The 112,845-nt window shown below is 58.8% G+C and carries 108 protein-coding genes, 1 tRNA gene, 1 other RNA gene and 1 pseudogene (1 of these 111 only partly in view); 63 read left to right on the top strand and 48 right to left on the bottom strand.

The window, feature by feature from the left end; genetic code table 11:
• From JZI28_RS12395 to JZI28_RS12365, 7 genes are all read right to left on the bottom strand, one after another.
• A protein-coding gene (locus tag JZI28_RS12395; RefSeq protein WP_375697792.1) for an ABC transporter ATP-binding protein crosses the window boundary here: on the bottom strand, positions 1-1,541 show its 5' portion. Its footprint begins 97 nt before the window's first position; 1,541 of the gene's 1,638 nt are visible here — the first part of the coding sequence; the start codon lies at positions 1,539-1,541; the stop codon falls past the left edge of the window.
• Positions 1,538-2,395 carry an ABC transporter permease gene (locus tag JZI28_RS12390; RefSeq protein WP_375697791.1) on the bottom strand — a complete coding sequence of 286 codons (858 nt, stop codon included), beginning with the start codon at positions 2,393-2,395 and terminating at the stop codon, positions 1,538-1,540. Before JZI28_RS12390 ends, JZI28_RS12395 begins: the two co-directional genes overlap by 4 nt.
• The gene (locus JZI28_RS12385) at positions 2,392-3,348 is read right to left on the bottom strand and encodes an ABC transporter permease (protein ID WP_348156041.1); all 957 of its coding nucleotides are present in this window, start codon (positions 3,346-3,348) and stop codon (positions 2,392-2,394) included. The genes JZI28_RS12390 and JZI28_RS12385 overlap by 4 nt, the downstream gene beginning before the upstream one ends.
• A gap of 1 nt (position 3,349) precedes the next feature.
• On the bottom strand, positions 3,350-4,933 hold the full coding sequence (locus JZI28_RS12380) for an ABC transporter substrate-binding protein (protein WP_297339824.1): 1,584 nt from the start codon (positions 4,931-4,933) through the stop codon (positions 3,350-3,352).
• A gap of 511 nt (positions 4,934-5,444) precedes the next feature.
• The gene (gene dtd, locus JZI28_RS12375; protein ID WP_375697790.1) at positions 5,445-5,891 is read right to left on the bottom strand and encodes a D-aminoacyl-tRNA deacylase; all 447 of its coding nucleotides are present in this window, start codon (positions 5,889-5,891) and stop codon (positions 5,445-5,447) included.
• Positions 5,892-5,985: 94 nt separating this feature from the next.
• Complete coding sequence (locus JZI28_RS12370) at positions 5,986-6,660, bottom strand: nitroreductase (RefSeq protein ID WP_348156030.1); 675 nt, start codon at positions 6,658-6,660, stop codon at positions 5,986-5,988.
• A 393-nt stretch (positions 6,661-7,053) separates the two neighbouring features.
• The gene (locus JZI28_RS12365; RefSeq protein WP_375697789.1) at positions 7,054-8,193 is read right to left on the bottom strand and encodes a primosomal protein N' (replication factor Y) - superfamily II helicase; all 1,140 of its coding nucleotides are present in this window, start codon (positions 8,191-8,193) and stop codon (positions 7,054-7,056) included.
• A 255-nt stretch (positions 8,194-8,448) separates the two neighbouring features.
• Between JZI28_RS12365 and JZI28_RS12360 the strand changes: the two genes are divergently transcribed.
• Complete coding sequence (locus JZI28_RS12360; protein ID WP_375697788.1) at positions 8,449-8,730, top strand: CZB domain-containing protein; 282 nt, start codon at positions 8,449-8,451, stop codon at positions 8,728-8,730.
• Between the two features lie 81 nt (positions 8,731-8,811).
• Here JZI28_RS12360 and JZI28_RS12355 read toward each other — a convergent pair whose 3' ends face one another.
• From JZI28_RS12355 to JZI28_RS12335, 5 genes are all read right to left on the bottom strand, one after another.
• A complete protein-coding gene (locus JZI28_RS12355; RefSeq protein WP_349376685.1) occupies positions 8,812-9,999 on the bottom strand; it encodes an SPFH domain-containing protein in 1,188 nt (395 codons plus the stop codon).
• A gap of 54 nt (positions 10,000-10,053) precedes the next feature.
• Positions 10,054-10,977, bottom strand: coding sequence for a DUF2927 domain-containing protein (locus JZI28_RS12350; protein ID WP_375697787.1), 924 nt, complete (start codon positions 10,975-10,977; stop codon positions 10,054-10,056).
• Positions 10,978-11,013: 36 nt separating this feature from the next.
• Positions 11,014-12,204: a toxic anion resistance protein gene (locus tag JZI28_RS12345; protein WP_297341798.1), complete on the bottom strand. Its 1,191-nt coding sequence runs from the start codon at positions 12,202-12,204 to the stop codon at positions 11,014-11,016.
• A 38-nt stretch (positions 12,205-12,242) separates the two neighbouring features.
• Positions 12,243-13,202 (bottom strand): 5-bromo-4-chloroindolyl phosphate hydrolysis family protein, encoded by a 960-nt coding sequence (locus tag JZI28_RS12340; RefSeq protein WP_375697786.1) that lies wholly within the window; start codon positions 13,200-13,202, stop codon positions 12,243-12,245.
• 173 nt (positions 13,203-13,375) lie between these two features.
• Positions 13,376-14,638, bottom strand: a complete 1,263-nt coding sequence (locus tag JZI28_RS12335; protein WP_375697785.1) for a pseudouridine synthase — start codon at positions 14,636-14,638, stop codon at positions 13,376-13,378.
• A gap of 81 nt (positions 14,639-14,719) precedes the next feature.
• On the opposite strand from JZI28_RS12335, the gene JZI28_RS12330 reads away from it, so the two are divergent.
• Both JZI28_RS12330 and JZI28_RS12325 read left to right on the top strand, forming a co-directional pair.
• A complete protein-coding gene (locus JZI28_RS12330) occupies positions 14,720-15,166 on the top strand; it encodes a nucleoside deaminase (protein WP_375697784.1) in 447 nt (148 codons plus the stop codon).
• A 70-nt stretch (positions 15,167-15,236) separates the two neighbouring features.
• Positions 15,237-15,866 carry a DNA-3-methyladenine glycosylase I gene (locus tag JZI28_RS12325; protein ID WP_375697783.1) on the top strand — a complete coding sequence of 210 codons (630 nt, stop codon included), beginning with the start codon at positions 15,237-15,239 and terminating at the stop codon, positions 15,864-15,866.
• A 147-nt stretch (positions 15,867-16,013) separates the two neighbouring features.
• Here the strand turns inward: JZI28_RS12325 and JZI28_RS12320 are convergent, their stop codons facing one another.
• Positions 16,014-16,706 carry a metal-dependent hydrolase gene (locus tag JZI28_RS12320; protein ID WP_375697782.1) on the bottom strand — a complete coding sequence of 231 codons (693 nt, stop codon included), beginning with the start codon at positions 16,704-16,706 and terminating at the stop codon, positions 16,014-16,016.
• A 251-nt stretch (positions 16,707-16,957) separates the two neighbouring features.
• On the opposite strand from JZI28_RS12320, the gene gatC reads away from it, so the two are divergent.
• The 7 genes from gatC to JZI28_RS12285 all read left to right on the top strand — a co-directional run bounded on the left by gatC (position 16,958) and on the right by JZI28_RS12285 (position 21,996).
• Positions 16,958-17,245, top strand: coding sequence for an Asp-tRNA(Asn)/Glu-tRNA(Gln) amidotransferase subunit GatC (gene gatC / locus JZI28_RS12315; protein WP_297339081.1), 288 nt, complete (start codon positions 16,958-16,960; stop codon positions 17,243-17,245).
• A 3-nt stretch (positions 17,246-17,248) separates the two neighbouring features.
• The gene (gatA, locus tag JZI28_RS12310; protein ID WP_348156004.1) at positions 17,249-18,736 is read left to right on the top strand and encodes an Asp-tRNA(Asn)/Glu-tRNA(Gln) amidotransferase subunit GatA; all 1,488 of its coding nucleotides are present in this window, start codon (positions 17,249-17,251) and stop codon (positions 18,734-18,736) included.
• Between the two features lie 39 nt (positions 18,737-18,775).
• A complete protein-coding gene (locus tag JZI28_RS12305; RefSeq protein ID WP_375697781.1) occupies positions 18,776-19,570 on the top strand; it encodes a hypothetical protein in 795 nt (264 codons plus the stop codon).
• A complete protein-coding gene (locus tag JZI28_RS12300; protein WP_375697780.1) occupies positions 19,570-20,310 on the top strand; it encodes an N-acetylmuramoyl-L-alanine amidase in 741 nt (246 codons plus the stop codon). Before JZI28_RS12305 ends, JZI28_RS12300 begins: the two co-directional genes overlap by 1 nt.
• Before the next feature lie 151 nt (positions 20,311-20,461).
• Positions 20,462-20,883: RNase P RNA component class A (gene rnpB / locus JZI28_RS12295), an RNA gene on the top strand.
• A 214-nt stretch (positions 20,884-21,097) separates the two neighbouring features.
• Positions 21,098-21,265 carry a 50S ribosomal protein L33 gene (gene rpmG / locus JZI28_RS12290; protein WP_008206879.1) on the top strand — a complete coding sequence of 56 codons (168 nt, stop codon included), beginning with the start codon at positions 21,098-21,100 and terminating at the stop codon, positions 21,263-21,265.
• Positions 21,266-21,534: 269 nt separating this feature from the next.
• Positions 21,535-21,996: a hypothetical protein gene (locus JZI28_RS12285; protein ID WP_375697779.1), complete on the top strand. Its 462-nt coding sequence runs from the start codon at positions 21,535-21,537 to the stop codon at positions 21,994-21,996.
• A 90-nt stretch (positions 21,997-22,086) separates the two neighbouring features.
• Here JZI28_RS12285 and JZI28_RS12280 read toward each other — a convergent pair whose 3' ends face one another.
• The 3 genes from JZI28_RS12280 to JZI28_RS12270 form a co-directional block, all read right to left on the bottom strand.
• Entirely contained in the window at positions 22,087-22,560 is a 474-nt protein-coding gene (locus JZI28_RS12280; RefSeq protein WP_375697778.1) for a GNAT family N-acetyltransferase, read from the bottom strand.
• Positions 22,561-22,665: 105 nt separating this feature from the next.
• Positions 22,666-23,442, bottom strand: a complete 777-nt coding sequence (locus JZI28_RS12275) for a Bax inhibitor-1/YccA family protein (RefSeq protein ID WP_295452845.1) — start codon at positions 23,440-23,442, stop codon at positions 22,666-22,668.
• Between the two features lie 293 nt (positions 23,443-23,735).
• The gene (locus JZI28_RS12270; protein WP_295452848.1) at positions 23,736-23,969 is read right to left on the bottom strand and encodes a DUF1127 domain-containing protein; all 234 of its coding nucleotides are present in this window, start codon (positions 23,967-23,969) and stop codon (positions 23,736-23,738) included.
• A gap of 124 nt (positions 23,970-24,093) precedes the next feature.
• Between JZI28_RS12270 and JZI28_RS12265 the strand changes: the two genes are divergently transcribed.
• Entirely contained in the window at positions 24,094-24,975 is an 882-nt protein-coding gene (locus JZI28_RS12265; RefSeq protein ID WP_375697777.1) for a LysR family transcriptional regulator, read from the top strand.
• Positions 24,976-25,167: 192 nt separating this feature from the next.
• On the opposite strand, the gene JZI28_RS12260 is transcribed toward JZI28_RS12265, so the two are convergent.
• Positions 25,168-26,124 carry an NADPH:quinone oxidoreductase family protein gene (locus JZI28_RS12260; RefSeq protein WP_375697776.1) on the bottom strand — a complete coding sequence of 319 codons (957 nt, stop codon included), beginning with the start codon at positions 26,122-26,124 and terminating at the stop codon, positions 25,168-25,170.
• A 350-nt stretch (positions 26,125-26,474) separates the two neighbouring features.
• Here JZI28_RS12260 and JZI28_RS12255 point away from each other — a divergent pair, with 350 nt between their 5' ends.
• The 4 genes from JZI28_RS12255 (at position 26,475) to JZI28_RS12240 (ending at position 29,881) form a co-directional block, all read left to right on the top strand.
• On the top strand, positions 26,475-26,843 hold the full coding sequence (locus tag JZI28_RS12255; protein ID WP_295452856.1) for a helix-turn-helix domain-containing protein: 369 nt from the start codon (positions 26,475-26,477) through the stop codon (positions 26,841-26,843).
• A gap of 201 nt (positions 26,844-27,044) precedes the next feature.
• The gene (gene hisN / locus JZI28_RS12250; RefSeq protein ID WP_375697775.1) at positions 27,045-27,839 is read left to right on the top strand and encodes a histidinol-phosphatase; all 795 of its coding nucleotides are present in this window, start codon (positions 27,045-27,047) and stop codon (positions 27,837-27,839) included.
• 232 nt (positions 27,840-28,071) lie between these two features.
• Positions 28,072-29,427 (top strand): 8-oxoguanine deaminase, encoded by a 1,356-nt coding sequence (locus JZI28_RS12245; RefSeq protein ID WP_375697774.1) that lies wholly within the window; start codon positions 28,072-28,074, stop codon positions 29,425-29,427.
• A 1-nt stretch (position 29,428) separates the two neighbouring features.
• Positions 29,429-29,881, top strand: coding sequence for a CAP domain-containing protein (locus tag JZI28_RS12240; protein ID WP_375697773.1), 453 nt, complete (start codon positions 29,429-29,431; stop codon positions 29,879-29,881).
• 54 nt (positions 29,882-29,935) lie between these two features.
• On the opposite strand, the gene guaD is transcribed toward JZI28_RS12240, so the two are convergent.
• On the bottom strand, positions 29,936-31,222 hold the full coding sequence (gene guaD, locus JZI28_RS12235) for a guanine deaminase (RefSeq protein ID WP_375697772.1): 1,287 nt from the start codon (positions 31,220-31,222) through the stop codon (positions 29,936-29,938).
• A gap of 136 nt (positions 31,223-31,358) precedes the next feature.
• Between guaD and mgtE the strand changes: the two genes are divergently transcribed.
• The 4 genes from mgtE to JZI28_RS12215 all read left to right on the top strand — a co-directional run bounded on the left by mgtE (position 31,359) and on the right by JZI28_RS12215 (position 36,298).
• The gene (mgtE, locus tag JZI28_RS12230; protein WP_348155976.1) at positions 31,359-32,750 is read left to right on the top strand and encodes a magnesium transporter; all 1,392 of its coding nucleotides are present in this window, start codon (positions 31,359-31,361) and stop codon (positions 32,748-32,750) included.
• A gap of 61 nt (positions 32,751-32,811) precedes the next feature.
• A complete protein-coding gene (locus tag JZI28_RS12225; RefSeq protein WP_375697771.1) occupies positions 32,812-33,369 on the top strand; it encodes a 5-formyltetrahydrofolate cyclo-ligase in 558 nt (185 codons plus the stop codon).
• Between the two features lie 133 nt (positions 33,370-33,502).
• Positions 33,503-34,321, top strand: a complete 819-nt coding sequence (locus JZI28_RS12220; RefSeq protein ID WP_375697770.1) for a TIGR00282 family metallophosphoesterase — start codon at positions 33,503-33,505, stop codon at positions 34,319-34,321.
• Positions 34,322-34,519: 198 nt separating this feature from the next.
• Positions 34,520-36,298 (top strand): SLC13 family permease, encoded by a 1,779-nt coding sequence (locus JZI28_RS12215; RefSeq protein WP_375697769.1) that lies wholly within the window; start codon positions 34,520-34,522, stop codon positions 36,296-36,298.
• Between the two features lie 435 nt (positions 36,299-36,733).
• Here JZI28_RS12215 and JZI28_RS12210 read toward each other — a convergent pair whose 3' ends face one another.
• Together JZI28_RS12210 and JZI28_RS12205 are read right to left on the bottom strand one after the other, a co-directional pair.
• Positions 36,734-38,404 (bottom strand): FAD-binding dehydrogenase, encoded by a 1,671-nt coding sequence (locus tag JZI28_RS12210; RefSeq protein WP_375697768.1) that lies wholly within the window; start codon positions 38,402-38,404, stop codon positions 36,734-36,736.
• A gap of 123 nt (positions 38,405-38,527) precedes the next feature.
• Entirely contained in the window at positions 38,528-40,303 is a 1,776-nt protein-coding gene (locus tag JZI28_RS12205; protein ID WP_353397516.1) for an SLC13 family permease, read from the bottom strand.
• Positions 40,304-40,464: 161 nt separating this feature from the next.
• On the opposite strand from JZI28_RS12205, the gene JZI28_RS12200 reads away from it, so the two are divergent.
• On the top strand, positions 40,465-41,205 hold the full coding sequence (locus tag JZI28_RS12200; RefSeq protein ID WP_297340417.1) for a YebC/PmpR family DNA-binding transcriptional regulator: 741 nt from the start codon (positions 40,465-40,467) through the stop codon (positions 41,203-41,205).
• 124 nt (positions 41,206-41,329) lie between these two features.
• Here JZI28_RS12200 and JZI28_RS12195 read toward each other — a convergent pair whose 3' ends face one another.
• From JZI28_RS12195 to JZI28_RS12185, 3 genes are read right to left on the bottom strand one after another with little or no spacing between them, the layout of a single operon-like run.
• Positions 41,330-42,178: a hypothetical protein gene (locus tag JZI28_RS12195; RefSeq protein ID WP_375697767.1), complete on the bottom strand. Its 849-nt coding sequence runs from the start codon at positions 42,176-42,178 to the stop codon at positions 41,330-41,332.
• Between the two features lie 33 nt (positions 42,179-42,211).
• On the bottom strand, positions 42,212-42,904 hold the full coding sequence (locus tag JZI28_RS12190; protein WP_375697766.1) for a nitroreductase family protein: 693 nt from the start codon (positions 42,902-42,904) through the stop codon (positions 42,212-42,214).
• 32 nt (positions 42,905-42,936) lie between these two features.
• Entirely contained in the window at positions 42,937-43,842 is a 906-nt protein-coding gene (locus tag JZI28_RS12185) for a LysR family transcriptional regulator ArgP (RefSeq protein ID WP_375697765.1), read from the bottom strand.
• A 128-nt stretch (positions 43,843-43,970) separates the two neighbouring features.
• On the opposite strand from JZI28_RS12185, the gene JZI28_RS12180 reads away from it, so the two are divergent.
• The 3 genes from JZI28_RS12180 to JZI28_RS12170 all read left to right on the top strand — a co-directional run bounded on the left by JZI28_RS12180 (position 43,971) and on the right by JZI28_RS12170 (position 46,719).
• Positions 43,971-44,591, top strand: coding sequence for a LysE/ArgO family amino acid transporter (locus tag JZI28_RS12180; protein WP_375697764.1), 621 nt, complete (start codon positions 43,971-43,973; stop codon positions 44,589-44,591).
• 180 nt (positions 44,592-44,771) lie between these two features.
• Positions 44,772-45,632, top strand: a complete 861-nt coding sequence (locus JZI28_RS12175; protein ID WP_375700097.1) for a DMT family transporter — start codon at positions 44,772-44,774, stop codon at positions 45,630-45,632.
• A gap of 148 nt (positions 45,633-45,780) precedes the next feature.
• Positions 45,781-46,719, top strand: a complete 939-nt coding sequence (locus tag JZI28_RS12170) for a DUF1036 domain-containing protein (RefSeq protein WP_375697763.1) — start codon at positions 45,781-45,783, stop codon at positions 46,717-46,719.
• Positions 46,720-46,789: 70 nt separating this feature from the next.
• Here JZI28_RS12170 and betI read toward each other — a convergent pair whose 3' ends face one another.
• Positions 46,790-47,365 (bottom strand): choline-responsive transcriptional repressor BetI, encoded by a 576-nt coding sequence (gene betI, locus JZI28_RS12165; RefSeq protein WP_295452902.1) that lies wholly within the window; start codon positions 47,363-47,365, stop codon positions 46,790-46,792.
• Between the two features lie 362 nt (positions 47,366-47,727).
• Between betI and betC the strand changes: the two genes are divergently transcribed.
• From betC to JZI28_RS12145, 4 genes are all read left to right on the top strand, one after another.
• Entirely contained in the window at positions 47,728-49,236 is a 1,509-nt protein-coding gene (gene betC, locus JZI28_RS12160) for a choline-sulfatase (protein WP_297340411.1), read from the top strand.
• Between the two features lie 75 nt (positions 49,237-49,311).
• On the top strand, positions 49,312-50,769 hold the full coding sequence (betB, locus tag JZI28_RS12155) for a betaine-aldehyde dehydrogenase (RefSeq protein WP_375697762.1): 1,458 nt from the start codon (positions 49,312-49,314) through the stop codon (positions 50,767-50,769).
• A gap of 204 nt (positions 50,770-50,973) precedes the next feature.
• Positions 50,974-52,629 (top strand): choline dehydrogenase, encoded by a 1,656-nt coding sequence (betA, locus tag JZI28_RS12150; protein ID WP_375697761.1) that lies wholly within the window; start codon positions 50,974-50,976, stop codon positions 52,627-52,629.
• A gap of 217 nt (positions 52,630-52,846) precedes the next feature.
• Positions 52,847-53,086, top strand: coding sequence for a YdcH family protein (locus JZI28_RS12145; protein ID WP_348155945.1), 240 nt, complete (start codon positions 52,847-52,849; stop codon positions 53,084-53,086).
• 126 nt (positions 53,087-53,212) lie between these two features.
• Here the strand turns inward: JZI28_RS12145 and JZI28_RS12140 are convergent, their stop codons facing one another.
• From JZI28_RS12140 to JZI28_RS12130, 3 genes are all read right to left on the bottom strand, one after another.
• Entirely contained in the window at positions 53,213-54,601 is a 1,389-nt protein-coding gene (locus JZI28_RS12140) for a short-chain fatty acyl-CoA regulator family protein (protein ID WP_375697760.1), read from the bottom strand.
• Between the two features lie 93 nt (positions 54,602-54,694).
• A complete protein-coding gene (locus tag JZI28_RS12135; RefSeq protein ID WP_295452916.1) occupies positions 54,695-55,906 on the bottom strand; it encodes a multidrug effflux MFS transporter in 1,212 nt (403 codons plus the stop codon).
• A 48-nt stretch (positions 55,907-55,954) separates the two neighbouring features.
• A complete protein-coding gene (locus JZI28_RS12130) occupies positions 55,955-57,271 on the bottom strand; it encodes a M10 family metallopeptidase C-terminal domain-containing protein (RefSeq protein WP_375697759.1) in 1,317 nt (438 codons plus the stop codon).
• A 242-nt stretch (positions 57,272-57,513) separates the two neighbouring features.
• On the opposite strand from JZI28_RS12130, the gene JZI28_RS12125 reads away from it, so the two are divergent.
• The 8 genes from JZI28_RS12125 to JZI28_RS12090 all read left to right on the top strand — a co-directional run bounded on the left by JZI28_RS12125 (position 57,514) and on the right by JZI28_RS12090 (position 64,374).
• Entirely contained in the window at positions 57,514-59,046 is a 1,533-nt protein-coding gene (locus JZI28_RS12125) for an acyl-CoA carboxylase subunit beta (RefSeq protein ID WP_297340812.1), read from the top strand.
• Between the two features lie 183 nt (positions 59,047-59,229).
• Positions 59,230-59,649 carry a hypothetical protein gene (locus JZI28_RS12120; RefSeq protein ID WP_375697758.1) on the top strand — a complete coding sequence of 140 codons (420 nt, stop codon included), beginning with the start codon at positions 59,230-59,232 and terminating at the stop codon, positions 59,647-59,649.
• 131 nt (positions 59,650-59,780) lie between these two features.
• Entirely contained in the window at positions 59,781-60,233 is a 453-nt protein-coding gene (locus JZI28_RS12115; RefSeq protein ID WP_375697757.1) for a DUF6497 family protein, read from the top strand.
• 214 nt (positions 60,234-60,447) lie between these two features.
• Positions 60,448-60,588, top strand: coding sequence for a hypothetical protein (locus tag JZI28_RS12110; RefSeq protein WP_295452930.1), 141 nt, complete (start codon positions 60,448-60,450; stop codon positions 60,586-60,588).
• A gap of 69 nt (positions 60,589-60,657) precedes the next feature.
• Positions 60,658-61,014: a hypothetical protein gene (locus JZI28_RS12105; RefSeq protein WP_295452933.1), complete on the top strand. Its 357-nt coding sequence runs from the start codon at positions 60,658-60,660 to the stop codon at positions 61,012-61,014.
• A 280-nt stretch (positions 61,015-61,294) separates the two neighbouring features.
• Positions 61,295-61,498, top strand: coding sequence for a hypothetical protein (locus JZI28_RS12100; protein WP_295452935.1), 204 nt, complete (start codon positions 61,295-61,297; stop codon positions 61,496-61,498).
• A 137-nt stretch (positions 61,499-61,635) separates the two neighbouring features.
• Complete coding sequence (locus tag JZI28_RS12095) at positions 61,636-63,687, top strand: biotin carboxylase N-terminal domain-containing protein (RefSeq protein ID WP_375697756.1); 2,052 nt, start codon at positions 61,636-61,638, stop codon at positions 63,685-63,687.
• 186 nt (positions 63,688-63,873) lie between these two features.
• The gene (locus tag JZI28_RS12090; RefSeq protein ID WP_348155923.1) at positions 63,874-64,374 is read left to right on the top strand and encodes a hypothetical protein; all 501 of its coding nucleotides are present in this window, start codon (positions 63,874-63,876) and stop codon (positions 64,372-64,374) included.
• Positions 64,375-64,435: 61 nt separating this feature from the next.
• Here JZI28_RS12090 and JZI28_RS12085 read toward each other — a convergent pair whose 3' ends face one another.
• Positions 64,436-64,882, bottom strand: a complete 447-nt coding sequence (locus JZI28_RS12085; protein WP_375697755.1) for a DUF4174 domain-containing protein — start codon at positions 64,880-64,882, stop codon at positions 64,436-64,438.
• 180 nt (positions 64,883-65,062) lie between these two features.
• Here JZI28_RS12085 and JZI28_RS12080 point away from each other — a divergent pair, with 180 nt between their 5' ends.
• Together JZI28_RS12080 and scpA are read left to right on the top strand one after the other, a co-directional pair.
• Positions 65,063-65,998 (top strand): hypothetical protein, encoded by a 936-nt coding sequence (locus tag JZI28_RS12080; protein WP_375697754.1) that lies wholly within the window; start codon positions 65,063-65,065, stop codon positions 65,996-65,998.
• A complete protein-coding gene (gene scpA, locus JZI28_RS12075; protein ID WP_295452950.1) occupies positions 65,961-68,090 on the top strand; it encodes a methylmalonyl-CoA mutase in 2,130 nt (709 codons plus the stop codon). The genes JZI28_RS12080 and scpA overlap by 38 nt, the downstream gene beginning before the upstream one ends.
• Before the next feature lie 170 nt (positions 68,091-68,260).
• Here scpA and JZI28_RS12070 read toward each other — a convergent pair whose 3' ends face one another.
• On the bottom strand, positions 68,261-68,728 hold the full coding sequence (locus tag JZI28_RS12070) for a hypothetical protein (RefSeq protein ID WP_375697753.1): 468 nt from the start codon (positions 68,726-68,728) through the stop codon (positions 68,261-68,263).
• Positions 68,729-68,991: 263 nt separating this feature from the next.
• On the opposite strand from JZI28_RS12070, the gene JZI28_RS12065 reads away from it, so the two are divergent.
• From JZI28_RS12065 to JZI28_RS12050, 4 genes are all read left to right on the top strand, one after another.
• Positions 68,992-69,594 (top strand): VOC family protein, encoded by a 603-nt coding sequence (locus tag JZI28_RS12065; protein ID WP_375697752.1) that lies wholly within the window; start codon positions 68,992-68,994, stop codon positions 69,592-69,594.
• A 103-nt stretch (positions 69,595-69,697) separates the two neighbouring features.
• Positions 69,698-70,396 carry a molecular chaperone DjiA gene (locus tag JZI28_RS12060; protein ID WP_297338968.1) on the top strand — a complete coding sequence of 233 codons (699 nt, stop codon included), beginning with the start codon at positions 69,698-69,700 and terminating at the stop codon, positions 70,394-70,396.
• Positions 70,377-71,372: an endonuclease/exonuclease/phosphatase family protein gene (locus tag JZI28_RS12055; RefSeq protein WP_375697751.1), complete on the top strand. Its 996-nt coding sequence runs from the start codon at positions 70,377-70,379 to the stop codon at positions 71,370-71,372. Before JZI28_RS12060 ends, JZI28_RS12055 begins: the two co-directional genes overlap by 20 nt.
• A 30-nt stretch (positions 71,373-71,402) precedes the next feature.
• Positions 71,403-71,807, top strand: coding sequence for a hypothetical protein (locus tag JZI28_RS12050; protein WP_295452964.1), 405 nt, complete (start codon positions 71,403-71,405; stop codon positions 71,805-71,807).
• Between the two features lie 59 nt (positions 71,808-71,866).
• On the opposite strand, the gene JZI28_RS12045 is transcribed toward JZI28_RS12050, so the two are convergent.
• The 4 genes from JZI28_RS12045 to JZI28_RS12030 form a co-directional block, all read right to left on the bottom strand.
• Positions 71,867-73,411, bottom strand: coding sequence for a Ppx/GppA family phosphatase (locus JZI28_RS12045; protein ID WP_297338969.1), 1,545 nt, complete (start codon positions 73,409-73,411; stop codon positions 71,867-71,869).
• A gap of 56 nt (positions 73,412-73,467) precedes the next feature.
• Positions 73,468-74,187: a chromosomal replication initiator DnaA gene (locus JZI28_RS12040; protein ID WP_375697750.1), complete on the bottom strand. Its 720-nt coding sequence runs from the start codon at positions 74,185-74,187 to the stop codon at positions 73,468-73,470.
• A gap of 1 nt (position 74,188) precedes the next feature.
• A complete protein-coding gene (locus JZI28_RS12035; protein WP_375697749.1) occupies positions 74,189-75,271 on the bottom strand; it encodes an AI-2E family transporter in 1,083 nt (360 codons plus the stop codon).
• A gap of 228 nt (positions 75,272-75,499) precedes the next feature.
• Positions 75,500-76,864, bottom strand: a complete 1,365-nt coding sequence (locus JZI28_RS12030; RefSeq protein ID WP_375697748.1) for an FAD-dependent oxidoreductase — start codon at positions 76,862-76,864, stop codon at positions 75,500-75,502.
• 275 nt (positions 76,865-77,139) lie between these two features.
• Between JZI28_RS12030 and proS the strand changes: the two genes are divergently transcribed.
• Positions 77,140-78,495 carry a proline--tRNA ligase gene (gene proS / locus JZI28_RS12025; RefSeq protein ID WP_297338973.1) on the top strand — a complete coding sequence of 452 codons (1,356 nt, stop codon included), beginning with the start codon at positions 77,140-77,142 and terminating at the stop codon, positions 78,493-78,495.
• Positions 78,496-78,587: 92 nt separating this feature from the next.
• Here proS and hemN read toward each other — a convergent pair whose 3' ends face one another.
• Positions 78,588-79,943: an oxygen-independent coproporphyrinogen III oxidase gene (gene hemN / locus JZI28_RS12020; RefSeq protein WP_375697747.1), complete on the bottom strand. Its 1,356-nt coding sequence runs from the start codon at positions 79,941-79,943 to the stop codon at positions 78,588-78,590.
• Positions 79,944-80,207: 264 nt separating this feature from the next.
• Here hemN and JZI28_RS12015 point away from each other — a divergent pair.
• From JZI28_RS12015 to JZI28_RS12005, 3 genes are all read left to right on the top strand, one after another.
• Positions 80,208-80,294: transfer RNA gene (locus tag JZI28_RS12015), tRNA-Leu, on the top strand.
• Positions 80,295-80,523: 229 nt separating this feature from the next.
• Complete coding sequence (locus JZI28_RS12010; protein ID WP_348155851.1) at positions 80,524-80,922, top strand: rhodanese-like domain-containing protein; 399 nt, start codon at positions 80,524-80,526, stop codon at positions 80,920-80,922.
• 87 nt (positions 80,923-81,009) lie between these two features.
• On the top strand, positions 81,010-81,201 hold the full coding sequence (locus tag JZI28_RS12005) for a hypothetical protein (protein ID WP_295453020.1): 192 nt from the start codon (positions 81,010-81,012) through the stop codon (positions 81,199-81,201).
• A gap of 83 nt (positions 81,202-81,284) precedes the next feature.
• On the opposite strand, the gene JZI28_RS12000 is transcribed toward JZI28_RS12005, so the two are convergent.
• Complete coding sequence (locus tag JZI28_RS12000; RefSeq protein ID WP_375697746.1) at positions 81,285-82,085, bottom strand: alpha/beta fold hydrolase; 801 nt, start codon at positions 82,083-82,085, stop codon at positions 81,285-81,287.
• Positions 82,086-82,167: 82 nt separating this feature from the next.
• On the opposite strand from JZI28_RS12000, the gene JZI28_RS11995 reads away from it, so the two are divergent.
• From JZI28_RS11995 to JZI28_RS11980, 4 genes are all read left to right on the top strand, one after another.
• On the top strand, positions 82,168-82,533 hold the full coding sequence (locus JZI28_RS11995) for a hypothetical protein (RefSeq protein ID WP_375697745.1): 366 nt from the start codon (positions 82,168-82,170) through the stop codon (positions 82,531-82,533).
• Positions 82,534-82,695: 162 nt separating this feature from the next.
• A complete protein-coding gene (locus tag JZI28_RS11990) occupies positions 82,696-83,151 on the top strand; it encodes a RimK/LysX family protein (RefSeq protein ID WP_295453026.1) in 456 nt (151 codons plus the stop codon).
• Positions 83,148-84,053, top strand: coding sequence for a 30S ribosomal protein S6--L-glutamate ligase (gene rimK, locus JZI28_RS11985; protein ID WP_375697744.1), 906 nt, complete (start codon positions 83,148-83,150; stop codon positions 84,051-84,053). Before JZI28_RS11990 ends, rimK begins: the two co-directional genes overlap by 4 nt.
• On the top strand, positions 84,053-85,096 hold the full coding sequence (locus JZI28_RS11980; protein ID WP_297338979.1) for a succinylglutamate desuccinylase/aspartoacylase family protein: 1,044 nt from the start codon (positions 84,053-84,055) through the stop codon (positions 85,094-85,096). Before rimK ends, JZI28_RS11980 begins: the two co-directional genes overlap by 1 nt.
• 188 nt (positions 85,097-85,284) lie before the next feature.
• Here the strand turns inward: JZI28_RS11980 and glyA are convergent, their stop codons facing one another.
• Positions 85,285-86,580: a serine hydroxymethyltransferase gene (gene glyA / locus JZI28_RS11975; protein WP_348155840.1), complete on the bottom strand. Its 1,296-nt coding sequence runs from the start codon at positions 86,578-86,580 to the stop codon at positions 85,285-85,287.
• A 187-nt stretch (positions 86,581-86,767) separates the two neighbouring features.
• Here glyA and JZI28_RS11970 point away from each other — a divergent pair, with 187 nt between their 5' ends.
• Positions 86,768-87,523, top strand: coding sequence for an NAD kinase (locus JZI28_RS11970; RefSeq protein ID WP_375697743.1), 756 nt, complete (start codon positions 86,768-86,770; stop codon positions 87,521-87,523).
• 461 nt (positions 87,524-87,984) lie between these two features.
• On the opposite strand, the gene JZI28_RS11965 is transcribed toward JZI28_RS11970, so the two are convergent.
• Together JZI28_RS11965 and prpE are read right to left on the bottom strand one after the other, a co-directional pair.
• Positions 87,985-89,415: an amidase family protein gene (locus JZI28_RS11965; RefSeq protein ID WP_375697742.1), complete on the bottom strand. Its 1,431-nt coding sequence runs from the start codon at positions 89,413-89,415 to the stop codon at positions 87,985-87,987.
• A gap of 171 nt (positions 89,416-89,586) precedes the next feature.
• A complete protein-coding gene (gene prpE / locus JZI28_RS11960; RefSeq protein ID WP_375697741.1) occupies positions 89,587-91,479 on the bottom strand; it encodes a propionate-CoA ligase PrpE in 1,893 nt (630 codons plus the stop codon).
• A gap of 382 nt (positions 91,480-91,861) precedes the next feature.
• Here prpE and JZI28_RS11955 point away from each other — a divergent pair, with 382 nt between their 5' ends.
• Entirely contained in the window at positions 91,862-92,266 is a 405-nt protein-coding gene (locus JZI28_RS11955; protein ID WP_375697740.1) for a hypothetical protein, read from the top strand.
• Here JZI28_RS11955 and JZI28_RS11950 read toward each other — a convergent pair.
• Positions 92,194-93,281, bottom strand: a protein-coding gene (locus tag JZI28_RS11950) for an IS3 family transposase (protein ID WP_375697739.1) whose coding sequence is annotated in 2 segments (ribosomal slippage) — positions 92,194-93,020 and positions 93,020-93,281 — 1,089 coding nt in all. Because the reading frame shifts where the segments join, the coding sequence is not laid out codon by codon here. The genes JZI28_RS11955 and JZI28_RS11950 overlap by 73 nt on opposite strands.
• A gap of 55 nt (positions 93,282-93,336) precedes the next feature.
• Here JZI28_RS11950 and istA point away from each other — a divergent pair.
• The 5 genes and pseudogenes from istA to JZI28_RS11925 form a co-directional block, all read left to right on the top strand.
• Positions 93,337-94,554: pseudogene (istA, locus tag JZI28_RS11945) on the top strand (IS21 family transposase); the annotation flags it as partial.
• Positions 94,551-95,309, top strand: coding sequence for an IS21-like element helper ATPase IstB (istB, locus tag JZI28_RS11940; RefSeq protein WP_274841184.1), 759 nt, complete (start codon positions 94,551-94,553; stop codon positions 95,307-95,309). The pseudogene istA and the gene istB, both read left to right, overlap by 4 nt.
• A 421-nt stretch (positions 95,310-95,730) precedes the next feature.
• On the top strand, positions 95,731-97,017 hold the full coding sequence (locus JZI28_RS11935; RefSeq protein WP_375697738.1) for a lipoprotein-releasing ABC transporter permease subunit: 1,287 nt from the start codon (positions 95,731-95,733) through the stop codon (positions 97,015-97,017).
• The gene (locus JZI28_RS11930; protein ID WP_375697737.1) at positions 97,010-97,693 is read left to right on the top strand and encodes an ABC transporter ATP-binding protein; all 684 of its coding nucleotides are present in this window, start codon (positions 97,010-97,012) and stop codon (positions 97,691-97,693) included. Before JZI28_RS11935 ends, JZI28_RS11930 begins: the two co-directional genes overlap by 8 nt.
• 343 nt (positions 97,694-98,036) lie before the next feature.
• Positions 98,037-98,444, top strand: a complete 408-nt coding sequence (locus tag JZI28_RS11925) for a c-type cytochrome (protein WP_375697736.1) — start codon at positions 98,037-98,039, stop codon at positions 98,442-98,444.
• Positions 98,445-98,501: 57 nt separating this feature from the next.
• On the opposite strand, the gene JZI28_RS11920 is transcribed toward JZI28_RS11925, so the two are convergent.
• The 4 genes from JZI28_RS11920 to JZI28_RS11905 all read right to left on the bottom strand — a co-directional run bounded on the left by JZI28_RS11920 (position 98,502) and on the right by JZI28_RS11905 (position 101,171).
• Positions 98,502-99,185, bottom strand: coding sequence for a hypothetical protein (locus JZI28_RS11920; RefSeq protein ID WP_375697735.1), 684 nt, complete (start codon positions 99,183-99,185; stop codon positions 98,502-98,504).
• A gap of 85 nt (positions 99,186-99,270) precedes the next feature.
• Positions 99,271-99,930, bottom strand: coding sequence for a DNA-3-methyladenine glycosylase I (locus JZI28_RS11915; protein WP_375697734.1), 660 nt, complete (start codon positions 99,928-99,930; stop codon positions 99,271-99,273).
• Positions 99,931-99,949: 19 nt separating this feature from the next.
• On the bottom strand, positions 99,950-100,372 hold the full coding sequence (locus tag JZI28_RS11910) for a PaaI family thioesterase (protein WP_375697733.1): 423 nt from the start codon (positions 100,370-100,372) through the stop codon (positions 99,950-99,952).
• The gene (locus tag JZI28_RS11905) at positions 100,320-101,171 is read right to left on the bottom strand and encodes a hypothetical protein (protein WP_375697732.1); all 852 of its coding nucleotides are present in this window, start codon (positions 101,169-101,171) and stop codon (positions 100,320-100,322) included. Before JZI28_RS11905 ends, JZI28_RS11910 begins: the two co-directional genes overlap by 53 nt.
• A 184-nt stretch (positions 101,172-101,355) precedes the next feature.
• Between JZI28_RS11905 and JZI28_RS11900 the strand changes: the two genes are divergently transcribed.
• A complete protein-coding gene (locus JZI28_RS11900) occupies positions 101,356-102,144 on the top strand; it encodes a hypothetical protein (RefSeq protein WP_375697731.1) in 789 nt (262 codons plus the stop codon).
• A 361-nt stretch (positions 102,145-102,505) separates the two neighbouring features.
• On the opposite strand, the gene JZI28_RS11895 is transcribed toward JZI28_RS11900, so the two are convergent.
• A complete protein-coding gene (locus JZI28_RS11895) occupies positions 102,506-103,195 on the bottom strand; it encodes a DUF2971 domain-containing protein (RefSeq protein ID WP_375697730.1) in 690 nt (229 codons plus the stop codon).
• Between the two features lie 13 nt (positions 103,196-103,208).
• Positions 103,209-105,167: a DNA topoisomerase IV subunit B gene (parE, locus tag JZI28_RS11890; protein WP_375697729.1), complete on the bottom strand. Its 1,959-nt coding sequence runs from the start codon at positions 105,165-105,167 to the stop codon at positions 103,209-103,211.
• A gap of 277 nt (positions 105,168-105,444) precedes the next feature.
• Here parE and JZI28_RS11885 point away from each other — a divergent pair, with 277 nt between their 5' ends.
• On the top strand, positions 105,445-106,053 hold the full coding sequence (locus JZI28_RS11885; protein ID WP_375697728.1) for a carboxymuconolactone decarboxylase family protein: 609 nt from the start codon (positions 105,445-105,447) through the stop codon (positions 106,051-106,053).
• Between the two features lie 32 nt (positions 106,054-106,085).
• Here the strand turns inward: JZI28_RS11885 and JZI28_RS11880 are convergent, their stop codons facing one another.
• Positions 106,086-106,955 carry an alpha/beta fold hydrolase gene (locus JZI28_RS11880; RefSeq protein WP_375697727.1) on the bottom strand — a complete coding sequence of 290 codons (870 nt, stop codon included), beginning with the start codon at positions 106,953-106,955 and terminating at the stop codon, positions 106,086-106,088.
• A gap of 211 nt (positions 106,956-107,166) precedes the next feature.
• Between JZI28_RS11880 and ppk2 the strand changes: the two genes are divergently transcribed.
• Together ppk2 and JZI28_RS11870 are read left to right on the top strand one after the other, a co-directional pair.
• Positions 107,167-108,090 (top strand): polyphosphate kinase 2, encoded by a 924-nt coding sequence (ppk2, locus tag JZI28_RS11875; protein WP_297340892.1) that lies wholly within the window; start codon positions 107,167-107,169, stop codon positions 108,088-108,090.
• Between the two features lie 106 nt (positions 108,091-108,196).
• On the top strand, positions 108,197-109,591 hold the full coding sequence (locus JZI28_RS11870) for an MATE family efflux transporter (RefSeq protein ID WP_375697726.1): 1,395 nt from the start codon (positions 108,197-108,199) through the stop codon (positions 109,589-109,591).
• Positions 109,592-109,635: 44 nt separating this feature from the next.
• Here JZI28_RS11870 and JZI28_RS11865 read toward each other — a convergent pair whose 3' ends face one another.
• On the bottom strand, positions 109,636-110,049 hold the full coding sequence (locus tag JZI28_RS11865; protein ID WP_375697725.1) for a hypothetical protein: 414 nt from the start codon (positions 110,047-110,049) through the stop codon (positions 109,636-109,638).
• Positions 110,050-110,067: 18 nt separating this feature from the next.
• Positions 110,068-111,270: a pyridoxal phosphate-dependent aminotransferase gene (locus tag JZI28_RS11860; RefSeq protein ID WP_295448635.1), complete on the bottom strand. Its 1,203-nt coding sequence runs from the start codon at positions 111,268-111,270 to the stop codon at positions 110,068-110,070.
• Between the two features lie 99 nt (positions 111,271-111,369).
• On the opposite strand from JZI28_RS11860, the gene JZI28_RS11855 reads away from it, so the two are divergent.
• The 3 genes from JZI28_RS11855 to JZI28_RS11845 all read left to right on the top strand — a co-directional run bounded on the left by JZI28_RS11855 (position 111,370) and on the right by JZI28_RS11845 (position 112,620).
• Entirely contained in the window at positions 111,370-111,771 is a 402-nt protein-coding gene (locus tag JZI28_RS11855) for a helix-turn-helix domain-containing protein (RefSeq protein ID WP_375697724.1), read from the top strand.
• A 10-nt stretch (positions 111,772-111,781) separates the two neighbouring features.
• Positions 111,782-112,051, top strand: coding sequence for a succinate dehydrogenase assembly factor 2 (locus JZI28_RS11850; RefSeq protein ID WP_295448641.1), 270 nt, complete (start codon positions 111,782-111,784; stop codon positions 112,049-112,051).
• Positions 112,052-112,122: 71 nt separating this feature from the next.
• Positions 112,123-112,620 (top strand): MarR family winged helix-turn-helix transcriptional regulator, encoded by a 498-nt coding sequence (locus JZI28_RS11845; RefSeq protein WP_172684845.1) that lies wholly within the window; start codon positions 112,123-112,125, stop codon positions 112,618-112,620.
• Positions 112,621-112,845: the final 225 nt, after the last annotated feature.

Genomic DNA, 112,845 nt, shown 5'->3' with positions numbered 1-112,845 from the left:
TCATCAAACGGCGGGCTAAGCACCTGGTTCTTGCCGCCATAGCGCTGCACCTTACCCTGATACATCACCGCGATGGAATCAGAGATGGCGCGGACAGTCGCCAGATCGTGGGTGATGAAGAGGAAGGCAACATCTTCGACCTTTTGCAGCTCCAGCAGCAGCTTGAGAATACCATCGGCCACCAGGGGATCGAGCGCCGAGGTGACCTCGTCGCAGATGATCATCTTGGGCTTGGCCGCCAGGGCACGGGCGATGCAGACACGTTGCTTTTGCCCGCCCGACAGTTCGGCCGGGTAGCGATCAATGAAGTCTTCGCCCAGTTCGATTTCATCCAGCAGTTCGATGATCCGCTTGCGCTTCTCGCCGCCCTTCATGTCGAAATAGAACTCCAGCGGACGGCCGATAATGGTGCCCACGGTCTGACGCGGGTTCATCGCCACATCCGCCATCTGGTAGATCATCTGCAATTCGCGCAGATCCTCGCGGGAGCGTCCCGCCAGATCGGGCGATAGCACACGACCAGCGAATTCGATCTCCCCCTCGCGCGGAGGCAACAGACCGGTGATGACACGGGCGAGGGTCGATTTGCCCGAGCCGGATTCCCCCACCACAGCCAGAGTCTGGCCCGGGTAGAGATCCACATTCACACTATGCAGAACGTCAAACTGAGTGCCTTTGTAGCGGGCGGTGATATTGCGCACGCTCAGGACCGGATCGCCACTGGGAGATTTTTCTTCGTGGTCGATCGAGCGGACAGAAACCAGCGCTTGTGTATACTCTTCCTGTGGGTTGTTTATGATCTGATCAACAGGTCCGTATTCCACCATATTGCCGTGGCGCAGCACCATGATGTCATCGCTGACCTGGGCCACAACGGCCAGATCATGGGTGATATACAAGGCCGCAACACCCGTATCGCGAATGGCTTCCTTGATTGCCATCAGCACATCAATCTGGGTGGTCACATCCAGCGCCGTTGTCGGCTCATCAAACACCACCAGATCCGGCTCCGGGCACAGCGCCAGCGCCGTCATGCAGCGCTGCAGCTGGCCACCGGACACCTGATGGGGAAAACGATCGCCAATGTTTTCTGGATCTGGCAGGCCAAGTTTCTCAAACAACACCCGAGCGCGTTCTTCTGCTTCCTTACGGCTGAATTTGTTCTGCTCGACGGCAGCCTCTACCACCTGATCAATGATCTTTTTGGCGGGGTTAAATGAGGCCGCTGCGGATTGTGAGACATATGTCACCTCACCGCCGCGAAGCTTGCGGATATCGCCCAGGCTGGATTGCATGATGTCGCGGCCATTGACCCAGACCTCACCCCCGGTGATTTTTACACCACCACGACCATAGGCCATGGAGGCAAGGCCGATAGTGGATTTACCTGCACCGGACTCGCCGATGAGGCCCAGCACCTTGCCCTTTTGGACGTCAAAATCCACCCCATGCACGATTTCGATGTCATGGGGTTTTTCACCCGGAGGATAGGCCGTTGCGCCGATCTTCAGGCCGCGTACTTTTAGCAGGGGTTCGCTCATCCGCGGCCTCCTTTCAAAGAAGTGGTTCGGTTCAGCACCCAGTCAGCCACCAGGTTGACCGAGATGGCCAGTGTGGCAATGGCAAAGGCGGGCATCAGGGCCGCCGGAATGCCATAGACGATACCGTCTTTGTTTTCTTTCACGATACCGCCCCAGTCCGCTTCGGGCGGCTGAATGCCAAGCCCAAGGAAGGAAAGGGTAGAGACAAAGAGAACCATAAAGATGAACCGCAGCCCCATTTCGGCCACCAGAGGGGACAGCGCATTGGGCAGGATTTCACGGAAGATGATCCAGGCGGTTTTTTCGCCACGCAGGCGGGCTGCTTCGACGTAGTCCATGACTTCGATATCCACCGCAACGGCGCGGGCCAGACGGTAGACACGGGTGGAATCCAGCAGCCCCATGACCAGGATCAGTACCGGCACTGTCACCGGCATCACGGACAGAACCACCAGGGCAAAGATCAGCGTTGGGATCGACATCACCAGGTCAACAAAGCGCGACAGCCCCTGATCAATCCAGCCACCGGCCACGGCAGCAAAAAAGCCCAGGGTGGAGCCCAGTGTAAAGGACAGGATCGTCGCCGCAGTGGCGATAAAGATGGTGGTGCGCCCACCATAGATCATGCGGCTCAGCAGGTCGCGGCCGATATTGTCAGTTCCAAGCCAGTAGTTGGCTTCGGTGACACCATCGGGCGCGATGCCCAGCATGATCTCGATGCGGGAGGGTTCCCAGACATCACCGACAACTTCGGCCATGCCGTAGGGGGCGATCAGTGGTGCAAAAATTGCTGCCAGAAAATAGAGGGCCGTGAAGAACAACCCGATCATAGCGGAGATTGGGATATTCTTCATTTTGGATGCCTCAGACGGGGGTTCGACAGGATTGCGACGACATCAGCCACCATGTTGAGACCGATATAGACGGCGGCAAAGATCAGACCACAGGCCTGTACAACCGGCACATCGCGTTTCGAGACATGGTCCACCAGATACTGGCCCATGCCGGGGTAGACAAAGACCACCTCGATCACCACGACGCCGACCACTAGATAGGCAAGGTTCAGCATCACAACATTTACAATAGGCGCAATCGCATTGGGGAAGGCGTGGCGAAAGATCACCTGAAAACCGTTGAGACCTTTCAGTTCAGCCGTCTCGATATAGGCCGATTGCATCACGTTCAGGATCGCGGCGCGGGTCATGCGCATCATATGGGCCAGAACCACCAGGGTCAGCACCGTGACGGGAAGGGCAATGGCGCTGAGCTTATCCCCCAGGGACATGCTGTCGTTGATCATTGCAACCGATGGAAACCAGCGCAGCTTCACTGCAATCAAATACATCAGCACATAGCCGATGAGAAATTCGGGAATAGAGATAGAGGCCAGGGTAACGGCTGAGATCAGCTTGTCGGGCCAGCGGTCTTTGAACCGCACTGCCAGAAGGCCGAGGAAAATCGCCAGCGGCACCGCAATGATCGCAGCCCAGAAGGCCAGGAACAGGGTGTTGGACAGGCGTTTCGCTATGCTTGCAGTAATGTCGGCGCCGCTGGTCAAGGCAGTGCCCAGATCGCCGGTAATCGCACCGCCGAGCCATTGAATATAGCGCTGCAACGGGGGGTCGTTCAGCCCCAGCTCTGCGCGCAGGTTCGCTAGCGCTTCAGGAGTGGCCGATTGGCCCAGGATCGACTGCGCGACATCACCCGGCAGGATCATCGTGCCGGCAAAGATCAGGCCGGAAACGAGGAAAAGCAGGACGAGGCCCAGCGCAATGCGCTGGGCCAATAGTTTGATGATAAGTGGCATCTTATGCCTTCACCCACATTTTCATTGGGGCATAAGCGTTCATCAGTGGTTGGCCTTTGGAGTTTTCGGCCCAGCCATCCAGACGATCAGAGGTCGCATCCACAAAGTCGTTGAACATTGGGCAGATCAGGCCACCTTCGTCACGCTGGATTTCACCCATGTCCGCGTACATTTGTGTCCGCTTGGCAGTGTCGAGTTCGGCACGGGCTGCCAACAGCAACTGGTCGAACTGTTCGTTGTTGAAACGGGTGTCGTTCCAGTCTGCGGTGGACAGGTAGGCGGTGGTGAACATCTGATCCTGGGTTGGACGGCCACCCCAGTAGCTGGTGCAGAAAGGCTGCTTGTTCCAGACCTCGGACCAGTAGCCATCGTTTGGCTCGCGCTTGACGTTCAGGTCGATACCGGCACTGGCACAGGACTGCTGGAACAGCGCCGCAGCATCTGGCGCGCCGGGGAAGGAGTTGTCCGAGGTACGCAACAGGATTTCGCCATCGTGGCCGGACTTCTTCAGGTGATGCATGGCCTTGTCAGGATCAAACTCACGCTGCTCAACCGCGGTGAACATCGGATAGGAGGAGTTGATCGGGCTGTCGTTGCCGATCGAGCCATAGCCGTTGAGAACCTTGTCGACCATTTCCTGACGATTGATGCCGTACTTCAGTGCCATCCGCACATCGTTGTTGTCAAACGGGGCCGTGTTGGTGTGCATGATGAACACATAGTGGCCGGGGCCTGATGTGGAGTGCACTTTGATGTTGGGCGCCCGGTCTACCAGCTTGGCGGTGCGTGGCGGTACCCGGTCGATCATGTCCACCTGGCCGGACTGCAGGGCAGCCACACGGGCGGTGTTATCGTTGATGACGATCAGTTCGATGGTATCAGCATTGCCAAGGTCATCCCAGTGGTTGGGGTTCTTTTCGGCCACGATGCGGACACCCATGTCGACGTCTTTGATGATGTAAGGGCCGGTGCCAATTGCGGCAGCCGGATCATCCATGCCGCCACCGGGCTGAATCGCCAGGTGATAGTCCGCCATCAGATAGGGAAGGTCAGCGTTTGGCGTCTCCAGTTCAAAAACAACGGTGTCGCCATCAGCAGAGACGTTTTTGATGCCACGCATAATGCCAAGCGCACCTGATTTGGTGTCTTCGCCAGAGTGACGCTCCATGGTCTTCACGACATCTTCTGCGGTGACGGCTTTGCCGTTGGAGAAGGTGATACCCTTGCGGATTTTGAAGGTCCAGACCTTGGCGTCTGCAGAGGCTTCATAGCTTTCGGCCACTTTGCCGTCCAGACCGCCATCGTCGTTCAGCTCAACCAGCGCCTCACCCCACAGGCGGATCATCATCAGGCTGACCATATTGGTGGACAGGGCCGGATCCAGGCTGTCAGTGGTGCTACCCCCCTGCAGGCCCATCCGGATGGTACCACCCTTTTGTGGACCTGCGGCGCGGGCCTCGGTGGTCAGCAAAGTGCCGGCTGCAGCGGCGCTAAAGCCCAGTGCGGCGGCCTTTGCCATAAAATCACGGCGGCTCAGTTTACCGGCTGCGGCATGGCGCGCCAGATAATGAAGGTGATCGTTCATCGATGTCTCCCAGTTTTAGTTCCTGCAGCTTGCAATCACGGTCAGCGATCTCAGCGGCTAATTTCTTGTATGATGCGCCAAGATTTGCGCATTTGCCGCGACCTCGCAAGCTTTAATAACGACAGACCTCGTTTGGCGAAACTTCTGCAAAGCCCCGAAATCTGTCTGGTGTCGCCTTCTAAAGGTGTCATGCCGCATTTGTGAGGTAAACCTGCATTCGACCCCTATTTTTCTTAACTGATGAGTTTTTGACTTTTGTGACGCAACGCAGGTGTTTTTGCCCCGACCAGAGAGCGGAAGAGGCATTTGGTCACCAAAACGAAAAGAATCCATGGTGGGGCATTGGTCGGTTTTCGACCATTTTGTTGCGGATGCTTCGTGTGCGCCCCGGTGATTTTCCCGCTGCAAAGCGAGGCTGACACCGGGATGGCGCGGGGCGGAGTGTGGGGTAAACAGCAGCAGAGACGGGCCGTGACATCAGAGTAGGTCTTGCCTTTTGAGCGCCCGCGGCTCAGCGTTCAGCGCTGTCCATCCAGATAGTCACCGGCCCGTCGTTCAGCAATTTGACCTTCATGTCTGCCCCAAAAGATCCGCGTTGCACGGGCACTGCCTGGGCTGCGAGCTGGTCGGCAAAATAGGTGTAGAGCGCCTCACCCTCGGCCGGGGAAGCTGCAGCTGAGAACCCCGGCCGATTGCCACGATGGGTCTCTGCCGCGAGGGTAAATTGGCTGATCACCAGAACGGATCCCGCAATATCAAGCACCGATCGGTTCATCTTGCCTGCGTCATCCTGAAAGATACGCAGCTTGGCAATTTTCTTGGCCAGATAGTCTGCCTGTGCCTTGTCGTCGCCTTGCATGGCGCAGATCAGGACTAGCAGACCGGCCTCAATCTTGCCGATGATCTGGTGATCTACCGTGACCGAGGCTTCGGAAACGCGTTGAATGACTGCGCGCATGGGGCTGGGTCCTCTTGTTTAGAAGGATCGGGAGCAGATGCCCCTTTGGGGTTAGCTGTTCCTCCCTGGACAAAGCTTTCAGTCTGCCGGGCGATCAGCCGCGCCACTCGGCAAATTCGGGCAGATCTGCGCGGCTGGTGCGAAAGCTGTTGGCGGGATGATCTGGGTCGCCATAGCCAAAGGAAATGGCGCAGAGAATTTGCCGGTTTTGCGGGATGTCCAGCATATCGTGCAGCAGCGGCGCATAGGAGGCCACGGCGGCCTGGGGAATGGTTGCAACCCCAGCAGCCTGGGCGGCTAGGGTGAAGGCGGCGACAAAGCCACCGCAATCCATCGCCCCGTAGCCTCCCAGCTCCACCGGCGTAGACAGAATGGCGCAATGAGGGGCGCCAAAGAGTGCAAAATTCTCCATCATTTGCCGTTCAGAGGCCGCGCGATCCCCCTTGGGGACCCCGACAGCCTGATACAGCGCCCAGCCACAGGTGCGGCGGCGGGCCTGGTACTCATTTTCATACGCGCTCGGAAAGGCGAGGTCAGGGCTGTGGTCACTGCTGTGCGCCGCCTCAATCAATGCCTGACGCAGCCGGTCTGTTTCGGTGCCGCTGGTAATGGTCACCTTCCAGGGCTGCGCATTGCACCAGGAGGGCACCTTTTGGGCACAGGTCAGGATGCCTTCGATCACCTCGCGCGGCACCGGTTCGGGCAAGAAGGCACGACAGCTATGGCGGGCAGTGAACAGCTGTTGAAGGTCTGACAGATCGATGGACATGGCGGCTCCTGGTAGTTTGACGGCACATTGGCCTCTGCCCCGGAGCTGTGCAAGCGGATAGCTCGGCAATTTGACAGTGATACAGGGCCATTCGAGACCGGTTTCGATAGCCTTAGCTGATGGCTTCTTGCCATCACGAGGTGAAAAGCGCACCCAATCTAAAAACAAAGGTAAAACCAGGTACTTTAGCGCGCGCCAGTGCGGTGCTTTTGGTCGCTGTTTTCGCCCGCCCGAGGATACGGATGGCGAAGCTGCCAGCGCCAAGATCGGGCGAGGGCGTGCTGTATGTCTCGGTCCTGAACATAGCTTTGGAAGCCACTACTAGGGCACGCAGGATTGAGATCTGCCCGGGCTAGGTCCAGCTGAGAGGAGAGCAATTTCGGCGCCAGTCTGTTATTGCTGCGCGCCGAAATAGGCCGCAACCGCCAAGAGCGCGAGACCGAGGCTGACCGCGGCAGCGATCTTCCAGGCGGAATAGGGCCGTTCCCCCTGGACGCGACCGCTTTGGCCATTGACCACAAAGCGATAGGTCTTGCCACGGTATTTATAGGCGGCCAGCCAGACCGGCAGCAGCACATGCTTGAAGGTGATGTCAGACAACTGGGTGTCAATCTGGGCGATGCGCTGGCGGTCGCCGCCAATGTCAAAGCGCACGTCCCGTTCGATAACCCGGTCCATCTGCGCCCGGGCTTCTTGAAATCCCTCTTCCAGATCCACTGCATAGGCCTCAGCACGGAAACCGGCGAGAAACTGCGGCTGATAGGGGGCAAGTGCGGACAGGTCCCAGGGCTCCAACGCGTCAGTGTAGCGCTTGGGCAGGCTCTTGGAGGCCAGCACCAGCACGTCATCAAAGAAACGGCGCACGCGACCCGACACGGGGGTCCAGCGGATTTTGGCAACCCGGCGGCTCTCTGGCTTGCCGTCGACCATGACTGTTTGTGTCACATAATAGGTGGTGCCCCGGGCCCCTGAATAGCGGCTCTGGCTTTCGGCGTCATAGGTCCAGAAGGGCACATAAATCCCCTCCATCGCGCGGCCCTTGCGGGCATAGGCCTGCAAGCCATTGGGGGCAAACCACAACCGTCCTAGCCAGCTGCTCATGGCTTCATGGGCGGCGCGTTCCTCCAGCTCAAACGGCACCACGCCTTTGGGTTTGATATGACGGCTTTCGCCGGTATCTGCCACCACGGGTGTGGCACAAAACGGGCATTCAAGCGCATGGGTTTCAGCGGAAAACTCCACCTGGGCCGCACAGTTTGGGCAGCTGGTGACCCGTGTCACCTCCATCTCAACCTCGGGCAGCTGCTGTGATAGCGCCGCTTTCAAGTCCAGCTCCCGCAGGGGGCTGCCGTGATCGCCGGTGTCACGGACAACCTGGGCATGGCCGCAATGGCTACAGACCAGATTCCCGGCCTTTGGATCGAACCGGTAGTCAGCGCCGCATTGCTCACAGGGGAACCGGTTGGTTTCACGCGCGGCAGTGGCGGGCGTTTGAGACAGGGTCTCCGGCAGGGGGGGAGGTGCGTCGGTCACAGAAGCTCCTAAATCTGGCTAGGATGTTTGAGGCTTTATAGCAGCCGTTCTTCTGGTTGTCCTTATTGGATCTCCCTCTTTTGTCGCCGGATTCGTGTCGATCTATGGAGCGACACCGAAATGGTCTTTTAGGAGTGTGGCGTCCTAGAGGAGAATGACGATACCACCTGGAGTTATGTTTATGTCAGATAATGCTTTCTGCGAAGAAACCACAGAGGCCATTCGCGCCCATGTAGCCTTCAAGGACCGGCTGCGATGAAAAACGAGACCAATTTGCCTGTTCAGGATATCTGTCGGGACGACAAATGCCGATTTGGCAAATGGCTGCACAGCGTTGGATCGAACGAGCGCAACCGGGAACGGGTCAACACGATCAAGGCCCTGCATGGCAAGTTTCACCAGAACGCAGGCAAGATTGCGCAGGAAATTTCGGATGGAAAGTCCGCAGTTGCCCTTGCCGCCTTGGACGGCAAGGCCTTTAACGACACCAGCCAGGAGCTGACGTCCGCTCTTATGAATTGGAAAGTAAACGGCTGAAATTGGGTTCTTTTTCACCCGATCCAACGTCACAGGGAGTCTTCGGTGCGACGGCTCCCCACTGACACATCAACGGCTTCCTTACGGGGCAGGAGCCGGGGGCGGTGGAGGCGGCAGAACGGTGAACAACTGCGCCAGTTCAGCCACATCCCCAGCCCGCATCCAGCCGTCCTGGCCCGGTGTCCAGACATGGGTGTCGCGGCTCAGGGTACCCTCCTGCGCCATGCGCCCCAGGCGGGCCTTGGAGAATGGGCCAGAGGTGGTGCCATTTTCCGCCGTGTGCCAGACATGTTCCACCGGTGGTGGCGGCGGGGCGACGGGGGCGGCCTGCGGCGGTGCCGCTTGCGCTGCAGCTGCGGTTGCAGCGGGCGCGGGACGGGCGCCCCAGGGGCCTGCGGCTTGCCCCGCTGCCTCTGGCTGCATCTGTTGCCCCATCTGCTGAGCCATCGCCATGCCCATTCCCATGCCAAGCCCTGCGCCCATGCCACTGTTGGGGGTCTGCGCCGCAGCGCCCATGGCTTCGGCGGCGGCAAACTGGGTATAGCGCCCCAGATCCCCGACAATGCCCATCTGGGTGCGCTTGTCCATGGCTTGTTCCACCGCCGGGGGCAGCGAGATGTTCTCGATATAGAGTTCGGGAATGGAGAGGCCGTATTCGGCCAGGGTTGGTGCAATTTCAGCCGCGACCAGCTTGCCCAGGTCGGCGGTATTGGCCGCCATATCCAGCACCGGGATGCCTGATCCTGCCACCGCGCGGGAAAACTCCTGTACGATGATATTGCGGATCTGGAACGAGATCTCATCCATGGTGAACTCACCATCGGTGCCCACGATTTCGGTCAGAAAACGGGCCGCATCCACCACCCGGATCGAATAGCTGCCAAAGGCGCGCAGGCGCACCGGGCCAAACTCCGGATCCCGGCAGATGATCGGGTTCTTGGTGCCCCATTTCAGATTGTTGAACCGGGTGGTGTTGACGTAGTAGATCTCGGATTTGAACGGCGACTGAAAACCATGATCCCAGTGCTGCAGGGTTGTCATCACCGGCATGTTGTTGGTCTCGAGCATATAGAGACCGGGGGTAAAGACATCGGCCAGTTGGCCTTCGTGGACAAACACCGCCGCCTGACCTTCGCGGACGGTCAGTTTGGCGCCGTATTTGATCTCATGCGCCTCACGCTCAAACCGCCAGACCATGGTGTCGCGGCTATCATCGGTCCAGTGAATGACATCAATGAATTCGCCTTTGAGAAAGTCAAATATTCCCATGTTTCTGGTCCTTTTCTCTTGTCGTCTAAATCGGAAACTAAACGGGCACCGTGCTCAGAGCGGTTGCCCCATTACGTCGCGGGCAAGGATGCGAATGATTGGCCGGGCTTCTTCGATGCGCATGCCGGTGCGCAGTCTGGGATCATACAGCATCTTGAGCAGCAATTCGTCATGGCTGGTCAGATAGGCAAATTCGTCATCGTCGTTGAAAATCGAGGGCCGCACCTTGGGGCTGTCATTCAGCAGTCCCAGGCCCTGGGCCACTTCCTCGTGGATGCAGCTGTCGCGGACCAGATCGGGATGTTCGGCACGAATAAGCGCAACGCCGCGGATATAGTCAAAGGGCGCATTCTGTGGTCCACCGGCCAGCACAAAACAATAGTGGCTGCGCGGCAGATTGACAAATAGCTGCAGGTCATTGTCGCTCAGGTTGGGCAACAGGTCGCGCACTTTTTCAGCCACATAGGCACGATCATCGGCGCTGGCAAAAATCACATGAAAGTTGCCCTGTCTGGCAGTGGTGGTGATGTTATGGCCGGTGACGCGTGACAGGCGTGCGCCATAGGTCGCCAACACAGTTTGGTCGCGTTGGCGCTGTGCCTCGGGCACCGAGGGACCAAAATCCGCCACCAGCTTGACCGGCCCGGACCAGCGGCTCAAGCCGCCAGTCAATCCGCTGCCGCTGCGCCCGGCATATTCATTGTAAAAGGCGATCTCTTCAAAATGCTCCGCCAGATCATCGGCGTCATAGGGGGTTTCCGGCCCGCCCCCGTCGGTGCGCAGCAATCCACGGGTCAGCAGATCCTGTTGCAGCACCCGGTAATAATTGCGCAGTTGGGCGCTTTCGACCGAAGGCGGGCGATAGGAGGCCGGGACCACTTCGGGGCGTTGCGCAGGCACCAAAGAGGTCCCCGGGCTGCTGGGCAGGCAGGCGGTCAGGGCGACCCCACCAAGGGCCGCCACTACAAGGGGCCGCATGGCCCGAAAAATTGCCGCTACTGCCTGTGCCATCATTCAGCCGGGAACGGCGGTGCCAGCATTGTCGCCAACCCCGTCTTTGCGCGCCTTGGCCGCAGCCAGGGTATCGCGCAATTCGCCTTCCATCTTTTTCAGCTCTTCCTCGGCGGCGGCACGGCGGGCCTTGCCTTCGTCTGCGATTTGCAGGCTTTCCTGGATGGTGCCAACCAGATCGGCATTGGCCTGTTTTACCGCCTCAATATCAAAGACACCGCGCTCCATCTCCTGGCGGATCATCTTGTTGCTTTGGCGCAGGTTGGCGGCATTGGAGGTCAACAATTCATTGGTGAGATCATTGGCAGAGCTCACGGCCTGGGCGGCCTCAGCCGAGCGCTGGATGGTCACCGCCTGGGCCAACTGGGTTTCCCACAGGGGCACGGTATTAACCAGGGTCGAGTTGATCTTGGTGACCAGGCTCTTGTCGTTTTCCTGCACCAAACGGATTGACGGCAGCGATTGCATGGTGACCTGACGGGTGAGTTTAAGGTCATGCACCCGGCGTTCCAGATCATCGCGTGCAGCGCGCAGATCCCGTAGCTCCTGGGCGCGCATCACCTGATCGTCCTCAGGCGCGGCGGCGACGGCTGCCTCCAGGGCGGGGATGTCATTGGCGTCCAAATCGGCCAGCTTGGCCTCACCGGCGGCAATATAAAGCGCCAGTTCGTCATAGAAGTTCAGAGTTTTCTCATAGAGCATATCCAGCGATTTGATGTCTTTCAGCAGGGTGTGCTCATGGCCCAGCAGGTCGTCGGTGATCTTGTCAATCTGGCTCTGGATGGTTTCAAACCGGGCGGTAAATTTGGCAAAGGGCGCGGCGCGGCCCAACAGGCGCTCCCAGAAGGTGGGTTTGCGACGCACATCCAGCTCGGAGACGGAAAAGCCGCGAATGGTGGTGACGATGCCACGCAGGGAATCGCCGGCCGGGCCGACGTCCTTGTTGCGCACATCCGCCAGCATCGCCTGGCTGATGGTTTGCAACTCCGCCTGAGCGCCAGAGCCAAAACGGATAATCGAGTTGCTGTCACCCATGTCGATTTCACCGATGCGGGTGGTGATCTCGGCGCTGACCTCGGGGGTGGCGGCTGCGAGCGGCTGCACCTCTTCGACGGGGTCTGGCAGGGTATTTGCAGCCACTGCCATGACTTGGGCTTCGGCTTCGGCGGCTTGTTTTTGAATGGTCTCGGACATTTAAGGTTCCTTGCAAAAGAGGAAAATAAAGCAATGTGTTAGCTGCGGTCCAGATGGACGCCTTCGCGCTGCAGACGATCGCGTAACACGTCGATTTCAACGGTGAGATCGCTGCGGTCTTCGAGCAGCATTTTACGGGTGCGGGCGGCAAAATTGTCTTCCAGATCGCTGAGCAGCGACAGGTAGTCTGCCCGCGCCGTTGCATCGCCGCTGCGGCTGTAGATATCGGCAAATTTTACCGTCGCGTCCTTGGCGCCGCGCAAATAAACCGTGAGGTATTTACGGGCCGCTGTCAGATCACGGGGATCTTCTTCGACGGTGCGAAACAGTTCGCGGGCGACGGCCTGAAACTGTTCAACGCGCTCTTCTACGTCCCGGTCACGGGCCCGCATGGCGGCGTCTGTCATTTCATCCAGGCTGAACTCGGCTTCTTCCACGGCGCGGGCGACCCGGTTTTGCTGGAAATCATCAATCCCTTCGGTGCCCTTGTCCTGCAGCGGATCAAGCCCAAAGGCGGCCAGGTGCAAGCCGCAGGCCGCCAGCCCGTAGATTGCAGCGGTCACAATGCCAGGCTCAGCTTTCCAGGCGGCAAGGGCGCCGCCGAGACCAACCAGAACAGCTGCCAGGATTTTGCGGGGCAGGGCGGGTTTGCGGGCGACGCGCCGCATGTCATAGGTGGCAGTGGCGCGCAAACCTTCGCGCAGCATATAGGCGCCCGCCGTCCAGAAACAGGCGGCGATCAGCCCCATTGCCAAGCCAGTGGCGCCATCGTTCAAAGACAGCAGCACCAGCAGGCCAGCAGGGACAAACATCAAGTTAGAGCGCAGTCCAACCGGATCGGGAGTGGCGTTGCGGATTGCCACACTGGGGCGCGATGCGCCCTGGGTCGTCGCGGTGCCGGACTGGTTGCCGGATTGGGCACCAGACTGGGTGTTGCCTGAGCTGGGCGTGGCCGAGCTGCCCCGTGGACTGAATTTGCCGCCAAACTGTTTTGCCATGGTTTTAGCTCCCAACGATCCAGCCGGTGCTGAGGCCGACCATCAGGAGTAGCAAAGCGACAAAGGCAAGTTTCTGCACGCGGGTCCCTCTCGCAACATTCAGATCTCTCTCGTTACTAAGAAACTAGGGGATGCGACGGGCACTTGCTAGGGGGAAGTCTTGTTGAACCGCCTCAGCGGCGAGGATTTTTGCCGATAGGGCGCGGTTTTGGGCCGCCACCGCCACCACCGCTGCGGGGCGCGGGTTTGCCCGTGCGGTTGCTGCTGCCAGCGCCGCTGGGTTTGTCGCCAAAACGGTCTGCAGACTGTGAGCCGGGTTTGCCTGCGGGCTTTCCACTGTGTTTGCCCGTTGGTTTTCCGGTGGGTCGACCAGTGGACCTGCCAGTCGGGCCGTCTGCTGGTCTGCCAGTTGGTTTTCCAGCAGGTTTCCCAAAGGTCAGATCGCCAGTTTGGGGGCCGCGTTTGCCACTGGATTTGCTGCCCGGTTTGTTGCCAGGTTTGCCGCCGGGTTTTCCACTGGGTCTTTGGCCCGGTTTGGCGCCTGGTCGTCCGCGAGTTGGTCGGGCGGCTGGCGTTTCTTCCATATCATCAGCCTCAAGCCCAAGCTGGTCACGCACAACGCGCGGGCGCAGTTCTTCCACTTCGCCCAGTTTCAGCGTGCCCAGTTGGAACGGGCCATAAGACAGGCGCAGCAAACGGTTCACGGTAAAGCCGATGTCTTCCAGCGCGCGGCGGATCTCGCGGTTTTTGCCTTCGCGCAACCCGATGGTCAGCCAGGCATTGGCGCCCTGCTGGCGGTCCAATGCTACATTCATCGGCTGAAACCGCTCGCCGTCAATCACCATGCCTTTGCGCAGGGGCTCAAAATCGGCTTCTTGCGGGCGGCCATTGATCCGCACCCGGTAGCGCCGCAGCCAGCCCGTTGAGGGCAGCTCAAGGCGGCGTTTGATGGCGCCATCATTGGTCAGCAGCAACAAGCCCTCAGAGTTCAGGTCGAGCCGTCCCACCGTCATCACCCGCGGCAGATCTTCGGGCAATTCATCAAAAATAGTGCGCCGCCCCTTTTCATCGCTGTTGCTGGTCACCAGCCCAGCGGGCTTGTTGTACAGCCACAGGCGCGGCGCCTCGGCCTGGGGTAGGGGCTTGCCATCGACGATAATGCGGTCGCGGTCTGTCACGTTCAGCGCGGGGCTGTCGATCTTGGTGCCGTTCACCTTGACGCGGCCCTCGGCGATCATGCGCTCGGCCTCCCGTCGCGAGGCAACGCCTGCGCGCGACAGCACCTTGGCGATGCGGTCCCCGGCGGGGGCGCTGTCCTCGGTGGGGGACGCGGCGGAAGCCACTTTGGCGGCTGATTTTGCGGCGGCTGGGGCCTGCGCGGAGGTTTTGGCCTGTGCGGGGGCCTTGCCTTTGGGGGATCCGGGTGCTTTGCTCATGGATCTGGGACATAGAGCATTCCTGAGGCTTGCGAAAGCTCCCATTGCGGGGCAGGAACGCCCGAGGAGGACAAAGCCGCTATGTTCAAGTCGCATATGGATGCTGCCCTGGCAGAAGCGCGCGCCGCTGCGAGCCGGGGCGAGGTGCCGGTGGGGGCGGTTTTGGTAGACCCAACCGGCGCCATTGTTGCCCGTGCAGGCAATCGCACCCGGGCGCTGTCTGACCCCACTGCCCATGCCGAAATTCTGGTGCTGCGACAGGCCTGTGCCGCAGGACAGACCGAGCGCCTGCAGGGTTTTGACCTCTATGTGACGCTGGAGCCCTGTGCCATGTGCGCCGCCGCCATCGCAGCGGCACGTATCCGGCGTGTGTATTATGGGGCTTCCGATCCCAAATCCGGCGGGGTGGCGCATGGGGCCTGCGTTTTCTCGCACCCGCAGGCACATCACGCTCCAGAGGTCTATGAGGGAATTGCAGAGGTGGAATCGGCAGAGATTTTGCGGCAGTTTTTCGCCGAACGGCGTTAAATACTGGAGTGTTTTCAAGACGCGGGGACGATGTCATGGCCACAAGCGAAACCCAAAAAGAGGGCACAGAGTGAGTAAACTTATCAATGGCCAGGACGGCCAGCCGCGCTGCGCCTGGAGCGCTTCGGCACCAGAATTTGACGCCTATCATGACGCTGAGTGGGGCTACCCCGTGGGCGATGACATCCGGCTGTTTGAAAAGGTCTGTCTTGAAAGCTTCCAGTCTGGCCTCAGCTGGCGCACGATCTTGGCCAAGCGGGAGAATTTTCGCGCCGCCTTCTGCGGTTTTGACTGGAACAAAGTGGCCGAGTTCGACGAGGGTGATGTGGCGCGATTGTTGCAGAATACCGGTATCATTCGCCACCGGGGCAAAATCGAAGCCACCATAAACAACGCCCGCCGGGCTCAGGAAATGGTTGCGGAGTTTGGCTCTTTGGCCGCGTTTTTCTGGAGCTTTGAGCCGGATCCCGCGTCACGCCCCGAGCCGCAGACCCAGACCACCAGCGCCGACTCGGTGGCGCTGTCCAAGGCCTTGAAAAAGCGTGGATGGAAATTTTTCGGCCCCACCACCGCCTTTGCCTTTATGCAGGCCATGGGGTTGATCAATGATCACGCCAGGGGATGTATGTGTCGCGCCCGGGCCGATGCGGCGCGGGCCACTTTTACTCCACTAGCCGCGATCGGCGCACAAGGTCTTTAGCTCGACACTTAGACTCACACACCCGTTTCAGGATATGGCACCCCAGCGCCGGGCGATAGCCCGGCGCTGGGCCCAACGGGAGCGGATCTGCAGCGCAGATCCAACGACGGGCGGGAGCCCCCCTTTGCGGTGCGCAGCCCGGGGGGCTTAGATTTCAATCGCCTCTAGTACCTTTGGTTCGATCACCTCGACACCAGGCAGCGCCTCGACCAGATGCTCCGCGTTCTGTTCCAGAATGGGAAAGGTGCCATAGTGGCAGGGGATCAGGGTTTTGAAATTGAAGTAGCGTTTGGCAGCATAGGCGACCTGCTTCATGTCCATGGTGAAATGGCCACCGGCGCTCAGGATGCCAACCTCGGGTTTGTAGTAGTCTCCGATCCAATCCATATCCGCCATGATCCCGGTATCTCCCGAGATATAGACAGTTTTGCCTTCACTCATCAGCATATACCCCACTTCCGACCCACTGGCGCGCAGACCGTCTTCGGTGGTGAAGGTGGAGCTGTGTGAGGCCGGCACCATCGACAGCTTTGCCCCGCCCAGATCGACTGTGCCCCCCTTGTTAAAGCCGATAGTGGCAATGCCTTCGCTTTCGCCCCAATAGCCCATCAGGTCATACTGGCCCACCACCGGAATGTTGCGCGCTTTTGCCAGCGGCAACACGTCCACAACATGGTCAAAATGGGTGTGGGTGAGAACAATATGGGTGGCCCCGTTCAGGGCTGCATCATACTGGCTTTCGGCAAGCATGGGGTTGCCGCTGAGCCAGGGGTCGATCAACAACACCTGATCGTTGGTTTCGATACGAAAGCTGCCATGACCCAGCCAAATGATCTTCATCTCTTCTACTCCCTCTCAAGACGTTCTTGCCGGGCGCAGACTATCAGCGTTACCGCAGTTTGCCATGGGCAACAGCTGCAGGGCAGAATTTTGAACAGCTCTGGCGCAACCGATCCAGGCGGCAGATTTTCCGGGCAATCCGGTAAAAACACCGGGTTTCGCGGAGAAAGCGGCCGGTGCCAGCCAGCACAGGCTTGCAGCTGAGCCGCCACCCCGGTAAATGCCAGATTGAACACGAGATGAGGGTTTCCATGTCGATTGACCAAAACACCGCCGCCAAAGTGGCCAAACTGGCCCGGATCAAGGTTGAAGATGAGGCGCTGCCAGCCCTGGCCGCCGAATTCAACACGATCCTGGAATTCATCGAGCAGCTGAATGAAGTCGATGTCGAGGGGGTCGAACCGATGACCTCGGTGACGCCGCAGCGGCTCAAGCGGCGCGAAGATGTGGTCACCGATGGCGACCAGCCGGACAAGATCCTGTCCACTGCGCCGGATGCGCGCGAAGGCTTTTTTGCCGTGCCCAAAGTGATGGAGTAAGAGATGAGCGATCTGAACAAGCTTGGCCTGGCAGAGGCCCGTGATGCGCTCCGCAAGGGGGAAACAACCTCCGTCGAGCTGACCAAAGCCTGCCTCAGCGCCATCGACAAGGCGGATGCGCTCAACGCCTTTGTGCATAAAACGCCCGAAATCGCGCTGGAACGCGCGGCGGCCGCAGACGCACGGCTGCAACAGGGCGATGCCCCGGCCATGTGTGGCCTGCCGGTGGGGATCAAGGATCTGTTTTGCACCAAAGGCGTCGCCAGCCAGGCGGCCTCCAAAATTCTCGAAGGTTTTGTCCCGGAGTACGAAAGCACCGTGTCCCAGCAACTGGCCGACAATGGCGCGGTGATGCTGGGCAAGCTGAACATGGATGAATTTGCCATGGGCTCGTCAAACGAGACCTCGACCTATGGCAATGCTGTCAGCCCCTGGCGCCGTGGGAACGATGATGCGCCGCTGACCCCTGGTGGCTCCTCTGGTGGCTCCGCGGCAGCGGTTGCGGCGGACCTGTGTCTGGCGGCCACCGGCACTGATACCGGCGGCTCGATCCGCCAGCCTGCGGCCTTTACCGGTACCGTTGGCATCAAACCCACCTATGGGCGCTGCTCGCGCTGGGGGGTTGTTGCCTTTGCCTCCTCGCTGGATCAGGCCGGACCTATGACCAAATCGGTGCGCGATGCAGCGATCATGCTCGAGGCCATGTCGGGCCATGACCCCAAAGACAGCACCAGCGCCGATCTGGCGGTGCCCAATTTTGAGGCTATGTTGACTGGCGATATTCGCGGCAAAAAGATCGGTATCCCCAAGGAATACCATATGGAGGGCATGCCCGCCGAGATCGAAAAGCTCTGGGCTGAGGGCACGGCGATGCTGAAAGCGGCCGGCGCCGAGATCGTTGATATCTCGCTGCCCCATACCAAATACGCCCTGCCAGCCTATTACGTCATTGCCCCCGCCGAAGCCTCGTCCAACCTGGCGCGCTATGACGGGGTGCGCTACGGCAACCGTGCCACGCTGGAGGCCGGCGATGGCATCACCGAGATGTATGAAAAAACCCGCGCTCAGGGCTTTGGCGACGAGGTGCAGCGCCGTGTCATGGTTGGTACCTATGTGCTGTCGGCAGGCTTTTATGACGCTTATTACAACCGGGCACGCCGGGTGCGCAGCCTGATCAAGCAAGACTTTGAAAACGTCTTTGCAGCGGGTGTCGATGCGATCCTGACTCCGGCCACACCGTCGGCGGCCTTTGGTCTGGGAGAGATGTCGGATGCGGATCCGGTTGCAATGTATCTGCTGGATGTCTTCACCGTCACAGTGAACCTTGCAGGGCTGCCGGGCATTGCTCTGCCAGCTGGGCTCGACAGCCAGGGATTGCCGCTTGGCCTGCAGCTGATTGGCCGTCCTTGGGAAGAGGGTGACCTGCTGAACACCGCCTATGCACTGGAGCAATCCACAGGATTTGTGGCAAAGCCCGGAAAATGGTGGTAAAGATCCTCTCAAAGAAGAGCAGATAAACAGGTAAAGCCTATGCGTGTCGTTGTTACACTTGTTGCCCTTGGCAGTATTCTATCCCTTGCAGCATGTAGCCCACCGGTACCAGATAGCGCAGCGGGCGTCGGCATTGATGGCGACCCCTTTGCCCCGCCGCCCGCGGCGGGGACCACCATCACTGGCGATCCTCTGGTGCCGCTGGCTCGGATTTCCAGCGAAACTCTGCCACTCGCAAATGAGCCGTTGCCCACTGCGCCACGCAGCCCTGCCAGCAGCAGTGTCGCGTCGAGCTATGGGTCGGGCAGTGGCAGTACTGCGGCGGCTGATATCGCGGCAGAAACCCGGGCCGCCCTACAGGCCGCCGGAGCCAATTCCGGGCAGGCACCGGTAGAGGCAAGCCCCTCCAATCCGGCACCCGCCTTGATTGGCAATCCGGGCATTTCCGATGAAAACAATTTTGACGCGGTCGCAGCGCGTCAAACAATTGAAAGTGACGCGCAACGCTTGGCCAATCAGCGCTCGCAATACCAGCAGGTCGCGCCCACGGCCTTGCCGTCTCAGACTGGCAGCCGCGACCCCAATATCGTGCAATACGCCCTCAGCACCTCCCATCCGGTTGGGACCAAAGTCTATAGCCGTGCCGGGATCAATCTGCGCAGCCGTTCTGCACGTAATTGCGCCGGGTTCCGCTCGTCCGATCAGGCACAGATTGCCTTTCTTCAGGCGGGGGGGCCAAAGCGGGATCGTAAAGCGCTGGATCCGGATGGAGACGGCTATGCCTGCAGCTGGGATCCCAGCCCCTATCGGCTGGCAGTACGCGGCAATTCCTGATGCCCGATCTGGGGGAGGTTTCGGTGGACGGTCCTGGCGCGGTTGGTGCGGTCCCTCCACTGCAGGCCCAGTGGTGTCCCAGCCCTAATTTTGGGACGCGACGGGACGGGCTGCGCCCCAGTCTGGTTGTGGTGCACTATACCGCAATGCAAAGCGCTGAGGCGGCTTTGGCGCGTCTCTGTGATCCTGCCGCTGAAGTCTCCGCGCATTACCTGATTGGGGGCGATGGGCGTCTTTGGCAGATGGTGTCTGAAGACCAGCGCGCCTGGCATGCGGGGGCGGGGGAATGGTCTGGATTGGATGACATCAATTCGCGCTCTATCGGTATTGAGCTGGACAATACCGGTACGCATCCCTTTTCTGAACCGCAAATGGCGGTGCTTGAGGTGCTGTTGACACAAATCCTTGCGCGTTGGTCGATTGCGCCAGAAGGGGTGATTGGGCATTCTGACATGGCACCGGGGCGCAAGAGCGACCCGGGCCCGCGCTTCGACTGGGCGCGGCTTGCGAACCTTGGATTGGCGCGGGCGGTCCCGGCAACTCTTAGAACAAGCCTACTTGACCCTGGCGTTGCACTGGAAGATATGCTCCGCCGCTATGCGCGCGATCTGGGATATACCGCTGCGGTTGATGATATGACGCTCTTGTCTGCCTTGCGATCCCGCTACCGGCCCTGGGCGACGGGGCCATTGGTTGCGGAAGATCTGGCACCTTTGGCGCAATCAGAGATCTGGGTTTAAGCGATATGCGAGGCTCTGCCTTGCGATGCCAGATAGTATTTGACCAACGCAAATCGCAAAACCCATTCATTGGACCACAGGCCAAGAGGGGCAGAGCCCCTGTTCGCTTACCGCTTGACGCGCGTTGCCGGGGGGAATAGGCGGGCAAGGCGCAGAAGGCTGGACGGCCGCGCTAAGGGCTTGCCCTTCGCGAGGAAAGTCCGGACTCCCTAAAGCAACGGTGCCGGGTAACGCCCGGGCGGGGTGACCCGACGGATAGCGCCACAGAAACAAACCGCCACGCTGTGGTTGCCTTCGGGTGATCACTTTGGCGTGGTAAGGGTGAAACGGTGGGGTAAGAGCCCACCGCGCCGCTGGCAACAGGGGTGGCAAGGCAAGCCCCACCGGGAGCAATGCCAAATAGGGTCCCCGCGCAGGCAGGTCGGCACCAGCCGAAACCGCTGCTAGGCTTGCTTTAGCCGAGAGGGACCGGGTTGGCAGCTAGAGGTGCATAGCAATATGCATCGCAGAGGAATGGTCGTCTAAGGAGCGCAAGCTCTGGGACAAAATCCGGCTTACAGGCCTTCTGCGCATTTTCCGACACAGCAAACCTCCTGAGGGGGAGCGGCAGCACGGCGGCTGTCGCGGCAGGTTTTGGGGAACAAGAGGCAGAAAGAAGAGCTGTATGGCGAATTCCAGGGCAAAGCGGTGGGAATCCTATTGACTCGGAGGCTGTGACGGGTACAAGCCACGCTCGTATAGGAATTTACCGAGAGGCCCCTGCCTTTTCGGACGCAGGAGAAGCAACATGGCGAAGCCTACCACAATTAAGATCCGCCTGAACTCGACCGCGGGCACTGGCCACTTCTACGTGACCAAAAAGAACGCACGCACCATGACCGAGAAAATGGTTATCCGTAAGTATGACCCGGTTGTGCGCAAGCATGTTGAGTACAAAGAAGGCAAAATCAAGTAAGCCTTCCTTGTTCTTTCAGGGTATTAAGGGTCACGCAATGCGTGGCCCTTTTTCGTTTTCGACCCTATTGCGCCCTGAGGCCCCGCCATTACCCGACTGCACCTTTTGCGCGAAGGGCCTGTTGAGGCGGCAGTTGGTGCGGATGTGTCCAGCCATCTGGCCATCTGAGGGTCGCTAAAATTCAATTGGAAACAGCCGAAAAAGCGCATCATTCGAAAATTGGTAAGGCCTGATTTTGCCCCATTCTTTGCCTAGGTAGGTGGGGTGGAATGGTGAAAATGGGTGTTGTCATGGTAAAGAGTATGTTGTTTGGCGCCGCGTTTGTGTTTGCGGTTGGTCCCGAGGCTATCCCGGTTTCGGCAAATGTTGTTCCCCTGCCCATGGAGGTCGCGGCCACTGACCTGCAGGTTGGCGGGCCGCAAACAAATCTGGACAGCGTGGCGGTGCAGCCCGTCCGAGGAAATGAACCGGTTGCCTCTGGCAGTCAGCAGCGGGTGGTGCAGGTTCTGGGGCGGTCGCTGTCTCTGTCTCTCATGCGGGCAGATCGCATGGGATTGGCGGTTCTGAGCGTGCCAAAGCGCAGTGTCATTGCCAGTCTCCCCAATCTAGAACCCGATGCCTTCCGCAGTCTTGTGGCTGTAGAATCGGGCTGTCGCCCGGTTGGGCGGGTGCAAGTGGTCGGCGGCAGAGGTGGCACACTGGCGTTGGCAACAGGGCTGTCCTGTAGTTAACAGCCCAGGCGCTTCCCTTCCCAAAAGGTTTCGGCCTGCGTTCGCCCTAGGGTCGCCCTGGGGCGATGCTGGCGCAGCGCGGCCAGCCCGTTAGGCTCGCCATTCAGCCATGGTCACGACCGGCTGCAAGCCCAGACCTTCAAACAGGCCCGACGAGGCGCTGTTGAAGGGGGCATAGGTGGTGGCAATGGTGCTGACACCCTCGGCCTCTGCCCGCTGTTTGACCGCCGTGAGCAAGGCCTGGCCAACGCCCATGCGGCGAAACGCCTTGGCGGTGGCGATGTGATGTACCATCACGCGGGTCTCCTCAAATCGGATGGGCAGCGGCGGGCGGTGCTCGATGCCAAAGATGGTATAGCCCAACAGCGCCCCCTGGGGGCTTTCAGCGATCAGCGCGGTGATCGCGTCTTCCTGTAGCCAGCCCTGCAACCACTGCTCAAGCGCCGCGTCTGAGGGGGCTGCCGGGTAGCGGGCGGGCTGATGTTCAACATGCAGGGCATGCAGCTCTTGCAAGAGCGGGACGAGGCGGCTGGCCTGGCTGGGCGGCAGGTCTAGAATTTCCATTGGTATTCCTAAGTCTCAATAAGGGGGTGAAATGATTTGCAAAACAAAAAAGGGCGGATCCTTGTGATCCGCCCCTCGCTTTAGGTCTTGGAATGTCTGTGTCGCTTATTCGCGGTTTCCAAGCAGCTGGAGCAGCATGACGAAAAGGTTGATGAAGTCCAGATAGAGGCTCAGCGCGCCCATGATCGCGGCCTTGCCCAGCCATTCCTGATCGCCGGTGTGGGCCATCTCAAGGTAGGTGGTCTTGATCTTTTGCGTGTCATAGGCGGTGAGGCCAGCAAAGATCAGCACCCCAATGACGGAAATCGCAAAGGCCATGGCGCCGGACTGCAAGAACATGTTGACGATAGAGGCAACGATCAGACCGATGAGCCCCATGATCAGGAAAGCGCCCATGGCGCTGAGGTCCTTTTTAGTGGTGTAACCCACCAGGGACAGGCCAGCAAAAGAGATCGCTGTGATCAGGAAGACCTGAATGATCGACTGACCTGTGTAGACCAGGAAGATCGAGCTGAGCGACAGGCCCATGACGGCGGCAAAAGCATAGAACAGCAGCTGCACGCCGGCGGCGGGCATGCGGTTGGCGGCGGCACCAAAGCCAAAGATGAAGGCCAGCGGTGCCAGCATGATCACCCATTTCAGCGGCGACAGGTAAATCGCATTGCCAAAGCTGGTCAGGTATTTGCCCTCGGCGATCATGGCTGTGGCGTTGGCTGGGTCAGAGGTCACCGCCAGGTTGGACAGGGCCCAAGCAGCCAGGAAGGTGATAAACAGGCCTGCGGACATTGTGCCGTAGACCTTATTCATGTGGGCGCGCAGCCCCGCGTCGATTTGAGCAGAGCTTACCCCTGCTGCGGATCTCATCGTATCAAACTGTGCCATGTATCATGGTCTCCGTTCCAAATTCTCCCTCGCCGAGCCGAGCCCGCGTCATAACGGGCCAAGTGGCGTTCCCGCTAAATATCGGGTGTCTTGGGCAAGCGTTCAAGTCTTTGTGCAGAGAAACAGCTTAAAAACGTAAAAAGACCTGCCGCATAGATTGGGCAGGTCTTCGTGTTGGTTTGGTTTTGGGGTCACTCGCTGTTTGATCAGCTTGGAAGCGGAAAAACGGCCTGACGGCTCTTGCCAAGATAAACGGCCTGATTGCTCCAGCCAAGGTGTGTTGGATCAACGGGTTAGTCTTTCCAGCTCTCAGGGGCATCCCAGACCGAACGGCCGGCCTCTTGCAGGGCGTCGCGGCGGCTGATGCCGATATCTTCCAGGGCGCGGGCATCCAGGGCGCGCAGCGCGCGACGCTGACGCAGCAGCTCAAGGCGGGTTGTCACAAAGGACAACAGGCTCAAGCGGGCGGGTGCCTTTGTACCTGGCAGTGCCTGGGCTGAGTGGTGGGCGTTTACGCTATAGGTCATCTTTCTTGTCCTTTCGTTAAATTTTGATATGTTTCTGGATCTGCATCATTTCTGTTGATGTATATGCGTGCTTATGATCTATTTTGAAAACGAATGTTTTTGATGAAACACATCAGAGGTTGTGATGGCGCGTAATTTGGATATCACCACGCTACGGTCTTTTGTTGCCGTGGCAGACTATGGCGGCGTAACGCGGGCGGCGGGGTTTTTGCATCTGACCCAGTCGGCGGTCTCGATGCAGCTCAAGCGGTTGGAAGAGCTTCTGGGCCTTGCGCTGCTGGATCGCTCGGGACGGACCATCGCCTTGACGCCTTCAGGGGAGCAGCTGTTGGGCTATGCCCGGCGTATGGTTGCGCTGAATGATGAGGTCATAGGGCGTTTGACCGACCAGGCCTATGAAGGCGAGGTGGTGTTGGGGGTGCCCCACGATGTGGTCTACCCGGTCATTCCCCAGGTGTTACAGCGCTTCAATGCCAGCTTTCCACGGGTGAATGTCAATCTGGTGACATCTAATACCCGCGATTTGAAGGCTGGCTTTGCCAAGGGGACGTATGATCTGATTCTGACCACCGAAAGCGGTGCCAGCGAGGGCGGCGAAACCATCCACGAGATGCCCCTGCGCTGGGTCGGCGCCCCTAATGGCTCTGCCTGGCGGCAAAAGCCGCTGCGGCTGGGGTTTTGTCGCGCCTGCATCTTTCGTCCGGTGGCCACGGCTAAACTGGATGAGGCGGGGGTCGAATGGGATATGGCGGTCGACAGCGAATCTGACCGCACAGTAGAGGCTACGATCAGCGCCGATCTGGCGGTTGGCGTCTTGCTGGAGGGGACAATCCCCGCCCATCAAGAGGCGATTGACCACGGGGGGCTGCTGCCAGAGCTGCCGATCCAGCATATCAACCTTTATGGGGCGGCGCGTGTCAGGGCCAGCTATGTTGGGGATCTTGCCCGGGTCATCCGCCAGGGCTACGCCGCCCTACGCCCGGTTCAGTTGCGCTCTGCAGGCTAAAGCTAGGTCACCAAAGCGCCTGCAAGCCTACATATCGGCAACAGAGGGGCAGCGCAGCAGAGCGCTGCCCGGTCTGCCCCATTTTGCGCTTCTTTCTGTGCCCGTAGCAGAGCTTCCAGGTCTTTCCCTTGGTAGGTCCGCCGGTCCTGGCTGGGATTTCAGCGGCCAGGTCGGCCAGTTAAGTCTGGGTGGTCAGGGGGTGATCACCACTTTACCAGTCGAGGCGCGGTTGCGCAGCAGTTCCATGCCCTCTGAGACCTGCGCCAGCGGCAAAACATGGCTGATATGAGGGGAGATGCGCCCGGCGCTGTGCCAGTCCATCAAGGTCGACAGGGAGCGCTGGATGACTTCTGGATGGGACTTCATATAGCCACCAATGTAAAACCCGATCACCGTGAGGTTCTTGACCAGCAGATGGTTTGCCGGGATTTGCGGCACCTCGCCACTGGCAAAACCAATGGGCAACAACCGGCCTCCGGGGTTGGTGGCACGAAAAGCAGCCTTCCAGACCTCTCCGCCCACCGCATCATAAACCACATCCGCACCGCCCAGGGATTTTACCTGGCTGCGCAGGTCCGAACTGGCGTCAATCAGGTGATCCGCACCCGCGGCCCGCGCCACTTCCAGTTTTCCCGCTCCGCGTGCATGGGCAATAACACGGGCGCCCATCAGTTTGCCGATTTCCACCGCCGTCAATCCAACGCCACCCGCAGCACCAGTGACCAGAAGAGTCTCTCCTGGCTGCAGGCGCGCGCAATGGTCCAGCGCCACGTGACTGGTGCCATAGGCGATCTGCAAGGCTGCGGCATCCTCAAACCCCATATCATCGGGGATGGGGATAACACGGGCTGCATCAAAGACGCCTTCCTGCGCCAACCCCCCCTGGCCACCAAACACTGCTACCCGGTCACCAGGGGCCAGATTTGTCACCGCTGATCCACAGTCCATCACCTCCCCGGCGGCCTCTAGGCCCGGAGTGAAGGGCAGGGCGGGGGTGTCTTGGTATGTGCCTTTTTGCAAAAGCAAATCCGCAAAGTTGAGACCGCAGGCGCGGATCCTGATCTTGACCTCATGTGCCGCAGGAGTGGGGCTGGCGATCTCTTCCAGAAGGGGAGGAGTGCTAAAACTGTTGATGCGATAGGCCAGCATGATTTTTGTCCGTCTTTCTTCCTGTGTGCAGGTGATTCGCTGTTGAACGAACAGAACTGTGCCAGTTTATGCACCTCGCTATTTATGGGGAGGCGCGAATACCTATCCCAAAGTATATATGACCCCACCAAAATGATAGGTAAAATCATACATTTGCCTCATTGTACGTGCACGGGTGAAGTGTCAGGCTTGAATTCAACTGCGAAGGTCTTACTGTTGGGGCTGAGGTTGAGCTCTGATCGTGATGGTTGAGTATGTCACTGGTGGCGGGTATTTTGAACACCTGCTTTGCTGCTGAAATACGATCCCATATCCGGGCAGGGATTTTTTGTTTAACTAGGAGATAGCGAATGGCTCATCCTGTAGATGTTCATGTTGGCAAACGTATTCGACACCGCCGGTGGCTTATTGGGAAAACCCAACAACAGCTGGCCGAACAGGTTGGTATCAAGTTCCAGCAGATTCAGAAGTATGAAACCGGTGCAAACCGCGTCAGCGCTTCGCGGCTCTGGGACATATCGGATGCGATGGATGTTCCTGTCAGCTTTTTCTTTGAAGGGCTTGATGAAGAGGGCAAGGCCGGCGGAAAATCCGCAGTGCCTGACGATCTGATGGGCGATAAAGAGGCTCTGGATCTGGTGCGCTCTTACTATGCAATTCCAGAAAACCAGCGTCGGCGCTTGTTTGAACTGGCCCGCGTCCTGAGTGACGTCGCTTAATCGTCCCGGCCTGATGCGTTTTGCATGAAGCAGCCCGGTGGCTGCGAGACCCAAGGCCGTTGCATATTTTGCTTGAACCGGCGCCACGAGAGTGGCACCGGTTTTTGCATGACTGATTTGGCCTAACTGGTTGGGCATGGCTGCTTTGCCGGGCTGTTCTGAGGCCGGAGTATTTCAGACAAAAATGTTTCAGGTGGATAGATGACACAGACAGCTTTGAGCGACATGCAGGTTGCGCACCAATTGGCCGATGCCGCTGGTAAGGTGATCTTGCCGTATTTCCGCAGCAGCGATCTGGGTGCGGAGAACAAGCTGAGCGAAGGATTTGATCCGGTTACGATCGCGGATCGGGCGGCAGAACAGGCAATGCGGGCCCTGCTGGCCGAGCTGCGGCCACAGGATGGTATTCTGGGCGAAGAGTTTCCTGCCAAGCCTGGCACGTCAGGGCGCACCTGGGTGCTGGATCCAATTGATGGCACCCGCGGCTTTATCAGCGGCACCCCGACCTGGGGGGTATTGATCGCCTTGTCGCAAGATGCGGGACCCATTCTGGGGGTGATTGATCAGCCCTATACCGCTGAGCGCTTCTCTGGCAGTGCAGACCTGGCCGAAATGACCGGGCCTTTGGGACGCAGGCCGTTAAAAACGCGCGCTATACAGGATCTGAGTGAAGCCATTTTGTTCACCACCTTTCCAGAGGTTGGCAGCCCTGAAGAGCGCGCAGGATTTGAACGTGTGGCGCAGCAGGTCAAGCTGACCCGCTATGGCATGGATTGCTATGCCTATGCGCTGTTGGCTGCCGGTCAGGTTGATCTGGTGATCGAGGCGGGGCTCAACGCTTATGATATTCAGGCCCCCATTGCGGTGATCGAGGCGGCGGGAGGGCGCGTCACCGATTGGCAGGGCGGGCCGGTCCATGAAGGCGGGAGGGCGCTGGCCGCCGCGACGCCGGAATTGCACGCGGCGGCCCTTCAGCGCCTGAACTGGCAGGGCTAAGCTGGTAGGGAGAGGGGGGAGCAGTTGGGGCTCTGCCCCCGCGGCCCTGAGGCCGCTCCCCCGAGATATTTGGGGAAAGATGAAACCTAGAGGGACTAGGTGCGTCGGTTTTCAGTCTTGAGGATTAGGCTGGGTCTGGGGTAGCTTTGGCTCAGGTCGAGTCCTTTGCCCGTTCTCTGTCGGCCTTGTTGCAACTCCATGAACCGAGGCGGGCCTTTATGGAGTATGCTAAATGGGCGAGATCCTCATTCAAAATGCCGATACCATCCTGACCATGGATGATGATGAGCGGGTAGTGCACAGGGCCGATGTGTTGATCCGCGACGGTGAAATTGCTGCTGTAGGGCAGGGGCTTGCCACGTCTGAGCTGGGCGGCGCAGCGCAGGTGGTTCGCGGTGAAGGCTGCGTGGTGACACCGGGGTTGGTCAATACCCACCATCATCTCTACCAGAACCTGACACGGGCGGTGCCTGGGGCTCAGGATGCTTTGCTCTTTGGCTGGCTGCAGCGGCTTTATCCGATCTGGAGCAGGTTTGGCCCGGAGGAGATGTTTGTTTCCGCTCAGTTGGGATTGGTTGAACTGGCCCTGTCCGGCTGCACGCTGAGCTCGGATCATCTGTATCTCTATCCCAATGGCGCCCGGCTGGAGGATACCATCCATGCTGCCGCTGAGGTGGGGCTGCGGTTTCATCCCACCCGCGGCGCCATGAGCATTGGCGAAAGCAAGGGCGGCTTGCCGCCGGATCATCTGGTGGAGGCCGAGGCGGCCATTCTGAACGATATGATCCGGGTGGTGGATGGATTTCACGATGCGGGTGATGGCGCGATGTGCCGGGTGGGGCTGGCGCCGTGTTCGCCCTTTTCGGTGAGCCGGGAGCTGATGCGCGACACGGCAGTATTGGCCCGCGACAAAGGCGTGATGCTGCATACGCATCTGGCTGAAAACGATGAAGATATCGCCTATAGCGAGGCGCAGTTTGGCTGTCGCCCGGGACAATATGCTGAGGACCTGGGCTGGACCGGGCCGGACGTGTGGCATGCCCATTGTGTCAAGCTGAACCCGGCTGAGATTGATCTCTTTGCCCGCAGCCGCACCGGGGTGGCCCATTGCCCCTGTTCCAATTGCCGCCTGGGATCGGGCATCGCGCCGGTGCGCCAGATGCGGGATGCGGGGGTGCCGGTGGGGCTGGGGGTTGATGGCTCTGCCAGCAACGATATGGCCAACCTGATGGGGGAGGCGCGCCAGACGCTGTTATTGCAGCGCGTGGCCCAGGGGGCTGACGCCATGAGCCCCTATGAGGCGCTGCAGATTGCCACCCGTGGCGGTGCCGATGTGCTGGGTCGCCCGGATTGCGGGCGGCTTGCGCCGGGGAAGCGTGCTGATGTGGCGATCTGGGATGTCTCGGGCGTGGCCTCCAGTGGCAGCTGGGATCCGGCGGCGCTGTTGTTGGCTGGGCCTTCGCAGGTCAAACACCTGTTTGTGGAGGGCCGCCAGGTGATCAACAATGGCGAGGTAACGACGCTGGATCTGCCGCGCTTGTTGGAGCGTCACCACCGTATGGCGCAGGCTTTGATGTTGGCGGGATGATATGAAATCCCTTTTTAAATCTGTGATCAGTCTGGCGCTTTGCCTGAGCATGGGCACGGGGGCTGCGTTTGCCAAAGATGTTGATCGCCAGGCGGCATTGCGTGGCCTGAATGATCTGCGCACCCAGCAGGGCCTGGCACCGTTGGGCTGGTCGCCCAGGCTGGAACAGGCGGCCCTGGGGCATGCAACGGACATGCGGCGGCGCGGCTTCTTTTCACATCAGGGCAGCTCCGGCAGCCGCGTCGGAGACCGGGTGCGCAAGCACGGATATGGCTGGTGTGTGGTTGCTGAAAACATTGCCAAGGGCCAGCCAAGCCTGCCCAGTGCCATGAACAGTTGGCGGCAGTCTCCAGCCCACCGCAAGAATATGCTGCACCGGGACGTGAGCGAGTTTGCGGTGGTGCGCGCAGAGGGCAACATCTGGGTAATGGTCTTGGCACGCCCTGGATGCTGAGGGGCAGGGGGCTGAGAGGGAGGCCCCCGCCATTTCCTCCAGATGCCTGCGTGGTTACTGGCGCACGCCGTTGATCCAGACCTCGGCAATGGCGCGGTCGTCCCCCATCATCAGCGTTGGGAACACCGCCTCCCAAAGATCGCCAGCACGGGCGCTGCGCTGGGCAATGGCGGGGGTGGAGGCGAGGTCCAGAACCACAAGATCGGCCTCCAGCCCAGGGGCGATATTGCCAATCTTGTCTTCCATGCGCAAAGCGGTGGCTGACCCTTGGGTGGCCAGCCAGATCAGCTCTGCGGCATGAAGCGGGCGGCCCCGCAATTGGCCGATCTCATAGGCGGCGGCCATGGTGCGCAGCATCGAAAAGCTGGAGCCACCGCCAGTATCTGTGGCCAGACCAATGCGCTGGCCCTCTGTTATCAAGCCGTCCATGTCAAACAGGCCAGAGCCGATAAAGGTGTTGGAGGTGGGGCAATGCACCAATGCAGCGCCATACTCGCGCAGCCGGTGGCGCTCTCGCTCTTCCAGGTGGATGGCGTGGCCATAGAGCCCACGGGCGCCGAGCAGGCCGAATTCTTCATAGGTATCCAGATAGTCCCGCGCCTGGGGAAACAGGGATTTGACCCACTCGATTTCATCAAGCTGTTCGCTCAGGTGGGTTTGCATCAGGCATTCGGGGTGTTCGCCCCAGAGCGCCCCCATGGCCTCTAGCTGCTGCGGCGTGGAGGTGGGGGAGAACCGCGGCGTGATGGCATATTCCAGCCGGTCCACCCCGTGCCAGCGCTGGATCAGCGCCTTGCTGTCGTCATAGGCGGACTGGGCGGTGTCGCGCAGCTCTGTGGGGGCGTTGCGATCCATGCAGGTCTTGCCGGTGACCACCCTTTGGCCACGGGCCTGTGCCGCACTGAAGAAGGCATCGACGCTTTCGGGGTGGATGGTGGCAAAGCTGCAGACTGTGGTGGTGCCATTGGCCTGGGTCAGATCCAGATAGCGGTCTGCGATCTCGCGGGCATAGGCCGCGTCGCCAAAGCGCATTTCCTCGGGAAAGGTATAGCTGTTGAGCCAGTCGATCAGCCGTTTGCCCCAGCTGGCGATAATGGCGGTCTGCGGGTAATGCACGTGGGCATCGACAAAGCCGGCCAGGATCAGCCTGGCCCCGTGGTCGATCACCTCGGCCTGTGGTTGCAGGGCCAACATGTCTTCAAATGTGCCACAGCCGACAACCCGGCCCTGTGCCAGCGCCACGGCGGCGCTGATCTGCACTGCCTCCTCTGGCGTTGCCATCGCAAAGGGGGAGGCGGTAAAGGACAGCACATGTCCGCGCAGGATAAATTCGCTCTGCATTTTGGGGCGTCCTTTTCTTGCCAAATCGCAGCCCGCAGGATACGCGCGCTCACAGTTCCGGTAAATTATCGTATTGTCATTGTTTTCTGGTAACTGCTTCTAGTAATTTGCAACCAATCTTAGCAAAGGGCAGCACATGAGCACAGGCAACGATACCCTCGGCAGTGATCAGCCCAAAGACGAAGGGTATGATCTCGACAGGCGACTCGTTGCAGGTATCCTGTTTGCAGTTGACCGCGATGACAAGGCAGCGCTTACCACGCTGATGGAGGATCTGCACGCGGCGGATATCGCCGACCTTCTGGAGCAGATCAACAGCTATGACCGGACCCGGTTGATCCGGCTTTTTGGTCGCGAATTTGACGGCGAGATCCTGTCTGAACTGGATGAAAGCATCCGTGAAGAGGTGATTGCCACGCTGAACCCAACGGTTCTGGCGGATGCGGTGCGCGAGCTGGAAACCGATGATGTTGTGGATCTGGTCGAAGACCTGGAAGAGCCACAGCAAGAGGCCATTCTGGAGGCGCTGGAGGATTCCGACCGGGTCGCGGTTGAACAATCGCTGAGCTACCCGGAAAATTCTGCTGGCCGCCTGATGCAGCGCGAAGTGGTTATGGCGCCCGAACATTGGAACGTCGGCCAGGCCATCGACTATATGCGCGAATCCGAGGATCTGCCGGAACAGTTCTATCACATGGTGCTGGTGGACCCGCGACTGCGCCCCATCGGCAATGTGACCCTTGGCCGGATCATGGGCACCAAACGCGAAGTGCCGCTCACGGATCTGCTGGAGGAGACCTTTCAGGTCATTCCCGCCGATCAGGATGAGGAAGACGTGGCCTATGCCTTTAACCAGTACCACTTGATCTCTGCGCCCGTCGTGGACGGTGACGGGCGTCTGGCCGGGGTGATCACCATTGATGATGCCATGGCGGTGCTGGATGAAGAACACGAAGAAGACATCCTGCGTCTGGCGGGTGTTGGCGATGAAAGCTCGCTGGCGGACCGGGTGATCGAAACCACCAAACGGCGGTTTCCCTGGTTGGCGGTCAATCTGGTAACTGCAGTGCTGGCTTCGCTGGTGATTGCCCAGTTCGAGGCCACCATTGCCCAGTTTGTCGCTCTGGCGGTGTTGATGCCGATCGTGGCCTCAATGGGGGGCAATGCGGGGACACAGTCGCTGACCGTGGCGGTACGGGCGATGGCGACCCGCGATTTGACCGGCTCCAACGTCTGGCGGGTGATCCGGCGCGAAGTACTGGTGGGGCTGGTCAACGGGGTGATCTTTGCCGTTGTCATGGGCGTGGTTGGCGTTATCTGGTTTGGCTCACCCGCGCTGGGCGGGGTGCTAGCTGCCGCAATGGTGATCAATCTTGTCGTCGCGGGGCTGGCAGGCACCGTGATCCCGGTTCTACTAGAGAAAATGGGCGTTGACCCGGCCTTGGCTTCTGGTGCCTTTGTAACAACCGTGACGGATGTGGTTGGGTTCTTTGCCTTCCTGGGGCTGGCGGCCTGGGTGCTTTTGTAGCCCAGGGTTTTGCAGGTCCTGATTTTTTACGCAGGCGAGCAACTTTCAAGAGGAGAGCGTGATGAGCGACCTGACCGAGATAAAGGCGGCAGCCCGCAAGGCTGCTTTTGCGCGGCGCAAGGCCGCTTTTGACCTCAAAACTCCAGGCGCGGCCGGGCATCTCTCCGAAGTGCTGGCAGGATATCGCGGCGTGCCGCTGTCTGGATTTCTGCCTATCCGCACCGAAATCGACCCGCTGCCCGCCATGGCAGAGGCCGCAGCCCATGGGCCGGTTGGGGTGCCGGTGATCCTGGGCCAGGGGCTGCCGCTGAAATTCAGCCGCTGGCAGCCGGATTGTGCCCTGCGCGATGGTCCCTTTGGCGCAGCGGTGCCAGAAGTCGACGACTTTTTTGAACCGGAAATCCTGATCGTGCCGCTGGTGGCGTTTGATGCCCAGGGCGGGCGTCTGGGCTATGGTGGCGGCTTTTATGACCGCACGCTGGAGCTGCTGCGGGGCAAGCGGGCGACATTGGCCATCGGGTTTGCCTTTGACGCACAGGAAGCGGCAGAGCTGCCCCTGGAAGAGACCGACCAACCCCTGGATATGGTGGTGACAGAAAGCCGCGTTGTGCAGTTTTAGCCTCCCCATTTGTGGCTTTGGGCCCAAGCACATGGAATTTGGCCCGGCGAGAATGCCGCAGGAGAGTCAAAAATCCGTGGGTATCATGCTCCGGGCTCTTGTCCTGCCAGGCTGGGCGGCCTAGGACAGCCCAATGCGAATTTTGTTTCTAGGCGATGTGATGGGCCGCGCCGGGCGCCGCGCTATCACCGAAAACCTGCCGCGGCTGCGTCAGGAATGGCGGCTCGACTTTGTCGTGGTCAATGGGGAAAACGCGTCCAACGGTATGGGGCTGAGCGGGGCACATGCCAAGCTGTTACTGGATGCCGGCGCGGACTGTCTGACCCTGGGCGATCACGCCTTTGATCAAAAAGACATGCTGCAATACATTGAAAAAGAGCCGCGTATCATCCGGCCTTTGAATTTTGCCAAAGGCGCGCCGGGGCGGGGGCACCGCCTGTTCGATGCCACTGGCGGGCGCAAGGTGCTGGTGACACAGGCGCTGGGCCAGGTCTTTATGAAACGGGCCTTTGATGATCCCTTTGGTGCAGTTGAGGCCGTGCTCAAGGCGCATCCGCGCGGCGGTCTGGCACAGGCTGTGATTGTTGACATGCACTGCGAAGCCACTTCTGAGAAGATGGCCATGGGGCATTTCTGCAACGGCCGGGCCTCGCTGGTTGTAGGCACCCATACCCATGTGCCAACAGGCGATGCGCAGATCCTGTCCAATGGCACAGGCTACCTGACTGATGCCGGCATGTGCGGCGATTACAACTCGGTGATTGGTATGGAAAAAACCGAGCCCCTGCGCCGGTTCCTGACCGGGATGCCCAAAAGCCGCTTTACGCCGGCCGAAGGTGAGGCAACCCTGTCGGGGGCGTTGATCGTGACGGATGATCGCACCGGCGAAACCAAAGAGATCCATATGGTGCGCAATGGTGGTTTGTTGCAGCCCTCCGGCCCGCAGGATTGAACCTGCGGCGTTTGGCTTTGAGGAAGAAATTCTCTCACCGTACCGTTTTTGTTGCATAAACTCCTTCTGTGCCGAGACAGCATCGCTGTTGCGGCATGAAACCATTGCTCCGCCAATTGCGATGAGAGAAACTGGCTGGTGGCAGGGTTTGGCGCCGATGTGCCGGCTCTGCCAGGGCAATTGGGGACAATCGATAAAATGGATCTGATCAGTTTTTCCCAGAATGGCAGTGCTGTGCTGTCCCTGGCCATCGTCGGACTGATGTTCGTCGCCTTCCTGCGCGAAATTTATCCAACCGAAGTGGTCGCGATGACCGGGGTGTCGTTGATGCTGGTCACCGGGGTTCTGCCCTATGATCGCGCCATAGCGGTCCTGTCCAACCCCGCACCCTGGACCATTGCGGCGATGTTTATCATCATGGGCGCCCTGGTGCGCACCGGGGCGCTGGATGCCTTTACCGCCCGGGCCCGCAAACAGGCGGAAGTCAGCCCCAAACGCGCCATTGCCTTGTTGATGGTCTTTGTGGTCGCGGCCTCTGCCGTGGTTTCGAACACCCCTGTGGTGGTGGTGATGATCCCGGTCTTTGTGCAGATTGCCCGTACCCTGGGGGTGACGGCGTCAAAAATGCTTATCCCGCTGAGCTATGCCGCCATCCTTGGTGGTACGCTGACTCTGATTGGCACCTCCACCAACCTGCTGGTTGACGGTGTGGCCCGGGCCCAGGGGTTGGAGCCTTTCTCTATCTTTGAAGTTACGCCTTTGGGCATCGTTTTGGTGATCTGGGGCATGATCTATCTGCGCTATATCTCGCCCCGTCTGCTGCCGGATCGTGACAGTATGGCGATGTTGCTCAGTGATCGCTCGAAAATGAAGTTCTTTACCGAGGCGGTTATCCCTCCCGAAAGCAACCTGATTGGCCGCGAAGTCACTGGGGTGCAGTTGTTCAAACGCCCCGGCGTGCGATTGATTGACTTGGTGCGCGGCGACGTCTCGCTGCGGCGCAGCCTTAAAGGTGTCGAGCTGCAGGTGGGGGACCGGGTGGTGCTGCGCACACAAATGACAGAACTGCTGAGCCTGCAGGCCAATAAGGAACTGAAGCGGGTGGATCAGGTTTCGGCGGTTGAGACCAAGACCGTAGAGGTGCTGGTGACGCCGGGCTGTCGTCTTGTGGGGCGCTCTCTGGGGGCCATGCGTCTGCGGCGGCGCTATGGTGTCTATGTTCTGGCGGTGCACCGGCGCAATCAGAACATTGGCGTCCAGCTGGATGATCTGGTGGTGCGGGTTGGTGACACGCTGCTGCTGGAAGGCGCTCCCGGTGATATTCAACGATTGGCAGCAGACATGGATATGGCGGATGTCTCGCAGCCGACCCAGCGGGCCTACCGGCGCAGCCATGCGCCTTTGGCGATTGTTGGCCTGTTGTCGATCGTCGGACTGGCGGCACTTGCGGTGGCGCCGATCCTGTTGCTGTCGATTGTTGTTGTGGCCCTGGTGTTGATCACCCGCTGCATCGATGCGGATGAAGCCTTTTCTTTTGTCGATGGGCGGCTTCTGGCGCTGATCTTTTCCATGCTGGCCATTGGCGCCGCCCTGGAAAGCTCGGGCGCGGTCAGCCTGATTGCTGAGGCAATAGCCCCGGCGTTGACAGGTCTGCCGCCCTTTGTGCTGGTCTGGGCGATCTATCTGCTGACCTCGGTACTGACCGAGCTGGTGTCCAACAATGCTGTTGCGGTGGTGGTGACGCCTATTGCGGTTGGGTTGGCGCAGGCCATTGGCGTTGACCCGCGCCCACTGGTGGTGGCGGTGATGGTGGCGGCCTCGGCCTCGTTTGCCACGCCCATCGGTTATCAGACAAATATGCTGGTCTATGGTCCAGGCGGCTATAAATTCACCGATTTCCTGCGGGTTGGCATTCCGCTCAATCTCAGCATTGGGCTTTTGGCCTCGGCGCTGATCCCCTACCTCTGGCCCCTGTGAGCCTAGCCTGAGAGGCCGCTAAGACCCACCTTGAGAGCGGATGGTTGAGGCAGGATGTTGCCGAAAATCTGCGGCAAAAAGTGAAATTTGTAATCTTCGCCCTATATTAGATGGATAGATATTTTTGACGAGGGCGTATTGATGAGTTTTAGACGTGGATTTTTGGTTTTCTTGTTCGTTGCTGCATCCGGGATCGCACTGCTGTCCCAGGCTATGACATAACTGGATCGTGACATGCTTGGGCCAGGACACACCTGGGCCATGGCAAACCACAGGCATGGCGTAACAGCATGCCTGGGTAACCCCAGCGCTTTGTGCGCGCCCATCTGCGCTGTCACAGGCGGCGCAACGTGCTTTTGCAGCGCAGGGGCATAAGACTGCAGACGGCGCGATAGCAAAGCTGAAATGTAGCGGTGTTTTCGTTCCTGGCAGGCTTCAGGCAATCAAATCAGATCGTCCAGCCTGGCGACCAGAGAACAGGCAACCGCCGAGAAAAGTCCCCTCCAGCGCGTTGTAGCCGTGATAGCCCCCGCCGCCAAACCCTGCTGCTTCGCCGACTGCAAACAGCCCCGGCACCGCCGCCCCGTCGGCGCCGACCATCTGGCTGTCCAGATTTGTCTGTAGCCCGCCCAGGGTCTTGCGGGTGAGGATGTTCAGCCGAACGGCAATCAACGGACCATTCTTGCGCTCCAGTATGCGATGCGGTTTTGCGGTGCGGATCAGCCGATCGCCACGATAGTTGCGGGCGGCATTGATGGCAATCACCTGGGCATCTTTGGCAAACGGATTGTCTACCTGGGCGTCGCGGGCCTCGATCTGGCGGCGCAAATGGGTCTCCTCCAGCGGCACCTCGGCGATCCGGTTCATGCCCTCGACCAGTTCTGCCAGCGTATCGGCGACAACAAAATCCTGCCCGTGTTTCTTAAAGGCTTCCACCGGGGCCGGGGCGCCGCCGCGCGACATCAGGCGGGCGCGGATCACCTCCAGCCATTTGCCCGAGGTGAGATCGGGGTTCTGTTCCGATCCTGACAGCGCAAATTCCTTTTCGATGATCTTTTGGCTCAGCACGAACCAGCTGTAATCATAGCCGGTTTTCAGGATCTCTTTCAGGGTTGCCAGGGTGTCAAAGCCGGGCAGGCAGGGTGCCTGCAATCTGTTTCCAAGCGCATCGAACCACATGGACGACGGTCCTGGCAGGATGCGAATGCCATGGTTGGGCCAGATTGGATCCCAGTTGCGCAGGCCTTCGGTATAGTGCCACATGCGGCCGCCATTGATCACATGTCCGCCTGCGGCCTCTGCAATGGGGATCATCCGCCCGTCCACATGGAAGGGCACACCCGCCACCATGTTTTCTGGCGGCGCGCCCAGCCGGTCACGAGGCCAGTTCTTGCGCACCAGGTCCAAATTGCCACCAATGCCGCCTGATGCCACGATGACCGAGGGCGCGTAGACCTCGAATTCACCGATTTCCTGGCGGTTTGTCTTAGCGCCTTGTGGGGCGGAATCTGCGGCCAGTACCTCGCCAGATACACCTTTGACCTCGCCTGCCTGCACGATGATATGGCTCACCTGATGGCGAAACCGGCAGATCACGCGCCCGGCAGCGACATGGGCCTGCAGCCGGGTGGCAAAAGGCGCCACAACGCCGGGGCCTGTGCCCCAGGTGACGTGAAAGCGGGGAACCGAATTGCCATGGCCTTCGGCGCCGCTGCCGCCACGTTCCGCCCAGCCAACGATGGGAAACCAGCGCATGCCCATCTCATGCAGCCAGGGGCGCATTTCACTGGCGGAAAAATCCAGATAGGCGCGGGCCCATTGCTTTGGCCAGTCGTCCTCGGCGCGGTCAAACTGAGCACTGCCCATCCAGTCCCGCCGGGCCAGGTCGTGGCTGTCGGTGATGCCCATGCGCCGCTGTTCCGGCGTGTCGATCATGAACAGCCCGCCAAGGCTCCAATGGGCCTGTCCGCCCAGAAACTGCGCCGGTTCCTGGTCCAGCAGGATCACCCGCTTGCCGCGATCGCCCAGCTCGCAGGCGGCCACAAGCCCAGCAATGCCGGCGCCAACAATGATCACATCTGCATGGGTATCTATACTGTCGCTCATCTGCCTCTCCCGCTTTGGCTGTGTTCAGCCTATGCGCAGCCAGTGGCCTAGGGCAATTCCTTCGGTGCCTTGCCGTAGGGTTCACGCCCATTGTCTGCTGTAATCGGGCAGGACGCCCCAGGTTTACATTGGCCAGAACACCAGAATAGACGGGATCGAAACGGCGATCACCAGGATCTCCAGCGGCAGCCCCATGCGCCAGTAGTCACCAAACTGATAGCCGCCGGGGCCCAGAACCAGGGTGTTGTTCTTATGCCCGATCGGGGTGAGAAAGGCCGCAGAGGCGGCCACGGCGACCGCCATCAAAAACGGATCGGGAGACACCCCCATTGCATTGGCCATCTGGATGCCAACGGGGGCAGCAACAATGGCGGTGGCGGTATTGTTCAACACATCCGACAGGGTCATGGTGACCACCATCAGAACCGTCAGCACCATCCAGGAGGGCAGGCCGGCGGTAAGGTCGATCAACCCATTGGCAATCAAGGCGGTGCCGCCGGAGGCATCCAGGGCAGCGCCAAGGGGAATCATCGACCCCAATAAAACGACCACCGGCCATTCCACGTGATCATAGATTTCCGCAACCGGCAGCACCTTGATCAGCACATAGCCAACCACCACCAGCCCCAGTGCGACCGGCAGGTAGACCAGTCCCAGCGAGGCGGCGAGCACCGCCAAGGCAAACATCCCGATTGCCGCCCAGGTCTTGTCATCGGCGGTCACAGCCAGACCGCGCTGAGCCAGAGGCAGGCAGCCCAGCCATTCGGTCACATCGGCGCCGCGATCCCGGGGGCAGAGCAGCAGCAGGATATCGCCGGCCTCGATTTCTGTCTGACGAATATGTTTGGTCAGGCGTCGCCCCTGCCGCGACAGGCCCAACAAAACGGCGCTTTGCCGCCAGGCCAGTCCCAGCGCCTGGGCCGAGCGGCCATTGATGCGGGAGGTTTCCGGCACCACCACCTCAATGACTTCCAGCCCTTCACCGGCAGCGGTGAGCTTTTCCTGGCGCGCGGCGTCAGAAAAATTCAGCGACAGCGAGGTGCGAAACTCGTCCAGCGCCTCGGGTCTGGCTTCGATCACCAGGGTATCGCCAGCCTGCAGAACCGATCCGGCGGAGCGGCCATAGCGGCGCTTGCCATCGCGGATCAATCCCAGAATGGCCACATCCGCCTGTTCGGCGTCTTTGTCGAGCATGCCAAGCCGTTTGCCGATCAGCTTTGATTCCTCAGGTATTGTGAGTTCTGCCATGTAATCAGCCAATTGCGCCTCGGTATTCCCCGCGCCAGTTTCGCGCTGGGGGATCAGGCGCCAACCAATCAGGGCGACAAAGGCAAGCCCGGCAAGGGCTGCAATGCCGCCCACCGGCGCGAAATCAAACATGCCAAAGGGTTCGCCCATGGTCTCCTGCCGGATCGCGGCGATGATGATATTTGGCGGCGTACCGATCAGCGTCGCCATGCCGCCCAGGATGGTGGCAAAGGACAGCGGCATCAGGCTCAACCCCGGTGCGCGCCCGGCCTTGCGGGCGGTCTGAATATCCACCGGCATCAGCAGCGCCAGCGCCGCGACATTGTTCATAAAGGCCGAAAGCACCGCACCGATGCCGCCCATCAGCCCGATATGGCTGCCAAGCGTGCGCGAGCTGTCCACCAGGGTTCGGGTGATCAGAAAGACCGCCCCCGAGCGCACCAGCCCGGCCGAGACGATCAGCACCAGCGCCACCACCAGCGTCGCCGGATGGCCAAAGCCGGAAAAGGCCTCCTTGGTGGGGACCAGGCCCAGCACAACAGCGATCATCAGCGCTGAGAAAGCGACGATGTCGTAGCGAAAGCGTCCCCAGAGGAACATGCCAAAGACGGCGGCGAAAATGGCAAACAATGCGGTCTGTTCAAATGTCATGGCGCCACTCTAGCCATTGGCGCAACAGGGGCAAGGCGACACTGGCGTTGTTGCCGGATATTGCCCCGGATTCTGCTTGCCTGTCAGCAGTGCTTGAAAGCTGCCCCTGCCACAGGCTATATGAGCGCCAATTCAAGCATGCACGACACAAAGGATCTACCATGGCAGGCCATTCAAAATGGGCAAACATCCAGCATCGCAAGGGCCGTCAGGACGCTGTGCGGTCGAAACTGTTTTCCAAACTGGCCAAGGAGATCACCGTGGCCGCCAAGATGGGCGACCCTGATGTCGATAAGAACCCCCGTCTGCGTCTGGCTGTCAAAGAGGCCAAAAGCCAGTCGGTGCCCAAGGATGTGATCGAACGTGCGATCAAAAAGGCGATTGGCGGCGACGCTGAAAACTATGATGAGATCCGCTATGAGGGCTATGGCCCCAGCGGTGTCGCCGTCATCGTCGAAACCATGACTGACAACAAAAACCGCACCGCCTCCACTGTGCGCTCGACCTTCTCCAAGAACGGTGGCAACCTGGGCGAGACGGGGTCGGTTGGCTTTATGTTCGATCGCAAGGGCGAAGTGACCTACAAGGCTGAGGTTGGCGATGCCGACACGGTGATGATGGCCGCGATCGAGGCGGGCGCCGAAGACGTGGAATCCACAGAGGATGGCCACACGATCTATTGCGAAGACAGCGAGCTCAACGATGTGTCCAATGCGCTGGAAAAAGAGCTGGGCGAATCTGAGAGCACCAAGCTGGTGTGGAAACCGACCACCACCACAGAGCTGGACCTTGAAGGCATGCAAAAGCTGATGAAGCTGGTGGATGCGCTGGAAGACGACGATGATGTGCAGCGCGTCACCACCAATTTTGAAGCCTCTGACGAGGTGATGGAGCAGCTCTGATCTGCCCTGCCTTATTGGCTGTCCACAAACCCTGGATACTCACGAAAGCCTCCGAATCTTCGGGGGCTTTCTGTTTGTGGGTGACCTCTTTGTGGGGGAGAGAGTGGGTGGGGGAGGGAGTGGTCTAAGGCGCACTGCGCAGCATGCCGCCAGCCCATAGCTGCTCTGGGCTGGGCCGCCAAAGCTCTGTTGGGGCAGTGGCGTAGATCTGCTGGATAAAACCGGGGGTGACACCCTGGCCAACAAGGAAATCCCCGTCCTTGCGCTGCTCCGCCATCAGGTCAATCTGCGGCAAGCCGCCAAATATTTCAAGCGAGTAGCCATGAAATCCCAGCTGTCCCTTGGGGCCCAATTGACGCGTGGTTCCAGCAGCAAATATCAGGGTACAGGCCGAGGCACAGAGACCGGGTGCCAGGGTGGAAATCCCCTGCGCCCGGATCAGCTGGGCCACCCCGCGGGCCTCATAGATATGGCCGCCTGGACTGGTAAGCTGCAGCTGCTGAACCCCGGGGTGGTGCAGCAGCTGCGCCTTGATGGTCTTGGTCAGCCCAAAGGTTACCTCGCCGGAAAAAATCAACGCGCGGCCATCCTGTGAAAGGGTCAGACTGTAGCGATCCGCATGGTCCTGAGCACGCTGTTCAGAATAGCTGAGCCCTTCGGGCGGGCGGTTGGCGATTAGCAGGGCCTGCCACCACAGGGACAGTGAGGCGAGCGCCGAGAGCAGCAACAGCAGATAGCCGCCCCAGATCGGCGCCATGGCCCCAGAGCTGAGCATATGGGCGTCGGCGACCCGCAGATGGGCACGGCTGACCCAGAGCAGGCAGACAAAATCCGCAGCAATCAGCCCCCAGACCAGGCTGGGTGGCATCTGGATCAGGTGATTTGCCCCCCACCACAGCAGCAGCGCCAGCCCGCGTGGCAGCAGGATATGCCACAGAAGGCTTGCGCCTAGGCTGCGCGGCTCAGCACTCATCTAGCCAACCAAAGCCTGGACGGATGAGGCGTCTCATTCAAAAACCGTCGAGATGTCTTGCAGGGGCTTTTTCACCTTGGCAACGCTGGGCACCTTGGCGTCTGGGCTGGGATGTCCTACGGCGATGATCATCGTGGGCTTTTCCGAGGCAGGACGCCCAAGTGCGGCATTGAGAAACTTCATCGGGTTGGGGGTATGGGTCAGGCTGCACAGCCCGACAGTATGCAGCGCGGTCAACAGAAACCCGGTGGCGATATTGACGCTTTCGGGAACGTAGTAGTTTTTGTAGCGGGTGCCGTCGTCAAACTCTCCCCACCGCTGGGCAAAGACGACGATCAGCCAGGGCGCTATGGTCAGATGCGGCTTTTCGGCAGTGGTGCCAATGGGCTCCAGTGCCTTGATCCATTCGTCCCCGGCGCCACCGGCGTAAAACCGGCGCTCTTCTGCCTCGGCCTCCTGGCGGATCTGTTGTTTCAACGCGGGGTTAGCAATGGCGACAAAATGCCAGGGTTGATGATTGGCCCCCGAAGGCGCCGTACCGGCGGTTTTGATACATTGCTCAATCACCGCGCGGGCAACCGGCCGCGTGGTGAAATCGCGCACTGTGTGGCGTCGCTGCATATGCGCGAGGTACTCTGCTGCTTTGGTTTGCATCTCCGCATCAGAGTAGTCCGCACGATCTGGCAGCGGCACCGGCGCGTAACTGAGGGCAGATTTTGCGAACATGTTGGGTGCTCCAGAGCGGGGATGGGGGCGATTTACTCCCCCCTGCGGGGGAGCTGGATCAGATGTTGTTTGGCCGAGCCTAACACTGCCCGTGTCAAAGGCGCCAGCGCTGAGGCCATAACACGGCTCACCTGCCATGTGAGGTCAATTTCCAGTGCGCTGTTGGGCAGCAAAGGCACCAGGGTTCCAGAATTCAGCGCGGGCTCAATCAGTTGAACCGGGTTCATGCCCCACCCCAGGCCTGCCTGCGCCCCGTCGGCAAACCCCTGTGTTGAGGGGATGAAATGGCAGGGGGCGGTGATCTGGCGCCCAAACTGCTGCTGGACCCAGCGCTGTTGCAGGGCATCCTTTGCATTATAAATCAGCTGCGGCGCCTGGGCGAGCGTTTCCGGGGTGATGCCCTGACCAAACCATTTTTGCATGAAGGCGGGGCTGGCACTGGCCTCATAGGGCATCGCGCCCAGGGGCTGGGCATTGCAGCCGGTGACCGGGGCGCTGAGGCTGGTGACGGCGGCAGAAACCTCACCGCGTTTCAGCCAATCGGTGCTGTGGTCCTGATCGTCGATGACCAGATCAAACAACAGCCCCGGCGTTGCCGCCATGGCAGAGATGAACCAGGTCGCCAGGCTGTCTGCATTGACGGCAATGCGCAGATGCGGCGGCGTCTGTGGGCTGTTTTGGTCCAGCGCCAGGGCGTTGGACACCTGACCCTCCAGTATGGCGACATCTTCGGCGTGTTTTGCCAGCCGTAGCCCGGCTTCTGTGCCGGTGCAGGGCAGGCCGCGTTTGACCAGGGCCGTACCCACCCGCTCTTCCAGAGCCTTGATCCGCTGTGACACCGCCGAGGGGGTGACAGACAGATTATGGGCTGCGGCCTCAAAGCTGCCCAGGCGCAGGACGGCGGCCAGCGCCGAAAGGTGGTTTGGGTCAAATTGCATTAGGATGTCTTACTTTGGGTGAGCATAATTAATTTTACTACGTTATTGGCGCGGGGTAGTCAAAGCCAGGATCGGGGGCTGAGGCCGCCAGCGATACCAGACACCGCACAACCGAAAGTACCCAGTTTATGCCGCTACTGACATCTCTCCCGCCCAGCCTGTTTGCCGGCTTTGGTCTTGGCTTTAGCCTGATCCTGGCGATTGGCGCACAAAATGCCTTTGTGTTGCGCCAGGGGCTGCGGCGTCAGCATGTGTTCTGGGTCTGCCTGGCCTGTGCCGGATCTGATGCCTTGTTGATTGCCTCTGGTGTCCTGGGCTTTGGATCCTTGGCTGTGGCCTTTCCCTGGTTCGAACCGGTGATGCGGTTTGGCGGCGCGGCGTTCCTGGCCTGGTATGGCGCCCGCAGCCTGTTGGCCGCTTGGCGCGGCGGTGAGATGCTTGACGCTGGGCAGGACGCTGGCAAAAGGCCGCTTTTACCCGTGCTCACAACGGTTCTGGCGCTGACCTGGCTGAACCCACATGTCTACCTGGATACGGTTGTTTTACTGGGGTCTATTTCCGCACAATATGCCGACCCGCTGGTTTTTGGTCTTGGCGCCATGCTGGCCAGTTTTACGTTTTTCTTTTCTTTGGGCTATGGCGCCAGCCTGTTGGCGCCGGTTTTTGCCCGCCCTGGTGCCTGGCAGGTTCTGGATGTCATTGTTGGCCTGACCATGTGGGCCATTTCGCTAAAGCTGCTCTTGATGTGAGAAGTGGCGGCTTGCGCAGGGGGACGGCTAAGCAATCTCATTTGAGGTGATTTACTTGTGAAGGGTTGTATGGCGTGCCGAATGGGTGTTCTGTCAGCCCCATGAACAGGCAGATTGAAAATGACTAGGCACGTGGCAGAACCTGAGAGCAGCAAACACCCAATGGTTGGTGTTTTCTGGATGTTTGTAATGGGTCTATGCTTTGTGGCGGTGACGGCTCTGGTGAAATACCTTGGCGACCGTATCCCCCCGGCTGAATCTGCTTTTTTGCGCTATCTGCTGGGATTGGTGTTTTTGATCCCAATGATTGGAAGTCTGCGCAAGACAACACTGACGCCAAAACTCTGGCTCCTGTTTGCCGGCCGAGGCGTGGTGCATTCCGGCGGCGTTATGTTGTGGTTCTTTGCCATGACCCAGATCCCCTTGGCCGAGGTGACGGCAATGAACTACCTGTCGCCGATCTATGTGACCCTGGGGGCGGCGGTATTTTTGGGTGAAAAACTGGCAGCGCGACGCATCGCAGCGGTTGTTGCAGCCCTGATCGGCGCAGTGATCATACTGCGTCCCGGGTTCCGAGAGATCTCTCCCGGACATATTGCCATGATGTTTACAGCCCTGGCCTTTGGCGCCTCATACCTGCTGGCCAAGTTTACTGTCGACGACACCAACCCGGTGATGGTGGTGGCCATGTTGTCGATCTGGGTGACGCTGGGGCTGGCCCCCTTTGCGGCGGTGGTTTGGGTCACTCCGAGCCTGGGAGAGCTTGCCATTCTCTTTGCGGTGGCCTGTTTTGCCACTGCGGGTCATTTCACCATGACGCTTGCCTTTGCGGCAGCCCCGGTGACGGTGACACAGCCGGTTACCTTTCTTCAACTGATCTGGGCGACTTTACTGGGAGCCTTGGTGTTTTCCGAGCCAGTGGACATCTGGGTCGTTTTTGGTGGTGGGCTGATCCTGGCTGCCATCAGCTTTATCACCTGGCGCGAGGCAATGCTAAAAAGGCGGGCAATTACGCCTCCTGATGCTGCAACAAAGGTGTAGGGCTCAAGACGGTGCTAGAGTTTGGAACTGACAGGGATGCCTGTGTAATACGTGGGGAGCTTTACCCATAATTTTGCAGAAAAAAATAATTTTAAGTGCGCTTATCTGTCTGTTCAGCGGGTTGACCAGCCCGGCCTGGGCTGAGCTGATGATATGCAATGACACTGACCTGCCCCATGAAGTGGCGGTGGGGTTCAAACAAGACGGGCACTGGGTCTCAGAAGGCTGGTGGACAGTGGATGCCTCGGACTGCGTGACGCCGATCCATGGCGATTTGCAGTATCGGTTCTACTATTATCACGCCCGAAACCCGGAGCGGACATTCCACCACGACATGCTTTCCTTTTGTACCCAGCCAGAGCTTTTCAACATCGGCGGGGACAATGATTGTGAGGCGCGTGGCCATGACAAAACCTATTTTGCAAAAATAGATACTGGCCTTGGCAACAAGAATTTTCGCCAGAACTTGAGCACGCATTCCACCCCCTTGGAGGTGCGCTCCAGTCGCGAGCCGGGAACCTGGGGGGCCCCGTTTTCCGGGGAGGTCGTGTTTCTGGATTGCAGCGTTATGTTTCGGGGCAGGTTCCAGTTTTGCAGGTTTATCGGCTCAGGGCGGGTTTTCACCCTGGTCGAAGACAACAGGACACCGCCAGAGGTTTTTGCGACCTTACGGGGGATGGCCAAAGCAACGCCGGTGCAGATCGAAGGAGACTGGGTCGAGCTCTTTGACCATACGGTCGAGATTGCCCTGCGATCGGTAAAGGTGCGGGCGCCAAACGAAGAGGACAGGGTGCTTAAGCTGTTGCAGGGGAACTGGTTTTCAGAGACCGATAGCAAGGATCAATTTACAATTATCGGCAATGAGAGGCAGAGCAATTACGGCGGTGCGCTGACCTCTTTGGAATATCTGTCGGTGATGCCGTTTTGCGATGAATTTGACGGTTTTGGCCCCTACCTTTATGCTTGGGACAGTCAGGGTGGCACCGGGTTATGCTACGAGATCAAAAAGGTGTCCGAGACTGTTCTGGAGTTGATCTACTTGCCCAGGCGCACGGAGCATCGGTATTTCAAGCATTCATCGCCCTGACCCCGCCAAGCTGGTAGTCTCGTGATGGCACCAGAACACTGTCGAGTGGGCAGGCCTTGGCAAAATGGGGCTAGGAGAGGGACAGATCAACCACCCGGTGCGCTGCCAGGCGGGCAGCTTTGGCGTCGACACTGCTTTCTGATTGCGCAGCTTGCAGCCAGACGCCATCCATATAGCACTGCAGGGCGCTGCGCGCTGTTTCGATTTGCTCAGCAGGCAACAGATTGGCCAGCTCAGCCCGCACATGGCTGCGGACACGGGTGCGATTGATTCGATGCAGCCGCGCCAGGCGGGGTGAATAGGGGGCGTTGGCCCAGAACTGCATCCAGAGACTGCACTGCGGCACAGTAAAAAGCGCATCCGAGAAATTGGCATCCATTACCGCATAAAGCCGCTCTTCCGGCGTTCTGGCTGCGCTGTAGCCGGCAATCATCGCGGTGCGCAATTTGCGCAGCAAATGCCGCATAGTGGCCTCCATCAGGCCTTCCTTTGATCCGAAGTAATAGTTGATCGATGCAGCAGAGGCACCAGCCTCACGCGCGATTTCTGCCATTGTAACAACAGAGTAGCCGCGTTTGTGAACGGCGACAATGGTGGCTGCGATCAGCTCTTCGTTGCGAATGTCTCTAATGCGTTTTCTTCCCATGACGAAGTTTTGCGCCACTTGGAGGCAGGTTTCAACTGTTGATGTTTCAAACTAAACTTGAATGACCATTCAAAAATATGTTTGGAGGGGTAGGTTTTCATGCTAGAAGGCCTTTCGATGTCCACAGGGCCAACTCCGCGGGGCCAGGTCCACGGGTCCAGGTTCAGGGGCCGGGTCCACGGGCGCAACAACCATCATGGGAGCCTTGCTCCATTGACAGGCTTTGATTTGCCGCCTTTGCACCGTCGACAGGGAGGTGGCGCGTCAGAAAGTGACGTAAACAAAGTATCGCTCCGGTGTGGGGGCTAAGACGAACGGAACAAAATGGGGTGAAGCCCCTGAAAACATAGGACGCAATGCAGATGACAAAGCCAAATATTCTGGTTCTTATGGTTGATCAGTTGAACGGGACACTGTTTCCGGATGGGCCCGCCGACTGGCTGCATGCGCCAAACCTGAAAAAGCTGGCGGCGCGCTCAACCCGCTTTGCCAATGCCTATACCGCGTCGCCGCTTTGTGCGCCGGGGCGTGCTTCGTTTATGTCGGGGCAGCTGCCCTCGCGCACTGGCGTTTATGATAATGCGGCTGAGTTCCGCTCTGATATTCCCACCTATGCCCATCATTTGCGCCGCGCCGGCTATTACACCTGCCTGTCGGGCAAGATGCATTTTGTCGGCCCCGACCAGCTGCATGGGTTTGAGGATCGCCTGACCACCGATATCTACCCCGCCGATTTTGGCTGGACGCCGGATTATCGCAAACCTGGTGAGCGTATCGAGTGGTGGTATCACAACATGGGCTCGGTCACCGGGGCCGGGGTTGCCGAGACCTCGAACCAGATGGAATACGATGATGAGGTCGCCTATAATGCCACCGCCAAGCTGTATGAGCTGTCGCGTGGGTTGGACGACCGCCCCTGGGCGCTGACGGTCAGCTTTACCCATCCCCATGATCCCTATGTCGCCCGCAAAAAGTACTGGGATCTCTATGAGGATTGCGAGCATCTGCTGCCGCAGACCCCGGCGATGGACTACGCGGATCACGACAACCATGCCAAGCGGATCTTTGACGCCAATGACTGGCGCAGCTTTGACATCACCGAGGACCATATCAAACGGGCGCGCCGCGCCTATTTTGCCAATATCTCTTATCTGGATGACAAGATCGGGGAGATCCTGCAGGTGCTCGAAGACACCCGGCAAGAAGCCACCATCCTGTTTGTCTCGGATCACGGCGATATGCTGGGCGAGCGGGGCCTTTGGTTCAAGATGAGCTTTTATGATGGCTCCGCGCGGGTGCCGCTGATGATTTCCTCGCCCGACCTGCCCGCAGGGCTGGTTGAAACTCCGGTGTCAACGCTGGATGTGAACCCGACCCTGGGGGCGCTGGCCGGCCTGCCCATGGAAGAGATCGCCCCCTGGACCGATGGCGAAGATCTGTGTCCCCTGGCCAAAGGTGTGGAGCGCAGCGCTCCGGTAGCAATGGAATATGCCGCCGAGGCCTCTTATGCGCCGCTGGTGTCCCTGCGCTATGGCAAGTGGAAATACAACCGCTGCAGCCTGGACCCGGATCAGCTGTTTGATCTGGAAGCCGACCCGCTGGAGCGTAACAATCTGGCAGATGATCCGGCCCATGCAGGCACCCTTCAGACGCTCAAGGCCAAGTCCGAAGCGCGCTGGGATCTGGCCCGGTTTGACGCCGATGTCCGCGCCAGCCAGGCCTGTCGTTGGGTGGTCTATGAGGCCCTGCGCCAGGGGGGGTACTACCCCTGGGATTACCAGCCACTGCAAAAAGCCTCCGAGCGCTACATGCGCAACCACATGGATCTCAACACGCTTGAGGACAACAAACGCTTTCCCCGTGGCGAATAGCCCGAAATTTAAATCCCGCCAGTTCAGTCTGCCAGTTCACTTGGCCCCAAATATCCCCGCCGGAGGCATAAAATCATGACTCATCCCGCCCAACCCAAAGCCAGCCATTTCATCAATGGTGCCTATGTCGAAGACACCGCCGGAACGCCAATCCCGGTGATTTATGCCGCGACCGGCGACCAGATTGCCACGGTACACGCCGCAACTCCGGCCATCGTTGAACAGGCCCTTGCCAGTGGCAAGGCTGCTCAAAAGGCCTGGGCCAAGATGAGTGGGACTGAGCGTGGCCGCATCCTGCGCCGGGCTGCAGACATCATCCGCGCGCGCAATCACGAACTTTCGGTGTTGGAAACCTATGATACCGGCAAGCCGCTGCAGGAGACCCTGGTGGCGGATGCCACTTCTGGTGCCGACGCATTGGAGTATTTTGGCGGCCTGGCTGGCAGCTTGACCGGTGAACATATCCCACTGGGCGAGGACTGGGTCTATACCATGCGCGAGGCCCTGGGGCTTTGTGTTGGGATTGGGGCCTGGAACTACCCAACGCAAATTGCCTGCTGGAAGGGCGCGCCTGCGCTGGCCTGTGGCAATAGCATGGTGTTCAAACCCTCTGAGGCCACGCCGCTCTGTGCCTTGAAGGTTGCCGAGATCCTGCATGAGGCCGGGCTGCCAGCCGGGGTTTTTAACGTGGTGCAGGGCATGGGCGAGGTGGGCGCCGCGCTGGTGACAGATCCCCGCGTCGACAAGGTTTCGCTGACCGGCTCGGTGCCCACTGGTAAGAAGGTCTATGCTGCGGCCGCTGCCGACATGAAACATGTCACCATGGAGCTGGGTGGCAAATCGCCAATGATCGTCTTTGATGACGCGGATATCGACAATGCCGTGGGCGGAGCCATCAACGGCAATTTCTACTCCTCCGGGCAGGTCTGCTCGAATGGCACGCGGGTGTTTGTTCAAAAAGGCATCAAGGAGAAATTCCTGGCGCGTCTGGCGGAACGGACCGGCAATGCTGTTATTGGCGATCCCATGGATGAGGCGACTAGTTTTGGTCCCATGGTCAATGAAAACCAGATGAATATCGTTCTGGGCTACATTGAAAAGGGCAAAGCCGAGGGGGCGCGGCTGATCTGTGGCGGCGCACGCTGCGACATGCAGGGCTGGTACCTGCAGCCCACCGTGTTTGCCGATGTCACCGATGGTATGACAATTGCCCGCGAAGAGATTTTTGGCCCGGTCATGTCAGTACTGGATTTTGACAGCGAAGAAGAGGTGGTGGCCCGCGCCAATGACACCGAGTTCGGCCTGTCCGCCGGGGTGTTCACCAAGGATTTCACCCGCGCACACCGGGTGATTGGCAATCTGGAGGCCGGCAGCTGCTTTATCAACTCCTACAACGACGCACCTGTTGAAGCACCCTTTGGTGGGGTCAAGGCATCGGGCGTGGGGCGTGAGAACTCCAAAGAGGCGATCAAGCATTTTAGCCAGGTGAAATCGGTTTACGTGCGTATGGGCGATGTTGAGGCGGCGTTCTGATTGCCCATTCAGGCAACGCCCACCCACCCGCCCCGTTGCCCGAATGGGCAAAGACAAGGGGGCTGCTGAGGGCGCGATACCTGCCTCAGCAGCCCCCAAGCCAATGAAGAGGCGATTTTGGGCTGCCTCAAGGACGAGCCCGCGCCGGCGCGCGGGGCCTGACGGGTGCCTTGACCAGCCCCAAATGCGCGACGGAGAGAAGTGATGAAAGCGGATTATGTGATTGTGGGGGCGGGCTCGGCGGGCTGCGCTATGGCCTATCGTCTGTCTGAGGCGGGGAAATCCGTTCTGGTTATCGAACATGGTGGCACGGATGTCGGGCCGCTGATCCAGATGCCGGGTGCGCTGTCTTATCCGATGAATATGTCGCTCTACGACTGGGGCTACAAATCCCAGCCTGAGCCACATTTGGACAATCGTGAGTTGGTGACACCGCGCGGCAAGGTGGTTGGCGGCTCTTCTTCCATCAACGGGATGGTGTATGTGCGCGGCCACGCGGGCGATTACAACCATTGGGCCGAAAGCGGCGCCCAGGGGTGGTCCTATGCGGATGTGCTGCCCTATTTCAAACGGATGGAAACCTGGGACAGTCGCGGGCAGGGCGGCGATGCCGACTGGCGCGGCACGGATGGCCCGCTGCATGTGACCCGTGGCCCCCGCGACAATCCGCTGCATGATGCCTTTGTCTCGGCCGGCGCGCAGGCGGGCTACCCGGTGACAGAAGATTACAACGGTGAGCAACAAGAGGGCTTTGGCCCGATGGAGATGACCGTCTACAAAGGCCAGAGATGGTCAGCCGCCAATGCCTATCTGCGGCCTGCGCTCAAGCGGGACAATTGCGAGATGATCCGGGGCTTTGCCCGCAAGGTGGTGATCACCGAAGGCCGCGCCACCGGGGTCGAGATTGAGCGCGGCGGCAAGGTTGAGGTCATTGAGGCCGAGATCGAGGTCATTCTGGCCGCCAGTTCAATCAATTCGCCGAAACTGTTGATGCTGTCGGGCATTGGTCCGGCAGAACAGCTGGCGGAGCATGGCATCGAGGTGGTGGCAGACCGCCCCGGCGTTGGGAAAAACCTGCAGGATCACCTGGAATTCTATTTCCAATATGCCTGCAAACAGCCCATCACCCTGTTCAAATACTGGAACCTTTTGGGCAAGGCCTGGGTTGGGGCCCAGTGGTTCTTTAGTAAGACCGGGCTGGGAGCCTCGAACCAGTTTGAAAGCGCGGCCTTCATTCGGTCCGACAAAGGGGTCGATTATCCAGATATCCAATACCATTTCCTGCCCATTGCGGTGCGCTATGACGGTCAGGCTGCGGCTGAAGGGCACGGGTTTCAGGCCCATGTGGGGCCGATGCGTTCAGAATCGCGCGGCGAGATTACCCTCGCCAGCGCCGACCCCAAAGAGGCGCCAAAGATTTTCTTCAACTATATGTCGACGGAACAGGACTGGATTGATTTCCGCAAATGTGTGCGCCTGACGCGAGAGGTCTTTGCACAGGAGGCCATGACGCCCTTTGTGAAGCACGAAATCCAGCCTGGTGACGCTTTGCAAAGCGATGCGGAGATTGACGGCTTTATCCGTGAACATGCGGAAAGCGCCTATCATCCCTGTGGCACCTGCAAAATGGGCGCGTTGGATGACCCGATGGCGGTGGTTGATCCTGAATGTCGGGTGATTGGCGTCGAAGGGCTGCGCGTTGCCGACAGTTCCATTTTTCCACGCATTACCAATGGCAACCTGAACGGCCCCTCAATCATGACCGGGGAGAAGGCGGCAGACCATATTCTGGGACGGCGGTTGCCTGCCTCTAATGCCGAACCCTGGTTCAATAAAAACTGGCAGGAGAGCCAGCGTTAGGGCTGTTTTGCAGTCCACAAAGGCGGCAAGCCGTCGTTCCTGTTGTTTGGGAACGGCGGCTTTTTTCTTCGGCGGCTGGGCTGGTTGCTTGCGGGATTTGGGGTGGAAAAAAAACGCCGCCATATTTGTGTTTTCAGATGTTTGTTTGATCCGCGTCAATGTGACGGAGGGCTGGGGGCAATAGCCTGTTCTTGACCCAAATATAAGGAGCGAACAGATGTCCAATACCCCCCATGAACTGGCAGAAGAATTCCCCGACAAAGTGGAAACAATGAGCCAGTTGAAACAAAACGATGCGCATTTTTCCAAGCTTGCGGATGAGTACCATGAGGTCAACCGCGCGGTACACCGCGCCGAAACCAACGTCGAGCCACTGGAAGAGCTGGCCGAGGTGGAACTGCGCAAAAAGCGCGGCGCATTGAAAGACGAAATCTGGAACATTCTGGCCAAGGCCTGATGTCTGCCAAGGCTGCGAAGATCTGAAACAGATGGAGGCAGCGCAGTGATATGTTCAGTCACGAGTATCAGGGGGGGCGTTTGACGCCCCCCATTTTTGTTGTTCAGCTCTGGGTGCCGCTGGTCTTCAGCTTACTTCGTAGGGCAGAATGCCGCGCTCATCATTGTTGATGCTGAGGCGGCGTTCCAATGGCGGAACCGAGCGCTGATGGCAGGTTTTGCGCTCACAGATGCGACAAGAAATGCCGATGGGCTCATAGGCGGAGGCATGGCTCATTTCCAGATTGTCAGCATAGACCAGGGCCTGAGCATGACGCACTTCGCAGCCCAGAGAGATGGCGTAGCGCCGCACGGGCGAGCCAAAGGAGCCGCCTGATTTGGACACATCCCGCGCCAGCGAGATATAGCGCACCCCGTCCGGGGTTTCGGCCAATTGCCGCAGGAAACGCCCAGGCGTTTCAAAGGCGCGGTGCACGTTCCACAGAGGGCAGGCACCGCCAAAACGGGCAAATTGCAGTCGTGTGGCAGAGTGACGTTTGGTGATGGTGCCTGCCTGATCCACCCGGACGAAGAAAAACGGAATACCCTTTGCGCCGGGACGTTGCAGCGTTGAAAGGCGATGCGCCACCTGTTCGATTGAGGCACCAAACCGGGTGGTGAGGCGCTCCAGGTCGTGACGGTCCTCTTGGGCGGCAGCAAGAAAGCGACCATAGGGCATCAGCGCGGCCCCGGCGAAATAGTTGGCGAGGCCAATTTTGGCGATGGCACGGGCCTCATCGCTTTGGAAGCGGGCAAAATCCAATGTCGCCTCCAGCAGGCTTTCCTGGCTAAGCAGCGCCACCTGCAACAGCAGCTGAAACACCTGCGTCGGCGGGCTGGACCGGTTAGAGAGCCGCAGCGTACGGGTGCTCGGATCATAGCCACGCAGCCCGTCCATATCGGTGATGGAAATGGTGATACCGGCGTTTTCCAGCGCAGTTGTGGCAGCAAGCCGCACATCTGCGGACCCGGCAAAGCGTTCGGCGGCCCGGTCCATGGCATCAATGTAGTTGTCGCAATAATGGAAAAAGTCGCGCACTTCTTCCCAGGGGCTGGCCTGAATGCGGGAATCCTCGCGCCCCAGGGCCTCATCCAGCGAGGCAAGCCGTTCATGGGTCTGGCGATAGGCGCGATGCAGGCTGAGAAAGGCGCGGGCCAGTGCTGGGGCATTGGAGGCCGTGAGCCGCAGATCGGCCAGGGGCGGGGGCTCATCGGCAAAGACCGGATCAGCGATGGCTTCGCGCATGTCACTCACCAGCCGCTCGCTGTCGCCTGTCGACAGTTCCGTAACATCCAGGCCAAACTCCTGCGCCAGCGCCAGAACAACGGTGGTCGATACCGGCCGGTTGTTGTTTTCCATCTGGTTGAGGTAGGGCAATGACACGCCGAGCTTGGCTGCAAATCCTTTTTGTGTCAGCTCAAGCCGGGTCCGCATTTCGCGCAGTTTTGCCCCTGCATAGAGTTTCTGTGTCGCCATTGGAGATACCTTTGCAAACCTGCTATCCAAAGGCAGTATAATTGCAAAGTTACAGGCGCGGCAAGTTCGGCTCCGGATGAATGGATCCTGAGCCTAGCTGTTCAATTGCTTTTCACGCAGGATTACCAGCAGGATGGCCACCAGCCCGGCGATGGCGGTGGCAAACATCAACAGCAAGAGAGGCACAGCCGTAGAATCGGGTTTCAACAGAAAGCCGGCATAGGCGCTCAGGGCAGCGCCGGCGCCAATCATAATGGCGCCGCTCAGGCCGGAGGCGGTGCCCGCCAGATGCGGGCGGACGGAAATCGCGCCGGTGGTGCCATTGGGAATGGCCATTCCATTGCCCAGGCCGACAAAGCACATAAAGCCAAAGAAGGTGAGGAAGGTATCAGCACCTGCCAGGGCGATAATGAGCGAAACGAGCACGCCAACCCCATTGATGATACAGCCCCACAGCACCATTCGGTTGATCCCAACCCGACCAGAAAACCGACCCGAGAGAAAGTTGCCAACGAAGTAACCAACAGCCGGTGCAGAGAGGTAGATACCAATTTCCGCACTGCTGAGGCCATAAATCTCGGTGCCCAAAAAGGGAGCGCCGCCGAGATAGGCAAAGAATGAGCCAGAGGCGAGGCCGGAGGCCAGAGAGTAGCCCCAGAAGCGGGGAGAACAGAGCAGTTCAGGGTATTCGGCGAACTGTGCACCCAGCGTTTTGCCGCTTTTATGTGCGGTTTCCCCAAAATCAAAATAGGTAATCGCTAGGGTCAGGGCACCCATCAAAAAGAGCGCCCAGAACACCGCAGTCCAGCCCATCCATTGGTCCAGAAAGCCGCCGATGGCGGGGCCAATCATCGGGACGATGGCCATTCCCATGGTGACATAGCCGATCATGCTGGCTGCGTCATTGGTATCATACATATCCCGCACCGCGGCGCGGCTTAGCACCATGGTGGCGGCGACGACAGTCTGCGCCACCCGGAAAAAGAAGAACACCTCCACGTTGGTGGCAAAGATACAGCCCACCGTCGCCACCAGAAACAAAGCCATGCTGGCCAGGAGCACCGGGCGGCGTCCCATCTGGTCCGAAATGGGCCCCACAAATATCTGCACAACTGCGTTGCCAGCGAGGTACAGCGAAACCGACAGCTGCATCACTCGGTAGTCAACCTCGAAATGGCTGGACATGCTGGGCAGAGCGGCAAGGTGCAGGTTCATCCCCAGCGCGGAAAGACCGGCCAGCAGGATCAATGTTGCAATATGCGGTTTGCTCAGTACGCGCTTTGGGGAGCTTGGGGAATTTTGCATATCTTGGGCTTAGATCAGCTTTTTGAGATTGTCTATTCTAAGATCGTCTCAAACGAGAAAGTCATCGCCCAGGCTGTCCAATGTGACATCCTGTAGCAGCAGGCTGTTACCGGCGCCAAACTCAAACAAGAGCCCCTCGTTTGTGTCGCGGGCCTGATCCAGCAGATCCGCGCTGGTGCCATGGCCGATAATATTCAGAAGATCTTTGCCGGGTTTGAAGTCGCCGACGGTATCCGAGCCGCCATTGTTCTTGAAGATGAAGACATCTTTGCCGCGTCCGCCGATCAGAAAATCATCGCCGGCCTGACCATCCAGCCTGTCTTGGCCGCGGTTGCCACTGAGAAAGTCATCGCCACTTCCACCGCGCATCCGGTCGCCGCCACGGCCCCCAAGCATCACATCATCCCCTTGATCCCCCCACAGGGTGTCACCGCCAGCCCCGCCTTTCATCCGGTCGTCGCCGCCTTTGCCCGCCAAAAGATCCCTGCCGCCATGGCCGCGCAGCAGATTGTCCAAAGCATTGCCGATAACCCGGTCACTGCCCTTGGCTCCATAGGCGTTTTCGATTTCGGTGCCGAAGGTTACCACCACGTCATGCTCCGCATCAAAGGAAGAGAAGGCCCCTTGTCGCAGGTCCAGCGTCACCGGGTTTGTGCGGCCCGTTGCATTCAGAATGTCGATGCCGCCACTGTCCCATATGCTGTCTACGGTATTGGTGCGGCAGCCGGTGTAGCTGGTGTTGTTTTCATTATTGACCGCAGCGCCCCAGATGTTTTGCAGGGCGAGCACATCAAACAGCATCAGCGCATCACTATGCGCACCGTTGAAGGGGTTGGCCCGGTAAGACATCAATGAATAAAGGTTGCTTTCGTATTGGGTCGGCAGGGGAGTATCGGCTTCAAATGTATGGCGCAGACCCATGGCATGTCCCAGCTCATGCAGCAGCAGGTCTGTATAGCGCTCAGAGGAGAGGTCCAGTGTTGCGTCATAGGCAACAAAGCCATCCCACTGGGTGATGTTCTTGCCTTGATAGCGAATGCTATAGCCACCGCTGCCAATGGTGGCGCCGGGTAGGCTGACGGCGGCCACGTTCAAATCCGGGTCACTGGTGCGTTTCGTCTGAACAAAAACGACGTTGAGGTAGCTTTCAATATGCTCCAATGCCGCCTCAAAGCTGGCTTTTTCTGCGTCCTTCATGCGGCGCCATCCGTCATAGTCTGCTTGCGTAGGCAGGTCGCCAGGTTCACTTCCGCCAGCATATTGGTAGGTTATCTTGATCGGGGCGCTGCCCGTGGTGTTGAGCGGATTGCTGATGTGGAAACGCTCGTATTGCATGGCCTTGATTATTTCGTCGCGACTTAACATTGCTCTGCCCGAATTTGATTGAGACGAGCCTGATACTGTAGTCAGGGTGTTGAACGAAAAGTGAACGCATTGCGGCGAAAATATGTTGCATTGGATCGATTTTGGAAACAATTCGCCAAAGTTAGCTGATATTCAACTATTCATTACTGGTATGCAAAATATTTGCAAATTTGCCATTTATACCTTTGGCTTGGCCGCTCTCGGCGATAGGCTGTGCCAAATTCTATATGGGGATCTGTGCCATGAAAGATATTCTGTCCGAACTGGAAGACCGTCGCGACGCCGCGCGACTTGGTGGCGGCCAGCGCCGCATTGATGCGCAGCACGCGCGTGGCAAGCTGACCGCGCGCGAGCGGATCGAGCTTCTGCTGGATGAGGGCAGTTTTGAAGAGTTCGACATGTTTGTGTCGCACCGCTGTACCGATTTTGGCATGGAAGAACAAAAGCCTGCGGGGGATGGCGTCATCACCGGCTGGGGCACCATTAACGGACGCATGGTCTATCTGTTCAGCCAGGATTTCACGGTCTTTGGCGGATCCCTGTCCGCAACCCATGCGCAAAAGATTTGCAAGATCCAGGATATGGCCATTCAGAACGGCGCGCCAATCATCGGCCTGAATGATTCTGGTGGTGCCCGAATCCAGGAAGGTGTCGACTCGCTGGCAGGCTATGCTGAGGTGTTTCAGCGCAACATCATGGCCAGCGGCGTTGTGCCGCAGATCTCGGTGATCATGGGGCCCTGCGCCGGTGGTGCGGTCTATTCGCCCGCGATGACTGATTTTATCTTTATGGTGAAAGACACTTCATACATGTTTGTGACCGGCCCCGATGTGGTCAAGACAGTCACCAATGAGGTTGTCACCGCCGAGGAGCTGGGCGGCGCGTCCACCCATACCAAAAAGTCCTCGGTCGCTGATGCGGCCTTTGAAAACGATGTCGAGGCCCTGGCCGAGGTCCGCCGCCTGGTTGACTTTCTCCCGCTCAACAATCGTGAAAAGCCGCCGGTACGGCCCTTCTTTGATGAACCCGGTCGGATCGAGGACAGCCTGGATACGCTGATCCCGGCAAACCCCAATTCGCCCTACGACATGAAAGAGCTGATCACCAAAGTGGCGGATGAGGGGGATTTCTACGAGATCCAGGAAGACTACGCCAAAAACATCATCACCGGCTTTATCCGCCTTGAAGGTCAGACGGTAGGTGTTGTGGCCAATCAGCCAATGGTGCTGGCGGGCTGCCTTGATATCGACAGCTCGCGCAAGGCAGCGCGGTTTGTGCGCTTCTGTGATTGCTTTGAAATTCCAATCCTGACCCTGGTGGATGTTCCTGGCTTCCTTCCGGGCACCTCCCAGGAATATGGCGGTGTGATCAAACATGGCGCCAAGCTGCTGTTTGCCTATGGCGAAGCCACGGTACCAAAGGTCACTGTGATCACCCGCAAGGCCTATGGTGGTGCCTATGACGTTATGGCCTCCAAGCACCTGCGCGGCGATTTCAACTATGCCTGGCCCACGGCGGAAATCGCGGTGATGGGCGCTAAGGGCGCCACCGAGATCATTCACCGCGCCGATCTGGGCAATGCGGAAAAGATCGCGGCCCATACGGCAGACTATGAGGACCGGTTTGCCAATCCTTTTGTGGCAGCCGAGCGGGGCTTCATTGACGAGGTGATCCAGCCCAAATCCACCCGCCGCCGGGTGTCACGTGCCTTTGCCTCACTGCGGGGCAAGTCACTGAAAAACCCGTGGAAAAAGCACGACAACATTCCGCTTTGAGCGGGTGTTGTCGCGGGGGCTGTCTGCCCCCGCACCCCCGAAGGTATTTTTGGAAAGATGAAAAGGAGAGCGTGAGGCAATGACAGGGCTTCGGAAAGATCAGGCGTGCACGGTGTCAGCTGTGGTTTGCGGCGCGTTCGAAGCTGGTGGTCTGCTTGCAGTTTGTGGGCTTGGCGCGACGTGATGCGTGGCAAGTGGCATATCTCTCGCGAAGAGGATTCTTTGACAGTGGCGCGCCAAGTCCCGCCGCGCTTTGATGTCGCCGTGTCTGTGGTGTTACCTCCGGCGGAGCCGCTGCGACTGGCGCAGCAGATCCGCCAAGACATGTGGCGTGCCGTGCAAACTGTGCGGGGCTTTTCTCCAGTGGTGAAGGTTGTCGAGCAGGGCGATAGCTTGCTGGTCACAGCGGGTGGTCGTGTGGCTGGGCGGGTTCCGGGTAAATTGGCCTCTGAAATCAAGGCGGTACTGGAGGATGAGGCAAAGCGCAGCCGTTGGCTGCGACACGCAAGGCGAGACAAGAAGCGCTTAAAGAGCGCGCAATCAGAAGTAAAACTGCACAAATCTACAACAGGGTTTGACAAAGAGGCCGAGACTGGACAATGATCTGCCAGCACCAATACCAGACAGCGCGCGCCAGTGGCGCAGCGCCAGCAGCCCCGCCCGGAGGAGCCCAAGTCATTGGGGGGTGGGGTTGCGGATTTGGTGATTGGCTGTTTCCCCCTGTACAAAAGGTTTTGTTTGGCGGTGGCCTTTGTCTGCTGCTTGCGGCTCAGATCCTTGAGGCTGAGGAGGCCGCGCTTTCTGGGGCCTTTGTGCCTGTGGCGGTGCCCTCGGGGCAGCAGGTGCTGTTGTCGGAAGTCTTGCTGGACGACAGTCCTGGTGCGCTTTGGGCGCGGTTCCGGTTTGTTGTGCCCGGAATTTCGCGTCAGGCGCCGGAGGGTGCAGAAGCGGGCGTAGAAGCGGGCGTAGAAGCGGGCGCGGATTTCCAGCGCAGCGCTGCGGATATGGACTATCTGTGCGACTCGCTGGCGCTGGACTATTTGGCCCAGCATGCCCTGTCCCCCAGCATGGTGGTGATCTCCTTTTCGGACCGCCCGGTAGAATTTGGCACCCCGGATCCCGACGCAACCCAGTTTTTTGAAGCCTATCGTCCTGGTGAAGGTCGCTGCATTTGGGAGGCTTTTTGATGTCTCTACAACATCTTGCGGCGCACTCTTGCGATGGGCGGTGTTTTGCGGCTTTGCGGCCACAGCCCCCTGTGCGGGGTGGTTTTCGATGTGATTCACCCGGTAATCCGGCTATCCTTGGCGCGAATGGTCACAGTACCCTTCGCAAATTGAGGTTGAGGCTGGACAGGGCTGCAGGTCCTGGCGGTCTCTTAAACACATTCAGGAGACAGAAATGTCCAAGAGCATCAAGTTTATCACGCTGGCAGGTCTGCTGGCGATGGTTGCCGCCTGTGGTAACCGTGAAGAAGAGTTCGTTGTGGTCGATCCCGAACCCATCTCGGTTGAGCCAGTATACACCGGAAAATACAAGTAACGACACATGGGGTCCGGCCCTGTGGCCGGCCCCAGCCGTCCCTCGGGGTGCCGGATCGGAGGCACCATCATGCTAAAGCACCGAGGGTTTCCTGGCCGTCTGCCGGGAACAGATTTTCAATTTGTCGTTCGTCGCCCCAATCCCAAAGGGGTGACCGAGCTGACCAAACGCGAACGGTTCCGGGATCGCAAACCGGCAGACCGGCGTGCTGATGCCGCCTTTATGCAGGCTTTGTTGCAGCAGTTTGGCGACCAGCCCTTTGAACGGGGCAACCTGGATGCGGGCCGATTGAGCTGGCTTTTTGGCCGGGAAGTTCTCCCCGCAGAAGATCCCTTTGATCCGGCCTCCTATGAGGCTCTTCTGGTTCTTGATGTAGAACTGGCTCAGCGGTCCTTTCCTGAAGCCTTTGAGGGGAAAAGCCTGTGATGCGCGGGGCGAAGCCAGGCGCAGGCGACCAGCGGGGGCGGGGCATGGGCACTGTTGTCGTCGGTAGGATTGTGGGCTTCGCCCCGTTGTTTAACCCTGCTGAACAGGCTCGCGGTGCGGGCAGGGCGGCGCCAGTGGCGAAAGCCCGCCGAGCGCGCGGCACCTTTGGGCGCAGGGCTGCTCATTTTTGCGGCTCAAACACTGATTTGTTGCCCGCTGGCCCGACTCCTGTTTGTTGGAGAAGAGAGCAGCGCTCTCCACAAAAAGGAGTTAAAATACTATGCGGGCAATCCTTTTCACATCTGCGTTGGGGCTTTGCACAGCCCTGTCAGCCTGTGGCGACACCACCGGCGAACAAGTCGCCTTTGGCGCCGGTGCGGGGGCCGTCGGATCGGCTTTGCTGGGGGGGCATTTGCTCACCGGTGCGGCCGTCGGTACAGCGGCCAATCTTATCTATTGCAAGGAAAACCCTGGCCGTTGCTAGGGCGACTACAGCACCAGTTTCACTGATCTGTCAGCCCCTTCGGGCGACAGCAGATACTCACGCAAACGCCGCAAGCGAGCCCAGAGCTCGCCTGCGGCGTTTTGCATTTCGGCATACAAAAGAACAAGGGACTGCCAATGTTTGAAAAGATCCTGATCGCGAACCGGGGCGAGATCGCCTGCCGTGTTATCAAGACCGCCCGCAAGATGGGTATCAAAACCGTTGCCATCTATTCGGATGCGGATAAGCAGGCCCTGCATGTGCAAATGGCCGATGAGGCGGTTCATATCGGCCCGCCCCCTGCCAATCAGTCCTATATTGTTATCGATAAGGTGATGGAGGCCATTCGCGCAACCGGCGCTCAGGCGGTTCATCCTGGCTATGGTTTCTTGTCGGAAAACTCCAAGTTCGCTGAAGCTCTGGCGGCCGAGGGTGTTGCCTTTGTGGGCCCGCCTGTGGGGGCCATTGAAAAGATGGGTGACAAGATCACCTCGAAGAAAATCGCCAAGGAAGCGGGTGTTTCCACAGTTCCTGGTCACATGGGCCTGATCGAAGACGCCGATGAGGCGGTAAAGATCTCGCGCGAGATCGGCTATCCGGTGATGCTCAAGGCTTCAGCTGGCGGTGGCGGCAAAGGCATGCGGATTGCCTGGAACGACGAAGAGGCCCGCGAAGGCTTTCAGTCTTCCAAGAACGAGGCGGCGAGTTCCTTTGGTGATGACCGGATCTTTATCGAGAAATTTGTGACGCAACCGCGCCATATCGAAATTCAGGTGCTTTGCGATGCCCATGGCAATGGCATCTACCTGGGCGAGCGCGAGTGTTCGATCCAGCGTCGCCAGCAGAAGGTTGTGGAAGAAGCGCCAAGCCCCTTCCTGGATGAAGCCACCCGCAAGGCCATGGGGGAGCAGGCTGTCGCCCTGGCGCAGGCGGTGGATTATGCCTCTGCCGGGACGGTGGAATTCATCGTGGACGGCGACAAGAACTTCTACTTCCTGGAAATGAACACACGGTTGCAGGTGGAACACCCGGTGACCGAGCTGATCACCGGCGTTGACCTAGTGGAACAGATGATCCGGGTCGCCAATGGTGAGCCGCTGACGATCTCGCAGGACGACGTGCAGCTGAACGGCTGGGCGATTGAAAACCGTCTTTATGCCGAAGATCCCTATCGGGGCTTTCTGCCCTCGATTGGCCGTCTGACGCGCTATCGTCCCCCGGCTGAGCTGTCGGGTGGTCCGCTGTTGGACAATGGCAAATGGCAGGGCGATGCGCCTGCGGGCGCTGGCATCGCGGTGCGCAATGATACCGGCGTCTATGAGGGCGGCGAAATCTCGATGTATTATGACCCGATGATCGCCAAGCTTTGCACCTGGGCACCCACCCGCGATCAGGCGATTGAGGCGATGCGCAATGCACTGGACGGGTTTGAGGTCGAAGGTATTGGCCACAACCTGCCTTTCCTGTCGGCGGTGATGGATCACCCGATCTTCATTGAGGGCGCCATGACCACCGCCTTTATCGAAGAACAGTATCCCGAAGGTTTTGTTGGTGTTGATCTGCCCGAAGAGGCGCTGCGCCGGATTGCGGCCTCGGCGGCTGCGATGCACCGGGTTGCCGAAATTCGCCGCACGCGGGTGTCTGGCCGGATGGACAATCACGAGCGCCGGGTTGGCAGCGACTGGGTTGTTACCCTGCAGGGACAGAACTTCCCGGTCAGCATTGAGGCCGACCAGTTGGGGGCCACGGTGACCTTCCAGGATGGCGCGGCCATGCGCATCGCCAGCGATTGGACGCCGGGGGATCAGCTGGCGACAATCGATGTGGATGGCACCCTGCTGGTGCTGAAAGTGGGCAAGATTTCGGGTGGCTTCCGTATCCGGTCCCGTGGTGCTGATATCAAAGTGCATGTGCGCACGAAGCGACAGGCGGAACTGGCCGAACTGATGCCGGAAAAAGTGGCGCCTGATACGTCGAAACTGCTGCTCTGCCCGATGCCCGGTCTGGTGGTGAAAATCGATGTCGAGGTTGGCGACGAAGTCCAGGAAGGCCAGGCCCTGTGTTCGGTTGAAGCGATGAAGATGGAAAACATTCTGCGCGCCGAAAGGAAAGGCGTGATTGCCAAGATCAACGCAAGTGCAGGCGACAGCCTGGCGGTTGACGAAGTAATCATGGAATTTGAGGGGTGATCACAGAGGCAGGCATAAGCCGGATTTCACGGGCGGGGCAGGGTGCTCTGGCCGCGAAACTCCGGTGTCAGTTGCGACCTTCGGGTCGCGCTGAGCCTGCTTTTTCCACATGCAATGCAGGTGCATGCACCAAATCTTCAGACCTCTGTGCGAGATCAATCCCATTGGTTTATCGCAGGGTGGCACATGTTTCGACTGGCAGTAACGTTGATTTCGGCTTTGTTTCTTCTGTCCGGCTGCGCGCTGGACAAGGAAGACGAGCTGCGTGTTCAGCTCTCCGAATGGGTCACACTGGGCGATACCTATTTCTTCAAATCCAACGGCACCTGCACGGCGGCAGTGTTTCACACCGACAGCCCACGCATCTCGTCGCTGCTTGGCGCCGCGCGTTCGGTGGATACCGGGCTCAAGATGCTGGCCGATGGGCAGCCGGTGGTGTTCAAGGTTGGCGACAAATCCCCCAATGCGCTGGTCGAAGCGATCATGTCGCGCGATCTGCCGCATGGGATCAGCGTGCTCAACTCCGGCCTGGCCGGGGTCAACTGCATGAGCGAGCTGGTGAAATCCATCTACCATCAGGCGATTATGAACCCCAGCTCGCGCATGGCCTTTATCCCCGAAGGGCACGGCGTAATGATTGTGGATTCACAGGCCAAGGCGGTGATCTACGTGCGCAGCAACGGCTAAACCCCTGGCCAAACGCGCAAACTCCCATGCGTAAAAGGCGTGGCTGGCGCGCGAATGGCTCTCAGTTCTCGCGCCGATCTTCGACCTCTCGCAAACGGTCCTGGAACTTGTCGATGGTGCGCGACAGCTCGCGGACTGTCCAGGGATGTGGTTTGCGCAGCTTCACGCCTCCGTCCTTGCCCACCAGAACCAGCATGAACCCACGCGGGCGCAGTTGCTTGCGCAGCGCCGAGGCGGGTTTTGGGGTGGTATCGGTCAGGACCACGACATCGCGCTCCAGTAAAGCCTCCGCCTCGCTGGTCAACAGGATCATTTGCTCTTTGAACCGGGGGTCTTCCGGGCTGTCGGCAAAGACAACAATTGGGCGCTTGTGCCACAGAAAACTGGACAGATCGACCTCTTCTCCGGGCTGCACAAGCGAGGGGGGCTCAGGCTCTGAAGCTTGGGCTGCAACAGCTAGGGTAAGCGGAAGAAAACTCGACAAAACAAGGGCTAGGATTGGTTTCATAATCTCTCCTGTTGGCCTCAATATATGCGCATGGCGCATAAATGCGATGGGCAATCGGCCTGTTTGCAGAAAAAAAACCACGCTTGTTAATCGCTTTGAGAGGGTCTGTGGACAATGATCGCGCAGTCTCCCTTTTCAGAGGTGCGGAACGCGCCTCCCGTCCAAAGAATTGGAAATGCGATGCAAACCTGTCTTCATCTTGGGGCACACCGCTGTGCCACCACCTCTTTTCAGGAATACCTGCGCCAGAATGCAGCAGAGCTTGAAACGCAAGGGATAGGGTTTTGGGGACCACGACGCACCCGCAATGGCTTGCTGCACGGGGTCTTGCCCACACCTTCGGTGGTGAATTCCACAGCTTTGGCAAAACGGGCGCAGGGGCGGATCAGGATGAACCTGAACCACAGCCGGGAGCGCGGCATTCAGCAACTTATTGTCAGCGATGAAAACCTCATCGGCAGCACCCGCACAAACCTGCGGCTCGGCGGGCTTTATAGTGGCGTCGGGGAGCGGCTGGCACGCTACGCCGAAGCCTTTGATGGCCAGATTTCTTCTGTGGCGCTCAATATTCGCAGCCTGGAAAGCTACTGGACCTCTGCCCTGACCTATGCGGTCACCCGGGGGCACCGCGTCCCGTCGCATTTGCAATTGCAAAACCTTGCCGAGAGCAGTCGCAGCTGGCGCGATGTTATTTCCGATATCGCCTGCGCCATGCCCGGGGTGGAGATCCAGGTCCTGCCCTTTGAGATCTTTTGCGGCCGCCCTGAACTGCAACTGCAACTGCTGAGCAACTGCGAAGCCCCGCGCAATCATGCACGGGTGCGGCTCAACGCCTCCTTGCGGCTGGAAGATCTGCGGGCCCATGTGCTGACAAACACAGCCCTTGAGCTGCCCGAAGGAGAGGGGCGCTGGCGCCCCTTTGACGAAACCCAAAGCGCTATGCTGCGCGAGAATTATTCAGATGATCTGATGTGGCTGACTGCCGGCGCCGATGGGCTGGCGCAGCTGGTCCAGGATCCAGAACACCAGGCGGCAGGACTAAACCTGCCCCAAACAGATATGACAAGAGGAAGATCCCATGACAAGCAAGACAGACGATTGGCGGGCTCTGGCTGAAAAAGAGCTCCGTGGCCGCCCACTCGAAGACCTGACCTGGAAGACACTGGAAGGTATTGAGGTCAAGCCGCTGTATACGGCTGAAGACACCGCCGAGCTGCCGCATATGGGCACGCTGCCCGGCTTTGGCCCTTTCACCCGTGGCGTCAAGGCCACGATGTATGCAGGTCGCCCCTGGACCATTCGGCAATATGCTGGTTTCTCCACCGCCGAAGAGAGCAACGCATTTTACCGCCGCAATCTGGAAGCGGGTCAGCAGGGGGTTTCCGTGGCCTTTGATCTGGCCACCCACCGGGGCTATGACAGCGATCACGAACGGGTTGTGGGCGATGTGGGCAAGGCTGGCGTTGCCATCGATTCTGTTGAGGACATGAAGATCCTGTTTGACGGTATTCCGCTCGACAAGGTTTCGGTGTCGATGACCATGAACGGCGCGGTGATCCCGATCCTGGCCAGCTTCATCGTGGCGGGCGAAGAGCAGGGCCATGACAAGGCACTGCTGGCGGGCACCATTCAGAACGATATTCTGAAGGAATTCATGGTCCGCAACACCTATGTTTATCCGCCAGAGCCTTCGATGAAGATCATCTCGGATATCATTGAATACACCTCCAATGAGATGCCCAAGTTCAATTCGATCTCGATTTCCGGCTATCACATGCAGGAAGCCGGCGCCAATCTGGTGCAGGAGCTGGCCTATACGCTGGCTGATGGTCGCGAGTATGTCCGCGCCGCCACCGAGGCGGGTATGGATGTGGATAAATTTGCCGGCCGTCTCAGCTTTTTCTTTGCCATTGGCACCAACTTCTTCATGGAAATCGCCAAACTGCGCGCGGCGCGCACTCTGTGGCATCGCGTCATGACCGAATTTGACGCCAAGTCCGACCGGTCCAAGATGCTGCGCACCCACTGCCAGACCTCAGGCGTGTCCCTGCAGGAACAAGACCCCTATAACAACGTGATCCGCACCGCCTATGAGGCGATGTCGGCGGTGCTGGGCGGCACCCAATCGCTGCACACCAATGCGCTGGACGAAGCCATCGCGCTGCCCACCGAATTCTCGGCCCGTATTGCCCGTAATACCCAGCTGGTGCTGCAGGAAGAAACCGGTGTTACCAATGTGGTCGACCCGCTGGCGGGCTCTTACTATGTGGAAAGCCTGACAAACGAGCTGATCGACAAGGCCTGGGCGCTGATGTCAGAGGTCGAGGAAATGGGTGGCATGACCAAGGCCGTGGCCTCTGGCATGCCCAAGCTGCGCATCGAGGAAAGCGCCGCCCGTCGTCAGGCAATGATCGACCGCGGCGAAGAGGTGATTGTCGGCGTCAACAAATACCGCAAGGAAAAAGAAGACCCGATCGACATCCTGGACGTGGATAACGTGGCCGTGCGCGAAAGCCAGATTGCCCGTTTGCAGAAAATGCGCGACGAGCGCGACGAAGCGGCCTGTCAGGCTGCGTTGGATGAGTTGACCAATCGTGCCAAAAATGGCGGCAACCTGCTGGAAGCTGCCGTCGAAGCGGCGCGGATGCGGGCCTCAGTTGGAGAAATCAGCATGGCGATGGAAAAAGAATTTGGCCGTCACCGCGCCGAGGTGAAAACTCTGGCGGGGGTTTATGGCGCGGCTTATGAGGGCGACGAAGGCTTTGCCGAGATCCAGAAAAGCATCGAAGCCTTTGCCGAAGAAGAAGGGCGTCGCCCGCGTCTTCTGGTGGTCAAGATGGGCCAGGACGGGCATGACCGGGGCGCCAAGGTAATCGCCACAGCCTTTGCCGATATCGGTTTCGATGTGGACGTAGGTCCACTGTTTCAGACCCCCGCAGAGGCGGCGCAGGATGCCATCGACAATGATGTGCATGTTATCGGTATCTCATCCCAGGCGGCAGGTCACAAAACCCTAGCACCGCAGCTGGTAAAGGAACTGAAAGAGCAGGGCGCCGAGGATATTCTGGTGATCTGCGGCGGAGTTATTCCGCAGCAGGATTACCAGTATCTTTATGACAACGGCGTCAAAGCGATCTTTGGCCCCGGCACCAACATCCCCGAAGCGGCGCAGGATGTCCTGAAACTGATCCGCGAAGCCCGCAGCTGAGCAAAGACACAGGTGCAGATCCGGTCATAGACTGGATCTGTCGGATATTCTGAGTATCAGATCTATGGGCGCGGGGGCTTCCTGCGCCCATATGTGTTGCAGCCTTAAACCGGTTTGGGAGCGCGGCCTTGCACTGACCTGGATCTGATGTACGCAGCCGTTGCCGCCCCTCACGCGTAAAAATCGATGGCCGGTTGTGACTTATCATAGCCCGCCTCTTCCAAGGCGGCCAAAACGGTGTCGCCTAAACTCAACGCGTCTTCACTGGTTGAATCATAGGCCTCAACGGTGGCGGCGATCAGCTCGACAATTTCGTCGTCAACGGTCGAAATCCCCTGCCTTTCCTGTGGCGGCAGCGGACGGTCCGCGCGCAAGGCCGCATCGGCTCCGGATTGGGCAGCCCGCTCGCCCGCCGCACTGCCTGACCCCGCCAAGGCTGCGTCAAGATTTTTTCCGTTGCCCAGGTCTGGGTCTTTGACCTGAATGAGCATTGTTCGGGCATTGGCGTCCAATAGCTTGTCAGGCTCGAAACTGGACAGAAAGGCTGCGAGCTTTTCTGCTTGCTCACCATTCATCTTTGTCGATTTCCTGTTCAGGCTCGACAGTAGTTCCTGGCTCATTGAACCTTGGATCAGCATCAGATGACCTCCTATACCTCGTTCACACGGCACCAGGTGTCCTGGCTCGCTTCTGACACGGACATGGAAGAAGGGGCCTCATTATCTGAAGCCCGCGCCATGACCAAAGTTTCCTTAATTTCATAGGGGGCAGGCCATAATTCAAGCGCTGGCAGTACCTTATGGTTTCCAAACTATGAATGTCTGCCAGTGATCACCTCCTCAGCTTTGCGCTTGAATGTCGCAAGGGGCCGGCTAGGGTGTGGCCAAAATAGGAGAGCATGATGGAACTGGATCACCTGGCCGTCGCAGGCGCAACTCTGGAAGAGGCGCGGGTTCATGTGGAAGAGGCGCTTGGTGTGGCGCTGCAGCCGGGCGGGCAACATGCGATGTTTGGCACCCATAATTACCTGCTTGGGCTGGCGGATGGGCTTTATCTTGAAGCCATCGCCATTGATGCATCTGCCACCCCACAGCGGCGGCCCTGCTGGTTTGATCTGGACCGGTTTACCGGGGCGCCCCGGATCAGCAACTGGATTTGCCGCTGCACCGATCTGCCCGCACAACTGGCCGGGCTGCCAAAGGGGGCAGGGGAGCCTGTTTCGCTGACGCGGGGCGATCTGAAGTGGGATATGGCGGTGCCGGCGGACGGGATTCTGCCCTATGACAATATGTTTCCAGCACTGATTGAGTGGCATTCTACCCATCCGGCGCCCAGTCTGCAGCAGCAGGGCTGTCGGCTGCACCACCTGGTGATTTCCCACCCCGAGGCGGGCGCTTTGCAAGAGGTGATGCCAATGTCTGATCCGCGGATCAGTTTTGAGACCGGTCCGATGGGGTTTGAGGCTGAGTTTGACACGCCCCACGGGCGCCGCCATCTGCGCTGAAATCAGACGCTACCGGCGGTGATTTGCCAGTTGCCCGCCGCGGTGTGCAGCGGCAACGCGGGGCAGCACTGACATCGGCTGGGTTTCCAGCTAAGGTATTGATATGACTCTTTGGTCCCGAATCTCAGATGCGCTGGCTGCGCTTGGCAAGGGCGAAAGCCTTGCGGATGTTTTTGACCGTCTGCGCACCCCGCCCGAGCGATCGGTAGCCTTTGCCATTGCAGTGGTGGCTCTGGGCGCCAAGATGGCAAAGGCAGATGGCCAGGTCACCCGGGATGAAGTCACCGCCTTTCGCGAAGTGTTCCAGATCGCCCAAAACGACGAGGCCGGCGCGGCGCGGGTCTTTGATATGGCTCGGACAGATATTGCCGGATATCAGGACTATGCGGCGCGTATCCAACGGATGTTTGCCTCGGACAGCAGCACCCTGTGTGATCTGATGGAGGGGCTGTTCCATATCGCCATGGCAGATGGCTTTTATCATCCCGGTGAAAACGAGTTTCTGGAGGATGTGAGCCGGATCTTTGGCCAGACACCACAGCAGTTTCAGGCGCTTAGGGCGCGGTTTGTCCCGGATGCGCCCAAGGATCCCTATACGGTGCTTGGCGTGTCCCCGGATATGCCGCGTGAGGAGATCCGTAAATACTGGCGCAAGCTGGTGCGCGACACCCATCCGGATGCAATGATCGGGCGCGGAGTACCGGAAGAGGCCGTGCGGCTGGCGGAAAAACGCATGATAGATATCAACCGGGCCTGGGATCAGATCAACGGATGTGAAAAACATGCGCCTGGTCACCTATAATATCGAATGGTTTGCGCATCTGTTTGACGATGCTGACAATTTGATGCTCGATGGTGAATCTTCTGGGCGCTATGGCGTCGATCGCTACACCCAGGGCCGGGGTATTGCCCATGTGCTGCAACGCCTGGATGCGGATGCGGTTATGGTCGTGGAGGCGCCTAACACCGGGCGAAATCAGAGCTGTAGAAGAGCGTTGGAACGCTTTGCCGCCGAGGCAGGCCTGCGCACGGATACTGCGGTTTCCGGTTTTGCCACCGACACCCATCAAGAAATCGCGCTGCTCTATGATCCAACGGTGCTGACCGTGAAGGTGGATCCCCAGGTCAGCAAAGACACGCCACGCTTTGATGGTAGCTTTCATATTGATCTGGATGTGGATGACCGGATGGACCGGGTCCGGTTTTCCAAGCCGCCGCTGGAACTGCGGGTCAACACCAAAGAGGGCATGACTTTGCGCCTGATCGGTGCGCATTTGAAATCAAAGGCCCCCCATGGGGCTGAAAACGCCAAAGACGTGGTGCGGCTCTCCATCGCCAATCGGCGCAAGCAGCTGGCCCAGGCGATCTGGCTGCATCGGCGTGTCGCAGACCACACCGAGGCCGGCGAACATGTGATTGTCATGGGGGATCTCAATGACGGGCCGGGGCTGGACGAATATGAGCGCCTGTTTGGAAAATCCTCGGTTGAGATCGTCATGGGGACAGAGCTGAGCGATCCCCATGCACAAGGTCTGCTGAAGCCGCGCGAGATTGTGCAGCCCTCGACCTCCCGGTTTTACAACGCCGCAACCAAGCGCTATTTTGGTGCGCTTCTTGATTATGTAATGATTTCCCACGGGTTGGAGGCCTACGCACCGCGCTGGCGTATCTGGCACCCTTTTGAGGATGCCGAGTGTTATGGCGACATTCCCCTGCGGGAGGCGCTATTGGCGGCGTCTGATCATTTCCCGGTCTCATTGGATCTTGGGCTGACTTAAATTTTTACACAGAGAGACTATATTGACCCCATGAAACATATTTTCGCTCCCGCCCTGATCGCCAGTTTTTTGATGGCCTCCCCTCTTGTCGCCCAGGACAGTGTCCCGCAGGATGGCGACAGTGGGGGCTCCAGCCTGATGGAGCGCGGGGCTGAGCTGTTCTGGAAAGGGCTGCGCGAAGAAATGGCGCCTTCCCTGGAGGAGCTGGAAGGGCTGATGTCTCAGATTGGGCCGTCAATGCAGAGCTTCCTGGCGGAAATGGGCCCGGCATTGACAGAAATCGCGGGCAAGGTCGAAGACTGGAGCCGCTATGAGGCGCCGGAAATCTTGCCCAATGGCGATATCATCATTCGCCGTAAACCAGATGAACCAGACAGCACGCCACCTGAAGGTGGCTCAGCTGACGGGGCAGGCGACGGGTCCACAGATCTGTGAGCGATAGCACATGCGGTCGCTGCCAAAGCAGAGCTCGCATGTGATCACGTCAGCCGACCTTATTTGGTGATCTTGACGCTGAGCTCAGCCTCCAAGGCCTCAGCCAGCGATTTCAGACGGCTCTCGGCCACTTCACCAAACAGATCCTCACAGGCGCGGGGCAGTTCCAAACACAGATGACGTTTGCGGGGCTGCCATTTCAACGTGCCAATATCGCCCTCTTCGCTGACCATCAGCATAGCGCCAAAACGCATGGCCTTGCCTAGGATCTCAGCTTCTTTTTGGCCCTTTTCGTCCAAAAGGTCGTAAAGATACTCAAAGGCAGTGCCCTGTCTTTTGTTGCGGTAGCGATGCAGCAGGGCCAGGCCGAGAAAAATCCGTTCAGAGTGTTTCAAGCCGCCAAGATTGGCGCGGGTTGCATTGTCAAAACAGACTTCGGCGCGATAATCCGGGTGGGCGCGCCAACTGACGTCATGCAGCAGGCAAGCGGCCTTGATCAGGCGCTTCTGGGCGTGCGGGCCAGAGCTGAACAGCGGCAGAACAAAGTCATAGAGCGTTTTGCCAAAGCCTGGCAGTCGCGCATCCTTGGACTCGGCAAAGCGGCAGGATTCCACCAGCGGGTCCCGGTTACGCAGCCGCTGCGGCATCTGCTCATAGAGCAGGCCTTCGCGAATGCCATAACTGGACACCGCAATATCCTTAGGCTTGAAGGTTTTGACCAGGCGCGACAGCACGTCGATGGCATAGGGCACAAGCGACATCCGCGCGGCAGAGATGCCACAGGCGGTGCGCAGATCTTCGATATCATTGGTGTCGATATATTTCAGAGTTTCCCGGACATCCCGCGCGGTCATTCGGTATTCATGCAGAACCCGTAAGGGATAGCCGCGCCGCATCATGTCGACACGGGCAATGGCGCGCCAGCTGCCGCCAACCAGAAACAGGCGATCCGTCTGCCGCCCCATTTCGGTGCTCAGCTCCTTCATGACCGCAGATATATGCGCCTTGCGTCCGCGACGCCCGCCCTTGATGTCACGCAGTTTTAGCGGCCCAAGCGAGGAAGTCATACGCTTTCCAACCTCACCATCGTGGATTTCAGCCAGCTCCATCGAGGAGCCGCCAATATCGCACACCAACCCATAAGACCCGGGCCAGCCCAGCAATACACCCTGGGCCGACAGCCGGGCCTCTTCGCGCCCGTCAATCACCCAGATTTTCAGCCCGGTTTCCTGCAGGACTTCCTCGCAGAACTCCGGGCCATCCTCAGCGTCGCGCACCGCGGCTGTGGCCACCACCGACAGGCCTGGCAGCCCCATGCCCTGGGCCAGATGCTGGAACCGGCGCAGCGCTGCCAGCGCCCGAACGCGCCCTTTGGGGTTCAGCTTGCCCGTTTCCGACAGGCCGGCGCCCAGGGCACACATGATCTTTTCGTTGTAGAAATAGGCCGGGCTACGTGCAGCGCCGTCAAAGATCACCATACGAACCGAGTTGGAGCCGACATCAACCACGCCGACTCGCGATAGGGCGCGGGCGCTGGGGTCTTCAAAAACGGGGCGACCAAAAGGGCCTCCATCGGGGGCGGAGCTGGCCTTGGCTGGGGTCATGGTCGCCTCATCAATTCTGCTTTGTGTTATCACGATGGGCCATGCCCAGATTTGGGTCAATCGCTGGTATATGCGACATTTTTGGTTACTTGTAGCGGATCATTTGGAAGGTCTTGTGACATCAGCCTGACCGCAAGAGGGCGCGACAGGGTGCGTCCTTCGGAGAGCGCCAGACTATCAAGCTGTTTTACGATGACAGCCGCAGCTGCAAATGAGCGATCCATATGGGCTACCAGGTAGGGGATAACATCAGGTTTTGGCGTTACCTGCCTGTCGTTAAACAGTTTTGCCAGAACCACGGCAAGCAACGCATCATCCGGGGCTTGCAGCTCTGCGTGGGTCGCGGCCTGCACCCGGCTTTGCAGATCTGCCAGCGACAGTTGCCAAAGATTCGGCGCAGCCCGCCCCGTCAACATCAGCGCATGGCCATTGGACAGAACCAGATTGTGTAGGTGGAACAGGGCGTTTTGGGCCTCTGGGTTGCCAGCAATGGCCGGAACATCTTCCACCACCACCGGCGCCTGCGCCAATTTGGGCACCTGCTCTTCCCGCAGGCTGCTGGCCTGCAGGATCTTGGCACCGGTCTGACTGGCCCAGACATGGGCGAGATGGGTCTTGCCAGAGCTGGCAGGGCCGGTCAGAACCAGTTTGCCGCTGGGCCAGTGAAAGGAAGGGTCCAACAAGGCCACGGCCATGGCATTGGAGGGGGCGACAAAAAAGTCATCCCGCCCCAGGGCCGTTTTGGCGGGCAAATCAAAGCTCAGCTGTTGGGCCATTTCAGGTCTCGTCTTTTTGCTGCAAGGCCGGGTGTTCCAAGCCCCGGTACAATCGGCTGTCGAGATACTGTTCTACCAGGAAACGCGCAACCACCCCGAGCGCGGCGGCCAGGGGCACGGCGACCAGCATACCAACGAATCCAAAAAGGGCGCCAAAAACCGACAGCGCCAGCAACAGCCAGACCGGGTGCAATCCGACGGAGTTACCCACCAGTTTGGGGGTCAGGTAGTTGCCTTCGATCACCTGTCCAAAAGCAAAGATGGCGCCGACGATGCCAATCGACCACCAATCGCCCCAGAACTGGAACAGGGCCAGGCCAATGGCCAACGCGCCGCCAATCAGCGCTCCGAGGTAGGGAATGAAGGTGACCATTCCGGCAATAAAGCCAACCGCCAGGCCAAAGTTGAGGCCGACAAGCATCAAGGTGACAGCGTAGTAGCTGCCCAGAATCAGGCAGACGGTGCCCATGCCGCGAATGAAGGAGGCCAGAACCGCGTCGATCTGCGACATCAGGCGGCGGATGATTGGGGCGTGATCACGCGGCAGCAGTTCGTCCACACGGGCTATCATACGGTCCCAGTCGAGCAGCAAATAGACGGCAACCACTGGAACAATGATAAACAATACCAATACATTCAGAAGCGAAACTGCGGATCCGGCGATGCCCTCAACCAGTTCAATCCCTTTGCCCTGCAAGGTGCCAACAATCGAGGCAATGGTTTGTTGCGCCCGGCTGCCTTCGGTAAAGACAGAAGGGAAATGAGTCTGCGCAAAGGCTCGCAGATCCCGAAAGGCCTTGGGCAGGGTCTCGGTCAGATCAATCAGCTGATTGATCAGCGTCGGCAGCAAGACAAGCAAAGCCAGCAAAAAGATCAGCATCAAGAACACGACAATCACAGCCGTGGACGTCGACCGACTGAGCCCCATGGTTTCCAGTCGATCAGCAACAGGGTCGATCAGATAGGCAATGGCTGCGCCCAGCACAAATGGCAGTAAAACGTCGCCCAGCGACCACATCACAATGGAAAAAATCAGGGCGGCAACGCCCCAGTATTTGAACTGTTTTTTTGCCGGAAGGGCCATGACTGCGCTGCCTTTTTGCGGACTGATCCGTAGGATCTTTGCTCAGTCATCGCCCAAGGCCGCGCCCCTTGCAAGAGGAGCGCGCGGCTCTGGGGTTAAACTGAGCTGTTTTTTGCGCCGAAAGTCCCGCTTTGGCGCGTGCTCCGGTCCCTGCGAATCCCACCCAGGCTGTGTTGCCGGGGTGGTGTGGTCCTGCCCTGGGCGAGAACAGGGCCGGGATGGGGCAGGTCACTCGATCCTGACGCCTTGGCGTTTCAGTTCCGCCTGCAAAGCGGTGATGTCCACAGCCTCCAGCGCGCAGTCTGATTTGACGGACAGGGCCGAAGCAATGCCTGCGCCTTGGCCCGCGACGGCACAACAGGCCATGTTGCGGGTGGCGGCATGGGCGATTTTGTCGCCACCAATGGCGCGACCGGTCACCAGCAGGCCTTCGACTCCCTTTGGCAACATGGCGCGATAGGGGATCTGCATGTAGCGTCCGGTGGTGGGCAGGATCAACACGCCATAGCCATCAATGAATTCCGGATAAATCCCGATGCTATCGTCAAAGCGGCCCTGATTGCGGGTCTCATTCTCGGTAATATTGTGCAAGGCGTCGATCTTGCGGGTGTCGCGAATGCCGATGGTCATGCCAAAATTGCGCAACCGCGCCGCTTCGCAGCCCGGCGTGTAGGCATTCAGCGCTTTTATCGCCAACATGGCCTGTTTGCGGCCTTCGATTTCGCCACTGGTCATGCTGTCCGGGTCGGTGCCGTCGATGCCTGCCAGATGCACGAGGTTCATATAGGTCATCTCGCCACTGTCATGCACCGCGCCCCATGTGCCGCCAATGGTATTGAGATGCGCGGGGATCACCCCGTCGCGGATCGCTTGTCCAAAGGGTTTGGCCAAAAAGGGCGAATACATCTCGTCTTCTTTCCCGGAGGTTTCGACCTGCCATTCGCCGGTGGACCAGTCAGCATAGGTCTGCGGGTCGGCCTTGACGCCCTCGATGAATTTTTGCTTGTCGACACCTGCGATGTGGAACATGACGCTGGCCGCCTGCATTTCCTCCACCGGGGTTTTCACTGTAGGCGCCCCCATCATATGGGCAATGTCCGCATCACCAGTGGCGTCGATCACCCGTTTGGCCAGCACCGCTTCGCGGCCTGCCTTGCTTTCGACAATGACGCCGGTGACACGGCTGCCTTCCCGGATCGGGGCCACAAAGACTCGGTGCAGCATGGGGTGGATTCCGGCCTCTTCTACCAGCTTGTCTGCCACCAGTTTGAAGCCCTCGCTGTCCAGCTCATAGGACAGGGATTGGCTTTCGGGTACGGCGGCGCCCATGGATTTGGCACGGTCTTCGAATTCCCAGCCTATCCCCCCGGCCTCAACCGTTTGCTCGTGACGATACCAGGCAAAGCCCTCCACGCCGACGGTGGTGATATTGCCACCAAAACAGCCAAACCGGTCCAGCAGAGTCACGGCAACACCAGCCCGTGCCGCAGCCAATGCCGCGGCCAGCCCGCCGGGGCCGGAGCCCACCACCAGCACTTCGGTTTCATGGATCACCGGTATCTCACGGGCTGGTTCAAGAATGGTTTTGGTCAAGTCTTTCTCCTTAAAGACAGCGAAGCAGCTCCGGGCTGGCAGTGAGGTTTCCGCTAACAGATATATTCTTGTATGGTCGTTCAAGTTATTTTTGCGCTGCTCGGGTGGAAAAATTGACAACATCGCGCTGACAGGCCGGTAAAAATCACTTGGGTCGGGCCGACGGCTTGCCAGGCGGTCCGTGCTTTCGTGCCTCTGCTCTTGCTCGCCTTCGTCGCAGCCACTACACCGGGCGGGATCGCGAAAACACGAACCACATCAGCTCTGGAGCCATCATGCGCCTGTCCCGCTATTTCCTGCCTGTTCTGAAAGAGACCCCCTCCGAGGCCCAAATTGTCAGCCACCGCTACATGCTGCGCGCCGGAATGATCAAGCAATCCTCTGCTGGCATCTATTCCTGGTTGCCGCTTGGCTTCAAAGTGTTGAAAAAGCTTGAAGGCATCGTGCACGAAGAGCAGCAGCGCGCCGGCCACATTCCGATGCTGATGCCCACCATCCAATCGGCGGATCTGTGGCAAGAGTCCGGTCGCTATGATGACTATGGGGCCGAAATGCTGCGCATCAGCGACCGCCATGGCCGCGATATGCTGTATGGTCCCACCAATGAAGAGCTGATCACCGATATTTTCCGTGCCAACGTCAGTTCCTACAAGGATCTGCCGCTGACCCTCTATCATATCCAGTGGAAATTCCGCGATGAGATCCGTCCGCGCTTTGGCGTGATGCGGGGGCGCGAATTCTACATGAAAGACGGGTATAATTTCGACCTCACCCAGGAGGACGCGCTGCACGCCTATAACCGTCACCTGGTCAGCTACCTGCGCACCTATGAACGCATGGGCCTGCAAGCCATTCCGATGCGCGCTGACGGCGGGCCAATTGGTGGCGATTATACCCATGAGTTCCTGGTGCTGGCGGAAACCGGTGAAAGCGAGGTCTTCTATGATAGCGCCGTCACCGATCTGAGTTTTGGGGATCGTGAAATCGACTATGACAGTGTCGAGCAGTGTCAGAGCGTGCTGGAGGAGTTCACCTCAAAATATGCCCGCACCGATGAGACCCATGACGCGGCGCTGTTCAACGAGGTGCCAGAAGAGCGCCGCCGGGTGGCGCGTGGTATCGAGGTTGGCCAGATCTTCTATTTTGGCACCAAATATTCCGAGGCCATGGGCGCAACCGTGCAGGGGCCAGACGGCAAACCCACCCCGGTTCACATGGGCTCGCACGGCATTGGTGTGTCGCGTCTGTTGGGTGCCATCATCGAAGCCAGCCATGACGACAAGGGCATCATCTGGCCCGAAGGCGTGACGCCGTTCCACTGTGGTATCGTCAACCTCAAGCAGGGCGATGACGAGGCAGACGCTGCCTGTAACCAGCTGTATGCGGCGCTGACCGCGCTGGGGCTGGAGCCGCTTTATGATGACCGTAAGGAGCGCGCCGGCGGCAAATTTGCCACCATGGATCTGATTGGCCTGCCCTGGCGCATCACTGTTGGCCCCCGTGGTCTGAAAAACGGTGTGGTTGAACTGACCTCGCGTCGCAGCGGCGAAAGCGAAGAGCTGAGCCCGGAAGAGGCGGTGAAAAAGATCGCAGCAATCTATGCCAAGCACGGGGCCACCCGGGGGTTCTGATCCCAGATTGGGCGGCAAGACTTACATGACTTCTAGGGGAGGCGGGCCAGATGGCGCGCCTCCCCTTTTTTGAATTTACGGTATGTTCCGCGTTATGAGGCGCGGCTGAATTTGGCATCCGCTGGCATGTGGGCATCAAACAGGCTGGCAATAATCCGGGTCATCGGGCGTCCCTCTTCGGTGATTTCCAGCTTTGCATCCGTCAGGCTGACCAGATCGCCAAAGCGGCCAACCACCTGGTCCAGATCCGCGTCCAGCCCGGCGGTCAGCGCACCAAATTGCTGCGTGAGGGACTCTCGGTCCAAGGCAAAATCACACATTATCATCTCAATGGCGCGGGCGCGCATCAGGTCTTCCTGCGTCATCTCGTGGCCCCGTGCGCCAGCCAGGTGCCCGGCTTCGATATGTTTGATATAGGCCGGAGTGGCCGCGGCATTCTGCACATAGCCACCTGGAAGCCGCGAGATGGACGAGGCACCAATACCAATGAGGGCAGGGCAGATGTCTTCGGTATAGCCCTGAAAATTGCGTCGCAGATGACCGCTGCGCGCCGCCTTGGCCAGGCCGTCGTCCGGCAGGGCAAAGTGGTCGATACCAATGGCTTGGAACCCGGCTTCGGCAAAGGCGGTTGCCGATTGTCCCGCCAGGGCAAAGCGCGCCTGATCATCCGGCAGAACCGTCTCATCAATCAGCTTTTGGCGCTTGGCAACCCAGGGCACATGGGCATATCCAAACAGGGCGAGGCGGTCGGGCTTGAGGCTCAGCACCTTGTCCAGCGTATCCGCCATGCGAGCCGGGGTTTGATGCGGCAGACCGTAGACCAGATCGGCATTCAGCGAGGTAATCCCGGCAGCGCGCAGATCCTCGACACAGGCCAGGGTTGCCTCAAAGGGCTGCTGGCGGCCAATGGCCTCTTGCACCAGGGGATCAAAATCCTGGATGCCAATACTGGCCCGGTTCATGCCCTCGGCGGCAAGGGCGGCGATTTTGTCCCGGTCCACCAGGGTTGGGTCGATTTCCACCGAGAACTCCCAGTCCGGTGTCTGCGGAAACACGTCTTTGACGGCGCGCGCCAGCCTGTGGATCAAGGCAGGGGGCAGAATGGTGGGTGTGCCACCGCCCCAATGCAGTCGCCCCATGCGCAGGCCCTTTGGCAGGGTGTCTGCCAGCAAGGCAAGCTCGGCCTCCAGCGTGCCTATGTAACTCTCAACCGGGCTCAGCGATTGGGTGCCCTGGGTGCGGCAGGCGCAGAACCAGCACAGGCGTTCGCAAAAGGGGATGTGGATATAGACCGAGACCGGAACCTTTGGGTCCAGGGCTGCCAGCTGTCGCTGTTGCGACATCAGCCCGATATTGGGGCTAAACACCGGCGCGGTGGGATAGGAAGTATAGCGGGGCACGCGGCTGTCAAAAAGCCCAAGCGCAGCAAGGCGATCAATCTGTTTCATGACTCCCATTTGTCGCTTATTGCATGGCCTTGCTTTGCGCAGGATCAAATAGGGAAGAAAATTTGGTCCTCTTACTTCCCTCTTTACCCGCCCTCTGGCCTCCCTCTGGCTGGCGGGATAAGCTGTTGAAAAGAAACCTGACTATGAAAACCTCCCCGGATCCTGCCTGCTATTGCGCGGGGGCGTGATTTTTTATGGCCCTAGCTTCGCTTTTCCGTTTGACGCCCGCCGCGCATCGCCTTATACGGCCCCAACACGACACCTGCCCAGGTGGCGGAATTGGTAGACGCGCTAGCTTCAGGTGCTAGTATTGGCAACGATGTGGAGGTTCGAGTCCTCTCCTGGGCACCAAGTTTTCCCCTTAAAATTTCACCGTAGTGACGCCCATGTATTGGCGTGACGGTTTTGCTGCCAGCAATGGCGATGACTGGGCAGTACATCGCGGTGTTGGCCTGTATGATTGGCCTTTGGCCAAATAGTCACATCCCGTTGAACAGGGGTTTTCTCAGCTTTCGAACAGCGCCATCTTGGAGCAAAGCGGCAGGCATCCGGTGATGCCTATGAGCTCCAGGAGAGATAAATGGCAATTTCCTTGCAAGAGATGATGGCTGACGCAAATGCGGCAGTGGCGCGCATTCCGGTGGCCCAAGCGCAGGAGTTAATCGCGCGAGGGGCTTTGTTGCTCGATGTGCGCGACGCCCCTGAATTGGAAGCGCAGGGGCGCGCGACTGGATCGCATCATATTCCGCGTGGGATGTTGGAGTTTCGCGCCGATCCTGCCAGCCCCTTTTATGATGTGGCCCTGCGTGCGGATCGCCCTGTGGTACTGCATTGCGCCAGTGGTGGCCGTGCGGCCCTTGCGGGCAAGCTGCTGAAAGACATGGGGTACGACGAGGTCTACAATCTAGGTGGTTTTGCTGACTGGAAAGAGGCTGGGGCGCCGGTAGAGGAACCTGTCGATCGCGGCATGGGGCTTTGAGGTGAACTGATCCGGATCAAAGAACGGGTGCGCAGATTTGGGTAAGACATGATTCACATTCGAAACCCAATAGTCGAGGAGGCCTGTATGTTACGCCTTGCATCCATTCTTTATTCCCTGATCGGCAGTAGCCTGGCTGGCGTCGGTGTTATCGCCGTTCTGGTGGCTGGATTTGTGTCGGTAAATGCGATCTTGCTTGCGGCCGTTGGCGGCGCGGTTCTGGGCCTGCCGGTGGCCTGGCTGGTGGCGCGTCAGCTCTATCAGAACGGAGCCCACTAACTGTTTCACGGGACTGATCCACCAATCTGGCAAAAGGTGGCCCCCAAAGCTCACGGACTTTGGGGTGGTCCTGTTTATGGCAGTCAGGCGTTGAGAAAGGCGCGGGCATTGGCCTCAAAGGCGCGCGGCTTTTCTGCATGGAGCCAATGACCGGCCCCGGGGATCTTGGCAAAGCGGGCGTTGGGGAAGCGGGCGAGGATGACGTCGCGGTCTTCGCGCCGCACATAGTCCGAATTGCCACCAGACAGAAAGAGCACAGATCCCTGCCATTGGGCCTCGGTCTCAGGGAAGGACATGATGTCGGGCATATGCCGCGCCAGGGTGTCTAGGTTGAGCCGCCACCCCTTGTTAGGGATATCCAGGGACTGGGTGAAAAAGCTCTGCAGGGCCGGTTCGACACCCGCTTTTGCCAACTGTTGCTCAACATCGCCGCGCCGTTCCACTTGGTCAAAATTCACTGCGCGCATTGCGTCGATGAATTGAATTTGACTGTGGTTATAGGGCACAGGCGCAATATCGGCGACAATCAGGCGATGCACCATTTCATGGTGGTTGAGGGCCAGCATCATGGCGGTTTTGCCGCCCATGGAGTGGCCGATCACATCCATCTGGCCCCCATGCACTGCGATGACTTCGGCCAGGTCTTCTGCCATTTCTGGGTAACTGTGACTGTCGCTCCAGGGGCTTTGCCCGTGGTTGCGCAGATCAACGGCGACAACCTGGCGCTCATCCGCGAGCCGTTTGCAGATCACCCCCCAATTGCGCGCAGATCCATAGAGACCATGCGCAACCAGCAAGGGAGGTTTATCGGTGGGGGTACCATGTAGAATGTAGTTCAGCATGCGCCAGTGATAGCCTTGCGGCCAGGGCATGGCCAGACCCATTGAGGCGCAGGGACGCTTGCGGTAACTACTGGGGGCAGGAAACCGGGGCGAGCACAGCGTCCCAAAAGCGGAGCACAGATCAATGGCGCAAGACATCTTTGCCGATATCGAAGAGGTGCAGGAGTTGTTGAGATCCCATGCCGAGGTCTCGGGGGATCTGGCATCCGCTTTAGGCAAGGCGCGGCGTCAGCTGCCGCGGCGAATTTATAAACAAGGGATGCGTCTGGCCAATGCTTTGCCGATGTTGGAGCATCCAAAGCTGCGCCAGACCCAGGATGAAAAATCCCTGCAACAGGCAGCGCGGGAAGTGAGAAACCACCTGAAAAAGATCGACACCGCAGATCGCCGCAAGGGACGTATGCTCGAGATCCTGGGCAGTATGGCCTTCGCTATACTGGTGGTGTTTGTGCTGCTGGTGGCTGTTTTGCGTTGGCGTGGGTTTATCTGACCTGCAGAACGGTCTAGTTACCGGCCTGTTGAGGGAGGTTCGGCGCGGGGTCCTGGCAGCACGCGACTGCAGCATCTACCTAATCCAGCTCAACAAATAAGGTTGGTACACCTGCATGAAGCTGTCATGGTGGATGCGATAGAGAAACTGGAGATGCGTTGTATGCTCATTGTTGGCTGGCGGGAGCGTGTCGATCTGCCGCTTCTGGGTCTCAGAAACCTCAAAGCAAAAATAGACACCGGGGCGCGTACATCTGCCCTGCATGCGACCGATATCGTGAGCTTTGAACGCGATGGCGTCCCTTGGGTCAAGTTTCACACCCGGTTCGATGATGACGCGCTGGATACGGATGTGGAATGCCCGATTTTCGACCAACGGGATATTCGCAACACCAGTGGCATCCCGCAGTCCCGTGTCGTCATTCGAACCAAATTTCGGATTGGCAGCCGCCTGTGGAAGATCGATCTGTCGCTGACTGAGCGCTCAGACATGAAGTTTCGAATGATTGTCGGACGCACCGCTTTGCGGCGACACAATATCCTTGTCGATCCCAGCAAAAGCAATCTGACGACGCCAGTTTCGGCCCAACACTCTGATGAAAGGAGCTCGCCTTCATGAAAATTGTCATGCTTGCCCGAAATCCGAATCTCTATTCCCATAAACGCCTGGCTGAAGCCGCCGAGGCACGCGGCCATGAAATTCGAATTGTCGACACCCTGCGGTGCTACATGAACATCGTGTCGCGGCGTCCCGAAATCTATTATAACGGCGAAAAGCTGACAGGCTATGACGCGGTGATCCCTCGGATTGGCGCATCCATTACCTTCTATGGCATGGCAGTGTTGCGGCAGTTTGAAATGATGGGTGTCTATCCATTGAACGAAAGCGTCGGCATCGGCCGCTCACGTGACAAGCTGCGCTCAATGCAGCTGTTGGCGCGCGATGGTATCGGCCTGCCGGCAACCACATTTGCCCATGATCCCAAACAAACCGAAGAAGTTCTGAAAGTGGCAGGCAGTGCGCCCTTGGTCATCAAACTGCTGGAAGGCACCCAGGGCATGGGCGTGGTTTTGGCGGATACTGACCGCTCTGCCAAATCCGTGATCGAGGCCTTTCGGGCGACAAAAACAAATATCCTGGTACAGGAATTTATCAAAGAGGCCGGCGGCACCGATATCCGCGCGATTGTAATTGGCGGTAAGGTGGTGGCAGCGATGAAACGCAAAGGCGCCGAGGGCGAATTCCGCTCCAACCTTCATCTCGGGGGCACAGCTGAGGTGATCAAGCTGTCGCCTGCCGAACGTGCCACTGCGGTTGGCGCTGCCAAGTCGATGGGGTTGAATGCCTGTGGCGTTGATATGTTGCGCTCTGACAATGGGCCGCTGGTGATGGAAGTGAACTCCTCTCCCGGTCTGGAAGGTGTCGAAAAGGCAACCGGCCTTGATATCGCTGGCAAGATCATTGAGTTCATCGAGAAGAGCGCAAAGCCCGGTGCCACCAAGACAAAGGGCAAAGGCTAATGCCCAAACGGCCTGCGTTCGAAATCGGCGGTGAAGTGGTGGCCGCGGGTAGCCGCCAGACCATTGATTTGCCGGTCAGTTCCTTGTCTGATCACACACCGGTCATGATGTCTGTGCATGTGATCCATGGGAAGCTAGACGGGCCCACGGTGTTTGTCAGCGCCGGTATCCATGGCGACGAAGTGATCGGCATCGAGATCGTGCGCCGCTTGCTCAAGTCCTCTGCTTTGCGTGGAATGCGCGGGACATTGATCGTGGTGCCAATTGTGAACTCATTTGGGTTTATCAATAAATCCCGCTACTTGCCCGACAGGCGGGATCTCAACCGATCCTTTCCCGGCAGCGAAGGCGGCTCGCTTGCTGCGCGACTGGCCAATCAGTTTTTGACCCAGATTGTGTCGCGGGCGGATCTCGGTATTGATTTGCATTCAGCCGCCATCCACCGCACCAACTACCCGCAGGTGCGGGTGTCACCGGGTGAAACCGAGATCCGTAAGCTGGCGGATGCCTTTGGGGCGCCAATCATCATGGAATCGACAATCCGCGAAGGGTCTTTGCGGCAGGCGGCCCAAGATCTGGGAACACCTGTTTTGCTTTATGAAGCTGGCGAAGGCTTGCGCTTTGACGAGGTGTCTGTGCGCGCTGGGCAGGTCGGAATTTTGCGGGTCTTGAAATCGCTCAGTATGATTTCAGGGCGTGGGGTTGCTGCGTCCAAGGGGCAGCCGCAGTTTTGTACCGCCAGCAAATGGCTGCGCGCGCCGATGGGCGGATTGTTTCGCAGTCTGAAATCCGACGGTGAACTGGTCCACAAAGGGGATTTGCTCGGTGTTGTCTCTGATCCCTTTGGAGAACTGGAACGTGAGATCGAGGCACCTTTCAGCGGTATCATTGTCGGGCGCGCGGTGTTGCCGATTGTGAACGAAGGCGATGCGGTGTTCCATCTCGCACGGGTTCGGTCAGTAGAACAGGCCGAGGACGCGATGGATGAACATTCAACACAACTGGCCGACGATCCAATGTTTGATGAGGATGAAATCATCTGATCGCAGGGTGACCTTGCAACCCCAGCCTCGGCGAAGGTGCAGACAGACGCCCATATTGCCGTGCTCTGTATCTGGGTGGAAGCGCCGCTATAAACGTCGTGGTCGCGTCGAGATCACGTTTGGCAGATATGAAAAAAGGCGCCGCTGAAAGATTGCGGCGCCCCTGTCATAACGTTGCTTATCCGACCTTAGAGGTTGGGGTAGAGCGGGAATTTGGCGCAAAGCGCAGAGACCTTGCCACGGACAGTGGCCTCGACCTCGGCATTGCCTTCTTCGCCATTGGCGGCCAGACCATCGACCACTTCGACGATCAGCTGAGCGATCTCGCGGAATTCAGCCTCACCAAAACCGCGGGTGGTGCCCGCAGGGGTGCCAAGACGGATACCAGAGGTCACCATTGGCTTTTCCGGGTCAAAGGGGATACCGTTTTTATTGGTGGTGATATGGGCGCGGCCCAGGGCCTTGTCGACGATGTTGCCGGTCACGCCTTTGGGGCGCAGATCGACCAGCATCACATGGGTGTCGGTGCCGCCGGTGACGATATCCAGCCCGCCTTTGATCAGCTCATCTGCCAGGGCGACCGCGTTGGCGCGAACCTGTTTCTGGTACTCTTTGAACTCGGGACGCAGGGCCTCGCCAAAGGCAACGGCCTTACCTGCGATCACATGCATCAATGGGCCACCCTGGATACCGGGGAAGATCGCCGAGTTGACCTTTTTGGCGATATCCGCGTCATTGGTGACGATCATGCCGCCGCGCGGGCCACGCAGAGTTTTATGGGTGGTGGTGGTTGCCACATGGGCATGCGGGAAGGGCGAGGGGTGCTCTCCGGCGGCAATCAGACCGGCGATATGGGCCATGTCGACCATGAAATAGGCGCCAACGGAATCAGCAATTTCGCGGAACTTGGCAAAGTCGATCTGACGTGGGATGGCAGAGCCGCCTGCAATGATCAGCTTGGGCTGATGCTCGGTTGCCAGCGCCTGGATCTGATCATAGTCGATCAGGTTGTCACCTTCGCGCACACCGTAGTGAATGGCGTTGAACCATTTGCCCGATTGGTTGGGGCGTGCGCCATGGGTCAGGTGACCACCAGCAGACAGATCCATGCCAAGGATGGTATCACCGGGCTGGATCAGCGCCTGGAACACACCCTGGTTGGCCTGGGAACCGGAATTGGGCTGCACATTGGCAAACTCACAGCCAAACAGCTGCTTGGCCCGGTCAATGGCGAGGTTTTCCGCAACGTCGACGTGCTGGCAGCCGCCATAATAGCGGCGACCGGGGTAGCCTTCGGCGTATTTGTTGGTGAGCACAGAGCCCTGCGCTTCCATTACGGCAGCGGAAACGATGTTCTCGGAGGCAATCAGCTCGATTTCGTCGCGCTGGCGGTGCAGCTCGTCGGTGATTGAGCCAAAGAGTTCTGGGTCACGCTCAGAGAGGGATTGAGTGAAGAATCCGGGATCACGGGTGGTCGCTGTCATGGTGGCTCCGCTAAGTAGCAAGTGGCAAGATTGGGTAATCTGAGAGATTTCCTATCGGAAACTTCACAGATCTTAAAGGCTGTAAAGCGGCAATAACCGAACATAGAGCGGCAACACTGGTCTTTGTGGCTCGGCTGTGCTTGTTTCGGAACAAAATGGCTCACTCCGGAAACAGGGTTTTGTGACAATGAGAATCGCCTTCTTGGCCAGTGATGCCCCCGTGGCGCAATCGGCCTGTGACACCCTGGTAAAATTGCACGGCAATGCGCAGCCGGAAAATGCCGATGTGATTGTGGCGCTTGGCGGGGACGGCTTTATGCTGAAAACCCTGCACGAGGCGGTTGATCTGGCCTTGCCCGTCTATGGTATGAACCGGGGCACGGTAGGGTTTTTGATGAATGAATACCATGAGGATGGTCTGCTTGCCCGGCTTGAGGCGGCAGAGGAAGAAATTATCAACCCTTTGTCGATGACTGCGATGGACCGCGATGGGGCCGTCCACAAGGCCTTGGCGATCAATGAGGTTTCCCTGTTGCGGGCGGGCCCGCAGGCGGCGCGGCTGAAGATTTCGGTCGACGGGCGCCAAAGACTGGCAGAGCTGGTCTGTGACGGGGCGCTGGTCTCTACGCCGGCGGGATCCACCGCCTATAACTATTCCGCCCATGGGCCGATCCTGCCGATTGGCTCGGATGTGCTGGCCTTGACAGCAATTGCGGCCTTTCGACCGCGTCGCTGGCAGGGGGCGTTGCTGCCCAGCGGTGCCAAAGTGCGCTTTGACGTGCTGGAAGCAGACAAGCGCCCGGTCATGGCTGATGCGGATTCGATCTCCTGCCCGGATATTCAGTGGGTCGAAATTCAGACCGAACCCAGCATCCGCCACAAGATTCTGTTTGACCCAGGTCATGGCCTGGAGGAGCGCCTCATCTCCGAGCAGTTCACCTGAGGCCCTCCCTTGGGAATTATGAAAGGCAAGAAATTTCAAGCGAATAACTGTGACTTTATTTCCCAGCTGTAGAAATCTTGTGCGAAATGCGATCAGGTTATTGTGAAAAGGCTGGCCTGGTCCGCTTTGATTGGGGCATCCTGGCGGTACGGTAGCTGCAGTTTTGGCGTTGTGTGCATTCTGCTGAAGCTACCCCTTGTTTTCAGAGACGATTTTGGCCCTTGGCGAATGATCGTCCTGTGTGAGCTAGTTTTCATGGTATGAAAGGTGCCGGGAATGGACTGATCCATTTCCCGGTTTCTTTTTGTGGCGTCTGGTCCGCAAGGCGTCCGGCGGCACTGCAGTTCGCTGGCAATATTCACCCACAGACAGACAGGGAGCGGGCGGCTGATGCACCGCCCGCTCCCTTGGAGTTTGATGGCATGGCTCGGGTCAAAACACCTGCTGCGGCAGGGTTTGGTTTAGGCCATGAGATCCCACAGGTGTGGACTGAACCTTCCAACGCGCTGCTCGATCGCAATGCAGGCGTCCACCGCCATGTCTTCGCGCCAGCGACGGGCGACGATCTGCACATTGATCGGCTGGGGACCGCTTGCCAGTGGTGCCAGTCGTGCAGGGACGCAGCCCGCAGGCAGGCCGAGATAATTCATTGCATAGGAATAGACGGCGCAGCCCAGAACCTCATGCACGCCTTCCGCACCTTCAGTATCGCGGTCGGGTTTGAAAAACGGCTGCGGCAGAAACGGCGTGAGAACCAGAGGATAGTCCTGCATGAACAGGGACCATTCGCGTGCATAGTGGCTGCGCTTGGCCATCATCTGCAACAGCTCGGTACCGGCAAAGGGCGGGAACTCCTGGAAATAGACCTCAAAGATCTGTCGCACGGTATCGGATCCGGCGGCGTCCACATCCTGCTTCATCATTGCGTAGACTTCGCCCATCAGCGCACGATAGCCGGTGCGCCCGGCGTCAAAGGCATTGGGGGGCTCGACCTCTTCAACGACATACCCGGAATCTGTCAGCGCATCGCGCGCGGTCTCCAGCGCCAGATTGACCTCCGGGTGCAGGTCATAGCCAAAGGTGTTGCGGGTAAAGGCAACCTTGATCGGGCCGTCCAGAGGCGCGCCACGCCAGGGGAGGGGGGCATGAAACGGGTCGCGCGGATCTGGCGCAATCAGCGAAGGCATCGCCAGATGCAGATCTGCAGCCGATCGGGTAATCAGCCCCTGTACCGACATGGACTGCGCCAGCATGCCGCGTTCGGCCTTTTGGCTGGGGTTCCAGGCGGGCACACGTCCTAGACCTGGTTTAACCGTCACCGCACCATTGGCAGCCGCCGGAAACCGCAGCGAGCCGCCGATATCGTTGCCATGGGCCAGGGAGCCGATGCCTGCCATCACTGCTGCACCCGCCCCCCCAGAAGAGCCGCCGGGGGAAATATGTCGTCCCCAGGGGTTATGGGTGCGGCCAAACAGCGGGTTGTCCGTATCGGCGCGAAAGGAGAACTCGGGTGTATTGGTTCGGCCAATCACCACAGCGCCGGCCTTTTCCAGATTCGCGACCACGGGCGCATCCCCGGGGGCAATCAGGTCTTTCAAGGCTGTCACCCCGTTAGAGGTGGCATGGCCTTCCTGATCGACGTTGATCTTGATGGTGACAGGCAGCCCCTGAAGCGGCCCCGGTGCCGCACCGGCTGTGCGGGCTTTATCGAGTTCCCGGGCGCGAGTCAGGGCCTCGGTGCTCAAGTCTTCAACCACCGCGTTCAGGCCGGGGTTCACCGCATTCATCCGGTCAATCGAGGCCTGCACCGCGGCTTCGGCGGAAACATCGCCAGCGCGGGTTCGGGTGGAAAGTTCGGTGGCGCTCAGGCGCCAAATATCATCTGTGTTCATTTTGCTCATCTCCTGCGCGGCAGGGTAGAGCTGTGGTTTGCGGTTGCAAGGGAAACCAGAGGTAAATTCTGTTTCCTTTTCTAGAATTTAGCTCATCGGACAAGAAACCGGCAGAGCTGTGCGTTATGTGGTCGAAAGGTTGGGCTGCCCTTCGACCACAAGGCTCAGCTGTTAGGCCTTTGCAAAGCCAAGGCCCTGTAGGGCACCGGTGATTTCATCCAGAATTGCCGGGTCATCAATGGTGGCCGGCATCTTCCAGGGGGTGCCATCGGCAATATTGACCATGGTGCCCCGCAGGATCTTGCCCGAGCGGGTCTTGGGCAGCCGGTCGACCACAACGGCCAGCTTGAAGGCGGCCACCGGCCCGATCTTTTCGCGCACCAGTTTGACCACTTCGGCCACAATTTCGCTGGGGTCGCGACCGACACCGGCATTGAGGCAGAGGAAGCCCAAGGGTGCCTGGCCTTTCAGCGGGTCGGCGACGCCAATCACTGCGCATTCCGCCACATCCGGGTGGCCTGCCAGCACCTCTTCCATGGCACCAGTGGACAGCCGGTGGCCGGCGACATTGATCACATCATCCGTGCGCGCCATGATATAGAGATAGCCGTCCTCGTCCTTCATGCCGGCATCGCCTGTTTCGTAATACCCGGGGAAGGTGGTGAGATAGCTTTTCTTAAAGCGCGCTTCGGCGTTCCACAGGGTTGGCAAGGTGCCAGGGGGCAGGGGCAGTTTGATAGCAATGGCCCCCAGCTCTCCGGCAGCAACGGGATGACCGCCTTCGTCCAGGATATCCACCTCATAGCCCGGCATTGGCACCGCAGGGGAGCCAAGTTTGGTGGGCAGTTCTTCAATGCCAAGCGGGTTGGCGGCAATCGACCAGCCGGTTTCGGTCTGCCACCAGTGGTCCACAATTGGCACATTCAGCTTTTCCTGCGCCCAGGTGATGGTATCAGGATCGGCGCGCTCGCCAGCCAGATAGACCTGGCCCAGGCAGCTGAGGTCGTATTTGCCGACAAATTCGCCCTTGGGGTCTTCGCGCTTTACTGCGCGGAATGCGGTGGGGGCGGTGAAGAAGCTTTTGACCTTATGTTCCGAGATCACCCGCCAAAAGGTGCCCGCATCTGGCGTGCCGATGGGTTTGCCCTCAAAGACGATGGTGGTGTTGCCATGGATCAGCGGCGCGTAGCAGATATAGCTGTGTCCGACGACCCAGCCCACATCAGACGCCGCCCAAAACACATCGCCCGGATCAACGTTGTAGATGTTTTTCATCGACCAGTTCAGCGCCACCAATTGCCCGGCGGTGTGACGTATCACCCCCTTGGGCTGGCCCGTGGTGCCCGAGGTGTAGAGGATATAAGAAGGATGATTGCCCTCCACTGGCAGACAGTCGGCCGGTTCCACACCATATTGAAAGCCGTGCCAGTTGACATCCCGGCCCTCGACGAGCTCGGCAACTTCTTGTTCGCGCTGCAAAATAACGCAGAAATCAGGCTTGTGCGAGGCCAGATCTATAGCCCCGTCCAGCAGCGGTTTATAATGCACCACCCGGCCAGGCTCCAACCCGCAGGAGGCGGCGATGATGGCCTTGGGGGTGGCGTCATCAATGCGGACCGCCAGCTCATTGGCGGCAAAGCCCCCAAAGACAACCGAATGCACTGCGCCAATACGGGCGCAGGCCAGCATGGCCTCCAGCGCCTCGGGGATCATCGGCATATAGATAATGACGCGATCACCCTTCTCGATGCCCTTGGCCCGCAGGGCGCCTGCCAGAGTGGCTACGCGGTTGCGCAGCTCCACATAAGAGATTTCGCGCTTGGTGTGGGTGATGGGGCTGTCATAGATGATCGCTGTCTGCTCCCCTCTGCCGGCCTCGACATGGCGATCCACCGCATTGTAGCAGGTGTTGACGCGGGCATCCGCGAACCATTCATAAAGCCCCTCACCTTTATCGGTCAGCGCTTTGGTTGGGGCCTCCACCCAATCAATTGCCTCGGCGGCCTGCATCCAAAAGGCTTCAGGATCGGCTTTCCAGTTGGCATATATCTCTTTGTAAGACATCGGCGTCCTCCACGCGTTTTGTTCTCAAACGAGTTATGCGTAAGCGTGGCTTCTGAGCAAGCAATCATCATAACCTTGCGTCACAGCGCCGCGCAAAAATTTGCACTATGGCCGGAAAGACCCTGCAAATTTTTGCAAATCCATAAGTATTGCGGACTTTCGGGCAGTTTTTTTCAATTTTTGCAAATTTGCTAACCTGGCCTGGCTAAGAGTGTGGGGCTCGATTAGGGGCTACGTGTAGCGGTGTATGTATGTAGCGGGATGTATAGGGCGGTTGCAAATTAGGCCACGGTAGCGCCGGTATTTTGCCGGGGCGGGCGGCGCAAAAGTCGTCCACTTTTGCTCTCACTGTCTTTGCAGGGAGGGCCGGAGGATTTTCACCGTGGAAGTATATTTAGCCGTGCGCCGCGCGCATTTCGATGAGGGGCGCAGCAAACGTTCGATCGCCCGTGATTTTGGCCTTGCCCGTGGAACGGTCGACAAGATGTGCGCGTATTCGTCTCCCCCTGGTTACCGCCGGAGCCAGAAAGTTCGGCGCCCGAAGTTGGAAGCCTTCACCGATACAATTGACCAATGGCTTCTGGAGGATCAGAACCGTCCGAAGAAGCAACGCCATACGGCGAAGCGGATCTTTGAACGGCTCCGTGAGGAAGAAGGCTTTACCGGCGGTTATACGGTAATCCCCCCATTTTTAATTGGGTCCAGCCGTAGAATTCACGCAGCCGTTTTCAGTTTCATGGCGGGTGTCATGCCGCCGATGCCCATGTTGGGTCGCTCGTTGTTGTAAGTCCAGAGCCATTGTGTTGCCTGGTCCTGTGCCTCCTCGATGGTTTCGAAGATGTATTGCCCCAGCCATTCGCCACGAACGGTGCGGTTGTAGCGCTCGATATAGGCATTCTGTTGGGGCTTACCGGGCTGGATATATTCGAGCCGCACATTGCGTTTCTCAGCCCATTCCATGAGCTTCCCGCTGACGTATTCTGGGCCGTTGTCCACACGAATAGCTTGGGGCTTTCCGCGCCACTCAATGATCTGGTTCAGCGCACGCACGACACGTTCAGCAGGCAGCGAGAAGTCGACCTCAATAGCCAGTCCTTCGCGATTGAAGTCATCCAAGACGTTTAATGCCCTGATCGACCGGCCATCCGCCAGCTGATCCGCCATGAAGTCCATGGACCAAGTTTCATTTGGTCTTTCAGGCACAGCCAGTGGTTCCGGCTTGTCCCGCTTCAAGCGTTTCTTCGGCTTGATACGCAGGTTCAACGCCAGCTCACAGTAGACCCGGTAGACACGTTTATGGTTCCAGCCATAGCCCTGCACGTTGCGCAGATACAAAAAGCACAGGCCGAAGCCCCAGGTCCGCTTGTTAGCCGTCAAGCGTTCAAGCCAATCTGCGATCTCTTCGTTGTCATCGCTCAGCACAGGGCTGTATCTATAGCAGGTCTCGCTGATCTCGAACGCACGGCAGGCCAGAGCTATGCTGACCCCATATTGCGCAACTGCATTCATGGCCATCTCTCGCCGATGAGACGGCCTTAACGCTTTTTTCCAAGCGCTTCTTTCAGCAGGTCGTTTTGCATGCTCATCTCGGCATACATGCGCTTCAGACGACGGTTCTCTTCCGCCATATCCTTCATCTCGGAAATCAAGGACGCGTCCATGCCGCCAAACTTGGCCCGCCATTTGTAAAAACTCGCGCTGCTCATTCCGTGCTCGCGGCAAAGCTCAGAGACCGGCACACCGCCCTCCGCCTGCTTCAACACTGCCATGATTTGCGCGTCGCTAAATCGTCCATTCTTCATCATAAATCTCCTCAGATATCTTGCCGAGAAAATTCTACTTTGGAACACCACTATTTTTAGGGGGGATTACCATACGACCGTGAAGGACTATGTTCGGGGGCATCGTCAAAAAGCGCGGGAGATGTTCATTCCACTCGCCCATCCTCCGGGTCACGGGCAGGCCGATTTCGGTGAGGCCGTTGTCATCCTGGGGGGCGTGGAACAGAAGATCCACTTTTTTGCCTTTGACCTGCCCTACAGCGATGCATGCTATGTGCGGGCCTATCATGCGGCGACAACAGAAGCCTGGATGGACGGGCATGTTCACGCCTTTGAGTTCTTCGGGCGCGTGCCGCTCTCGGTGGTCTATGACAATGACAGCTGCCTTGTTGCGAAGATCGAAGCCGGAGGGCGGCGTCGGCGGACGCAGATGTTCACGGAGATGTTGTCACACTACCTTTTTGATGATCGCTACGGCCGCCCGGGCAAGGGGAACGATAAAGGCAATGTCGAAGGTCTGGTGGGCTGGTCCCGGCGCAACCTGATGGTGCCGCTGCCGGAATTCCCTGATCTGGACAGCTTCAATGTCTGGCTCGAAGAACAATGTCTGACACGGCAGTCGGCTGTCTTGCATGGGCACCGGGAGACGATCGGGGAACGGCTGAAGCGGGATCTGGCTGCCATGTCGCCACTCCCTGCAATGCCTTACCAAGCCTGCCACAAGGCAACGGGCCGGGTCAGCTCCCAATCTCTGGTGCGCTACAAATCCAATGATTACTCGGTTCCCAGCACCTATGGCTTACGGGAGGTGACGATCCGTGCGTTTGTGGATGTGGTCGAAATCGGCTGTGGTGGTGGGGTCATCGCCCGTCACGCCCGCTGCTACGAGCGCGAACAAATGATCTTCGACCCTGTGCATTACTTTGCCCTTCTGGAGACGAAGCCCGGGGCCTTGGACCAAGCCGCCCCTTTGGTCGATTGGGAGATGCCCGACGAGCTGCAAACCCTGCGTCGCCTAATGGAAGCGAGACATGCCCGCCAAGGGCGCCGAGAGTTCATTCAGGTGCTTCGGCTCCTGGAAAGCTTTGATCTGCCGACTTTGTGCGCGGCGGTGCGGGTGGCGTTGCAAAAGCGGGCGATCGCCTTTGATGCGATCAAGCATCTGGTCCTGTGCCAAGTGGAGCGCCGCCCCGCTCGGCTCGATCTGTCCCTCTACCCCTATCTTCCCCGGACTGCGGTTCAGACGACAAAAGCCGCGAGTTACATGGCGCTCCTGTCGGAGGGAGCCGCATGACGGAAGTCCCGGACCTTCTGCTGGCCCATCACCTCAAGAAGCTCAAACTGCCCACCGTATTGCGCGAATACGAGAAGCAGGCGCGACAGTGCGCCGCCGAGGGGAAGGATCACATCCAGTTCCTCCACAGATTGATCGAATTGGAACTCATCGATCGGGAGCGGCGTATGGTGGAGCGACGGGTCAAGGCGGCGAAGTTCCCGGCGCCCAAAAGTCTGGACAGTTTCGACTTCCAGGCAATCCCCGCCCTGAACAAAGCCAGGGTGTTGGACCTCGCCCGTTGCGGATGGATCGAGCGGCGCGAGAACGTGATCGCTCTGGGGCCAAGTGGCACGGGCAAAACGCATGTCGCTCTTGGCCTTGGACTGGCCGCTTGTCAGAAAGGGATACCGGTTCGCTTCACCACCGCGGCGGCTCTTGTCCATGAGCTGATTGAGGCCAGTGACGAGAAACGGCTCCTGCGCCTGCAAAAGCAGATGCTGGCACCCAAGCTGCTGATCATTGATGAATTAGGCTTCGTGCCATTGAGCAAAACCGGCGCAGAACTCCTCTTCGAACTGATCTCGCAGAGATACGAACGCGCCTCGACATTGATCACCAGCAACCTCCCCTTCGAGGAATGGACTGAAACGCTCGGATCAGAACGTCTCACCGGCGCACTTCTTGATCGGCTCACCCATCATGTCTCCATTCTCGAGATGAACGGTGAAAGCTACCGCCTCGCACAGAGCCGAAAAACAACCCAGAACAACTGATCAGGAATTGCCCCTCACGGGGCAATGCGCCCGGGAACCCGCTTGCTATGTGAGGAGCCGCAGGTCCCCGGGCGCCTCTAAAATCAAACAAACGGCTCAATCCAAACTGGCCTACTTTTACGCCGCCCTAATGGACCAATTTTGCGCCGCCCTTGACAGGCGAACTGTATCTTTTGTCAGCATCAAACAGCACTGAGCCCCGGCACGATAGGTTTTACTTTGGGTCAAATCGGCAGTGACCCAGCGTTCTGCCGATTTCGCACTATGCCCCCAGGTTTTAGGCAAGCGGTGTCTCCCATTTTCTACATTCGGTGAACTAGCCCAGTGGGGGCGGTGGATATGCGCTGAGTGTGGTGCACGGTGGCTTGACCCTGCGCCCAGGAAAGCCCAGTTTGGCGAAAAACTGCGAGCAGGAGCCAGCATGGCCAGCACCCCCCCGCCTTTTGCGCGATTTGAATGGATGATTGCCTGGCGGTACCTGCGGGCGCGCCGGGCAGAGGGCGGCGTTTCAGTGATGACCTGGATCAGCCTCATTGGCATTACCCTGGCGGTTTTTGCCCTTATCGCGACTCTGGCGGTGCGTTCTGGGTTTCGCTCGGAATTTGTGGGCACCATCCTGGGCGCAAACGCCCATGTGACGCTCTATTCCCACGGCGCGCTCAACGCGGCTGGCCAGATGGAGCGCAGCATCACGGATTTTGACGCCATGGCGGCACGGGTGGCCACGGTGCCCGGCGTGATCCGCGCAGCGCCGCTGATCAAGGGGCAGGTCATGGCCAATGCGCGCCAGCGCAACGCCGGGGTTGAGGTCTTTGGCATCTCCAAACCCGGCATCCTGACCATCCCCGGCGTTGCCCAAAGCGATGGCGCCATGGGCGATCTGGATCGGTTTGAGGACGGGGTCGCCATCGGCTCTGGCGTGGCGCGCGAACTTGGGGTCAGCCCCGGGGATCGTATCAAGCTGATCTCGCCCAATGGGGTCAAAACCCCCTTTGGCACCAGTCCAAGGGTCAAGGCTTACGAGGTGGTCTACATTTTTACTGCCGGGCGCTATGACATTGATCGCACCCGGCTTTATATGCCCTTTGCCGAGGCGCAGAGCTTTTTCAACCGTGAAGGTGTGGCGGATGAGATCGAGGTGATGATCACCGACCCGGAAGCGGTGGACCTGAAGGTCCTGCCCCTGTTGCGGGCGGCGGATGGCGCGGTTGGGGTCTGGACCTGGCGCGATGCCTCTGGTGGTTTCCTGCGGGCGCTGGAGGTCGAGGACAATGTGATGTTCATCATCCTGTCGATCCTGGTGCTGATTGCGACGATGAATATCGTCTCGGGCCTGATCATGTTGGTCAAAAACAAAGGCCGCGACATTGGTATCTTGCGCACTATCGGGCTCAGCGAGGGGTCGGTAATGCGGGTGTTTTTTATCTGTGGTGCCTTTACCGGGGTGCTGGGGACGCTGTTTGGTGTCATTCTGGGCTGTCTGTTTGCCAGCTATATCGACCCGATTTTCTCTTTTGTGAACTTTGTGGTGGGCGGCGGCGTCTGGGATCCCTCTATCCGCGGCATCTATGCGCTGCCGGCCGAGCTGAACCTGCCCGATGTGCTGTCTGCGGTGGGGCTGTCGCTGGGGCTGTCCTTTGTGGTGACAATCTTTCCCGCCCGGCGTGCCGCCCGGCTGAACCCGGTGGAGGCGCTGCGCTATGAGTGATGCCGTTTTAGAGCTAAAAGCCGTGACCAAGTCCTATAATCAGGGCGCGGCCAACCAGATTGACGTGCTGCGCGGTGTTGATTTGACCTTGAACGCGGGGGAGATGGTGGCACTGGTGGCGCCCTCGGGCGCAGGCAAATCCACCCTGTTGCATATCGCGGGCCTGTTGGACGTGCCTGACAGTGGCAGCGTCACGGTGGCCGGACAGGACATCAGCGGCAAGGGTGACAGCATGCGCACCAGCCTGCGTCGCCAGGAACTGGGCTTTGTCTATCAGTTCCACCACCTGCTGCCGGAATTCACCGCGCAGGAGAACATTGTCCTGCCGCAGCTGGCCAATGGGATTGCACAGCGCGCCGCCGAGGCCCGGGCTGATGAGCTCTTGGCTCTGGTTGGGCTGTCAGCCCGCGCCCAGCACCGGCCTGCGGCGCTGTCGGGGGGCGAACAGCAGCGGGTGGCCTTTTGTCGGGCGCTGGCCAATAGCCCCCGCGTGTTGTTGGCGGATGAACCCACCGGAAACCTGGATCCCGGCACTTCAGATCAGGTCTTTGCCGCGCTGATGGATTTGGTGGCTGGCACTGGCCTGTCGGCGCTGGTGGCCACCCATAATCCCGAACTGGCCGCGCGGATGGACCGCCGGGTCAAGCTGGAGCAGGGCAGGCTGGTAGATCTTTAGGCGGGCGGTGGAACTGGTTGGCCGAGTGCCCCATTCACAGTCGCTAGAACCGAGATGCCCAGCATGAAAAACGTATAGCGTCGCATGGGTTTCTGCTCTGGTGGCTCCTCCTCTCGCGCCTTTTGCGGGGGGCAGGCTGCTGTGTGAGCGAGAAGCGGCCACCGCCGACAGGGACTAAGCCATGTTCCTGTGACATCCCCTGTGCATTATTATCGTCACTGTGGTGAAATGATGCTTAAATGCAGCCCATGGCAGACAATTTTTGCTCTGATCTGGTGCCTAGGTGGCCGTTTCAACAGCGTGGAATTATACTGTCGCTGCGCAAGAATAAGGAAGCATGTTGATGAAATCCCCAGTTGTGGTGTTAAGCCTGATCGCTTTGTCTTTTGGTCTATCAAACTGCGCCCCTGGGGAGGTGGATATGCCAGAGCCAGCCGAAGGCGCGGCGCTGTTCAATCAGAACTGCTCTGCCTGCCATGGTGTAGATGCTGATCTGGCCACACGAGAGCTATCCGTGGGTGCCCCTGACTTGCGGCATATTGCAACACGCAACCGCGGTGTTTTCCCGCGCGCCGCTGTACTGTCGCAGATTGACGGATATGGCCGTGGTCGCGTGGGGGCAGAGACAATGCCGGAATTTGGTGCCCTGCTCGAAGGAGATCTGGTTCCGGTCGCTGTGGATGACGTCTTTACCCCGACACCGCGCCCGCTGGCGGCGTTGCTGGCCTATCTGGAAGATATCCAGCGCTGATCCCGCCGCAGCTGTGCCGTGTAGTGCAGGGCAGGGCCTGATACACGACCTGGCGTGTCAGGTGCAAATTCCCGTGAGGTCGGCGTCTTTCCAGGGCAGATAGACATCGCTTTGCCGGGCCTGTGGCAGGTCCGTCACCGGCATCACCGCCTTGAGCATCTTATGCAGGCGCTTACTGCGGGCAGCCTGCGGTGCCAAGGCGCGGCAACAGACGTATTCTTCGACAATGGCGCCCTGCTGTTCATAGCCATAGCTGAGGAAGTCAGGACTGCTATCAAGCGCAAACAGGTAGGGATCTGGGCTGGCACTGTGTTCGGCCGCTGCCCGCAAGGGGTGGTAGCCAGTGACACGGCGGTTCTGCCACTGCCAGACATGGGTCATCTCATGGGCTAGCAACATGGCCTCCACCAGATACAGCCGATCTGGATAGGCCGGCATATAGTCTTCGGTGTACCAGTCTTTGACAAAAAAGATCCGGTTGAACAGGGTGACGGCTGCTGGCGAGGAGGTGACAATCTTTTCTTCCTTGACCGGCGGTAGGATACGTTCGCGGCAGGTGACGCGGGGGCGGGGTTTGCGCCGAAATGTAACAGCGGCCACTGGCGCGCCACGTACCAGATGCACCTGGTTGGTATTGAGGCTGTCGCCGTGAATATCGGATAGAAAACTCAGCTCTGCCTCGCTGAGTGGCCGACCGCAGGCGGCAAGCACAGAGCAGATCAGAACAAGCCGCAGGATCATAGGACGCCTCTGGTGGTGTGCTGCAGGCCATGGCTGCATTTGCTGATCTTGCGCATAAATGTGCCCCGTTTCTCTAGCTGTACCCTTAGCCGCAGCTCAAAGCCAGAACCCGGCTTATTTCCATCAAGGATCGGCCCGATTGCTCTTGCCAGCTGTTAAAAGCCGCCTGAACCTGGCGCAGAGCGGTTTTAGAGGTGGCGGGCTTGTCGATCACCCCTTCGGCGATCAACCGCCCGGTAACATCCTTGGACAGGACAAAGCCATCCCGCCCGGCAAAGCGCATCACCATCTGGCCGCTGTTGCCACCCAAGCGGCTGCCGCGCTTTTTCAGCATCTCCAGCAGCCCGACGAAATCCGGTGTTGGCCAGTCGGTAAACACCTTGGCGGCGCCACCCTCCTGGCGCAGCTCCATCAGGAAGACGGCGTTGTCGCGCACAGTTTGGATCTTGGCACCATTGCGGACAATTTGGCGGTCGCGCAGCAGCGCATCAAGTTTTCCATCATCCATAAAGGCGTTCTTGACCACATCAAACTGATCAAAAGCGGCCTCAAATCCGGGCCATTTTGTCTCGATCACCTTCCAGCTGAACCCGACCTGAAAGACGCATCTGGTCATTAGGGAGAGCCAGCGATCCTCTGCCAGGGTCGCAACATCAGGGTCCGGGCGCAGAAGCTTTGCTTCCAGCGCCTGGGCGCCGCCGTGACGGTCAGCTGAAATGTCAAAGATCTGTTCAAAACTGCGCAAGCTGCTGTTGTCCGATCTATCAGGGGGCGTAAAAAGTTGCAGTAGCGGTAGAGATCAATTTGCCGCTGGTTTCCTCGTGCATTTCGGCGCGGGCAAAGACCAGCGCCTTGCCTGCGCGCACCACTTCGGCACGGCACAGGATGGCAGTGCCAACGCCGGGGCGCAAAAACTGCGTGTGCAGATCGGTGGTGGCAAACATCCGCATCTCGCCGGCATGGGCAACGGCGGCCAGAACCATGGCCGTATCCGCCAGCGCCGCCAGGGCCTGCCCCGACACAATGCCACCCACTCGCGCCAGATGGGGGGCGAGCGGCATATGCAAGACCGCTGCTGCGGGAGAAAACGCGGTCACCGTCAGATCCAGGGCTCGGACCCATTCGGCAAAATTCTCATCCAATAGGGCCTGGGCGTCTTTGACGCTCATCGCTGGTGTGGAGTTCATCTCGGCCTCTTTTGCTGCTCTGTCTGGAGGGAGCGTAGCGGTCTGGTTGGCGCAACTCCACCACAGATTTGCCCAAACGAAACGGCGCCGCAAATCCGACCAGACAAAGCGCAAAGAGTTGCAACACCAGGATATGGGCATTGTCCTGCAGATAATCCCATTCCTGTTTGAGCCGTTGGATATGGGCGATCAAATCGTCATAGGCCCGCGCCAATATAACAAAGTCAGCAGCAATGGTTGGCTCTCGGCGGCGCAGGTTTTCCACCGATGCCTGGGTTGGCTGATCCAGCGAGGAAAAAACCAGAAAGCTCTCCGGGTCAAAAGCATCGGCGCTGGCGGCCTTGGCCGTTATCTCCTGTGCTGTGGTGCCGGATCCGGCAAGAAAGGCGATGCCCTGCAGCGGTGCGACCTCATCCGTTACGGCGATGAACAGGGGCAGCTCTGCATTGCCCGCAGTCGAGGCCGACAGAAATTCGATCTTGTCACAGAGCACCGCAATATCAGCGTCATCGGTTGGGTCGCAAAACCGCAGGCGAAACCGGGCCGCATCGCGGTCAAAGGCTGCGGTGGCGGCATAGGCAAGATCAATCTGGCGCTCCAGTTGGCTGCTGTCGGATTTGTAGATCCCGGCGATTACCGCCGCCAGCGCGCCAATGCCGCCCAGCAAGACCCAGACCAGATCGGCATATTTCCAGGCTTGGTGGCCCTCTGGCTTGCGCAGCAAAAAGCCGGTGCCGATGGCGCCCAGGCCAAAACAGATGAGGATCAGCAACAGCTGGTTTTCGGCGACAAAGATCATAGGGGCTCCTGGCGGCGGCGGGGGGCGGCGGGGCGTGCGTTTTGTCAATAGAAAGACTACGACGGCGGGCTTGCAACAGGGCTAAAGCAAATGTGACCGTTTACTACAGATCTGCTTAAACTGTTTGCAACGCGAGTCTGCTTCTATGGGCCCGTGGTGGAATGACGTTACCGGAGAAAACATCATGATGCGTTTTGTGGTTGGATGTGTGGTCCTTGTGGCAAGCTTCGCTGGGGCGGCAGTGGCGCAGCCGATCACCTACGAGGTGCGCGGCGGGATGTATGAGCAGGAGATCATTGCCTATGTGAATGGCGCGCTGGTTCAGGCTCTGGTGCCGGAGACCGGGATCTCCAACAAAATCCTGGAGGCGGATTTTGATGGCGACGGTCAGGTGGATCTGTTGCACAGCTGGAGCGGCGGCGGCAATTGCTGCGCGCCCAGCTACGCGGTGCTGTCTTTGCAGGGCGGTCGCTTTGTCAACGTCACCCATCCGGAGTTCTACGCCTGGGGCGATCCCGAGGTACAGCAAACCCCCCAGGGTTATCGCTTTTTGATCGAGACAACCGAGGCCGGTGTTGGTCAGACCGATCTGAACGGGCGTTTTGCAGCCTTCGCCTTTACCGGCAGCGCCCTGCAACTGGTCGAGAGCCGGGTGCTGGATCAGATGCTACCGGCGCTGGCGCAGCTTTCGGTGCAGGACTATGACCGCCCCGGTTTTGACAAACGCTACCCACTGAAGATGCAGTATGATCTGGATGGCTCCGGCAGCCTGGATCTGTTGCACTGCAGCTGGTGGGAGCGCTGGGGAGTGATAAATTGCGAGATCCAGATGGCGACGGGGCGCAAGATCACACTCAGTACCGGCTGTGTGCGCCTTGGCATCCTCTCAAGCCGCACCGCTGGCATGCCCGATCTGGTCTGCGGCCGCGAAACCGTGCTGCGGTTCGACCCGGCCCGCGGCAGCTACCAGTAGCCTGGCTTGGCGGAGCCCTTAGTTGGTGTCCGCAGCTTTGGAAGATGGCAGTTGTGAGATGTTTCTCTGGGCCGTCACGCCCGCGCCTGACCTTCCCCCCGGGAGTTGGAACCGGTCCGCATAGCGGCAAACAGTGCGGGGCACTGTTTGAGGTTCAAAGGGGCGGAGCCCTGCGCCCCAACCGTGCAAGTCTACGTGCAGCGCTTGCAGGAATTCCCTGGGGCGTGGCGCGTAGCGGCACGGCCCGCGCCTGACCTTCCCGTCATGCCGGAGGCATGCTTTCAGCATGACGAAGGCGCTTCACGCCTCCCCAAGGTCAGGCGCGGGCCTTGTGTTGGGGGAGGCGTACGGTGAAGCATGTCTATTTCTTCATCTGTTCAAGGTTCTGCTCAACGATTTTGTATTCGCGAAACGAAGCTCGCGCAGTTCGAACAACAACATCGTCGTTAGTATTTAAGGTCGATTTGATATCAGAAGAAGATACTCTGGATTTGGCGCCGATAATCACTTCCTTAAGCTGAAGTTCGTCACCAAATGGAAGAAAGAAGTCTTTTTCCCCGTTTTCTTTTGAGGCGATTTCGTCTTGAGTTAGGGAGCAGTATACACGCCACTCCCGTTCATAACCCCAGACAGTACTCTTAGTGCTCTTTGCAAATTCAAGTTCTGCATTTAGCGCTAGCTGATTACGAAGAGCAGTTCGGTTGAAAGGCTTAAGTTTGTTAACGTAGCGAATTTTCAGTAGCGCTTCACTTTTTTGCGGTTCGACGTCAAATCCGTAGCATACTCCATAATGGTTTTCTGAATAATGGCCCCACATAGCCGGACAGCGCCAGTCGTGCGAAAAGCATACAAAGCCTTGTTGCTTCGCATGTGCTTTTATTTGTCTTTTCCACTCTCGTCGTAGTGTACGTCCAGTGGCATCATCTCCGAAGTCAAATGGTGTCAGCTCGAAGATATCATTAACTTTATCAGCAAACGAGATTTTTATGTGGCGCTCTCGAAGGTTTTCGAGAGCGAATTTGGAACCTGTAAAATAATAAAGCCTGGGCAATCTCTTTTAACTCCTAAACGTCCAGCTCCTCCACAAACCTGGCGTTCTCCTGAATATACTGATAGCGCAGCTCGGGTTTTTTGCCCATCAGGCGTTCGACCAGATCACCGGTTTCGCCGGGTTCGTCCTCATCTATGGTCACCCGGATCAGTTTCCGCGTGCTGGGGTCCATGGTGGTCTCTTTCAGGTCCTTGGCGTCCATCTCGCCCAGGCCTTTAAAACGGCTCACGTCGATCTTGCCCTTACCGCCCAGACCCTTTTCCAGCCACAGATCGCGCTCGGCTTCGTCCAGGCAATAGACGCGCTTGGCGCCTTGGGTCAGTCGGAACAGCGGCGGGCAGGCGAGGTACAGATGACCGCCATCAATCAAGGGCCGCATCTGGGTGAAAAAGAACGTCATCAGGAGGGAGGCAATATGGGCACCGTCAACATCCGCATCAGTCATGATGATGATTTTGTCATAGCGCAGATCATCCAGCACAAATTTGCTGCCCAATCCAACACCCAAAGCCTCGCAGAGATCATTGATCTCGGCGTTTGAGCCCAGCTTGTTGGAGGCCGCGCCCAATACGTTGAGGATCTTGCCCTTCAGCGGCAGCAGCGCTTGATTGACCCGGTTGCGCGCGCCCTTGCCAGAGCCCCCCGCAGAGTCGCCCTCGACGATGAACAGCTCTGTACCCACGCGGTCCTTGGAGGTGCAATCCGTCAGCTTGCCCGGCAGGCGCAGTTTCTTGGTGGCCGATTTACGCTGGGTCTCTTTCTCCTGCTTGCGGCGCAGGCGTTCCTCGGCGCGCAGCACCAGAAAATCGAGGATGGCGCCAGCAGATTTGGTATCTGCCGCCAGCCAGTTGTCAAAATGGTCGCGGACCGAGTTTTCCACCATCTTGGCAGCGCTCTCGGTCGACAAACGATCCTTGGTCTGGCCAACAAAGGCAGGGTCAGCGATGAAACAAGACACCAACCCACAGCCCCCCGCCATCAGGTCGTCGCGGGTAATGCTGGCAGCCTTCTTGTTGCCGACCAGCTCACCATAGGCCTTGATACCTTTCAAAATGGCAGCCCAGAAGCCCGCCACATGGGTGCCACCCTCGGGCGTGGGGACGGTGTTACAGTAGCTTTGGGTGAAACCATCGCGTGAGGGCGTCCAGTTGATCGCCCATTCCACATAGCCCGGCTCGCCAAATTTCTCGCGGAACTCCACCTTGCCGGCAAAGGGCGCATCTGCATAGACCGAGGCCTTGCCCAGCACCTCTGTCAGATAATCCTTGAGCCCGCCGGGGAAGTGGAAGGTGGCCTCGACCGGGGTTTCCTTGTCGTCTATCTCTGATTTCCAGCGGATCTCCACGCCCGAGAACAGATAGGCCTTGGAGCGCACCAGGGTGAACAGGCGCTTGGGCTTGAACCGATGTGAGCCAAAGATCTGCTCATCCGCATGAAAGGTGACAAAGGTGCCGCGTTTGTTGGGCGCTGCGCCGACCTTTTCAACCGGACCCAGAGGCAGGCCACGGGAAAACCGTTGTTCAAACAGTTCTTTGTTCTTGGCGACCTGAACCACCAGACTATCTGACAGGGCGTTCACCACCGAAGAGCCAACCCCGTGCAGACCGCCGGAAGTCTGATAGGCCTTGCCAGAGAATTTCCCCCCCGCGTGCAGGGTGCACAGGATCACTTCCAGCGCGGATTTATCCGGGAACTTGGGGTGCGGATCAATTGGAATGCCGCGGCCATTGTCGGAAATGGTGACCGAATGATCCGCATGCAGGGTGACTTCGATGCGGTTGGCATGACCCGCGACCGCTTCGTCCATCGAGTTGTCGAGGATTTCTGCCACCATATGGTGCAGTGCGCGCTCATCCGTGCCGCCGATATACATGCCGGGGCGCTGGCGAACCGGTTCCAGCCCTTCCAGCACTTCGATTGAGGAGGCGTCATAGATTTCGTCGGCGGGCGTGCTGAGAAGGTCGTTTGCCATTGGCGGGAGCTGCTCTTTGGTTTGTTTTGGTTGCGGCTATTATGTCAGGTGTTGTGGTGTTGCGAAAGAGGCCCGCTAGGGGCTGTGGATAACCAAGCCTCCCAGAGACCACCACAGACAGCCAAAGACACGGGCCGACAGGCCAGAGGTCGGCTCTTGATCAACCGCTCGCGCAAAGGTGACAGGCCGTGGTGGATTTTTGCTTTCCCTTTTGGATTGCCCGGCTAGGGTCTGCTCCCTAACGTGCAGGAAAAGCTGAACAGGGGAAGAAAAAGGCATGGCATGGATCAAGACAGTTCCGTTCGAGGCGGCAACCGGCAAGCTGAAAAAGCTGTATGAGCGGGTCACGGGACCTAACAACAATGTCGACAACATCATGATGGCCCATAGCCTGCGGCCCCATTCGATGGAGGGCCATATGGCGCTCTATAAAAATGTGCTGCACCATACTGGCAACAAAATCCCCAAGTGGTTTCTTGAGGTGCTGGGCGTCTGGGTCTCGTCCTTGAACAACTGTGACTACTGCGTTGAGCATCATTTTGCCGGCCTTCAGCGGCTGTTGGCGGATGCGGATCGTGGTCAGGCCATTCGCGCCGCGATCGAAGCGCGCGATCCGGCGGTAGCGCCTCTGGATATGGCACAACAGGCCGCCATGCATTATGCGCGCAAGCTGACAGAGGCCCCGGCCAGCCTGGTTGAGGCAGACATAGAAGCCCTGCGTCAGGTGGGATATGACGACGGCGAAATTCTTGAGATCAACCAGGTCAGCGCCTATTTTTCCTATGCCAACCGAACGGTTCTGGGGCTTGGCTGTTCAACCAAGGGCGACGATCTGGGGCTTAGCCCCAACAATTCGGAAAACCCGGATGACTGGGGCCATACCTAGGGGTGCGAAAGCGACTTATGCGACGCCTTGGGTCAGGGGTTCCAGTTAAGAATAGCCTCGGCCAGGTCTTTGGGTTTTTGATGATGCAGCCAGTGATCACAGCCCGCAATCGTGATGCGGGTCAGCTGCGGCGCAAACTCTTCCAGCCCAAGGGTGGTTTCCGGCAACAAGGCGGTATCCCCATCCCCCCAGAGCAACAGGTGGGGCTGGGGCACCGTCAGGCGCGCAAGCGGTAGTGCTGGCATGGCAATGGGCTGCCCGGGTTTGGCGACCTGTAGCGGTGAGGCGCGATACCAGTTGACCATGGCCTGCAGCCGACCCGGGCGCGCCCATTCCGCTTTGTAGGCGTGCAACCGTGCGCCAGAGAGCCAGGACATATCCATATGGGTTGCAAACAGGGCCTGCAGTTTCTCAAACCCATTGGCGCTCAGCTCGGCTTCTACCCCTGGTTGGCGCAGCCAGGGAATATATTGCGACGCGGCTGACTGCTCGCCGCCACTGGCCAGGGCCCGCTGAAACGGCACCGGGTGTACACCATTGGCGATAATCAGACGGTGGACAAGATGCGGATGAAACATCGCCAGCCCATAGGCGATTGCGGCGCCCCAATCGTGACCGAACACCGTCACCGGCCCCTGCTCGGCGCCAATCAGCGCAACCATATCGCCAATCAGACTTGAGGCGGCGTAGTTCCCGACGCCATCAGGAGCCCAGCTCTGGCCATATCCGCGCTGGTCGGGGGCAATACAGTGGAAATGTTGACTGAGATGGCTTGCGGTTTCCGCCCAGGCCCCACCGTATTCCGGGAACCCGTGCAACAGTAACAGACGGGGCAGGGCGGGGTCGCCCCAGCGGCGAACAAAAAAGGGCTGCCCCTGGAGGCTTTCGATGGCGCTGTGCATGTGGTGTCCTCCTGCGATGAAAGACAAGGCTGCGGCCAGAGCCTTTTGCAATCAAGCCAACCGTTGCGTCACCAGGTGCGGCAAGACTGCTTTGAAATGCACTCCATATGACAGTTTCTTGACACAGGTCAGCGCGTGGATGCGCTGGGGCATATAACATCGCCTCAAACAGCGTCACTCGAACAGAGTAAATGAGTAAAAGGGAACACTGATGACAGAAACCACTGGAAATTCGCCAAGTGCTGCGACCCTCGCAGAGGCCCCGCAGGCGGCGGCCGTTAGCCATCCCTCACCGGAAGATATCCGCCGGGTCTTTGAAAGTGGGCGCTATCCCTACAAGCGTAAGATGTCGCGTCGGACCTATGAGGCCGAGAAGGCCCGCCTGCAGGCAGAGCTGTTGAAAGTTCAGATCTGGGCGCAGGACACGGGTCAGAAATTCGCCATGGTGTTTGAAGGGCGTGATGCTGCGGGCAAGGGGGGGACGATCAAACGCTTTACCGAACACCTGAACCCGCGCTCGGCCCGGGTTGTTGCCTTGAATAAACCCACCGACGAAGAGCGTGGCCAGTGGTACTTCCAACGCTATATCAATCACCTGCCTACCAATGGTGAAATTGTTCTCTATGACCGCTCTTGGTACAATCGGGCAGGCGTCGAGCGGGTCATGGGCTTTTGTGAGCCGGATGAGTACCTCGAGTTCATGCGCCAGACACCTGAGCTGGAGCGGATGTTGGTGCGGTCTGGGGTGCGGCTTTATAAATACTGGTTCTCGGTCACTCAGGCCGAACAGCGGCGCCGGTTCCAATCCCGCGAAACGGATCCGCTGAAACAGTGGAAGCTGTCACCAATCGACAAAGCCAGCCTTGGCAAATGGGATGACTACACCGAGGCCAAGGAGGCGATGTTCTTTTACACAGACACCGCAGACGCGCCCTGGACCGTGGTCAAATCCAACTGCAAGAAACGAGCGCGCCTGAATTGCATGCGCCATTTCCTGAGCACAGTGGACTACCCGGGCAAAGACCCCTCAATCGCCCAGGCCCCTGATCCACTGATCGTGGGCCAGGCGCATCATGTGATTCATCGGTCCGATCACATCCTGGGTAAGGCTCTGCATCCAGACGCAAAAGCGTGATACACGGAGTGCGATAGCGCCCCCAGTCTGGGGGCGTTATTGGGGTGGTATTGCGCGCAGCACTGTCGGTACTTGCCGGGGGCGCAGTACCTGCTAAGACTGCCCTATGATAGATCAATCCAGCACTCATCTTACCACATCCACAATGACCAAAGGCGGCCACCTGCGGGCTGTGTCTTTGCTTGGTTTTCCGTTGGTTGGCGGTCACGTGGCGCAATATGCCATTGGCATGACGGATTCGCTCATGCTGGGCTGGTACGGGGCCGAGGCTCTGGCGGCGGTGACACTGGCCGGATCCTATTTCTTTGTGTTTTTCCTGATGGGTGCAGGATTCGCCTTTGCGGTAATGCCTCTGGTGGCCGCCGCTGCCGGGGCCGGGGAAGAGCGCCAGATCCGCCGCGCCACCCGCATGGGGCTGTGGCTGTCGCTGCTTTATGCTGTGGCGGCGATGCCGGTGCTGCTGTTTTCAGAATATATCTTGTTGGCGCTGGGACAAAATCCAGAAGTGGCAGGACCGGCCTCTGCCTATCTGCAATTGGCGGGGTGGGGGCTGTTTCCGGCGTTGCTGGTCATGGTGTTGAAATCTTATCTGGCAGCGCTGGAGCGCACGCAGATCGTGCTTTGGATCACCATTTTGGCCGCTGTGGTGAACGGGCTGGTGAACTATGCGCTGATTTTTGGCAACTGGGGCGCGCCAGAGCTGGGCATTGCCGGGGCGGCCTATGCCTCGATTGCGACGCAGTCGGTGTCCTTGCTGACAGTGGGAGCATACGCCCTGTGGGTGCTGCCCGAGCATGAACTGTTAAAGAATTTTCACCGCCCGGATTGGGAGATGTTTTTCCGGGTGTTTAAATTGGGCATGCCCATTGGTCTGACCAATCTAAGCGAAGTCAGCCTGTTTGCCGCCTCCGCCATGATGATGGGCTGGTTGGGAACCATCCCGCTGGCGGCCCATGGCGTGGCGATGACGCTGTCGGGGCTGACATTCATGGTGCATCTGGGCCTGAGCAATGCCGCCACTATTCGTGCCGGCAACGCCTATGGGCGCCGCGATCGCGCTCATATGGCGCTGGGCGCCCGGGTAGTGATTTTACTGTCGCTGGCCATGGCGCTGCTTGGCAGTGCGGCCTTTTTATTGGTCCCGGACCCGCTGATTTCGCTGTTTCTGGACCCCATGGACCCCAACAAGCCTGAAATCCTGATTGTTGGGGCCAGCCTCCTGGCGATGGCAGCCCTGTTTCAGCTGGCGGATGGCATGCAGGTGATTGCGCTGGGCTTGCTGCGCGGTGTGCAGGACACCAATTGGCCGATGGTGATTGCGGCGCTCAGCTATTGGGCGATTGGCGTTCCGGCCTCTTATCTCTTTGGCTTTACCTTTGGCTGGGGCGGCGTCGGGGTCTGGTCGGGGTTGGTGCTGTGGCTTTGCTTTGCCGGTGTCTTCCTGATGTCGCGCTTTTGGCGCCATTCCATCCTGCTGACAGAAGAAAAGCCTGCAGCGTAAATCGCCACAGTGATTTGCTAAAACGCCTGGGCGGGCTGCAGAGCTTAGTCGCCCTTTTGCCCCTTGATGAGCCGATCTGCCTTTTTTCGTACCAAGACGCTGCGCAGGTCATGCATGGTCAGCAACAGATCATCGGTGACAGCTTCGAGCTGTTCATCGGTGGCCTTGGTCTGGGCCCAGTGGGCGGTGAGGTTCAGGTGATCCACCGCCCGCTTGATGTCATCTATGTCCCGTGCGGCCAGGACTGCGCGCCGGTCTGCCATCCAGGATTTGATCGCCGCCAGATCCTGGTCTGACAGGGCGCGTCCGCCATGTGGCTTGATTTCGCCGTTGCGGATGTTGATGGCTGCAATCTGATCCATGTCGATGCGCCGCTGCCGGTTTTCGGTATCAACCCGAAACACAAAAGCACCGTTTTCACGCACGCGAAAGAAATACTCGGGCAGCGTTGCAGCCATCAGCTGGGATCCTTTGGCTTAGGTCAGGGAGGCGCAGAACGCGGCAATACGCGCGCAGGCCTCGGTGAGGGCTTCGTCCGAGGTGGCATAGCTGACCCGGAAATTTGGCGACAGGCCAAAGGCCGCGCCAAAGACCACCGCGACATCCGCCTCAGCCAAAAGTGCCGTGGCAAAGGCCTTGTCGTCCTCAATCACTGTGCCTTTGGGCGTTGTCTTGCCGATCAGACCTTTGATCGACGGATAGACATAAAAGGCGCCTTCTGGTGTGGGGCAGGTCACGCCGTCGATGGCGTTGAGAGCAGCCACCACCAGATCGCGGCGCCGTTTGAAGGCGACATTGTTGGTCGCGAGGAAATCCTGCGGGCCATTCAGCGCCTCAACCGCTGCCCATTGGCTGATCGAAGAGGGGTTGGAGGTTGACTGAGACTGGATCTTGCGCATGGCAGCAATCAAATGCTGGGGGCCTGCGGCATAGCCAATGCGCCAGCCGGTCATGGCATAGGCTTTGGACACTCCGTTGCAGGTCAGCGTGCGGTCATACAGACCGGGCTCCACCTGCGCTGGAGAGGTGAATTCGAACCCATCAAAGACCAGGTGTTCGTACATATCATCTGACATCACCCAGACGTGGGGATGGCGCATCAGCACATCTGTCAAGGCCTTCAACTCGGCGCGAGTATAGCCGGCACCGCTGGGGTTGGAGGGCGAGTTGAAGATGAACCATTTTGTATTGGGTGTTATCGCCGCTTCCAGCTGTGCGGGCGTCAGTTTGAAATCCGTTTCCAGGCTTGCCTCAACCGCGACAGGTGTGCCGCCGGCCAGCAGCACCATATCAGGATAGCTAACCCAGTAGGGGGCTGGAATGATCACCTCGTCGCCGGGATTAAGTGTCGCCATTAGCGCATTATACAGTGTTTGTTTGCCACCGGTCCCGACCGAGACCTGTGCCGGTTCATAGGACAGGCCGTTCTCGCGCTCAAATTTGGCGCAGATGGCCTGTTTCAGCTCGATGATGCCGTCAGGGGCGGTGTATTTTGTCTTGCCCGCAGCAATGGCGGCATTTGCGGCATCCTTGATGTTCTGCGGGGTGTCAAAATCTGGTTCACCCGCGCTCAGTCCAATCACATCCCGGCCAGCGGCTTTCAGCTCGGCAGCCATTGCAGTAATCGCAATCGTGGGCGACGGTTTTACACGCTCGAGGGTCTTGGAGAGGAAAGACATGGCTGCGGGTCCTTGTTTGAATGTTCTTGGTATCTGTCATAGGGTGCCACCAAATTGCGATCAAGCAGCATTGACAAAGAGCAGAAACGGAGATGGCAAATGTCTGACGAAACAACAGATTGGTTCGGACCAGAGGCAGCAACATTTGGCGATCGTGTCGCCGCCGCCCGCGAGGCCGCCGATATGACCCAGGCACAGCTGGCGCGACGCCTTGGGATCAAGAAATCCACTCTGATGGGCTGGGAACAGGATCTGTCTGAACCACGCGCAAACAAGCTGTCGATGGTATCGGGGCTGTTGAATGTCTCGATGTCCTGGTTGCTGACCGGCGAGGGCGAAGGGATGTCGGAACCCGCAGATGTTGATCTTGCGGTGGGCGATTTCGCCGGTGTGCTGAATGAACTGCGCGCCCTGCGCAATGAGATGCGCAGCAATGCCGAACGCGCCGCACGGCTGGAAAAGAAGCTTCGCACACTGGTGCAGAGTGCCGGGTCTACGTGAGGCTGATTGGATGACTGAAACGACGGAATTGCACGAACATCGCCTCAAGCGTCTAAAGATGCGGTCCATGCGTCGCGGCATTAAAGAAATGGATATTCTGCTCACCGCCTATGCAGATGCCAACTTGCCTGCGATGGATGCGGCCAAGCTGGATCTCTATGATCAGATGCTGCACGAGAACGATCAGGATCTCTATCAGTGGGTGACAGGGCAGGTTGCTGCCCCCAGCTCTTATGAGGCTTTGATCAGGGAAGTCGCACAAACCCATCAAACTAAATAAAAAACCAGCTTAACGCATTTTTGGGGAATTTTCTGCATTCTCTCCTGAGCAAACTCGAGTCGGAGATGCGAATGAGTATGGAAATGCCAATCGGCCAGCAGGACCGCAAAGGGTTCATGACTGGTTACCTTGAAGCGCTGGCACTGGTGGAGCGACTGCACCGGCTGTTGTTGGATGTTATCAAGGATGAGTTCGAACGCGTCGGCGTTCTGGAAATAAACGCAGTGCAGGCGCTGCTCTTGTTCAACGTTGGTGACAATGAAGTCACCGCCGGTGAGCTCAAGAGCCGTGGCTATTATCAGGGCAGCAATGTCAGCTACAATCTGAAAAAGCTGGTTGAGCTGGACTATATGCACCATCAGCGCTGCGAGATTGATCGCCGGTCTGTTCGGGTTCGCCTGACGCCACGCGGTCGCGAGATCCGCGATATCGTCGCGGGCCTCTTTGCACGCCACGCCGAAGGCCTAGAGGGCAAGGATGTTATCAGCCGCGAAGGCATCGCTGACATCACAAGCTCGCTGAAGCGTGTGGAACGGTATTGGTCGGATCAGATCCGCTATATCTATTAAAAACAGATCTTTGGGGGCGAAAGCTCCCTGAGAAAAGACCTGGGTGGGCAAGAAATGCACCGCCCATATCCAGATAATCCTGATTCGGCTGAACACCAGTCGCATCTAGACTTGAAGAATTCGGGTTCGCTATAAAACGCACCGCAAAGTCCTAACCGGACTGGCGGTGCGTTCTTATATCTGCCTGCCTGTTATCGCAGAGGCAGAACGCCGGGGCTGGTACTG

The sequence above is a fragment of the Pseudophaeobacter sp. TrK17 genome, from assembly GCF_042192375.1.
GTDB lineage: Bacteria > Pseudomonadota > Alphaproteobacteria > Rhodobacterales > Rhodobacteraceae > Pseudophaeobacter.
Note: the sequence above shows the minus strand (reverse complement) of the source record. Positions and strands in the feature narration are given on the sequence as shown.

Bases quoted from the DNA above. Each gene is read 5' to 3' on its own strand.
- JZI28_RS12390 (WP_375697791.1), bottom strand. From the start codon at position 2,395: ATGAAGAATATCCCAATCTCCGCTATGATCGGGTTGTTCTTCACGGCC.
- JZI28_RS12385 (WP_348156041.1), bottom strand. From the start codon at position 3,348: ATGCCACTTATCATCAAACTATTGGCCCAGCGCATTGCGCTGGGCCTC.
- JZI28_RS12380 (WP_297339824.1), bottom strand. From the start codon at position 4,933: ATGAACGATCACCTTCATTATCTGGCGCGCCATGCCGCAGCCGGTAAA.
- dtd (WP_375697790.1), bottom strand. From the start codon at position 5,891: ATGCGCGCAGTCATTCAACGCGTTTCCGAAGCCTCGGTCACGGTAGAT.
- JZI28_RS12370 (WP_348156030.1), bottom strand. From the start codon at position 6,660: ATGTCCATCGATCTGTCAGACCTTCAACAGCTGTTCACTGCCCGCCAT.
- JZI28_RS12360 (WP_375697788.1), top strand. From the start codon at position 8,449: ATGAAAAACGAGACCAATTTGCCTGTTCAGGATATCTGTCGGGACGAC.
- JZI28_RS12355 (WP_349376685.1), bottom strand. From the start codon at position 9,999: ATGGGAATATTTGACTTTCTCAAAGGCGAATTCATTGATGTCATTCAC.
- JZI28_RS12350 (WP_375697787.1), bottom strand. From the start codon at position 10,977: ATGCGGCCCCTTGTAGTGGCGGCCCTTGGTGGGGTCGCCCTGACCGCC.
- JZI28_RS12345 (WP_297341798.1), bottom strand. From the start codon at position 12,204: ATGTCCGAGACCATTCAAAAACAAGCCGCCGAAGCCGAAGCCCAAGTC.
- JZI28_RS12340 (WP_375697786.1), bottom strand. From the start codon at position 13,202: ATGGCAAAACAGTTTGGCGGCAAATTCAGTCCACGGGGCAGCTCGGCC.
- JZI28_RS12335 (WP_375697785.1), bottom strand. From the start codon at position 14,638: ATGAGCAAAGCACCCGGATCCCCCAAAGGCAAGGCCCCCGCACAGGCC.
- JZI28_RS12330 (WP_375697784.1), top strand. From the start codon at position 14,720: ATGTTCAAGTCGCATATGGATGCTGCCCTGGCAGAAGCGCGCGCCGCT.
- JZI28_RS12320 (WP_375697782.1), bottom strand. From the start codon at position 16,706: ATGAAGATCATTTGGCTGGGTCATGGCAGCTTTCGTATCGAAACCAAC.
- gatC (WP_297339081.1), top strand. From the start codon at position 16,958: ATGTCGATTGACCAAAACACCGCCGCCAAAGTGGCCAAACTGGCCCGG.
- gatA (WP_348156004.1), top strand. From the start codon at position 17,249: ATGAGCGATCTGAACAAGCTTGGCCTGGCAGAGGCCCGTGATGCGCTC.
- JZI28_RS12305 (WP_375697781.1), top strand. From the start codon at position 18,776: ATGCGTGTCGTTGTTACACTTGTTGCCCTTGGCAGTATTCTATCCCTT.
- JZI28_RS12300 (WP_375697780.1), top strand. From the start codon at position 19,570: ATGCCCGATCTGGGGGAGGTTTCGGTGGACGGTCCTGGCGCGGTTGGT.
- rpmG (WP_008206879.1), top strand. From the start codon at position 21,098: ATGGCGAAGCCTACCACAATTAAGATCCGCCTGAACTCGACCGCGGGC.
- JZI28_RS12285 (WP_375697779.1), top strand. From the start codon at position 21,535: ATGGTGAAAATGGGTGTTGTCATGGTAAAGAGTATGTTGTTTGGCGCC.
- JZI28_RS12280 (WP_375697778.1), bottom strand. From the start codon at position 22,560: ATGGAAATTCTAGACCTGCCGCCCAGCCAGGCCAGCCGCCTCGTCCCG.
- JZI28_RS12275 (WP_295452845.1), bottom strand. From the start codon at position 23,442: ATGGCACAGTTTGATACGATGAGATCCGCAGCAGGGGTAAGCTCTGCT.
- JZI28_RS12270 (WP_295452848.1), bottom strand. From the start codon at position 23,969: ATGACCTATAGCGTAAACGCCCACCACTCAGCCCAGGCACTGCCAGGT.
- JZI28_RS12265 (WP_375697777.1), top strand. From the start codon at position 24,094: ATGGCGCGTAATTTGGATATCACCACGCTACGGTCTTTTGTTGCCGTG.
- JZI28_RS12260 (WP_375697776.1), bottom strand. From the start codon at position 26,124: ATGCTGGCCTATCGCATCAACAGTTTTAGCACTCCTCCCCTTCTGGAA.
- JZI28_RS12255 (WP_295452856.1), top strand. From the start codon at position 26,475: ATGGCTCATCCTGTAGATGTTCATGTTGGCAAACGTATTCGACACCGC.
- hisN (WP_375697775.1), top strand. From the start codon at position 27,045: ATGACACAGACAGCTTTGAGCGACATGCAGGTTGCGCACCAATTGGCC.
- JZI28_RS12245 (WP_375697774.1), top strand. From the start codon at position 28,072: ATGGGCGAGATCCTCATTCAAAATGCCGATACCATCCTGACCATGGAT.
- JZI28_RS12240 (WP_375697773.1), top strand. From the start codon at position 29,429: ATGAAATCCCTTTTTAAATCTGTGATCAGTCTGGCGCTTTGCCTGAGC.
- guaD (WP_375697772.1), bottom strand. From the start codon at position 31,222: ATGCAGAGCGAATTTATCCTGCGCGGACATGTGCTGTCCTTTACCGCC.
- mgtE (WP_348155976.1), top strand. From the start codon at position 31,359: ATGAGCACAGGCAACGATACCCTCGGCAGTGATCAGCCCAAAGACGAA.
- JZI28_RS12225 (WP_375697771.1), top strand. From the start codon at position 32,812: ATGAGCGACCTGACCGAGATAAAGGCGGCAGCCCGCAAGGCTGCTTTT.
- JZI28_RS12220 (WP_375697770.1), top strand. From the start codon at position 33,503: ATGCGAATTTTGTTTCTAGGCGATGTGATGGGCCGCGCCGGGCGCCGC.
- JZI28_RS12215 (WP_375697769.1), top strand. From the start codon at position 34,520: ATGGATCTGATCAGTTTTTCCCAGAATGGCAGTGCTGTGCTGTCCCTG.
- JZI28_RS12210 (WP_375697768.1), bottom strand. From the start codon at position 38,404: ATGAGCGACAGTATAGATACCCATGCAGATGTGATCATTGTTGGCGCC.
- JZI28_RS12205 (WP_353397516.1), bottom strand. From the start codon at position 40,303: ATGACATTTGAACAGACCGCATTGTTTGCCATTTTCGCCGCCGTCTTT.
- JZI28_RS12200 (WP_297340417.1), top strand. From the start codon at position 40,465: ATGGCAGGCCATTCAAAATGGGCAAACATCCAGCATCGCAAGGGCCGT.
- JZI28_RS12195 (WP_375697767.1), bottom strand. From the start codon at position 42,178: ATGAGTGCTGAGCCGCGCAGCCTAGGCGCAAGCCTTCTGTGGCATATC.
- JZI28_RS12190 (WP_375697766.1), bottom strand. From the start codon at position 42,904: ATGTTCGCAAAATCTGCCCTCAGTTACGCGCCGGTGCCGCTGCCAGAT.
- JZI28_RS12185 (WP_375697765.1), bottom strand. From the start codon at position 43,842: ATGCAATTTGACCCAAACCACCTTTCGGCGCTGGCCGCCGTCCTGCGC.
- JZI28_RS12180 (WP_375697764.1), top strand. From the start codon at position 43,971: ATGCCGCTACTGACATCTCTCCCGCCCAGCCTGTTTGCCGGCTTTGGT.
- JZI28_RS12175 (WP_375700097.1), top strand. From the start codon at position 44,772: ATGTTTGTAATGGGTCTATGCTTTGTGGCGGTGACGGCTCTGGTGAAA.
- JZI28_RS12170 (WP_375697763.1), top strand. From the start codon at position 45,781: ATGATATGCAATGACACTGACCTGCCCCATGAAGTGGCGGTGGGGTTC.
- betI (WP_295452902.1), bottom strand. From the start codon at position 47,365: ATGGGAAGAAAACGCATTAGAGACATTCGCAACGAAGAGCTGATCGCA.
- betC (WP_297340411.1), top strand. From the start codon at position 47,728: ATGACAAAGCCAAATATTCTGGTTCTTATGGTTGATCAGTTGAACGGG.
- betB (WP_375697762.1), top strand. From the start codon at position 49,312: ATGACTCATCCCGCCCAACCCAAAGCCAGCCATTTCATCAATGGTGCC.
- betA (WP_375697761.1), top strand. From the start codon at position 50,974: ATGAAAGCGGATTATGTGATTGTGGGGGCGGGCTCGGCGGGCTGCGCT.
- JZI28_RS12145 (WP_348155945.1), top strand. From the start codon at position 52,847: ATGTCCAATACCCCCCATGAACTGGCAGAAGAATTCCCCGACAAAGTG.
- JZI28_RS12140 (WP_375697760.1), bottom strand. From the start codon at position 54,601: ATGGCGACACAGAAACTCTATGCAGGGGCAAAACTGCGCGAAATGCGG.
- JZI28_RS12135 (WP_295452916.1), bottom strand. From the start codon at position 55,906: ATGCAAAATTCCCCAAGCTCCCCAAAGCGCGTACTGAGCAAACCGCAT.
- JZI28_RS12130 (WP_375697759.1), bottom strand. From the start codon at position 57,271: ATGTTAAGTCGCGACGAAATAATCAAGGCCATGCAATACGAGCGTTTC.
- JZI28_RS12125 (WP_297340812.1), top strand. From the start codon at position 57,514: ATGAAAGATATTCTGTCCGAACTGGAAGACCGTCGCGACGCCGCGCGA.
- JZI28_RS12120 (WP_375697758.1), top strand. From the start codon at position 59,230: ATGCGTGGCAAGTGGCATATCTCTCGCGAAGAGGATTCTTTGACAGTG.
- JZI28_RS12110 (WP_295452930.1), top strand. From the start codon at position 60,448: ATGTCCAAGAGCATCAAGTTTATCACGCTGGCAGGTCTGCTGGCGATG.
- JZI28_RS12105 (WP_295452933.1), top strand. From the start codon at position 60,658: ATGCTAAAGCACCGAGGGTTTCCTGGCCGTCTGCCGGGAACAGATTTT.
- JZI28_RS12100 (WP_295452935.1), top strand. From the start codon at position 61,295: ATGCGGGCAATCCTTTTCACATCTGCGTTGGGGCTTTGCACAGCCCTG.
- JZI28_RS12095 (WP_375697756.1), top strand. From the start codon at position 61,636: ATGTTTGAAAAGATCCTGATCGCGAACCGGGGCGAGATCGCCTGCCGT.
- JZI28_RS12090 (WP_348155923.1), top strand. From the start codon at position 63,874: ATGTTTCGACTGGCAGTAACGTTGATTTCGGCTTTGTTTCTTCTGTCC.
- JZI28_RS12085 (WP_375697755.1), bottom strand. From the start codon at position 64,882: ATGAAACCAATCCTAGCCCTTGTTTTGTCGAGTTTTCTTCCGCTTACC.
- JZI28_RS12080 (WP_375697754.1), top strand. From the start codon at position 65,063: ATGCAAACCTGTCTTCATCTTGGGGCACACCGCTGTGCCACCACCTCT.
- scpA (WP_295452950.1), top strand. From the start codon at position 65,961: ATGACAAGCAAGACAGACGATTGGCGGGCTCTGGCTGAAAAAGAGCTC.
- JZI28_RS12070 (WP_375697753.1), bottom strand. From the start codon at position 68,728: ATGCTGATCCAAGGTTCAATGAGCCAGGAACTACTGTCGAGCCTGAAC.
- JZI28_RS12065 (WP_375697752.1), top strand. From the start codon at position 68,992: ATGGAACTGGATCACCTGGCCGTCGCAGGCGCAACTCTGGAAGAGGCG.
- JZI28_RS12060 (WP_297338968.1), top strand. From the start codon at position 69,698: ATGACTCTTTGGTCCCGAATCTCAGATGCGCTGGCTGCGCTTGGCAAG.
- JZI28_RS12055 (WP_375697751.1), top strand. From the start codon at position 70,377: ATGCGCCTGGTCACCTATAATATCGAATGGTTTGCGCATCTGTTTGAC.
- JZI28_RS12050 (WP_295452964.1), top strand. From the start codon at position 71,403: ATGAAACATATTTTCGCTCCCGCCCTGATCGCCAGTTTTTTGATGGCC.
- JZI28_RS12045 (WP_297338969.1), bottom strand. From the start codon at position 73,411: ATGACCCCAGCCAAGGCCAGCTCCGCCCCCGATGGAGGCCCTTTTGGT.
- JZI28_RS12040 (WP_375697750.1), bottom strand. From the start codon at position 74,187: ATGGCCCAACAGCTGAGCTTTGATTTGCCCGCCAAAACGGCCCTGGGG.
- JZI28_RS12035 (WP_375697749.1), bottom strand. From the start codon at position 75,271: ATGGCCCTTCCGGCAAAAAAACAGTTCAAATACTGGGGCGTTGCCGCC.
- proS (WP_297338973.1), top strand. From the start codon at position 77,140: ATGCGCCTGTCCCGCTATTTCCTGCCTGTTCTGAAAGAGACCCCCTCC.
- hemN (WP_375697747.1), bottom strand. From the start codon at position 79,943: ATGAAACAGATTGATCGCCTTGCTGCGCTTGGGCTTTTTGACAGCCGC.
- JZI28_RS12010 (WP_348155851.1), top strand. From the start codon at position 80,524: ATGGCAATTTCCTTGCAAGAGATGATGGCTGACGCAAATGCGGCAGTG.
- JZI28_RS12005 (WP_295453020.1), top strand. From the start codon at position 81,010: ATGTTACGCCTTGCATCCATTCTTTATTCCCTGATCGGCAGTAGCCTG.
- JZI28_RS12000 (WP_375697746.1), bottom strand. From the start codon at position 82,085: ATGGGTCTGGCCATGCCCTGGCCGCAAGGCTATCACTGGCGCATGCTG.
- JZI28_RS11995 (WP_375697745.1), top strand. From the start codon at position 82,168: ATGGCGCAAGACATCTTTGCCGATATCGAAGAGGTGCAGGAGTTGTTG.
- JZI28_RS11990 (WP_295453026.1), top strand. From the start codon at position 82,696: ATGCTCATTGTTGGCTGGCGGGAGCGTGTCGATCTGCCGCTTCTGGGT.
- rimK (WP_375697744.1), top strand. From the start codon at position 83,148: ATGAAAATTGTCATGCTTGCCCGAAATCCGAATCTCTATTCCCATAAA.
- JZI28_RS11980 (WP_297338979.1), top strand. From the start codon at position 84,053: ATGCCCAAACGGCCTGCGTTCGAAATCGGCGGTGAAGTGGTGGCCGCG.
- glyA (WP_348155840.1), bottom strand. From the start codon at position 86,580: ATGACAGCGACCACCCGTGATCCCGGATTCTTCACTCAATCCCTCTCT.
- JZI28_RS11970 (WP_375697743.1), top strand. From the start codon at position 86,768: ATGAGAATCGCCTTCTTGGCCAGTGATGCCCCCGTGGCGCAATCGGCC.
- JZI28_RS11965 (WP_375697742.1), bottom strand. From the start codon at position 89,415: ATGAACACAGATGATATTTGGCGCCTGAGCGCCACCGAACTTTCCACC.
- prpE (WP_375697741.1), bottom strand. From the start codon at position 91,479: ATGTCTTACAAAGAGATATATGCCAACTGGAAAGCCGATCCTGAAGCC.
- istB (WP_274841184.1), top strand. From the start codon at position 94,551: ATGACGGAAGTCCCGGACCTTCTGCTGGCCCATCACCTCAAGAAGCTC.
- JZI28_RS11935 (WP_375697738.1), top strand. From the start codon at position 95,731: ATGGCCAGCACCCCCCCGCCTTTTGCGCGATTTGAATGGATGATTGCC.
- JZI28_RS11930 (WP_375697737.1), top strand. From the start codon at position 97,010: ATGAGTGATGCCGTTTTAGAGCTAAAAGCCGTGACCAAGTCCTATAAT.
- JZI28_RS11925 (WP_375697736.1), top strand. From the start codon at position 98,037: ATGAAATCCCCAGTTGTGGTGTTAAGCCTGATCGCTTTGTCTTTTGGT.
- JZI28_RS11920 (WP_375697735.1), bottom strand. From the start codon at position 99,185: ATGATCCTGCGGCTTGTTCTGATCTGCTCTGTGCTTGCCGCCTGCGGT.
- JZI28_RS11910 (WP_375697733.1), bottom strand. From the start codon at position 100,372: ATGAACTCCACACCAGCGATGAGCGTCAAAGACGCCCAGGCCCTATTG.
- JZI28_RS11905 (WP_375697732.1), bottom strand. From the start codon at position 101,171: ATGATCTTTGTCGCCGAAAACCAGCTGTTGCTGATCCTCATCTGTTTT.
- JZI28_RS11900 (WP_375697731.1), top strand. From the start codon at position 101,356: ATGATGCGTTTTGTGGTTGGATGTGTGGTCCTTGTGGCAAGCTTCGCT.
- parE (WP_375697729.1), bottom strand. From the start codon at position 105,167: ATGGCAAACGACCTTCTCAGCACGCCCGCCGACGAAATCTATGACGCC.
- JZI28_RS11885 (WP_375697728.1), top strand. From the start codon at position 105,445: ATGGCATGGATCAAGACAGTTCCGTTCGAGGCGGCAACCGGCAAGCTG.
- JZI28_RS11880 (WP_375697727.1), bottom strand. From the start codon at position 106,955: ATGCACAGCGCCATCGAAAGCCTCCAGGGGCAGCCCTTTTTTGTTCGC.
- ppk2 (WP_297340892.1), top strand. From the start codon at position 107,167: ATGACAGAAACCACTGGAAATTCGCCAAGTGCTGCGACCCTCGCAGAG.
- JZI28_RS11870 (WP_375697726.1), top strand. From the start codon at position 108,197: ATGATAGATCAATCCAGCACTCATCTTACCACATCCACAATGACCAAA.
- JZI28_RS11865 (WP_375697725.1), bottom strand. From the start codon at position 110,049: ATGGCTGCAACGCTGCCCGAGTATTTCTTTCGCGTGCGTGAAAACGGT.
- JZI28_RS11860 (WP_295448635.1), bottom strand. From the start codon at position 111,270: ATGTCTTTCCTCTCCAAGACCCTCGAGCGTGTAAAACCGTCGCCCACG.
- JZI28_RS11855 (WP_375697724.1), top strand. From the start codon at position 111,370: ATGTCTGACGAAACAACAGATTGGTTCGGACCAGAGGCAGCAACATTT.
- JZI28_RS11850 (WP_295448641.1), top strand. From the start codon at position 111,782: ATGACTGAAACGACGGAATTGCACGAACATCGCCTCAAGCGTCTAAAG.
- JZI28_RS11845 (WP_172684845.1), top strand. From the start codon at position 112,123: ATGAGTATGGAAATGCCAATCGGCCAGCAGGACCGCAAAGGGTTCATG.